Source organism: Streptomyces sp. AM 2-1-1 (genome assembly GCF_029167645.1).
GTDB lineage: Bacteria > Actinomycetota > Actinomycetes > Streptomycetales > Streptomycetaceae > Streptomyces.
Genome location: NZ_CP119147.1, coordinates 4,603,489 through 4,718,307 on the forward strand (window position 1 = coordinate 4,603,489; position 114,819 = coordinate 4,718,307).

General features: G+C 72.2%; 93 protein-coding genes, 5 tRNA genes, 2 pseudogenes and 1 riboswitch (2 of these 101 cut by a window edge). Of the genes and pseudogenes, 50 read left to right on the forward strand and 50 right to left on the reverse strand.

Translation table 11 applies throughout. The annotated features are described in order from the left end of the window. Positions 1-640, forward strand: partial view of a cysteine synthase gene (locus tag PZB77_RS20165; protein WP_275494013.1) — the 3' portion only. It extends 311 nt beyond the left edge of the window; the window shows 640 of its 951 coding nt (coding positions 312-951); its start codon lies beyond the left edge, outside the window; the stop codon is at positions 638-640. 157 nt (positions 641-797) lie between these two features. Here the strand turns inward: PZB77_RS20165 and PZB77_RS20170 are convergent, their stop codons facing one another. Further along, positions 798-1,310, reverse strand: coding sequence for a type II toxin-antitoxin system PemK/MazF family toxin (locus PZB77_RS20170; protein ID WP_275494014.1), 513 nt, complete (start codon positions 1,308-1,310; stop codon positions 798-800). Between the two features lie 231 nt (positions 1,311-1,541). Here PZB77_RS20170 and PZB77_RS20175 point away from each other — a divergent pair, with 231 nt between their 5' ends. Further along, complete coding sequence (locus tag PZB77_RS20175) at positions 1,542-2,294, forward strand: MBL fold metallo-hydrolase (RefSeq protein WP_275494015.1); 753 nt, start codon at positions 1,542-1,544, stop codon at positions 2,292-2,294. Between the two features lie 60 nt (positions 2,295-2,354). Here PZB77_RS20175 and PZB77_RS20180 read toward each other — a convergent pair whose 3' ends face one another. Together PZB77_RS20180 and PZB77_RS20185 are read right to left on the reverse strand one after the other, a co-directional pair. Continuing rightward, positions 2,355-3,269 (reverse strand): hypothetical protein, encoded by a 915-nt coding sequence (locus tag PZB77_RS20180; protein WP_275494016.1) that lies wholly within the window; start codon positions 3,267-3,269, stop codon positions 2,355-2,357. Between the two features lie 127 nt (positions 3,270-3,396). Then, a complete protein-coding gene (locus tag PZB77_RS20185; protein ID WP_275494017.1) occupies positions 3,397-4,656 on the reverse strand; it encodes a PTS transporter subunit EIIC in 1,260 nt (419 codons plus the stop codon). A 215-nt stretch (positions 4,657-4,871) separates the two neighbouring features. Here PZB77_RS20185 and PZB77_RS20190 point away from each other — a divergent pair, with 215 nt between their 5' ends. From PZB77_RS20190 to rdgB, 4 genes are all read left to right on the forward strand, one after another. Then, positions 4,872-5,105 (forward strand): PTS glucose/sucrose transporter subunit IIB, encoded by a 234-nt coding sequence (locus PZB77_RS20190; protein ID WP_266704842.1) that lies wholly within the window; start codon positions 4,872-4,874, stop codon positions 5,103-5,105. A gap of 266 nt (positions 5,106-5,371) precedes the next feature. Continuing rightward, positions 5,372-6,109, forward strand: a complete 738-nt coding sequence (gene rph, locus PZB77_RS20195; protein ID WP_275494018.1) for a ribonuclease PH — start codon at positions 5,372-5,374, stop codon at positions 6,107-6,109. Between the two features lie 138 nt (positions 6,110-6,247). Further along, complete coding sequence (locus PZB77_RS20200; protein WP_275494019.1) at positions 6,248-6,640, forward strand: hypothetical protein; 393 nt, start codon at positions 6,248-6,250, stop codon at positions 6,638-6,640. Positions 6,641-6,682: 42 nt separating this feature from the next. After that, the gene (gene rdgB, locus PZB77_RS20205) at positions 6,683-7,285 is read left to right on the forward strand and encodes an RdgB/HAM1 family non-canonical purine NTP pyrophosphatase (RefSeq protein WP_275494020.1); all 603 of its coding nucleotides are present in this window, start codon (positions 6,683-6,685) and stop codon (positions 7,283-7,285) included. 83 nt (positions 7,286-7,368) lie between these two features. Here the strand turns inward: rdgB and PZB77_RS20210 are convergent. The 3 genes from PZB77_RS20210 to bcp all read right to left on the reverse strand — a co-directional run bounded on the left by PZB77_RS20210 (position 7,369) and on the right by bcp (position 9,923). Continuing rightward, positions 7,369-7,452, reverse strand: a tRNA-Leu gene (locus PZB77_RS20210). Positions 7,453-7,807: 355 nt separating this feature from the next. Continuing rightward, complete coding sequence (gene proP / locus PZB77_RS20215) at positions 7,808-9,304, reverse strand: glycine betaine/L-proline transporter ProP (RefSeq protein ID WP_275494021.1); 1,497 nt, start codon at positions 9,302-9,304, stop codon at positions 7,808-7,810. Between the two features lie 151 nt (positions 9,305-9,455). Continuing rightward, the gene (gene bcp / locus PZB77_RS20220) at positions 9,456-9,923 is read right to left on the reverse strand and encodes a thioredoxin-dependent thiol peroxidase (RefSeq protein WP_275494022.1); all 468 of its coding nucleotides are present in this window, start codon (positions 9,921-9,923) and stop codon (positions 9,456-9,458) included. Between the two features lie 128 nt (positions 9,924-10,051). On the opposite strand from bcp, the gene PZB77_RS20225 reads away from it, so the two are divergent. From PZB77_RS20225 to PZB77_RS20235, 3 genes are all read left to right on the forward strand, one after another. Continuing rightward, on the forward strand, positions 10,052-10,387 hold the full coding sequence (locus PZB77_RS20225; RefSeq protein WP_275494023.1) for a DUF3618 domain-containing protein: 336 nt from the start codon (positions 10,052-10,054) through the stop codon (positions 10,385-10,387). 140 nt (positions 10,388-10,527) lie between these two features. Then, positions 10,528-10,869, forward strand: a complete 342-nt coding sequence (locus PZB77_RS20230) for a co-chaperone GroES (protein ID WP_275494024.1) — start codon at positions 10,528-10,530, stop codon at positions 10,867-10,869. A 53-nt stretch (positions 10,870-10,922) separates the two neighbouring features. Further along, positions 10,923-10,988, forward strand: a riboswitch (guanidine-III (ykkC-III) riboswitch). A gap of 39 nt (positions 10,989-11,027) precedes the next feature. Then, positions 11,028-11,348 (forward strand): multidrug efflux SMR transporter, encoded by a 321-nt coding sequence (locus PZB77_RS20235; protein ID WP_275494025.1) that lies wholly within the window; start codon positions 11,028-11,030, stop codon positions 11,346-11,348. Between the two features lie 108 nt (positions 11,349-11,456). On the opposite strand, the gene PZB77_RS20240 is transcribed toward PZB77_RS20235, so the two are convergent. Further along, positions 11,457-13,961, reverse strand: coding sequence for a transglycosylase domain-containing protein (locus PZB77_RS20240; RefSeq protein ID WP_275494026.1), 2,505 nt, complete (start codon positions 13,959-13,961; stop codon positions 11,457-11,459). 233 nt (positions 13,962-14,194) lie between these two features. Here PZB77_RS20240 and PZB77_RS20245 point away from each other — a divergent pair, with 233 nt between their 5' ends. The 4 genes and pseudogenes from PZB77_RS20245 to PZB77_RS20260 form a co-directional block, all read left to right on the forward strand. Continuing rightward, positions 14,195-14,995 carry an ABC-2 family transporter protein gene (locus PZB77_RS20245; RefSeq protein ID WP_275494027.1) on the forward strand — a complete coding sequence of 267 codons (801 nt, stop codon included), beginning with the start codon at positions 14,195-14,197 and terminating at the stop codon, positions 14,993-14,995. 115 nt (positions 14,996-15,110) lie between these two features. Then, entirely contained in the window at positions 15,111-15,914 is an 804-nt protein-coding gene (locus PZB77_RS20250) for an ABC transporter permease (RefSeq protein WP_275496141.1), read from the forward strand. Positions 15,915-15,934: 20 nt separating this feature from the next. Beyond that, positions 15,935-17,047: an ATP-binding cassette domain-containing protein gene (locus tag PZB77_RS20255; RefSeq protein WP_275496142.1), complete on the forward strand. Its 1,113-nt coding sequence runs from the start codon at positions 15,935-15,937 to the stop codon at positions 17,045-17,047. A gap of 121 nt (positions 17,048-17,168) precedes the next feature. Further along, a pseudogene (locus PZB77_RS20260) lies at positions 17,169-17,354 on the forward strand (DUF1707 domain-containing protein); the annotation flags it as partial. Between the two features lie 135 nt (positions 17,355-17,489). On the opposite strand, the gene PZB77_RS20265 reads toward PZB77_RS20260, so the two are convergent. Continuing rightward, entirely contained in the window at positions 17,490-18,668 is a 1,179-nt protein-coding gene (locus tag PZB77_RS20265) for an SGNH/GDSL hydrolase family protein (protein ID WP_275496143.1), read from the reverse strand. 521 nt (positions 18,669-19,189) lie between these two features. On the opposite strand from PZB77_RS20265, the gene PZB77_RS20270 reads away from it, so the two are divergent. Further along, complete coding sequence (locus PZB77_RS20270; RefSeq protein ID WP_275494028.1) at positions 19,190-20,521, forward strand: DUF445 domain-containing protein; 1,332 nt, start codon at positions 19,190-19,192, stop codon at positions 20,519-20,521. A gap of 189 nt (positions 20,522-20,710) precedes the next feature. Here the strand turns inward: PZB77_RS20270 and PZB77_RS20275 are convergent, their stop codons facing one another. Beyond that, positions 20,711-21,013, reverse strand: a complete 303-nt coding sequence (locus tag PZB77_RS20275) for a hypothetical protein (protein ID WP_275494029.1) — start codon at positions 21,011-21,013, stop codon at positions 20,711-20,713. A 110-nt stretch (positions 21,014-21,123) separates the two neighbouring features. Here PZB77_RS20275 and PZB77_RS20280 point away from each other — a divergent pair, with 110 nt between their 5' ends. Then, on the forward strand, positions 21,124-21,528 hold the full coding sequence (locus PZB77_RS20280; protein ID WP_275494030.1) for a hypothetical protein: 405 nt from the start codon (positions 21,124-21,126) through the stop codon (positions 21,526-21,528). On the opposite strand, the gene PZB77_RS20285 is transcribed toward PZB77_RS20280, so the two are convergent. The 5 genes from PZB77_RS20285 to PZB77_RS20305 form a co-directional block, all read right to left on the reverse strand. Next, entirely contained in the window at positions 21,507-21,938 is a 432-nt protein-coding gene (locus PZB77_RS20285) for a peptidoglycan-binding domain-containing protein (RefSeq protein ID WP_275494031.1), read from the reverse strand. The two genes, PZB77_RS20280 and PZB77_RS20285, sit on opposite strands and share 22 nt — an antisense overlap. Positions 21,939-22,436: 498 nt before the next feature. Then, on the reverse strand, positions 22,437-24,254 hold the full coding sequence (locus PZB77_RS20290) for a DUF1998 domain-containing protein (protein ID WP_275494032.1): 1,818 nt from the start codon (positions 24,252-24,254) through the stop codon (positions 22,437-22,439). Further along, complete coding sequence (locus PZB77_RS20295) at positions 24,251-27,478, reverse strand: helicase-related protein (RefSeq protein WP_275494033.1); 3,228 nt, start codon at positions 27,476-27,478, stop codon at positions 24,251-24,253. The genes PZB77_RS20290 and PZB77_RS20295 overlap by 4 nt, the downstream gene beginning before the upstream one ends. Then, positions 27,475-29,388 (reverse strand): UvrD-helicase domain-containing protein, encoded by a 1,914-nt coding sequence (locus tag PZB77_RS20300; protein ID WP_275494034.1) that lies wholly within the window; start codon positions 29,386-29,388, stop codon positions 27,475-27,477. Before PZB77_RS20300 ends, PZB77_RS20295 begins: the two co-directional genes overlap by 4 nt. Next, positions 29,385-34,154, reverse strand: coding sequence for a DEAD/DEAH box helicase (locus PZB77_RS20305; protein WP_275494035.1), 4,770 nt, complete (start codon positions 34,152-34,154; stop codon positions 29,385-29,387). Before PZB77_RS20305 ends, PZB77_RS20300 begins: the two co-directional genes overlap by 4 nt. A 1,064-nt stretch (positions 34,155-35,218) precedes the next feature. Here PZB77_RS20305 and PZB77_RS20310 point away from each other — a divergent pair. From PZB77_RS20310 to PZB77_RS20320, 3 genes are read left to right on the forward strand one after another with little or no spacing between them, the layout of a single operon-like run. Further along, a complete protein-coding gene (locus PZB77_RS20310) occupies positions 35,219-37,330 on the forward strand; it encodes a helix-turn-helix transcriptional regulator (RefSeq protein WP_275494036.1) in 2,112 nt (703 codons plus the stop codon). Next, complete coding sequence (locus PZB77_RS20315; RefSeq protein WP_275494037.1) at positions 37,327-38,319, forward strand: hypothetical protein; 993 nt, start codon at positions 37,327-37,329, stop codon at positions 38,317-38,319. Before PZB77_RS20310 ends, PZB77_RS20315 begins: the two co-directional genes overlap by 4 nt. Next, a complete protein-coding gene (locus PZB77_RS20320; protein ID WP_275494038.1) occupies positions 38,316-39,218 on the forward strand; it encodes a DUF6339 family protein in 903 nt (300 codons plus the stop codon). The genes PZB77_RS20315 and PZB77_RS20320 overlap by 4 nt, the downstream gene beginning before the upstream one ends. Before the next feature lie 12 nt (positions 39,219-39,230). On the opposite strand, the gene PZB77_RS20325 is transcribed toward PZB77_RS20320, so the two are convergent. From PZB77_RS20325 to PZB77_RS20340, 4 genes are all read right to left on the reverse strand, one after another. Beyond that, positions 39,231-40,463 (reverse strand): DNA cytosine methyltransferase, encoded by a 1,233-nt coding sequence (locus PZB77_RS20325; RefSeq protein WP_275494039.1) that lies wholly within the window; start codon positions 40,461-40,463, stop codon positions 39,231-39,233. Positions 40,464-40,529: 66 nt separating this feature from the next. Further along, the gene (locus PZB77_RS20330; RefSeq protein ID WP_275494040.1) at positions 40,530-41,483 is read right to left on the reverse strand and encodes a DNA cytosine methyltransferase; all 954 of its coding nucleotides are present in this window, start codon (positions 41,481-41,483) and stop codon (positions 40,530-40,532) included. Between the two features lie 25 nt (positions 41,484-41,508). After that, on the reverse strand, positions 41,509-41,931 hold the full coding sequence (locus PZB77_RS20335) for a very short patch repair endonuclease (protein WP_275496144.1): 423 nt from the start codon (positions 41,929-41,931) through the stop codon (positions 41,509-41,511). A gap of 168 nt (positions 41,932-42,099) precedes the next feature. Next, positions 42,100-43,107 (reverse strand): SEC-C domain-containing protein, encoded by a 1,008-nt coding sequence (locus PZB77_RS20340; RefSeq protein ID WP_275494041.1) that lies wholly within the window; start codon positions 43,105-43,107, stop codon positions 42,100-42,102. A 153-nt stretch (positions 43,108-43,260) separates the two neighbouring features. On the opposite strand from PZB77_RS20340, the gene PZB77_RS20345 reads away from it, so the two are divergent. The 5 genes from PZB77_RS20345 to PZB77_RS20365 all read left to right on the forward strand — a co-directional run bounded on the left by PZB77_RS20345 (position 43,261) and on the right by PZB77_RS20365 (position 47,545). Continuing rightward, positions 43,261-43,449: a DUF3311 domain-containing protein gene (locus PZB77_RS20345; protein WP_275494042.1), complete on the forward strand. Its 189-nt coding sequence runs from the start codon at positions 43,261-43,263 to the stop codon at positions 43,447-43,449. After that, positions 43,446-44,951, forward strand: a complete 1,506-nt coding sequence (locus PZB77_RS20350; protein WP_275494043.1) for a sodium:solute symporter family protein — start codon at positions 43,446-43,448, stop codon at positions 44,949-44,951. The genes PZB77_RS20345 and PZB77_RS20350 overlap by 4 nt, the downstream gene beginning before the upstream one ends. Positions 44,952-45,093: 142 nt before the next feature. Further along, positions 45,094-45,444, forward strand: a complete 351-nt coding sequence (locus tag PZB77_RS20355; RefSeq protein WP_275494044.1) for a DUF6412 domain-containing protein — start codon at positions 45,094-45,096, stop codon at positions 45,442-45,444. Positions 45,445-45,700: 256 nt separating this feature from the next. Next, on the forward strand, positions 45,701-46,471 hold the full coding sequence (locus PZB77_RS20360) for a YidC/Oxa1 family membrane protein insertase (RefSeq protein ID WP_275494045.1): 771 nt from the start codon (positions 45,701-45,703) through the stop codon (positions 46,469-46,471). A 213-nt stretch (positions 46,472-46,684) separates the two neighbouring features. Beyond that, the gene (locus PZB77_RS20365; RefSeq protein ID WP_275494046.1) at positions 46,685-47,545 is read left to right on the forward strand and encodes a fumarylacetoacetate hydrolase family protein; all 861 of its coding nucleotides are present in this window, start codon (positions 46,685-46,687) and stop codon (positions 47,543-47,545) included. 64 nt (positions 47,546-47,609) lie between these two features. Here the strand turns inward: PZB77_RS20365 and PZB77_RS20370 are convergent, their stop codons facing one another. Both PZB77_RS20370 and PZB77_RS20375 read right to left on the reverse strand, forming a co-directional pair. After that, on the reverse strand, positions 47,610-48,095 hold the full coding sequence (locus PZB77_RS20370) for a heme-degrading domain-containing protein (protein ID WP_275494047.1): 486 nt from the start codon (positions 48,093-48,095) through the stop codon (positions 47,610-47,612). Next, positions 48,092-49,237 carry a Gfo/Idh/MocA family oxidoreductase gene (locus PZB77_RS20375; protein WP_275494048.1) on the reverse strand — a complete coding sequence of 382 codons (1,146 nt, stop codon included), beginning with the start codon at positions 49,235-49,237 and terminating at the stop codon, positions 48,092-48,094. The genes PZB77_RS20370 and PZB77_RS20375 overlap by 4 nt, the downstream gene beginning before the upstream one ends. A 296-nt stretch (positions 49,238-49,533) precedes the next feature. Between PZB77_RS20375 and PZB77_RS20380 the strand changes: the two genes are divergently transcribed. The 5 genes from PZB77_RS20380 to PZB77_RS20400 all read left to right on the forward strand — a co-directional run bounded on the left by PZB77_RS20380 (position 49,534) and on the right by PZB77_RS20400 (position 54,131). Next, positions 49,534-50,616 carry an ROK family transcriptional regulator gene (locus tag PZB77_RS20380; RefSeq protein ID WP_275496145.1) on the forward strand — a complete coding sequence of 361 codons (1,083 nt, stop codon included), beginning with the start codon at positions 49,534-49,536 and terminating at the stop codon, positions 50,614-50,616. 220 nt (positions 50,617-50,836) lie between these two features. Beyond that, positions 50,837-52,132: a peptidase gene (locus PZB77_RS20385; RefSeq protein WP_275494049.1), complete on the forward strand. Its 1,296-nt coding sequence runs from the start codon at positions 50,837-50,839 to the stop codon at positions 52,130-52,132. A 238-nt stretch (positions 52,133-52,370) separates the two neighbouring features. Then, positions 52,371-53,150 (forward strand): HAD-IIA family hydrolase, encoded by a 780-nt coding sequence (locus PZB77_RS20390; protein WP_275494050.1) that lies wholly within the window; start codon positions 52,371-52,373, stop codon positions 53,148-53,150. Between the two features lie 95 nt (positions 53,151-53,245). After that, a complete protein-coding gene (locus PZB77_RS20395) occupies positions 53,246-53,404 on the forward strand; it encodes a hypothetical protein (RefSeq protein ID WP_275494051.1) in 159 nt (52 codons plus the stop codon). Between the two features lies 1 nt (position 53,405). Then, positions 53,406-54,131: a class F sortase gene (locus PZB77_RS20400; RefSeq protein WP_275494052.1), complete on the forward strand. Its 726-nt coding sequence runs from the start codon at positions 53,406-53,408 to the stop codon at positions 54,129-54,131. 486 nt (positions 54,132-54,617) lie between these two features. Here the strand turns inward: PZB77_RS20400 and PZB77_RS20405 are convergent. Beyond that, positions 54,618-54,691 (reverse strand) — tRNA-Lys (locus PZB77_RS20405). Positions 54,692-54,877: 186 nt separating this feature from the next. Here PZB77_RS20405 and PZB77_RS20410 point away from each other — a divergent pair. The 3 genes and pseudogenes from PZB77_RS20410 to PZB77_RS20420 all read left to right on the forward strand — a co-directional run bounded on the left by PZB77_RS20410 (position 54,878) and on the right by PZB77_RS20420 (position 58,434). Then, positions 54,878-56,179: a peptidoglycan-binding protein gene (locus PZB77_RS20410; RefSeq protein WP_275494053.1), complete on the forward strand. Its 1,302-nt coding sequence runs from the start codon at positions 54,878-54,880 to the stop codon at positions 56,177-56,179. 514 nt (positions 56,180-56,693) lie between these two features. Next, positions 56,694-57,671, forward strand: a pseudogene (locus PZB77_RS20415) (SPFH domain-containing protein); the annotation flags it as partial. Positions 57,672-57,843: 172 nt separating this feature from the next. Further along, positions 57,844-58,434: a lytic polysaccharide monooxygenase auxiliary activity family 9 protein gene (locus PZB77_RS20420; protein WP_275494054.1), complete on the forward strand. Its 591-nt coding sequence runs from the start codon at positions 57,844-57,846 to the stop codon at positions 58,432-58,434. Between the two features lie 251 nt (positions 58,435-58,685). On the opposite strand, the gene PZB77_RS20425 is transcribed toward PZB77_RS20420, so the two are convergent. After that, a tRNA-Lys gene (locus PZB77_RS20425) sits at positions 58,686-58,759 on the reverse strand. Between the two features lie 132 nt (positions 58,760-58,891). After that, the gene (locus tag PZB77_RS20430; protein ID WP_275494055.1) at positions 58,892-59,650 is read right to left on the reverse strand and encodes an IclR family transcriptional regulator C-terminal domain-containing protein; all 759 of its coding nucleotides are present in this window, start codon (positions 59,648-59,650) and stop codon (positions 58,892-58,894) included. A gap of 479 nt (positions 59,651-60,129) precedes the next feature. On the opposite strand from PZB77_RS20430, the gene PZB77_RS20435 reads away from it, so the two are divergent. After that, positions 60,130-60,894 (forward strand): decarboxylase, encoded by a 765-nt coding sequence (locus PZB77_RS20435; RefSeq protein WP_275494056.1) that lies wholly within the window; start codon positions 60,130-60,132, stop codon positions 60,892-60,894. A gap of 134 nt (positions 60,895-61,028) precedes the next feature. Beyond that, positions 61,029-62,171 carry an LLM class flavin-dependent oxidoreductase gene (locus tag PZB77_RS20440; RefSeq protein ID WP_275494057.1) on the forward strand — a complete coding sequence of 381 codons (1,143 nt, stop codon included), beginning with the start codon at positions 61,029-61,031 and terminating at the stop codon, positions 62,169-62,171. Between the two features lie 43 nt (positions 62,172-62,214). Here PZB77_RS20440 and PZB77_RS20445 read toward each other — a convergent pair whose 3' ends face one another. Next, positions 62,215-64,080: an EAL domain-containing protein gene (locus PZB77_RS20445; protein ID WP_275494058.1), complete on the reverse strand. Its 1,866-nt coding sequence runs from the start codon at positions 64,078-64,080 to the stop codon at positions 62,215-62,217. A gap of 527 nt (positions 64,081-64,607) precedes the next feature. Between PZB77_RS20445 and PZB77_RS20450 the strand changes: the two genes are divergently transcribed. Continuing rightward, positions 64,608-65,849, forward strand: coding sequence for a M6 family metalloprotease domain-containing protein (locus tag PZB77_RS20450; protein ID WP_275494059.1), 1,242 nt, complete (start codon positions 64,608-64,610; stop codon positions 65,847-65,849). Positions 65,850-65,921: 72 nt separating this feature from the next. Here the strand turns inward: PZB77_RS20450 and PZB77_RS20455 are convergent. The 7 genes from PZB77_RS20455 to PZB77_RS20485 form a co-directional block, all read right to left on the reverse strand. Then, positions 65,922-65,995: transfer RNA gene (locus PZB77_RS20455), tRNA-Lys, on the reverse strand. Continuing rightward, on the reverse strand, positions 65,986-66,666 hold the full coding sequence (locus tag PZB77_RS20460) for a bifunctional DNA primase/polymerase (RefSeq protein WP_275494060.1): 681 nt from the start codon (positions 66,664-66,666) through the stop codon (positions 65,986-65,988). The genes PZB77_RS20455 and PZB77_RS20460 overlap by 10 nt, the downstream gene beginning before the upstream one ends. Positions 66,667-66,854: 188 nt before the next feature. Continuing rightward, positions 66,855-67,196: a hypothetical protein gene (locus PZB77_RS20465; RefSeq protein ID WP_275494061.1), complete on the reverse strand. Its 342-nt coding sequence runs from the start codon at positions 67,194-67,196 to the stop codon at positions 66,855-66,857. Positions 67,197-67,633: 437 nt separating this feature from the next. Next, positions 67,634-68,980, reverse strand: a complete 1,347-nt coding sequence (locus PZB77_RS20470) for an AAA domain-containing protein (RefSeq protein WP_275494062.1) — start codon at positions 68,978-68,980, stop codon at positions 67,634-67,636. Next, positions 68,977-70,608 carry a hypothetical protein gene (locus PZB77_RS20475; protein ID WP_275494063.1) on the reverse strand — a complete coding sequence of 544 codons (1,632 nt, stop codon included), beginning with the start codon at positions 70,606-70,608 and terminating at the stop codon, positions 68,977-68,979. Before PZB77_RS20475 ends, PZB77_RS20470 begins: the two co-directional genes overlap by 4 nt. Next, entirely contained in the window at positions 70,599-71,873 is a 1,275-nt protein-coding gene (locus tag PZB77_RS20480) for a hypothetical protein (RefSeq protein ID WP_275494064.1), read from the reverse strand. The genes PZB77_RS20475 and PZB77_RS20480 overlap by 10 nt, the downstream gene beginning before the upstream one ends. Next, entirely contained in the window at positions 71,758-72,723 is a 966-nt protein-coding gene (locus PZB77_RS20485) for a phosphatase PAP2 family protein (protein ID WP_275494065.1), read from the reverse strand. Before PZB77_RS20485 ends, PZB77_RS20480 begins: the two co-directional genes overlap by 116 nt. 355 nt (positions 72,724-73,078) lie before the next feature. Between PZB77_RS20485 and PZB77_RS20490 the strand changes: the two genes are divergently transcribed. Then, positions 73,079-73,675 (forward strand): histidine phosphatase family protein, encoded by a 597-nt coding sequence (locus tag PZB77_RS20490; RefSeq protein ID WP_275494066.1) that lies wholly within the window; start codon positions 73,079-73,081, stop codon positions 73,673-73,675. A 64-nt stretch (positions 73,676-73,739) separates the two neighbouring features. Here PZB77_RS20490 and PZB77_RS20495 read toward each other — a convergent pair whose 3' ends face one another. Continuing rightward, positions 73,740-75,116: a tetratricopeptide repeat protein gene (locus PZB77_RS20495; RefSeq protein WP_275494067.1), complete on the reverse strand. Its 1,377-nt coding sequence runs from the start codon at positions 75,114-75,116 to the stop codon at positions 73,740-73,742. Positions 75,117-75,358: 242 nt separating this feature from the next. Between PZB77_RS20495 and PZB77_RS20500 the strand changes: the two genes are divergently transcribed. Beyond that, positions 75,359-75,874 carry a hypothetical protein gene (locus PZB77_RS20500; RefSeq protein WP_275494068.1) on the forward strand — a complete coding sequence of 172 codons (516 nt, stop codon included), beginning with the start codon at positions 75,359-75,361 and terminating at the stop codon, positions 75,872-75,874. Between the two features lie 123 nt (positions 75,875-75,997). Continuing rightward, a complete protein-coding gene (locus tag PZB77_RS20505) occupies positions 75,998-76,936 on the forward strand; it encodes a fused MFS/spermidine synthase (protein WP_275494069.1) in 939 nt (312 codons plus the stop codon). Positions 76,937-76,984: 48 nt separating this feature from the next. Here PZB77_RS20505 and PZB77_RS20510 read toward each other — a convergent pair whose 3' ends face one another. Then, positions 76,985-78,751: a 2-isopropylmalate synthase gene (locus tag PZB77_RS20510; protein ID WP_275494070.1), complete on the reverse strand. Its 1,767-nt coding sequence runs from the start codon at positions 78,749-78,751 to the stop codon at positions 76,985-76,987. A 176-nt stretch (positions 78,752-78,927) separates the two neighbouring features. Between PZB77_RS20510 and PZB77_RS20515 the strand changes: the two genes are divergently transcribed. Then, positions 78,928-79,620, forward strand: coding sequence for a FadR/GntR family transcriptional regulator (locus tag PZB77_RS20515; protein ID WP_275494071.1), 693 nt, complete (start codon positions 78,928-78,930; stop codon positions 79,618-79,620). Positions 79,621-79,629: 9 nt separating this feature from the next. Here PZB77_RS20515 and PZB77_RS20520 read toward each other — a convergent pair whose 3' ends face one another. The 3 genes from PZB77_RS20520 to aspT (PZB77_RS20530) are packed head-to-tail and all read right to left on the reverse strand — an operon-like array spanning position 79,630 to position 84,706. Further along, positions 79,630-81,285 carry a bifunctional aspartate transaminase/aspartate 4-decarboxylase gene (locus tag PZB77_RS20520; protein ID WP_275494072.1) on the reverse strand — a complete coding sequence of 552 codons (1,656 nt, stop codon included), beginning with the start codon at positions 81,283-81,285 and terminating at the stop codon, positions 79,630-79,632. 40 nt (positions 81,286-81,325) lie between these two features. Then, positions 81,326-83,029, reverse strand: coding sequence for an aspartate-alanine antiporter (gene aspT, locus PZB77_RS20525; RefSeq protein WP_275494073.1), 1,704 nt, complete (start codon positions 83,027-83,029; stop codon positions 81,326-81,328). Continuing rightward, a complete protein-coding gene (gene aspT / locus PZB77_RS20530; protein WP_275494074.1) occupies positions 83,030-84,706 on the reverse strand; it encodes an aspartate-alanine antiporter in 1,677 nt (558 codons plus the stop codon). 695 nt (positions 84,707-85,401) lie between these two features. Here aspT (PZB77_RS20530) and PZB77_RS20535 point away from each other — a divergent pair. From PZB77_RS20535 to PZB77_RS20555, 5 genes are all read left to right on the forward strand, one after another. Further along, positions 85,402-86,730: an extracellular solute-binding protein gene (locus tag PZB77_RS20535; RefSeq protein WP_275494075.1), complete on the forward strand. Its 1,329-nt coding sequence runs from the start codon at positions 85,402-85,404 to the stop codon at positions 86,728-86,730. Between the two features lie 640 nt (positions 86,731-87,370). After that, positions 87,371-88,366 carry a sugar ABC transporter permease gene (locus PZB77_RS20540; RefSeq protein ID WP_275494076.1) on the forward strand — a complete coding sequence of 332 codons (996 nt, stop codon included), beginning with the start codon at positions 87,371-87,373 and terminating at the stop codon, positions 88,364-88,366. Between the two features lie 105 nt (positions 88,367-88,471). After that, the gene (locus PZB77_RS20545; protein WP_275496146.1) at positions 88,472-89,302 is read left to right on the forward strand and encodes a carbohydrate ABC transporter permease; all 831 of its coding nucleotides are present in this window, start codon (positions 88,472-88,474) and stop codon (positions 89,300-89,302) included. 102 nt (positions 89,303-89,404) lie between these two features. Then, the gene (locus PZB77_RS20550; protein WP_275494077.1) at positions 89,405-90,856 is read left to right on the forward strand and encodes a GH1 family beta-glucosidase; all 1,452 of its coding nucleotides are present in this window, start codon (positions 89,405-89,407) and stop codon (positions 90,854-90,856) included. A gap of 334 nt (positions 90,857-91,190) precedes the next feature. Then, positions 91,191-92,222 (forward strand): LacI family DNA-binding transcriptional regulator, encoded by a 1,032-nt coding sequence (locus tag PZB77_RS20555; protein WP_275494078.1) that lies wholly within the window; start codon positions 91,191-91,193, stop codon positions 92,220-92,222. A 230-nt stretch (positions 92,223-92,452) separates the two neighbouring features. On the opposite strand, the gene PZB77_RS20560 is transcribed toward PZB77_RS20555, so the two are convergent. Beyond that, positions 92,453-93,019, reverse strand: a complete 567-nt coding sequence (locus tag PZB77_RS20560; protein ID WP_275494079.1) for an adenylate kinase — start codon at positions 93,017-93,019, stop codon at positions 92,453-92,455. A 399-nt stretch (positions 93,020-93,418) separates the two neighbouring features. On the opposite strand from PZB77_RS20560, the gene PZB77_RS20565 reads away from it, so the two are divergent. Beyond that, entirely contained in the window at positions 93,419-95,590 is a 2,172-nt protein-coding gene (locus PZB77_RS20565; protein ID WP_275494080.1) for a TerD family protein, read from the forward strand. A gap of 31 nt (positions 95,591-95,621) precedes the next feature. Here the strand turns inward: PZB77_RS20565 and PZB77_RS20570 are convergent, their stop codons facing one another. From PZB77_RS20570 to PZB77_RS20580, 3 genes are all read right to left on the reverse strand, one after another. After that, positions 95,622-96,008, reverse strand: a complete 387-nt coding sequence (locus PZB77_RS20570; protein WP_275494081.1) for a VOC family protein — start codon at positions 96,006-96,008, stop codon at positions 95,622-95,624. A gap of 118 nt (positions 96,009-96,126) precedes the next feature. Next, a complete protein-coding gene (locus PZB77_RS20575) occupies positions 96,127-96,648 on the reverse strand; it encodes an SRPBCC family protein (RefSeq protein ID WP_275494082.1) in 522 nt (173 codons plus the stop codon). 337 nt (positions 96,649-96,985) lie between these two features. Further along, a complete protein-coding gene (locus PZB77_RS20580; protein ID WP_275494083.1) occupies positions 96,986-98,017 on the reverse strand; it encodes a medium chain dehydrogenase/reductase family protein in 1,032 nt (343 codons plus the stop codon). Positions 98,018-98,266: 249 nt separating this feature from the next. Between PZB77_RS20580 and PZB77_RS20585 the strand changes: the two genes are divergently transcribed. Continuing rightward, positions 98,267-98,926 (forward strand): TetR/AcrR family transcriptional regulator, encoded by a 660-nt coding sequence (locus PZB77_RS20585; protein ID WP_275494084.1) that lies wholly within the window; start codon positions 98,267-98,269, stop codon positions 98,924-98,926. Positions 98,927-99,114: 188 nt separating this feature from the next. Here the strand turns inward: PZB77_RS20585 and PZB77_RS20590 are convergent. The 3 genes from PZB77_RS20590 to PZB77_RS20600 all read right to left on the reverse strand — a co-directional run bounded on the left by PZB77_RS20590 (position 99,115) and on the right by PZB77_RS20600 (position 101,169). Then, a tRNA-His gene (locus PZB77_RS20590) sits at positions 99,115-99,190 on the reverse strand. A gap of 133 nt (positions 99,191-99,323) precedes the next feature. Further along, entirely contained in the window at positions 99,324-99,929 is a 606-nt protein-coding gene (gene orn, locus PZB77_RS20595; RefSeq protein ID WP_275494085.1) for an oligoribonuclease, read from the reverse strand. 10 nt (positions 99,930-99,939) lie between these two features. Further along, positions 99,940-101,169, reverse strand: coding sequence for a helix-turn-helix domain-containing protein (locus tag PZB77_RS20600; RefSeq protein ID WP_275494086.1), 1,230 nt, complete (start codon positions 101,167-101,169; stop codon positions 99,940-99,942). 1,143 nt (positions 101,170-102,312) lie between these two features. Between PZB77_RS20600 and PZB77_RS20605 the strand changes: the two genes are divergently transcribed. Further along, positions 102,313-102,834 carry a universal stress protein gene (locus PZB77_RS20605; protein WP_275494087.1) on the forward strand — a complete coding sequence of 174 codons (522 nt, stop codon included), beginning with the start codon at positions 102,313-102,315 and terminating at the stop codon, positions 102,832-102,834. A 324-nt stretch (positions 102,835-103,158) separates the two neighbouring features. Here the strand turns inward: PZB77_RS20605 and glmS are convergent, their stop codons facing one another. The 7 genes from glmS to PZB77_RS20640 all read right to left on the reverse strand — a co-directional run bounded on the left by glmS (position 103,159) and on the right by PZB77_RS20640 (position 112,406). Continuing rightward, positions 103,159-104,988: a glutamine--fructose-6-phosphate transaminase (isomerizing) gene (glmS, locus tag PZB77_RS20610; RefSeq protein ID WP_275494088.1), complete on the reverse strand. Its 1,830-nt coding sequence runs from the start codon at positions 104,986-104,988 to the stop codon at positions 103,159-103,161. 89 nt (positions 104,989-105,077) lie between these two features. Next, positions 105,078-105,353, reverse strand: coding sequence for a hypothetical protein (locus PZB77_RS20615; RefSeq protein WP_275494089.1), 276 nt, complete (start codon positions 105,351-105,353; stop codon positions 105,078-105,080). Positions 105,354-105,794: 441 nt separating this feature from the next. After that, positions 105,795-106,448 (reverse strand): GNAT family protein, encoded by a 654-nt coding sequence (locus PZB77_RS20620; protein WP_275494090.1) that lies wholly within the window; start codon positions 106,446-106,448, stop codon positions 105,795-105,797. 144 nt (positions 106,449-106,592) lie between these two features. Then, the gene (locus tag PZB77_RS20625; protein WP_275494091.1) at positions 106,593-107,762 is read right to left on the reverse strand and encodes an acyl-CoA dehydrogenase family protein; all 1,170 of its coding nucleotides are present in this window, start codon (positions 107,760-107,762) and stop codon (positions 106,593-106,595) included. Positions 107,763-107,770: 8 nt separating this feature from the next. Further along, complete coding sequence (locus tag PZB77_RS20630; protein WP_275494092.1) at positions 107,771-108,748, reverse strand: hydroxymethylglutaryl-CoA lyase; 978 nt, start codon at positions 108,746-108,748, stop codon at positions 107,771-107,773. After that, positions 108,745-110,709, reverse strand: coding sequence for a biotin carboxylase N-terminal domain-containing protein (locus PZB77_RS20635; protein WP_275494093.1), 1,965 nt, complete (start codon positions 110,707-110,709; stop codon positions 108,745-108,747). Before PZB77_RS20635 ends, PZB77_RS20630 begins: the two co-directional genes overlap by 4 nt. Positions 110,710-110,753: 44 nt before the next feature. Next, positions 110,754-112,406, reverse strand: a complete 1,653-nt coding sequence (locus PZB77_RS20640) for a carboxyl transferase domain-containing protein (protein ID WP_275494094.1) — start codon at positions 112,404-112,406, stop codon at positions 110,754-110,756. Between the two features lie 122 nt (positions 112,407-112,528). On the opposite strand from PZB77_RS20640, the gene PZB77_RS20645 reads away from it, so the two are divergent. The 4 genes from PZB77_RS20645 to PZB77_RS20660 form a co-directional block, all read left to right on the forward strand. Beyond that, complete coding sequence (locus tag PZB77_RS20645) at positions 112,529-113,149, forward strand: TetR/AcrR family transcriptional regulator (RefSeq protein ID WP_275494095.1); 621 nt, start codon at positions 112,529-112,531, stop codon at positions 113,147-113,149. A gap of 160 nt (positions 113,150-113,309) precedes the next feature. After that, complete coding sequence (locus PZB77_RS20650; protein ID WP_275494096.1) at positions 113,310-114,089, forward strand: phosphatase; 780 nt, start codon at positions 113,310-113,312, stop codon at positions 114,087-114,089. 105 nt (positions 114,090-114,194) lie between these two features. Then, complete coding sequence (locus tag PZB77_RS20655) at positions 114,195-114,530, forward strand: hypothetical protein (protein ID WP_275494097.1); 336 nt, start codon at positions 114,195-114,197, stop codon at positions 114,528-114,530. A gap of 66 nt (positions 114,531-114,596) precedes the next feature. After that, positions 114,597-114,819, forward strand: the 5' portion of a protein-coding gene (locus tag PZB77_RS20660) for an NADP-dependent oxidoreductase (protein ID WP_275494098.1). Its footprint extends 815 nt past the window's final position; 223 of the gene's 1,038 nt are visible here — the first part of the coding sequence; it begins with the start codon at positions 114,597-114,599; its stop codon lies beyond the right edge, outside the window.

Below are 114,819 nucleotides of genomic sequence, written 5' to 3' on the forward strand. Positions count from 1 at the left end.
GCTCGCCATGTGGGGCGCCGAGATCGTTCCCTCGCCGGCGGCCGGCGGCTCCAACACCGCCGTCCGGGTCGCCAAGGAGCTCGCCGCGGAACACCCGGACTGGGTGATGCTCTACCAGTACGGCAACCCCGACAACGCGGGCGCCCACTACGCCACCACCGGACCCGAGATCCTCGCCGACCTCCCGTCCGTCACCCACTTCGTCGCGGGCCTCGGCACCACCGGCACCCTCATGGGCGTCGGCCGCTACCTCCGCGAGGAGAAGCCCGACGTCAAGATCGTCGCAGCCGAACCCCGCTACGACGACATCGTCTACGGGCTCCGCAACCTCGACGAGGGCTTCGTGCCCGAGCTGTACGACGCCGCGGTGCTCACCACCCGCTACTCCGTCGGCTCCGCCGACGCGGTCGCCCGCACCCGCGAACTCCTCCAGCAGGAAGGCATCTTCGCCGGCGTCTCCACCGGTGCCGCCCTCCACGCGGCCATCGGCGTCGGCCAGAAGGCCGTCAAGGCGGGCGAGAGGGCGGACATCGTCTTCGTCGTCGCCGACGGCGGCTGGAAGTACCTCTCGACCGGCGTCTACACCGCTCCCACCACGGAAGCCGCCATCGAGACCCTGCACGGCCAGCTCTGGGCCTGACCGGCCCGAAGCCCGACCCGCCGCACGCCGACGCCCGCACCCCGGGGCGCCGGCGTGCGGCATGTCCGGACCCTCCGAAAACCCGCGCCGGCCGGGGTCCGCGCCGCTCCGGGCCGTGTCCGGGTCACCCGGAGGCCCGCGCCGATCGCGGCCCGCCTCACCCCAAGTGCCGCACCCGTCCCCATATCTCCGCGTCGACCCGGCCGACCCGCCGCCGGAAGGCGTCCGCTGCGACCTCGCGCAGTTCGTCCGTCTCCAGGAAGCTCCGCCGCCCCCGGGCGTCCCCCACCGTGCCGTCCGGAAGGGCGATCACCCCCGGCCGCTCCTCGTGGTGCTTGCTGGTGATCTTCGCGACGACCGCGCTGCCGTCCCGCACCGACAGCACCAGGCACGGCCGGTCCTTCGACCCCGGCCCGTCCTCGTACGGCACCTCGGCCCACCAGATCTCCCCCGGCTCCGGGGACCGCCCCGCCCCGCCGCCCCGCGCCGGCTTCTCGGCCGGACGGCCCGAAGGACGGCCCGGCGGCCGCGTCCGGCCACCCGGCCGACGCCCCGGACCCCCCTCGCCGCCCCGGCGCCGCGCACCGCTCCGCCCCCGCCCGTCCACCACCGACGCCACCAGCGCCAGGACGACCAGCACCGCCAGGATCACCCACCAGTACGTTTCCATCCCCCGACCGTACCGGCGCGCGCCCCGCCACCGGAGTGCCCCGGCACCACCCCCGTACGAACGGACACACGGACCAGGCCCCCGCTTCCATCGAACCGGTGACAGCACAGGTGAGTTCCCCCACAACGGCCATCCACGAAGGAGCGACCCGGAGATTCGCGCCTTACGCTCGACGAACCGAACGAACCGCACGAACCCTCCCCGCTCCCACGTCTCGGAGGTTCACGTTCCATGAAGCTCACCGTCGTCGGCTGCTCCGGCTCCTTCCCGTCCGCGGGATCGGCCTGCTCGAGCTACCTCGTAGAGGCCGACGGCTTCCGGCTGCTCCTCGACATGGGCAACGGCGCCCTCGGCGAGTTGCAGCGTCACGTCGGTCTCTACGACCTCGACGCCGTCTTCCTCAGCCACCTGCACGCCGATCACTGCATCGACATGTGCGCCTACTTCGTGGTGCGCTACTACCCGAACGACGGCACCCGCCCCGCCCTCCTCCCCGTCTACGGACCCGAGGGCACCGAGTCACGGCTGACCACCGCCCACGCCGACACCCCCTCCGACCGGGCCATGAGCGAGGTCTTCGACTTCCGCACGCTCAAGCCGGGCTGGTTCGAGATCGGCCCCTTCACGGTCCGCACGGAGAAGCTCTGCCACCCCGTGGACACCTTCGGCATCCGGATCGAGCACGGCGGCCGCTCCCTCGCCTACTCCGGCGACACCGGCGCCTGCGAAGCCCTGGACGAACTCGCCGAGGACGCCGACCTCTTCCTCTGTGAAGCATCGTTCATCCACGGCAAGGAAGACATTCCGGACCTCCACCTCAACGGCCGCGAAGCCGGCGAGTGCGCCTCCCGGGCCCGAGCCGGACGGCTGGTGCTCACCCACATCCCGCCGTGGACCGACGCCGAACGCAACATCGAGGACGCCCGCGAGGTCTACGCCGGCCCCGTGGAACTCGCCGTACCGGGCGCCGTGTACGAGATCTGAACGGCCCCGGCCCGGCGGCGGCCGGGCCGCGGAGAGCCGCAGCGCGACGGGCGCGGACGGTCAGGTCCTGCTGCCCCGGCCGCCCAGCGCCATCCGGTTCCACGTGTGCCGGCGCCCGCGGATCGCCACCGAGTACGCGTACAGCAGCTCCGGATCGCCCATCCCCGGCAGGAACGCGTCCCCGATGTGATGGGCGTCCACCCCGATCTCCTTCGCGTTCAGGGCAAGTTGGGGCACCACGTCGATGTGCGCGCCCTCCTGGCTCGTACCGATCGCCCCCATCACCACCGCCCCGGCGTCCTGCACCGCCGCCACCGCCTCGGCCGCCAGCTCCTTCGTCACCCCCGGCATCGTCCCCGGCAACGGCAGCACCACCCCGTCCGCCCCCGCCTCCACCAGCGCCGTCAACCGCCCCGGGGTCACCCGCTCGGGGTGGCCGGCGTGGTGCATCTTGCCGCTCCACAGGGCGACCTCGTCGCCGAGCCCGTTCCGCAGCCGCTCGGTCACCCGCGCCAGCCCTTCGTACGAACCCCCGGTCCCCGGATTCGCCGTCAGGCAGAGCATCGCCGCCCCCATCCCGACCAGCCGCTTCGCGAACTCCGGCTCCGCCCGCCGGATCTCCGGCACGTCCCCCGGCTCCAGGTTGATGCCGACCGGCCGCCCCACGCACTCCGCCAGGGCGGCGACCGAGGCGAACGACCCGAGCCCCGGAAGCACCAGGCGCTCCCCGTCCCAGGCGCGCTCGATCATGTTCAGGATGACGATGTCGGCGCCGAAGGCCGCCATCAACTCCGCGTTGTGCACCCCGTCGTCGCCGGGGCGGGCCACCAGCGCGGCCCGGTCCGCGAACACCTCGGCGACCATCGTCCGCCCTTCCGCCGCCGCCACCGAAGCGGTCAGCTCCCGGCCCCGCAGGGCGGCGAGAGCCGCACGGTCGAGATCGAGGATGCGGGGCGTCCCGGAAGGAGAGGTCATGGGACGAGCCTAGGTGCAAAGCGGACAAAAGGCGTGTCGGGTGCGAGGGAGGAGGGGCGCGGAGGAGAGCGCCCGGGAGCCCCCGGACCCGGCACGGTCCGGGGGCTCCCGGGAGGGCGGGGCGCCACTACTTCGTCATGTCCCGCTCGATGGCCTTCTCCACCTCCTCGGGCTCCCGCCCGGGCGTCTGGAGATTGAACTTGGTGATCGCGAACCGGAAGACCACGTAGTAGATCACCGCGAAACAGAGTCCGATCGGGATGAGCAGCCATGGCTTCGTATCCAGATGCCAGTTGACGACGAGGTCGATCAGACCGGCCGAGAAACTGAAGCCCGCATGCACCCCGAGCGCCCAGGTGACGCCCATCGACACACCGGTCAGGATCGCGTGGACGCCGTACAGCAGCGGCGCGACGAACATGAACGAGAACTCCAGCGGCTCCGTCACACCCGTCACGAACGAGGTGAGGGCGACCGACAGCATCAGCCCCGACACCTCCTTGCGCCGCTCCGGCCGCGCGGTGTGCGCGATGGCCAGCGCCGCCGCCGGCAGACCGAACATCATGATCGGGAAGAAGCCCGAGGTGAACTGGCCCGCCGACGGGTCCTCCGCGAAGAAGCGCGAGATGTCGCCCTGGACCGTGTGGCCGTCGGGGTCCGTGAAGTCGCCGGCCTGGAACCAGAAGAAGGTGTTCAGGAACTGGTGCATGCCGATCGGGATCAGCAAGCGGTTGGCGAAACCGAAGATGGCCGCACCCCACGCGCCGAGATCGATCAGCTGCTTGGCGAACCAGGTCAGCGCGTCACCGACCGGCTGCCACAGCAGACCGAAGATCACACCGAGGATGACGCAGAGGAACGCCATCAGGATCGGCACCAGCCGGCGTCCGTTGAAGAACCCCAGCCAGTCCACCAGCTTCGTGCGGTGGTACCGCTGCCAGACCACCGCGGTGAGCAGGCCGATGAGGATGCCGCCGAGCACGCCCGGGTTCTGCGGAACGCCGTCCGGCGTCGCCTCCGTGATCGTGTCGTCCACCGGGAAGGCCGCCAGCACCCCCCGGTACACCAGGAAGCCGACCACCGCCGCCAACGCGGTCGAACCGTCCGCCTTCCTCGCGAAACCGATCGCCACACCGATGCAGAAGAGCAGCGGCAGGCCGACCGTACCGTCCAGGATCGCGTTGCCGCCGTTGAGCAGGACCTTGGAGACCTTGTTCCAGAAGTCCCCGTGCAGGTACGAGTCGAGCAGGTTGCCGAGGCTGACCAGAAGCCCTGCCGCAGGAAGCACGGCCACCGGAAGCTGGAGGCTCCGGCCGATCTTCTGCAGGCCCGAAACCGGACCGTTCCACCACTTTGGCTGCGGAACCGCAGCCGCGGTCGTACTCATCGGCATCCTCCCGGAACACGTCACGTGCGGCGGACGTCGCACCCGGCTCGGGCCAGTCACGACGGACGGTCGGAGCCCTCCCCGCAAGGCAGAGCGCCGGTGATCGTCATCTTTGGGGATGGTCCTACCGGGCGCCCGCGAAGTTGGGCCAACCGTGCGTTAGCGTGACAAGGCGGACCCGCGGTGGGTCCGCACGCTGCGACAGGGAGAACGACATGGCCAGCAAGGCTGAGAAGATCGTCGCCGGGCTCGGCGGGATCGAGAACATCGACGAGGTCGAAGGCTGCATCACCCGCCTCCGCACCGAGGTCCACGACCCCAGCAAGGTCGACGAGGCCGCCCTCAAAGCCGCCGGAGCCCACGGCGTCGTGAAGATGGGCACCGCGATCCAGGTCGTCATCGGCACCGACGCCGACCCCATCGCCGCCGACATCGAAGACATGATGTGACGGTGCCGGCGCCGTGACCGGCTGACAGCATCCCTGTCACCCCGCGCGCCCGCCGGGTGCCGGCCCCTTCGGGCCCGCACCCGGCGGCCCGCCCCGGCCCCCGGGAACCCCACCGGCCTCCCGGCGGCCCTTGGCCCCGCGTCCTCCGGGCCTCCTCCTCCCGCCCCGAGGCCCGCACCGCCCGTACGCCACGCCGCGACCGCACCCGAACGGCGCCGCACCGCACCCGAACGGACCCGGCCCCGCCAGCGGATAAAGTCGACGCCATGTCTCGTATCGACGGCCGCACCCCCGACCAGCTCCGCCCCGTCACCATCGAACGGGGATGGAGCAAGCACGCCGAAGGCTCCGTACTCGTCTCCTTCGGCGACACCAAAGTCCTCTGCACCGCCTCCGTCACCGAAGGCGTACCGCGCTGGCGCAAGGGCAGCGGCGAAGGCTGGGTCACCGCCGAGTACTCCATGCTCCCCCGCGCCACCAACACCCGCGGCGACCGCGAATCCGTCCGCGGCAAGATCGGCGGACGCACCCACGAGATCAGCCGGCTGATCGGCCGCTCGCTGCGCGCCGTCATCGACTACAAGGCCCTCGGCGAAACCACCATCGTCCTCGACTGCGACGTCCTCCAGGCCGACGGAGGCACCCGCACCGCCGCCATCACCGGCGCCTACGTCGCCCTCGCCGACGCCATCACCTGGGCCCAGGGCAAGAAGATCGTCAAGGCCGGCCGCAAGCCCCTCACCGGCACCGTCTCCGCGGTCAGCGTCGGCATCGTCGACGGCACCCCCCTCCTCGACCTCCGCTACGAAGAGGACGTCCGCGCCGAGACCGACATGAACGTCGTCTGCACCGGCGACGGCCGCTTCATCGAAGTCCAGGGCACCGCCGAAGCCGCGCCCTTCGACCGCGAGGAACTCAACGCCCTCCTCGATCTCGCCACCGCCGGCTGCGTCGATCTCGCCGCCTTCCAGAACGACGCGCTCGCCCGCGCCCTCGGCGCGTAACAACTGCCTTCCCCCGGGTAAAGAAGCAACCAAGTACGCACCGCGGAGCGTCGTCACACGTACGGGCGCACGGGTCGAACCGTGCGCCCGTCCATGTGACGAACCGTCCATGTGACGCCCCCCGGGAGGGACCGCACCATGGCTCTGCGCCACCGCCACCACCGCACCGCACTCGCCGTCACCGCCGTAGCACTCACCCTGAGCGCGGCAGTCGGATGTGGCGCCGTCGACAAGGCCCTCGACTGCGTCCGCACCGCCGACGCCATCGCCACCAGCGTCGGCAACCTCCAGCAGGCCGTCTCCAACGCCTCCGGCGACGTGACCCAGGCCTCCGAGTCCCTCGACCAGATCGACCAGGAACTCGGCAACCTCCAGGACACCACCGACAACGCCGACCTCGGCAAGGCCGTCGACGACCTGCGGGCCGGAGTCACCCAGGTCCGCGCCTCCATCGAAGCGGGCGACGCCACCCCCGACCTCAGCCCGGTCACCGAGGCCGCCGGAGAGATCGGCAAGGTCTGCTCACCCTGAGCCGAAGACCGTCCCCCGACGGACAGGGGCGACAATCGATCCATGACCCGCCTGATCCTCGCCACCCGCAACGCCGGGAAAATCACCGAACTCCACGCGATCCTCGCCGACGCCGGCCTCAGCCACGAACTCGTCGGCGCGGACGCGTACCCCGAGATCCCCGACGTCAGGGAAACCGGCGTCACCTTCGCCGAGAACGCCCTCCTGAAGGCCCACGCCCTCGCGCAGGCCACCGGCCACCCGGCCATCGCCGACGACTCGGGCCTCTGCGTCGACGTCCTCGGCGGCGCCCCCGGCATCTTCTCCGCCCGCTGGGCCGGAAAGCACGGTGACGACCGGGCCAACCTCGACCTGCTCCTCGCCCAGCTCGGCGACATCGACGCCCCGCACCGCGCCGCCCACTTCGCCTGCGCCGCCGCCCTCGCCCTCCCGGACGGTACGGAACGCGTCGTCGAAGGCCGCATGCCCGGCACGCTGCGCTTCGCGCCCGCGGGCACCCACGGTTTCGGCTACGACCCGATCCTCCAGCCCGACGGTGAGACCCGTACCTGCGCGGAACTCACCCCGGCGGAGAAGAACGCCATCAGCCACCGCGGCAAGGCGTTCCGGGCGCTGGCACCGGTGGTGCGGGAGTTGGTGGGCTGAGACCGGACGATGCCCGGCCGCCCTGGAACACCGAAGGCCCGACCGGCTGCGATCACCGGTCGAGCCTTGGATTCGTAAGTCAGTGCGGCCGATGGGATTCGAACCCACACGAGATTTCTCTCACTGGCATCTAAAACCAGGTCGTCTTCCAGTTCCGACACGGCCGCTCGCGAAGGACATGGTAACCACAGGCCGACTGGGGGTACAGTGCTGCCGATGTGCCGACGGTTGCTGCCGGTTCTCCCGCGGCACCATGCGGCGGTCGGCGCATGGAGGGTCGGGCGGAGAGGGCGCGGATTCTCTGCCCGGTTGTCCAGCCGGTCCCCACTGAGGTGACCGATGAGAAGGGTGATCCGCCGTTCTCGGGCGGAGACGGGGTGTCCCGTCCGGAACGCGGCGCGATGCGGAACGGTCCGTACCACTTCGGCGGGTGCCGTGCAGCGGTACGGACCGGTCAGTGGGGGGAACGGGGCGCGGGGAGCCGAGGCGGCCGCAGAGGCGGGGAGACCGGGACCCGAGGTGTCAGAACTTCGGGTCCGGGCTCTGCGCGTGGACCAGTTCCGCCGCTTCCTCCGGTGTCTCCACCGAGGGCGGGGAGCCGTCGAGCGGCTTCTGGGCGGTCTCCTTCATGCAGGCCACGGAGATCACGCCGACCAGTGCGGCGGCCATCGCGTAGTACGCCGGCATCAGGTTCGTACCGCTCCAGCTGATCAGGGCGGTGATGACCAGCGGGGTCGTGCCGCCGAAGATCGACGCGGAGAGGTTGTAGCCGACGGAGAGGGAGCCGTACCGGACGTTCGTGGGGAAGAGCGCCGGGAGGGCGGCGGACATGGTGCCGAGCATGCAGACCAGGGAGAGGCCCAGCATCAGCATGCCGGCGACGATGGCCGGGATGCTGCCCTGCCGGATCAGCAGGAACGACGGCAGCGAGAGCACCAGGAAGCCGAGCATGCCCGCCATCAGCAGCGGCTTGCGGCCGAAGCGGTCGGAGAGCTTGCCGACCTGGCTGATGATCAGCATGAGGAAGACCATCACCACCAGCAGGATCAGCAGCCCGTGGGTCTCGCTGTAGCCGAGCTCGTCGGAGAGGTACGTCGGCATGTACGAGAGCAGCATGTAGTCGGCGATGTTGTACGCGCCGACCAGGCAGATGCAGAGGATCAGCGTCGGCCAGTAGGTGCGGAAGATCTTGGCGAGGTCGCCCTTGGTGGTGGTCTCGACTCCGTCGGCCGCTTCCGGGGCGAGGGCGGTGGCCCCCTCCAGCTTCTGGAAGGCGGGGGTCTCGTCGAGGCGCAGCCGGAGGTAGAGGCCGACCAGTCCGAGGGGGCCGGCGACGAGGAAGGGGATGCGCCAGCCCCAGCTCTCCATCTGGCCGGTGTCGAGGAGCGCGTAGAGCGCGGTGACGAGGCCGGCGGCGCCGACGTATCCGGCCAGGGTGCCGAACTCCAGGAAGCTGCCGAAGAAGCCGCGGCGCTTGTCGGGCGCGTACTCGGCGATGAAGGTGGAGGCGCCGCCGTACTCGCCGCCGGTGGAGAAGCCCTGGAGCATGCGGAAGAAGATCAGCAGGCCGGGTGCCCACATGCCGATCGTGTCGTGCGAGGGGATGAGGCCGATGGCGAAGGTGCCGACCGCCATCATGATCATCGTGAGGGCGAGGATCTTCTTGCGGCCGATCCGGTCGCCCATCGGGCCGAAGAACATGCCTCCGAGCGGCCGGACGAGGAAGGCGACGGCGAAGGTGGCGAAGGAGGAGAGCAGCTGGGTGGTGTCGTTCCCGGACGGGAAGAAGACGTGTCCGAGGGTGACGGCGAGGTAGGAGTAGATCCCGAAGTCGAACCACTCCATGGCGTTGCCGAGGGAGGCCGCCTTCACCGCGCGCTTGACGGCTCGGTCGTCGGTGACGGTGATGTCGGTGCGGCGGAGTCTTGGGTTCTGACGTTTGCGGATCGCCCGGAAGAGCGTGGGGTGGCGCTTGACCGCGTCGGGGTCGGCCGCCCGGTGGGGGTCGGTGGCCGCCATGGCCGGGTCCTTTCCTCGGGGATGGTTCCAGAGAAGGGCTTCTGTGCGGTCATGGCGGTCGCAAACCGGATGGGGGGCGTTTGCGAGGTCCCTCACAACATCGTGACAGGTTCCTGCTGTTTCCTGCGGATAGCGGTGGCCCCGGCCGCCGTCAGATCCCGAGGTCCTTGATGATCTTCGCGACGTGGCCGGTCGCGCGGACGTTGTAGAGGGCGTGTTCGATGGCGCCCTCTTCGTCGACGACGAAGGTCGACCGGATGACCCCCTTCACCGTTTTGCCGTAGTTCTGCTTCTCGCCGTAGGCGCCGTAGGCGGCGAGGACCTCCTTGGACGGGTCGCCGACCAGGGTGACCTTGAGGTTCTCCTCCTCGCGGAACTTCGCGAGCCGCTCCGGCTTGTCGGGGGAGACGCCGATGACGTCGTATCCGGCGCCCGCGAGCAGGTCCAGGTTGTCGGTGAAGTCGCACGCCTGCTTGGTGCAGCCGGGGGTAAGGGCCTTGGGGTAGAAGTAGACGATCACCTTGCGGCCCTTGTGGTCCGCGAGGGACACGTCCTTGCCGTCGGCATCCGGAAGGGTGAAGGCGGGGGCGGTGTCACCGGGCTGCAGGCGCTCGCTCATGGTTCTCCTCGGGTGGCGCGTGGGGTGTACGCGACCGAGCGTAATAGGGGTGCCGCCGGGTGTGCGGGCGGTCGAGCTGACAGACTGTCGATGAAGGTTTACCGGACGACGACCACGGAGGCGGCGCAGTGTCGGATACGAGGACCCCTGCGCAGATCGAGGCGGACATCATCAGCAGGCGCAAGCAGCTGGCGGTGGTCCTCGACGAGATCGGGGTGCGGGTGCACCCGAAGACGATCATCGGTGACGCGAAGGCCATGGTCGCCGAGAAGGTGGACCGCACGGCGGGCCGCGCGTACGTGGCGGTGAACCGTTCGGTCTCGGACGTGAAGGCGCGGTTCGTGTCGCCGGACGGTTCGCCCCGGCTGGAGCGGGTGGTGCCGGTGGCGCTGCTCGCGGTCGGCGTGGTCGGTCTGCTGGCCGTGTCGACCCGGCGCGGCAAGAGCGGCCGGCGCCGGAGGTAGCCGGCGCGGCGGCCCCGGAGCGGGCCGCCCGGCCGCCTCGCCGCTCCGACGGCGCGGGGAGGATACGCGGCGCGGCGCGGAAGCGGGTCGACGTACCCCTACGACGTGCGGGCGGTGGCCCGGCGGGTAGGTTGCGGGGCGTGAGCGACAACACCCAGGACGACAAGCTGCCCATCCGCATGCTGCACGACCGTGTGCTGGTCCGGTCCGATTCGCCCGAGGGCGAGCGCCGGTCCGGCGGCGGCATCCTCATTCCGGCGACGGCGGCGGTGGGCCGCCGGCTGGCCTGGGCGAGGGTGGTGGCCGTGGGCCAGAACGTGCGGACGGTCGAGCCCGGGGACCGGGTGCTGTACGACCCCGAGGACCGCGCCGAGGTCGAGGTGCGGAGCGTGGCGTACGTACTGATGCGGGAGCGCGATCTGCACGCGGTGGCGGCCGACCGGTTCGAGGGCTCGGTCGATTCGACGGGGCTCTACCTGTAGCCGCGTGGCGTGCGTCCGGGGAGCCCGGTGACGGTCGTCACCGGGCTCCCCGGCGTTTGTTGCTACGGTGGAACGACCCGACGAGACGCGCCGTACCGGGCTGGCAAAGACGACGCATTCCGTGTTGTTCCGTGTGTCCGTCGTCGGAGGTGGCCGTCATGGCCTGGGTTCTTCTCATCATCGCAGGACTGCTCGAAGTGGGCTGGTCGATCGGTATGAAGTACGCGGAGGGGTTCACCCGGCTGTGGCCGAGCGTGTTCACCGTCCTCGGGATCGTGGCCAGCATGCTGTTGCTGGCGCAGGCGGCGAGGACGCTGCCCATCGGTACGGCGTACGGCGTGTGGGTGGGGATCGGGGCCGCCGGCGCGGCGGTGCTCGGGATGGTGGTGCTCCACGAGCCGGTGACCGCCGCGCGGATCTTCTTCGTCTGCCTGTTGCTGGTCGCCGTGGTGGGGCTGAAGGCGACGTCGGGTCACTGAGACCCCTTCCGGGCCGGGCGGGCCGTCCCCTCGGCCGGGCGTGCTGCCCCGGGGCCGGGTGAGCGGTCTCCGTCCCGTACCCGGTGTCAGTCCCTCCCGTACCCGGTGTCATCGCCAGGTGAAGGGGAAGGCCGGGCCCCGGGCGCCTTCGACGAGGCCGCGGCCCGGAGCGCCTCCCGTACCGCCGGTCTCTCCGGTGGCACCGTTCCCGCCGCCGTCGGCGGCACCGGCGTCGGCGGCGCCACCGTTCGCGTTCCCGTCGCCGCCGTTCGCCGTTCCGCCGGTCGTGGCACCCCCGTTCCCGCCTCCGTTGCTGCCGCCCCCGCCGGTGGGGCCCGTGCCGGTGGTGCCGCCCGCGCCGGTACCGGTCGGGCCGGGGGTGGCCGGGGCGGTGCCGGCAGGGGTCGTGGGGGTGTCGCCGCTCGGGGTGTCCGAGGGGGAGTCGGGGTCGTCGCCGGTCTCCGTCTCCTCGTCGGTGGGTTCCTCGGACTCCTCGCTGCCCTCCACCACGTCCAGGTCGAACTCCCGCACCTCGGAGCCTTCGAGGGCGGCGGCGGTGTAGTCGGCCCAGGTCTCGGCGGGGGCCCCGCCGCCGTTGATGCGGGACTGGCCGAGCGCCCCGTAGAGGGATTCCTGCGTGCCGGTCTCCGGGTCCTGTCCCATGACGGCGACGACGGTCGCGAGGTCGGGGGTGTAGCCGGCGAACCAGGCGGCCTTGTCCTCCTCGGCGGTGCCGGTCTTCCCGGCTGCGGGGCGGCCGGCACCCTGCGCGGCCGTTCCCGTGCCGCCCTCCACGACGCTCCGCAGGATCGAGGTGGTGGTGTCGGCGGCCTGACGGCTGACGGCCTGCCGGGTGGTGCGGCTGGGGAGGGCGAGGTTACGGCCGTCCTTGGTGACCTTCTCGACGAGGCTGTAGGTGCCGTGCCGCCCGTGGTTGGCGAGGGTCGCGTACGCCTCGGCCATGTCGAGCACGCTGGCGGTGGCCGGGCCGAGCGCGATGGACGGGGAGGCCGACAGGTCGGGGGTGTCCTCGGGGATGCCCAGGTCGATCGCGGTCTCCTCGACCTTTTCGGGGCCGACGTCCTGCGCCATCTGCGCGTACACCGCGTTGACCGACTTGTCGGTGGCCTCGCGGACGGTGATGTCGCCGTAGCTGACGTCGTCCTCGTTGGCGGGCGCGTACCCGGTGTCGCCCTGGCGTCCCTGGACGGGACGCTCGTTGGTGCCGTCGTAGCGGGTGCGGGGGGTGATGCGGCGGCCGTCCTGGGTGGTGGAGCCGTTGGCGACGGCGGAGGTGAAGACGAACGGCTTGAAGGTGGAGCCGACCTGGTAGTCGCGCCGGGTCGCGTTGTTGACGTACTGCCGGGTGTAGTCGATGCCGCCGTACAGGGCGACGACCCTGCCGGTGCCGGTGTCGATGGAGGCGCCGCCGACGCGGACGTTGCGGTCGGCTTCACGGTCGTCGTCGGTCCGGGAGGTCACGTTCTCCTCGACGGCTTCCACGAAGGCGTCCTGCTTCTCCTTCTCCAGGGTGGTGGTGATCCGGTAGCCGCCGGTGGCGAGGGTCTCCTCGTCGACGACGCCGTGGCCGGTGAGGTACTCCTTGACGGCGTTGACGAGGTAGCCGCGCTGCCCGGAGAGGCCGGTGGCGGTCTTCGCCTTCTCCGGCGGCGGGAAGGTGAGGGCCGCGCGTGCCGGGGCGCCGAGCCACTCCTCCTTGACCATCCCGTCGAGCACGTACTCCCAGCGGGCGAGGACGGCCGGCTCGTTCTCGGGGTGGGCGACGACGTCGTAGGCGCTGGGGGCGTTGAGGAGCGAGGCGAGGTACGCGCCTTCGGCGACGTCGACGTCCCCGACGTCCTTGCCGTAGTACGCCTGGGCGGCGGCCTGGATGCCGTAGGCGTTGCGGCCGAAGTAGCTGGTGTTGAGGTACCCCTCGAAGATCTGGTCCTTGGTCTGCTCGCGGTCCAGCTTGATCGCGATGAAGAACTCCTTGGCCTTGCGGACGACCGTCTGCTCCTGGCCGAGGTAGTAGTTCTTGACGTACTGCTGGGTGATGGTCGAACCGCCCTGGCGCCCCTTGCCGGTGACGGTGTTCCAGGCAGCGCGGAACATCGCGCTGACGTCGACGGCGCGCTCGGAGTAGAAGTTGCGGTCCTCGGCGGCGAGGACCGCGTGCTGGACCTCCTCCGGGACCTGCGCGAGCCGGACGTTCTCCCGGTTGACGTCGCCGTCCCGGGCGATGACGGCACCGTCGCGGTAGAGGTAGACGTTGCTCTGGGCGGTGGCGCTGGAGTTCGCGGCGGGGATGTCGACGAGCTGGTATCCGGCGATGAACCCGCCCACGAGCAGGACGGCGACGAGCAGGACGGCGCCGAGGACCATCCGCCAGGTCGGGACGAGACGGCGCCAGCCCTTCCTGCGGGGGCGTTTCGCACGGCCCGTGCGCTCCTCAGCGCCGCCGTCCTTCGCGCCTTCGTCCCTCGCGCCGCCGTCCTGCGGGGCCGCACCCTCTCCCGCGCCCTTCCCCTCTCCTCCCTCTCCTGTCCCGGCGGAGGCGTTCGCCCGGCCGGAGGGGTCCCGGGGGGCCCAGCGCTGTGGCTCGTCGCTCATGTCGGTGGAGACTCCTCGGCCGCGGACAGTGCCCTCATACTGCCCTTTTCGTGCCGATAACCATCGGAACGCACCTGCGCGTGACCCCGTACGCCCTGCCGAATGCCGCGTACGCCCCCTGAAAGAGGTCGCCCGGTGCGGAAGGACCGGACTAGGCTCGTGCGCTTTGGTGCCGACGGGGGAAACCCCGTCCCGGGCCCGGTCCTGGCGGCGGGCGGAACGCAGGGGGAGACGTGCGGGTCTATGCCGTGGTGGCGGCGGGCGGGTTCCGCCGGCATGCCACCTACCGGATGGCGACGGTCGCGGGGATCTTCACCAACACGGTCTTCGGTTTCATCGTCGCGTACACCTACACCGCGCTGTGGGCGGAGCGGCCCGATCTCGGCGGGTACGACACCGCGCAGGCGCTGACCTACGTCTGGCTGGGCCAGGGGCTGCTGATGACGTGTTCGATGATGGGCGGCGGCTTCGAGGACGAGCTGATGGAGCGGATCCGCAGCGGCGACATCGCGGTCGACCTGTACCGTCCGGCCGACCTCCAGCTCTGGTGGCTGGCCGGCGACCTCGGCCGGGCCGCCTTCCACTTCCTGGGGCGCGGCATCGTGCCGATGGCGGTCGGTGCGGTCGCCTTCGACCTGGTCGTGCCCACCTCCCCGGGGCGGTGGCTCGCGTTCCTGCTGGCCGTGGTGCTCGGGGTGGTGGTCAGCTTCGCGATCCGCTTCCTGGTGGCGCTCGCCGCGTTCTGGCTCCTGGACGGCGCGGGGGTGGTGCAGATGTGCTGGCTGGCGGGGCTGTTCTTCTCGGGCCTGCTGCTCCCGCTCAACCTGTTTCCCGGGCTGCTCGGCGAGGTGGCGCGGGCGCTGCCGTGGTCGGCGTTCCTCCAGGTGCCCGCCGACGTCTTCCTCGGCGAGCGCACCGGCCGGAGCCTGGTGGGGGCGTTCGCCTTCCAGGCCGGGTGGGCGGTGGCGCTGCTGCTGGCGGGCCGGATGCTCCAGGCGGTCGCGGTGAGGAAAGTGGTGGTGCAGGGTGGCTGACACGGTGCTCACGGGCGGCTCAGGAGCCGACGGGGACGCGCGCACGGGAACGGAGACGGGGCCGGCCGACGCGCCCTCCCGGCCCGTCCGGCCGGCTCGTTTCCCCCGGTCGCCGCTGGTCGACGGGGTGCGCGCCTACCGGCTCATCGCGGGGATGTGGATCCGCTCGACGATGACCTACCGGCTCTCGTTCGCCCTGACCACGCTCGGCAACTTCCTCGCGACCGTCCTCGACTTCGTCACGATCATGCTGATGTTCGGGCACGTCGACGCGCTCGGCGGCTACTCCCTGCCGGAGATCGCCCTGCTGTACGGGATGGCGGCGACCGCCTTCGGGCTGGCCGATCTGGTGATGGGGTCGATGGACCGCATCGGGAAACGCGTGCGGGACGGCACGCTCGACACCTTGCTGGTGCGTCCGGTGCCGGTGCTGGTGCAGGTGGCGGCGGACCGGTTCGCACTGCGCCGGGTGGGCCGGATCACCCAGGGACTGCTGGTCCTGGGGTACGCCCTGGTGGTGCTGGACATCGACTGGACGCCGCTGAAGGTGCTGCTGGTCCCGCTCGCGGTGCTCAGCGGCGGTGCGATCTTCGGCGCGGTGTACGTCGGCGGTTCGGCGCTCCAGTTCTTCGCGCTGGACGCGGCGGAGGTGCAGAGCTCGTTCACGTACGGCGGCCAGACGCTGTTGCAGTACCCGCCGTCGGTCTTCGCCCGGGAGCTGGTGTGCGGGGTGACCTTCGTCGTCCCGCTCGCCTTCGTGAGCTGGCTCCCGGCGTTGTACGTGCTGGGGCGCGCGTACCCGGTGGCGCTGCCCCCGTGGGCGGCGTTCCTGCCGCCGGTGGTGGCGGCCGGGTGCTGGCTGGTGGCGGGTCTGGCGTGGCGCACGGGGCTGCGGGCGTACCGGAGCACGGGAAGTTGACGAGGACGGGCGGTACGGGGATGGGGACGGGCGGTACGGGGATGGGGACGGGCGTGGAGCGGGACACGGGTACGGGCGGGGTCACGGGTGCGGGCGGCGGAACGGGTCCGGGCGCGAGGAGTGCGGCGCCGGGGGGCCGGGTGGCCGGCGATCCCGCCTTCATCGAGGTGGAGGGGTTGGAAAAAGTCTTCCAGGTGCGCCGCAAAGCGGGTTTCCTGCGACGGGAGCGGAGCGAGGTGCGCGCGGTGGACGGCATCGACTTCCGGGTCGCGCGCGGCGAGATGGTCGGCTACATCGGTCCCAACGGAGCGGGCAAGTCGACGACGATCAAGATGCTGACCGGGATCCTCACCCCGAGCGGCGGCCGGCTGCGGGTCGCGGGCGTCGACCCGTCACGGGAGCGCACCCGGCTGGCGCACCGCATCGGGGTGGTGTTCGGGCAGCGGACCACGCTCTGGTGGGACCTGCCGCTGAAGGACTCGTACCGGCTGATGCACCGCATGTACCGGATCCCGGACGCGCGGTACCGCGAGAACCTGGACCGCTGCGTCGAACTCCTGGACCTGGGTGACCTGCTGGACTCGCCGGTCCGGCAGCTCTCGCTCGGGCAGCGGATGCGCGGCGACATCGCGGCGGCGCTGCTGCACGACCCGGAGGTGCTGTACCTCGACGAGCCCACGATCGGGCTCGACATCATCTCCAAGGTGAAGGTGCGGCAGTTCCTCAAGGACCTCAACGAGGAGCGTTCCACCACGGTGCTGCTCACGACGCACGACCTCACCGACATCGAGGAGTTGTGCGACCGGGTGATGGTGATCGACCACGGCCGGCTGATGTATGACGGCGCGCTCGCAGGGCTGCACGGGGAGGGCGGCGGCGAACGCACCCTGGTGGTGGACCTGGAGCGCGAACTCCCGCCGATCGCCGTGGAGTCCCGGGGGCCGCTGCGGGCCCGCGTCGTGCGGGTGGAGGGGCCGCGTCAGTGGCTGGCGCTTCCCGGGGACGCCTCCGTCGCGCCCCTGGTGGCCCGGATCGCGGCGGAGTACCCGCTGAAGGACCTCTCGGTGCGGGAGCCCGACATCGAGGACGTGATCGCCCGGATGTACGCGGCGGGGCACCACCCCGGGGCGTGAGGACGGGCCCGGATACGCCGTACGGCATACGGCGTACGGCGCATCCGGGCGGTGGCGGAGGACCCCGGGAGGCGGCTGGAAGGCTGTTCCGGCGGTGCGCCCGGTGCATAGGGTGTGCGCCATGACGAGCGAACTCCCCGACATGCGCGCCTCGGACGCCGAACGCGAGCGAGTGGCCGAGGTGTTGCGGGACGCCGTGGCCGAAGGACGCCTCGCCATGCCGGAGTTCGAGCAACGGCTCGATGCGGCCTACGCGGCGCGCACCCACGGGGAGCTGGCCCCGCTCGTCCGCGACCTTCCGGCTCCGGGGGTGCCCCCGCGCGGAGACCGGGACGTCCGCTGACCGGCCCGGACCTGCCCCACCCCGCCTGCCTCGCCCGGACCTGCCAACCCCGGCCCGGCCTCGCCCGGACCTGCCTTGCCCCGCCCTGCCCAGCTGTGCCTAGCTCTGCGAGCCGCCGGTGAGGACGCCGGGCGGGATGCTGTGGGCGAGGGCCCGGTAGCCCGCGTCGTTGAAGTGCAGGTGGTCGCCGCAGTCGTAGTCCGCCCGGATGCGCTCCGGCGCGGCGGGATCGCGGACCACCGCGTCGAAGTCCACGTACGCGTCGAACACCCGGCCGGCCCGGATCTGCTCGTTGATCTCCTCGCGCACGGCGTTCCGGGACGGTGAGTAGCTCCAGCGCCCCTGGAAGGGGGTCAGCGTCACCCCGACCACCCGCAGCCCCCGGGCATGGGCACGTGCGGTGAGACGGCGCAGTCCGGCCACGACGTGTGCCGCCTCCGTCCTCTCCGCGTCGTTCAGTACGTCGTTGATACCGATCGCGACGATCACCGTACGCGCGCCGGAGACGCCGAGGACGTCGCGGTCGAAGCGGGTGGTGGCGGCGACGCCGCCCCGGCCGTCCGTCAGCAGACGATTTCCCGGGATGCCCTGGTTGGCGACGCCCCAGCGGCCTTTCAGCCGGTCGGAGAGGTAGTCCGGCCACCGCCGGTTGGCGCCGGGGGTGGAGCCGCTGCCCGCCGTCAGCGAGTCGCCGAACGTGACGACCGTGCCCGCGGCGGTGGTGCTGTAGACGTCGACGGCCGTCAGGTAGCGCCACTCGTCGACGGGCCGGACGGTGCGGGCATCCACGAGGTAGGAGGTCTCCAGCGCCGCCGGGTGCTGGGTGACCTGCCCGCCCGCCAGGGGCGTACGGAACTCCACGACCAGATCCGCGTCGGCCACGATCCCCGTCCGCACGGTGTCGCTCACCACCTGGTCGCCCGCCGGGACGGTGACCCTGCCCGCCCCACCGAAGGTCACCGGGCGCCCGTTCACCCGGGCCCGGTCCACGACGAGCGGGCCGGTGCCGAAGAGGTTCGAGAGCGTGATGCGCGCGGCCGTTCCGCCGGTGCTGCTGTGCACCGAGTTGCGTACCGTCGTGCCGGCCAGGTCGTGCGTCGCCACCGGAGCGGCGTGCACCGGTGCCCCGGCCCAGGTCGCGACCCAGAGACCGCGCGCCGCGGCTGCCTCGCGGCCGGCCGGATGCTCGCCGGCCGCCCGCGGACCGGTGTCGCGGGGGCCGGTCAGTCGCGCGGTCCCGACGGCGAGCGCCGTGGCGAGTACGGCGGTACCGGCCACGAGAGCGACGAGCAGGGCGCGCCTGCGGCGCCGGGAGGGCGCCCCGGGGCCCCGGGTGGACCCGCCGGGGCCCGGGTTCGGTTCAGGGGCCGATCCGGCCTGGTCATTACGGACGACCCTGGACATGTGCGGTGCGACTCCTCGTGCGGTCGTGCGGTCGGTGATCATGCGGTCGGTGCTCGGTACTCGTACGGTCGGCGGGGCGGGCGATCGGCGCCCGGTGGTGCTCCGGTGAGCTCCCCCCCGGTCCTCCCTACCCCGTCCGCGCGCGGGTGCGCGCCGGGGCGCCGGGAACCGGGAGGACGATCCGGGAGTAGGACAGTGGGGACAATGCGTACGACCGGGGAAGACGTGTACGCGAACGGATCGCGCGGGTCGGACCGGACCGGGCGTACGGCGGCACGGAACACGGCGGGAAAGGGAGGCGGGACGCGGTGGATGGTAATGAACCGGGCGCGGGCAGAGGGCCGGAACACGGCAGAGACCCCGATCATGCCGGGCGTACGGAAGCCCCGGCGGGCGTGAGGGAGGGCGCGGGCGCTCCGGCGGGGGGTCCGCACGGGCCCGGCCGGGCCCCCGCTCCCCTGGCCGCGTTCGCGTACACCGCCGCCGACGAGGAGAAGCGGCGCGGGGTGCGGCGGATGAAGACCACCGCCACCGGACTGCTGCTGCTGGTCGCGCTCGTGTACGTGCTCGCCACCTTCGCGGAGAACCGGGGCGTGGACGGCTGGCCCGGCTACGTCGCCGCGGCCGCCGAGGCGGGCATGGTGGGCGCGCTCGCCGACTGGTTCGCCGTGACGGCCCTCTTCCGCTGGCCGCTCGGCCTGCCCATCCCGCACACGGCGATCATCCCCACGAAGAAGGACCAACTGGGGGAGTCGCTCGGTTCCTTCGTGGGCGAGAACTTCCTCTCCGCGGACGTGGTGCGCGGCCGGATCCACGCCCTGGGCATCGGAGGACGGGTCGGCGCCTGGCTCGCGGAGCCGGAACACGCCGACCGGGTCACCGCCGAACTGTCGACGGCGCTGCGCGGGGCGCTGACCGTACTGCGGGACGCCGACGTGCAGGCCATCGTCGGTGAGGCGATCACCCGCCGGGCCAACTCGGTGGAGGTCGGCCCCGGACTCGGGAAGATGCTGGAGAAGGTGGTGGCCGACGGCGGTCACCGCAAGGTCGTGGACCTGGTCTGCGTCCGCGCGCACGACTGGCTGGTCCTGCACGGTGACGCGGTGATGGACGCGGTGCAGGGCGGGGCGCCCGGCTGGACACCGAAGTTTGTCGACAAGCGGGTGGGGGAGCGTGTCTACAAGGAGTTGCTGCGCTTCGTCACGGAGATGCGGGACATGCCGGGCCACCCGGCGCGCGGCTCCATCGACTCGTTCCTGACGGACTTCGCGTCCGACCTCCAGACGGATCCGGACACCCGGGGCCGCGTGGAGCGCCTGAAGTCCGACATCCTGGGGCGCCGCGAGGTGCAGGACGTGATCGCCTCCGCCTGGTCCTCGCTCCGCACGATGATCATGACGGCTGCCGAGGACGAGCAGAGCGAACTCCGGCTGCGCGCACGCGCCTCGCTGATGTCCCTGGGCGCCCGCCTCGCCTCGGACGAGCGACTCCAGGCCAAGCTGGAGGGCTGGCTGGAGGATGCGGCGGTCTACGTGGTCACCACCTACCGCACCGAGATCACCTCGCTGATCAGCGACACCGTCGCCGGCTGGGACGCAGACCAGACCTCGAAGAAGATCGAGGCCCACATCGGCCGCGACCTCCAGTTCATCCGGATCAACGGCACGGTGGTGGGCGCGCTGGCCGGACTCGCGATCTACACGGTGTCGCAGGCGCTGGGGGGCTGACCCGGACGGCCCCCGGCGGCCCCCGGCGGGCGGCCGCTGGGGGGCCGTCGGCGCGCCGTCGGTCCGGGCGTGCGTCCGGCCGCCCGGCGGCTCCGGCCGCCGCCTCGGCCGGCGGCTCCGGCCGCGCCCGCCTCGGCCGGCGGCTCCGGCCTCGGCCGTGCCGGTCGCTCCCGTTCCCGCGCCGGGTGGTCAGGCCGCGCGGCGGGTGACCAGCCAGGAGGCGGCGGCGACCGTGCCCGCGACGGTGAAGACGGCGGGCCAGGCGCCGAGCTTCTTGGCGAGCACGTGGGACCCGGCGAAGGCGGCGACGTACGCGGTGGTCAGCCCGGCGGCGGCGCGGGGCCCGGCCGTCCGGTTCCACTCGTACGCGGCCACCGCCCCGGCGGCGGCGAGCGCGGCACCGCCCAGCGGCCGCTTTCCGGTCCACCGGGCCGCCCCGTATCCACCGACGAGTCCGCTCGCCGCCACTGCCGCTGCCGGAATCTTCGCCATGGCAGGCACCTCCGCTTTCGTGTTGTCGTCACCCGGCCCGCAACGGGTCCGTCCGGGCTGCCCGGACGCGTGCCGCGTCCCCCGGAATTCCGAGGCTAGCGCGCGGATACGTGCCCGAACCACGCAGCCTGCGGACAGGAGGGTGCATCCTCGTACGCCGCCCCCGGGCGTACGGCTCGGACCCCTTCCTGCGGGTGGTCTTCGCCCTCGGCAACCGGGACGAACGCGTCCTGCTGCGTCACCGGTTCCACGAGCAGGTCACCGAACGGCCGGCCGCCCGGCCGCCCGGCCCCGACGGCCCGCTGCGCGCCGAACTCGTCGCGGGCCAGCCCCTCGGCCTCGGCGCCGCCCTGAGCCCGCACCCCCAGGGGGAAGGCTCCCGCGCCACCCCGGAACAGCTCGCTGACCTCTACGCCCCGGCGCTCCAGGCCCTGGTCACGGGGGACGCGGGGATCTCCCCGGACCAGGGCCCGGAAGCGGCACAGGGCCGTGATCAGGACGGGTACGGGTCGTAGCAGTCGGGTACCGGGTGGTACAGCGCCTGCCAGGTCAGCGTGCCGACCACGCCGTCCCTCACCAGCCCGTGGCACCCCTGGATCCACTTGATCTTGGTCTGGGTCTTCGTCCCGAACTTCCCGTCCACCGCGAGCTTCGGCACCCCTCCCCACACGTTGCTCAGACACTGCGCCTGCTTCACCGCCGCCCCCGAACTGCCGGACCGGAGCACCGGCCGGTTCGAGGAGGAGGTGTACGCGCACCCGCCCGGCACGGCGGCGACGGACGGAGCAGCGGCGTCGGGAGCGGCAGCGGCCCCGGGGGCGACGGCGAAGGCGCCCAGCGTCAGGGCGGCGGCTCCCGCGAGGGCGACGACGCGGCGCTTCAACGCGGACGGGACGGACGAGGACGCGGTACGGGAGACGGTCATGCCGGAACCTCCGGTTCGGGGGTGCGACGGACCCAGCCGGACCGGCCACGGACCGGCCCGGCAGAGCACGCCCCGCGGATCCGGACCCGGATGTCCGTACGGAGACCCGGGCGGTCCGCGGTGCGTCCATAAACATAAGCACAGGTGGGCGCGGTGGGCAGAGCGTGCGGTGGGGCACGGGGGGCGCGAGGGCGTCACGGATCGCGCCGCACCCGGGCCGGGCGCCGGAACCTGGGCAGGAGAGCGGGCAACACCCGAGGAGGTCACCCGGCCGGATTCCGCTTGTGGGAGCAGGGAGAGGTTCCTCCACGGGGCGACGACGCCGACACCGACCCGTAGGGTCGGCTCCAGGCCCCTTCGACGCCCGTCAGCCGGCCCTCGACGGCTGCGGTCCGCCGGGGCCGGGGCCGTTCGGCGTGCCGTCGCGCCCACCCGCCGCCGGTGCTGAGCCGCCAGGGGTCGCGGTGGCAGGGGAGACACGTCCCCGGCCACCGAGGGTCACACCTCTATCGAGGAGGCGAAGAAGCCCACGGTCGGATCCTCGGGTGTGCCGATCAGAAGAGCCCTGTCCAGAAGCCCGTTGTAGTGTTCGCAGCTGGTTTCGGGCAGGAGGACGCAGGCGTGGCACGCCGCGAGGTTGATACCGCCCACGCCGCCGCCCTCGGACTCCACGCAGAGCGGGTCCGCCGAACACCACTGGGCGCGTATCAGCGCCGAACGGAGAGTCGCGGCCAGTCTGGCCGGGTCTCCCTGGGCGACCAGGCCGCCGAGACTTCCGGCGGAGTCGCTCGTCGCGGTCGAGATCAGCAGACCGGCCATCGAGTCGTCGACGTACAGCCGCTCGCGCAAGGATGCTGCCGGATATCCGCCGTCCAGACTCCACTCAGTGATCAGCACGTGGGCCAGCGTGTGCAGCAGCACCATGCGGGGAGACGCCGGGGAATCGGGGACGGACTCGGGGTCCTTCGCGCGTTCCCGCATCAGACGGAGGTGGTTCGCACGCAGGCGGTCGGCGCGCGCGGCGACCGCGACGTTCCGCGCCCAGTCGTCGACCCGTCGCTCGTCCAGACGGAGGAAGACGCCCTCCCCCTGCACCTCCATGGCGGGCAGCCAGTCGGTCGGGGCGAGTGACAGATCGGCCTCGTGGACGTCCGCGTTCGTCTCGGGCGTGTCGACCCGGGAGAAGGCCTTGAGGACCCGGACCTCGCGGAGCCGTTTCACCAGCATCGGCCCGACCACACCGTACGGTTCCAGGACGGCGGCGGAGGACCGCGGAGGCTCGCAGACGAACTGCTCCTCGTGGTCGGTCCCGCTCTCGGGCTGCCCCACTATCAGCGTCTTGTACTCCTGTCTGCGCAGCTCGTGGAACGCGTTGTCCTGCCCCTGTTCGGGATCGTCTTCCCGGTTCTCGGCGGCGAGGAGGGCGCGCACCGTCTCGACGGAGAACTCGTACTTCACCTGCATGCCGAGCACCCGCAGATAGAGCTTCATGTCGTCGTCGTCGAGCGTCCGGAGATCGTCCCAGTGCGGCTCCAGCCTCGCCGCCTGGCCCGAGCTGTGCGGCGGGATCGACAGCGCCGTCCTGACGATCGGCTGCCAGACGACGGACGAACCACGCTGGAGAGTGCGGGGGCGTTCCGAGCAGGACTCCTCCGGTGCGTTGCCCAACCAAGGTCGCTTCCCCCGGCACAGCACCTTGAGATCGGCGAGCGCCGCGGATCGGAACGCCCCCTCCATCGACACCTCCGGAACGCCGCACGAGCAGGAGACGAGTATCGAACGGAGCGACGCGGTCTTGCCGGTGCTGCGCAGGCGCATCTCCCCGCCGCACGGACCGGCGGCGGAGCCGTTGCCGCGGTGGGCCCACTTCCAGTACGGGAAATCGTCGAGGTGGCCGTGGGCGCAGGCCATCACGAAGCGGGAGGGAACCAGCTCCTCGTCGCAGTCGCCGCACTCGTTCTTACCGGGAGGAGAGTTGAAGCGGGACACCGGCTGCAGCGCGTGGCAGGTCGGGCACGAATGCCACAGCGGGAAACGCCGGACGTGAACGCCGTCCTTGCTGGTGTCGTCGGAGGCGGGCGGCAGCCTGAAGGACTTCACGCCCAGCACTCTCTCCAGGCGCTGCTCGCGGATGACGGGGGCTTCGGAGACGTTCCAGGAGTCGATGCCGCTCACGATGAAGGACTCGTTGTCCACGGCGACCAGCGAACCGACGCCGTACGTAGTGATCATCTGTGCGCGCCGGACCGACCCGCGGCGGGGATAACTGCGCTCGGGGGCGCCGGCGGAGCGGCGGCGACGGGGCGGGGGTGTCATCGGGTGGCCTCCATGAACAGTCCTGACTCGGCATCCACGTCCCGCAGGCTCCACAGCGTGCGCCAGGCGTCGTCACGGGTGTCGTCGAAAGATTGCAGCAGGGAGGGGAGCTTGCTGCCGCGTTTGGGCTCGTACAGCAGTCCCCCCAGCTTGTTCGCGTCTTCCTCCCACAGGTCGAGGAACTCGTTGAGGGCGGCTTCCGTCGCCTCGTACTCCTCGGGAGCGACGGAACGGACGCGATTCAGCAGGGGAGACGACACCTTCTCCTCCAACTTCTTCCGGAACTCCGAGATCCGACCGGCCGCCTCGTTCGGACGGGCGGCGGGGATCAACAGGCGGGCGAGCGCGACCACGACGGCATGCAGCCCTCGTTCGCGCGCGCGCGAGGAGAACGGTGTCACGCTGGTCGACTCGACCTCGCGGTACAGGGCGGAGTGGAAGTGCTGGAACGACTCGTAGTGCGAGCGGTCCCTGGAACGGGACGAGTTGAGCATGACGGCGACGAGACCCGGATGGCGCCGACCGACCCGACTGGTCGCCTGGATGTACTCGGCCGTCGTCTGCGGTTGCCCCATGACGGCCATGAGGCCCAAGCGGTCCACGTCGACGCCGACGGAGATCATGTTCGTCGCGAGCAGGACGTCCACGGTCTCCGGGTGCGGCAACGTGAGCTCCACCTGCTTGAGACGCTTGGGCACCTCGCTGGAGTTGGCGCGGCTGGTCAGTTCCGTCTGCTCCGTCACCCGGCGCTGTTCGCACCCGTCACGGTCGGCCAAGTAGCCCAGATGGGCTTCGACGTCGTCGTGGACCTGCAGTTCGGCAGCGGCCAAGAGGCGCAGGCTGTTGAAGTAGCCGACGAGCGTCCAGTAGGCGTCCCGTACTTTTTCCGAGGTGTCCGCTCGGGCCGCATGGTGGAGCAGTGCGGCGTACGTACGGATGAGGAGGGTGGCCTGGCTCGTGCTGGGAGTGAGGAGACCGACGTACTGGCGGCTCGCCTTCTCCTCGGCCGGGGTTTCCACGGCGAACCAGGAATCGCGGGCGTCGATTCCGGCAGGGGGGAACTGTGCCACCTCGCGGTCGAAGAGTTTCCTTCCCTGCTCGGACGCGCGGCGGATGGTGGCGGTGGAGGCGATGACCTTGGGATGGTCGGACAGAACGTCCACAGCGGTCTCGTACAGACCGGTGAGCGTCCCCAATGGCCCTGAGATCAGGTGGAGTTCGTCCTGCACGATCAGCTCGGGCGGCGGGGTGCCGTCCGAGCGGTCACGGTTGAACAGTGCGGCGGTCGCTTCCCGCCAGGGCATGGCCGCGAACTTGTCGACCGTGGCGATCACCAGGGTGGGGCGGGCGTCGTAGACGGACTCGTCGACCAGGTGGACGGGCAGCCCGTCGCGGAAGTCGCACGTGGCGTCCGGGCAGCGGACGTGCATGCGTTTGGCCGGCTCGTCGACCTCGTACTGATGGGCGTCGAGGCGGGTGCCGCACCAGGGGCAGGCGTGGAGCTGGACGGGGTTCTTCTCCTGGAGGTCCTTCTCCTTGCGCAGCTCGCGCAGACTCTCCTCCGCACCCGCCAACGTGTTGGGGGTGGCGGACTGGCCCACCCACATGCCGATGGAGAAGGGTTCGGTGCCCAGGGCACCGTCCTCGATCCGGATACGCTCCATGGCACAGATGAGCGCGGCAGCACGCTCGAACTGCTGCAGGGTGAGGAGGCGAAGGGTGTACCGCATGAGTACGGTCACTCCGCCGCCCAGTTCCGCGTGACGCATGCGGCGGAGGAAGGCGGTGAACGCGATGAGACCGAGGTACGCCTCCGTCTTGCCACCGCCGGTGGGGAACCAGAGCAGGTCGGCGATCTCGCGGTCGGGGTGGTGGCGGTCCACGACCCCCTCGAGACAGAGCAGCATGAAGGAGATCTGGAAGGGGCGCCACCGCCCGGCGGTCTCGTCGGGAGATGCGGCCCGTCCGTTCTTCACCCACTCTCCTCGGGCCCGCTGCTGCGCCATCGCCCGGTTGGCGAGCCGGAAGGCACGCATGGCGTCGGCGTCCGTGCCGAGAACCCGGATGCCGCGGCGCATTCGGCCGAGAGCCGTCCGGCACGCTTCGAGCTGTTCCCGCGCGGGGGCGGCGTGCGCTGTGCCGCGGAAAGCCTCGGCCTCCCCCTCCTTGCGCTCGATCCAGGCCGCGTAGTCGGCCATCAGGTCGTTGAGGGTGGCCAGCACCTCGGTCCCGGGGCGGGTAGCCAACCCGTGCATGGTGAGCGCGGCGCCGTGGGCTCTGTCGATCTCCGGGTTCGAGTCCGTCAGCAGCACCTCGTGCACGGGGACGAACTCGGTGCGCACCGTGCTGATGGCGGCCGGTCCGGTGTGGGGCGCTCCGATCGGGGGCGGAGTCCAGTCCCAGTCCGCCGCGCAGCCGTGGCCCACGGCGAAGGTGGGCGCGTGCCGGTACAGGAGCCTGCTGGAGGCCACGTCCGGGTCGTCGGCGCGGTGCACCGCCGGTCGTTCCACGAAGGCGGGGGCGCCGGTCGGGGTCGTGACAGTCAGGCGCGGCTGGTAGAAGCAGAATGCGTCCTGCAATTCCCGCTCCCCGATCCGCCGCGTGTTGATCAGCGTGACGGTGACCGTCGAGGTGCCGGACGCGGAGAGCGGACGCACGAGGACTTCCAACCGGAGTCCCTCGGACAGCGGCGCGGGGCGGTGCCGGCGGGCGTCGGACACGTCCACCGTCACCGGCGCGAGATCGAGCTCCCGGCGGCGCCACTGCTCCCGCTGCTCCGCGACCGTGCGGGCCTCGGCGCGTATCGGCGCGATGGGGCGCCCTTCCGCGTCGACCGGGTCGTACGCCGCAGCTTCGACGCGCACGACGACGGTCGGGGACACGGTGGGGTCGACGGCGAAGGTGATCCCCATCGACGCCGGGCGTCGGTCGCCGACGAGCGGTGCGGACGCCTCCGGGACGCCGTCCTCGACGTCCTTGCCGCGTCGGACGACGGGGGTGTCGTCCAGCCCGTCGTTCTCCGCGGCATCACCCTCCAGCGCCTTCGCGGCGGCGGGGCCGGACGGTCGCGGAAAGAGAACCCCGATCGGGTACGTCGTCATGGGCGGGTCCTGCGTGAGTACCTCGTCGGGGGACCCCGGACCGAGGAGGTCCCTGCGGAGCTGTGCGACGAGTCCGTCGCGCACCCGGTAGTGGGCGGCGTGCCCGCCCGTTCGGTCGGTCATCGTCCGAGTTCCTCCTGCGTCGATGCTGGGGCCCAGCGGTAGCGTCCGAGTCCGGTCAGGCGTGGCACGGTCCACATGCCCTGGTCACCGAGACCGGCCCGCGCGCCGGAGGCCGAACTGCCGGCGACACTCTCCAGGCAGTCGACGTGAAAACCCACGATCTCCGCCGGCCATTTCACGTCCCAGGTGTTGTTGATCTTCAAGTTGCTGTACAGGTCCTCGCGGAACCGTTCGGAGACGACCGCCACCGGCCGGTCGTCGTGGAAGACGGTGTACGGCGGGCTCTGGTTCGGCGCGAGCGGCAGCCCGTGCTGGAGGCGGAGGGTCACGGCGTCGCCCGTCCGGACGGACGACAGGAGGTGGTCCTGCACAGCACCGGCATCCTCCGTGAACCCGTCCGTACCCGGAGGATGCAGGCGGCAAATGTCGCCGCCGGACGCCGCGATGCCCTTGCGTACGTGGCTCTTCCAGCCGCCGAGGTACCAACGGTCCGTCCGCCTGTCCCGCCGTACGAGTGCCGTCTCGGGAGCCGCGAGCCGGAACAGGTCGTCCCGGGGACGGGTCATGGCGACGTAGAGCGCACGCGCCTCCGCCGCCGGGTCGATCCGCTCGTGCTGCTTGCGCAGCTCTGCCAGGGACGGGGGTTCGACCACGAGGACCCGGTCGAACTCCGATCCCTTGGCGCGGTGCACGGTCGACACCACCAGACGAGCGGCTTCGACCGCGGCGAGGTCGTCGGGGAAGCGCCCCTCGGCGACCGCACCGCGGAGCGCCCGCACGTCCAGCGCCCCCCGGGGCGCACGTGCCACGCTCCTCAGGGACCGCCACACGCGCTCCCGGTCCCCTCCGGGAGCGACAGGGCTGTCCTCCAGCAGCTCCTCGAAACGCTCCTCCGTCAGCGTGGTGGAGCCGACGCGCCGAAGCAGGTCCGCGACCCACGGGGGGACCGGGTACTCCTGGAGGGACCGCCGCGTGCGATGCGGCACCCCCAGCGCGTGCAAGGTGTCGGACAGGACCAGGGACTGCCTGTTGTCCCGGCAGAGAATCGCGCAGGTCCCCGGGAAGCTGCGCAGGGACCCCAGGGTGAAGGGGTCGTCCAGCGGGCCGAAGCTCGGGCAGGAGCGGAGGAGATCGACCAACTGCCGGTGGGCTTCCTGTCCGGCGGCGTCCGACAGTTCCGACTCCGAAGGCAGGCGTCGGAGCACGGGCCCCAGCGCGAGCGCGGTGCGAGCCTCGTCCGTACGGGTCCGGAAGTTGTCGGAGAGGTGCAGCTCCACCAGGTCGTCGGGGTAGGACGCGCGCAGCCAGTCGAAGAAGTAATTGGTTTCCGCCGCGCGGGCGTCCGCGTCCTCCACCTGGAAGCCGTAGATGGCCTGGGCCCCGTCCCCGACCACGGTGAAGCCGCAGCTGTCCTGGAAGCGGTCGAGCAACGTCTCCACCATGTCCCGGCGCTCACCGACCAGGTCTTGGACCTCGTCGATGACCACATGGCTGGGCGGCCCCTGCTCGCTCTCCTCGATCGCTCCGCGCAGGACGGCTTCCGTGGCCTCCCGGATGCGTGCGTCGAAACGCAGAGCGCTCCAGTCGCGATCGGGCTGTTCGGCGCGCAGTACCGCGAACGCCCATGAGTCGAAGGTCTGGACGCGGACCCGGCGGGCGGAACGCGCCTGACGGGCGATGCGCTCGCGCAGCTCCCGCACCGCCGCCCGGGAGAAGCTGAGCACCAGGATCTCCCGGGCTTCGAGAGCGTCGCCCGCGTGCCCGGTCAATGCGTCGAGCCGGCGTACCAGCGTGTGCGTCTTGCCGGCGCCCGCGCCCGCGGTGACCAGGAGCCGGGTGTCCCAGGGCTGGTCCACGACCGCCTGCTGTTCCTCGCTCAAGGGCGGACTGTCGACGTACGCGTCGCTCACTTCGCACTCCACAGGTGCTCGAACTGCGTGAAGGCGAGAGCCTTGCCGTAGTTGCTGATGTTGTCCCGGACGTTGAGGATCAGGCAGGTGTCCTTACCCCCGTTCCGGGGTCCACGCAGGCCGCGGCCGATCATCTGCTGGTAGATGTTCGGGCTGTAGGTGGGGCGTGCCACGACAACAGCACGGGTGGCCGGGGCATCGAATCCCTGGGTGAGGACGCCGTAGTTGGTGAGGACACGGATTCGGCCCTGTCGGAAGTCGGTGATGATCTTCCTGCGCTCGGACTTCGGGGTCGCGGAGTCCACCGAGGCTGCTCGGATTCCGCGGTCCTTGAGCTTGGCGGCGAGAACCTTGGCGTGCGCCACGGAGGTGGCGAACACCAACACCGGCCAGTCGTCGGGCATCTCCTCGATCTTGTCGAGGATCCGGGTGTTGCGGTCCTGGTCGTCGGCGAGACGCTGCTCCGCGGCCTTCGAGAGCAGGCTCATCTGTTCCGCCTGCTCCTTCTCCGCGTGGGTCAACTCGATCGTTCCGCCGGTCAGCTCCTCGTGGTCGACGTTCGCCAACATGCCGAGACCCTGGAGGGCCTCGTACGGGTCGTCCGGGGAGAAGATCCCGTCGTCGAGACGGTGGGCGCCGAAGCGCTGAACCAGCCGCTTCGTCTCCTCGTCGTTGGTGTTGCGGAAAGGCGTCGCGGTCAGCCCGAGCAGGTGGCAGCGGGTCTCGCGGGACGTCAGACCGAGGTGGGTGAGAATTTCCGTGTACTGCGGGGAGATGGCCACGTGCGCTTCGTCGACGATGACGAGAGCCGACTTCCGCAGCCAGGCGTAGCCCTCGGCGCCCAGACAGTTACGGAGCTTGACGTCGGTCGCCACGACCAGGTGAGGGCGGTCCTTGACCGGACCCGCTTCGTTGGACGACCAGAGTCGGCTGATCGTCAGCGGAGTCTCGGCACCGACCTTCGACCAGACGAAGCTCCAACTCTGCACGGCTTGCTCGCACAGCTCCTCGGTCTGGGCGATCCACAGGATCGGACCGTCGAGATCTCCCACCTGCTTGACCCAACGAATGACCGCCTCCGCCGCCACCCGGGTCTTCCCCGCTCCTGTCGGCAACGACAGCATCCCGCGCTGTGGGGTGAACCGGTCCAGCATGGTGAAGACCTTCGTCGCCAGGCGCTCCTGATAGTCGTGGAGGCGTGGGAACTCGGAGGGTCCCGGGACATCGATGCGTGGCTCCAGCGACGGGGACCTGGCGCCCGCGAAGGTGTCCGGGAAGCCGAACTCCGCGACGAACTTCACGGCGGTGGAGGAACCGGTGAACCCGGACGGGGCCTGGTTCGGGTAGGCCGCCTGGAGATCCTTCACATGCGTCTGGAGCACGCCGTCACCGTGCGCGTTGTACGCCATCCGCGCGATGCGCCTCGGGGAAGGGTCGGCGTCGCCGGACTCGGCCTGCTCGCTCTCCATGAGCCCCGACGGAAGGCCCTCCCTGAGAGCGGTCGCGCCGATGAGAAGCTCCAACTTCTCCTCCACGCTCGTCGCTTCACGGACACGTCGCAGGGCGGTCTGCACCTGCTGGTCCTCCTCCTGGCGCTCCTGCGCCGCCAGCACCGCCTTGCAACCGGACTCGCCCAGACCCCAACGGAGTTCGCGATCCACGGCGACGAGTGTCGTGAGCCGGTCCGCCGGTTCGAGGACGAGGACCGTCGTCCCCCGCAGAGCGCTCGTGAGCGGGGTGGCCTTGGTCCCCAACGGGGTGCGGACCAGCTCCTCCAACTCCGAACAACGCAGGACCGTGTGATTGTTGACGACAGGACCCAGACGAAGTCGGAGCGTGGGGAACTCTTCCTGCAGGGGGAGCGCTTCCCCTGCGGCGACGTGCCGGGTCTCCTTGCTGATCACGTCGGCGTACGGGAGCATCCCCCAGGTCTTGATCAGGAGCGCGGCGCTCTCGGGGCTGCCGGCGAACAGGGCGGGTACCCTCTCGGCGCGCAGCGCGCGGTACTCGGCGTCGGTGCCCGCCACCGCGATCTCGCCGTCCTCCCGCGCGGACCACTCGGATCCGACGCGGCAGCGGGTGAGCTGGCCTTCCGGGAAGTCCACTTCGAGGCGGGTCAACAGGACGTACGTCTTGCCGACGAACGCATCGTCGTCGCTCCGGGCGAGTTCCTCCAGGAGGTGGCTCCACTGGTCCGCCGGCACCTGCTCGGTCGTGGTCGGAAGGCCCAGCTTGCGGGCCTTCTCCGGGCTGATGTCGGCGACCGGCAGGACGTCCGCGTACGCCCGGAGCTGCGGTCCCACGGCGCGGGACAGGGGGAGCACCCCCTGGGAGGTGGATACGCGCCCGTGCTTGCGAAGCATCCAACGCAGCGGCGACGGCGTCTGCTTCCGGGTGGAACTCTGGACGCCGATCTGCAGGGTCCAGGAGTCTACGACCGCGTCGTCGGGCATGGCTCGCACGAACGCAGCCCTGCCTTCGTCCGACAGCGCTTCCAACAGATGCAGGGGGCCGCCGATGGGAGATCCCTCCACCTTGAGCCGGTTGAGAGCGGGGCGGGAAGCGCTACTGCTCAGTGCCTTGCAGTACTTCTGATGCACCGCAGCGCGGTACTCCTCGAACCATCCCTCGTCCGTGGGGCGGTGCCCGGACGAGGGCCGGTCACGAAGACCGAGGTCACGAAGGAGCCCCGTGTCGTCCGAGTGGAATGTGAGGTCGACCGCGATCGACTTGTCCCGGCTGCCGTCGGCGGGAACCACCGGGCCCGGCAGCAGACAGTCGCGCATCCGGTGGAAGCGTCCGTCCGTGGTGCGGACGAACAGGGTGTCCTTCGGCTCGCGTACCTGCCGGCGGATCCGGAGCGCCTGCCCCTGCGCACCCGCGCCGTGGAGCAACTCCCAGAAGTGGGTCCAGTCCTGCGGACCGTAGGCGTCGAGGTTTCCGTGCTCCAGCACGCTGATGAACCTGCCCTCGGCGTTGGCCTCCTGGATGCCGAGGGTCACCAGATCGCTCACCAAGGACTCGTCCTCGGAGAGTCGGCGGTCGACGTACGTCGTCGTGTCCCTCAGACCGTCCTGGACGGTCCGGCGGAAGATCTTGGGGCCGGGAGCCACCATCCCGCTCTCCTCGGTCAGCACGATCCGCGCGGAGCGGGCTTCCTCGGCGAAAGGTGAGGAGGAACGGATCATTTCGGCGAGAATCCGGATGGCCGCAGCCGACGCCTCGACCGTCCCGTCGGTGACGAGGGCTTCCAACCACTCCCGCACCGTCGCGCGAGATCGCTTCGCCTCGTCGAGGATGTGGGCGACCTTGCCCGGGCGGAACTCGCCCGCCTCGACGGACGCGTGGACCCAGTTCGAGGGGCGCCCGGGGTAGGAGCTCCACATCCGGAGCCACTCCATCCTCAGAGGAACCTTCCTCTCCGGCGCGGGGTGGATGTTGATGTCGCGAGGGGCCCGCAAGACACCGTCCTGGTCCGGAAGAGAGGGAAGCTGCGCCGCCAGTGCCCAGATGCACTCGGTCAGGTACCGGTCCGCCCAGTTGAGCGTCTCCGACTCCTTCGTGCGGCCCGGGAGCAGCGGCAGGTACGCGCCCGGGTCCTTGGCCGGCGCCAGATGGGGGAGGGAGTCGACCACGAGACGGGCGGCGACCTGGATGATCTCGCGGTTGAACGGGCTGGAGTCCAGGAGGTTCTGCCGGTCCTCGTTCGTCTTCCACGCGCCGTTCAGGGCACCGCTCAGCGTCATCGGGTACTTCGTCGGGAAGAACGACCAGAACTCGCCCCGGCCCCGGGGCGTCGTCAGCACGGTCTCCCCGGAGTACTCGGGCACGGCCCAGGAGATGTCGACGGTGCCTCGGTCGTGCAGCTCACCGGCGCTGGAGCGGGCCTGTTCCGTGGGGCGGTGGGCGTGGGTGAAGACCTTCCAGGAGGTGCGGCTGTCGGGCTTTCCGGTCCGGGACTCGTTGACGGTGTGGAGGAAACCGTCGTGGTCGACGGTGATCTCCCGACGGACGGTGGGCCGGCTCCGCCTGTCCTCCAGGACCACTGTGCCCACGTGGTGCGAGAAGAGCTGGAACCGTGCCGGGAACTCCCGCTGGACGTCGCCCTTGGTGCCCGAGACGTGCATGTCGTGGGCGAGCTGTTCGGCGGCGCCCGGCAACAGCGGGAGGCGGACCACGGTGGTGGCCCACTCCATCAACTCGTCCAGGATGCCGTCCGCCAGCCGCTCGGTGTCGGCGTCCAAGGGTCGAGCCATCCGCAGGACGGGGGCTTCGAAGTCCTCTTCGGGCACACCACCGCGTGCGTCCTTGATCGCGTCGTAGGACCACGAACGGTCGAAGCCGAACGAGCCCGACGTGCTGAAGAACTGGGGGGTGTCGGTGACAGCGAGGACCGACTTCACGCCGACGCCGAACCTGCCGATCTGGCCACCGCGCTTCTTCGACACGCTCATCCGCAGGATGGTCTCGGCCCCCTCCGGGGTGACGGGCGCTCCCTCGTTCGCGCAGTACAGGTGCGTCGCCGTGAGTACGGCTTGCACCTTTCCGCCCGGCGCCGATGCGATCTCGTCGGCCGCGTTCTGCACGAGTTCGAACAACTGGCGGTCGCCGTAGCCGCCTTGCGTGATGCGGCGCTCGCCGTTGGCGTGTTCTTGGATGAGGCCGGGGTCCACCCGATACGTTTCGAGCACGCGTGCGGACTGGTCGACGATCTTCCGAATGACGGGCGAATCGCCCGAACTGTCCTTGCCACCGATGTGGTTCATGTTTTTCCCATTCATGACCGTGTATGTGTGCGGAGGAGCGGGCCGGCCGCGTGGGGCGGCCGGCCGGCACTGCGAGGTGTGTCATCGGCGGTGGGGACGGGCCGAAGGGGGCGTGCGACTCAGTCGGGCGGGAGGGGCAAGAAGACGATGAGATAAGTGTGGCGGGGGCGCTGGGAAGGGACGTCCCGAGCAACGTCCGAGCGGTTCCGGGGGTGCGAACCGGCTCCCGGGCGACGGACTGCCTTCCGGCGGGCAGCCCGGAGGCGGCTCCGGCTAGCGCTGGAGCGGCTCGTGGCGGGAGAGGCCTCCTCAGGGGAGTCGTTGGTCCGCTCGGTGGTCCCTCCGCGCCCCCGCAGGGCGGCTACGACCGCCTGACAGACAGCGTCGAGGAACTCGTCTTCGACGGAATCGCACAGGTCGGAGAGGCGGAAGTCGTCGGAGGGCTCGGAGGTGCTGTCATCGCTATTGTTCATACCGCAGTGTGTCCTCTCATCAGAGTAGAGCTGGAGTTGGAAGGAGGCGCACGTGCAGATGAGCGGAATCGCGGAAAGGAAATGGAAATTCGGCTCGGGAGAACAGGCCGTAAGTTTTCTACGGGCGAAGCCGGGATGGCTTCGGTGCAAGCCAAGCACATTTATGCGTGCGGCCGCAATGACTATGCGTAGCCCCGCGAATTCGTGTAACCGGGCGTGCTTTTGGCATCCGGGCACAGCGAATAGACCCCTGAAAGGGAGTGGTGGTGGCCGATCGGTGAGGCCATCCCCAGGCAACGCTACCGGAGGGCAAGGTCTTCTGGGAAGAGACCGTTCCAGGATTTCCCTATGGATTTTCGGTCGGGATGACAGTCCGGGCCGCCAGGCAATTCGGACTTCTGCGGTCAAGCGACTCACGAGGGGTTGTTCCGGCGGAATTTATACCCAGTGGTGATCTTCCTGTACACATTTTCAAATCACTCGAGAAGGGTTTCCAAAATTCTGAGGCGTGTGTCAAATTCCATTGTCACCCGATGGTGCGTGTCAAAGGGGGCGTAGGATTGAGCCCATGAACCGTGGGGTGGTCGAGGGATGGTGACGGTGGACAGCGGCATGGACTTCGGGCCCTGGCTCGCGCGACAGCTCAAGCAGTCGAACATGAGCCAGGCGGACCTGGCCCAGGAGATCGGCATGACGAGGGCGGCGGTCTCCGCCTGGATCACCGGACGGGCGACGCCTCGTGAGGACACCATCGTCAGGATCGCGGAGGCGCTCGAAACGGACCTCGGCACCATCCATACCCGCACCACCGATACGCTGGCCGGCCTGCCCGTCTCCTGGAGTCACCGACCCGGATACGCCGACGGGGGACGGGACTTCGGCAACGCCGCCGCCTTCGCCTTCGAGGCGGACGTGGAGGTGCTCGCCCGTGAGGCCACGCAGAACAGCCTCGACGAACGGCTCGACGAGAACCAGCCCGTCCGCGTCCGCTACACGCTGCACGAGCTGACGGGCGAAACCCTCGCCCGCTTCCGTGACGAGATCCGCTGGAACGACCTCCTTCCGCACTATGTGGCCGCAGCGGGGCAGGACCAGAAGGTCGGCAGGGTCATCGCTGCGGGGTTGCGGGACATGCGCGATCGGGACCGCCTGGTCCTTCTGCGCGTCGACGACTACAACGCGTCCGGGCTCACCGGGGACGACTACGCCGACGGGCGGTTCGCCGCCGTCGTACGCCGCCAACTCGACAGCCACAAGTCGACCGCCGGTGCGGGGGGTTCCTACGGGCTCGGAAAGGCGACGCTCTGGGCGACGAGTCGACTCGGCCTGGTGCTCATGAACTCGACGCTGTCCGAACCCCACGAGGGCCGCACCGAGCGACGACTCGTCGGCCGACTCGACCTGCCTTGGCGTGAGGTGAACGGTGAGCCCTGGGCCGGCCCGGCCTGGTTCGGTCGCCCGGACCCGGACTCGAAGTCGGCGGACGTCGCACGATCGTGGTGGGCCGACGAGGAGACCGTCGAGCGCCTCCATCTCACCCGCGAGAGTGCCGAGCCGGGCACGTCGTTCCTGATCGTGGGCGCTTACGACGTGGAGAGCCTGGTGGAGGAGAGCGACGGCGAGGGAGACGACGACAGCGTGCAGCGCATGCACAGACGTTTGGTCGACGCTCTGGGGCGGAATTTCTGGGCGGCCATGACCACCGGTGGATCTCGGCCGCCTTTGCTGGAAGCTTCCGTCCGCACCCTGCGCAATGGGGAGGAGATCCTCGAGGAACAGCGGGTGGACCCCACGGTCACCCAACCGTCGCGAACCCGTGCGCTCCGGGCGTTCCTCGACGGTAAGACGGTTGAACGGCACACCGAAGCCGGTCAGGTGGCGATGAAGACCGTGACGCTCAAGGTCCCGGCGGGAGCGGCAGGCACCGGCGGGGGGGAGCACAAGGCCGTGTTGCTGGTGACCGACGCGGAGGACGCCGACGGGAAGTTCAACACCGTGGTGAAGATGCGCGGCAACCGGATGACTGTGCAGACGAGCAGCGTCTACGGCCTGCCGGTGGGGACCAACCCCTTCCAAGCGGTGCTGCTCGTGGGAATGGCGGCGGGTGCGGATGCTCCTTTCGCCGACGAGGCCGAGACGTTCCTGCGTACCTCGGAACCTCCCGAGCACAACAAGTGGGGCCAGACGGAAGAATTGCGCACGATGTACTCGCCGTCCGCCGTCAACCGCATCGCGAAGCTCACCACGGAGACGAACAAGGCGGTCCGCGACCTCATGGCCGCGCCCAGGAAGAAGGGGGCCGGCGGGTCGGAGAAGCTGCGGAAAAAGCTTTCGCTGGGTGCCAAGAAGGTGGCCAGACCTCCGGTGAAGCGTGCCCTGCCGACGCTGGACGATCTGCAGGCGACCGTGGTGGGGGAGGCTTGGAGCGTCGTGGGTGAAGTGAGGATTCCCGACGGGGGCGACTCGTGGCGTCTGACGCCCGTGGCCAAACTGGACGTCCGCTCGGGCGGCCGGCCGGTGGTGCGCTGGGCCGAGTTGGTAGGGGTGAAGAACTGTGAAGTGGTCGGGGGCGCACTTCACTTCACGCAGGGTGCGCGGAGTGCGGTGTTTCGCGGGACGACCGACGCGTCGACCCACACCGTGCGGGCCGCGTACACCGGCTTGATCGTGGATCTCAAGTCGGGCAAGGGGGATCAGGCATGAGGGCCTATCCGTACGAGCGTGTCACCGGCGTCGTCGATCTGAGAGTGAAGGGCGTCGAGCTGTCAGGACCCGGCGAAGTCCGTGAGCGCCTCGACACCAGCGCGTTTTCGGTCACCGACAAGGTGGTGGCTCTCGGTGGGCTCGACCGCGACGACTGGGAGCGGGCCCGACTCGCCCTGACCGTTTCGGTCCCGGGCAGAGCGACCGAGGACGACGCTCCCTGGTCCGACGTGTCGGTCGTCGTCGTCCTGACCGAGGGAGCGACCAACACACGGCTCACCAGCAGCCTGACGCGCGAGTCCGAGGACGGCCGGCTGTGGGGCGGACGAATCGAGCTGTGGCGGGCCGATCACGTGGACCGGGCCTCCATGACCGCCCACGTAGTGGCCACGGTGGGTGGCGTCGCAGGGCGCGTCGTCGCGTCGACCGACAAGGACTGGGTCGTGGACGTGAAGTCCGATGCGCCCCTGCGCGACCGACGACTCGACTTCACCGAGGTCGGTTTCGCCGAGGGACCGGAATGGCTACGACCGTTCAAGGACATGCCGTGGGCAGTCGACACCTCGGGGGATCTGCCGGTCGTCCGTCTGAACGCCGACTTCGAAGGGATTTCCGAGCTCGTCCACGGTGAGGCATCAGGGCCCGAAGGACTGGTCCGGGAGCTCCTGATCGCGCAGATGTGTACGGACGTGTGGACAGCGGTGTTCCACGCGGCCGTCGGTGACCTGGAGGTGGAGGAGGACGGAACTCCTCTTTTCCCGCTCGACTGGCGGGGCGAGGTACTCCGCGAGATGTTGCAGGACGTCGTACCCGGCAGGCCGGCGGAGGACGCCTTGAGCGAGGTCCACCGGCGCAGAGTCGGCACTGCGGGGTGGACGGACCTCCAGCCGCGCATCCATTACGCGGCTTCGCGGCGGGCCGAAGTGCCCAAGGCATTGACCGCCACCGTCCAGGGATTGAACCGACTCGACCGGGGGGTCGACGCATGACCGACAAGCCGAACCACCTGCCGGAACGGTTGGCGCTGCTCTCCGACCTCAACGCTGCCGCGTACCTCACCGAAGGCGTGCTCACCGGCAAGGAGAGCATCCCGGCGATAGCGCTGAACGAAGCCACCGAGCCGTTGACCCACGCGGACGGTGCCAGGGGCGAGTTGACTCCGGTGCGGGACCTCGTGGACGACGCTCTGCACAAATTTGGAGGCGGGAAGCCGACGGCCGCGGATGCCTGGCTCGCCCCCCGGCTCCACGCGACTCTGAGGCTGACCCGCCGAGAGGCCGCCGATCGCAGGTTCTGGAACTACTTGGCCCTCGGTGTCGCTCCGGACTACGTGGTTTGGCGACACCTTCCCGAGTCCCAGGAAGGCAGGGTGTCGGCGGTTGCCGCTGCCCGATTCTGCGGACCGTTGTACACACAGGCGTTCGCCCGCTTGTGGTGGGCCGCAGAACTCTTCAGGGACGGTCCGGACTACGCGCCGGTGGAAACGGCCTGCTCCCACCAGGACGTACTCAACAGCGCTCTGCGACTCGACGTGATCGATCACAGACCAACAGCGCAGGCACTGCTGCGTTTGATCCGGCGGGGGACGGTGAAGACGGGACGAGAGATCAACGCCGTGGCGCAGGTGATCAACGCGTCCGCCGCGACGCTGATGTACGACGTCATAGCTCCGGACACGGCGCGGGACGGTCGACCCCTGGCGGAATGGATCGATGAGGCGGAAGGCGCGCCCGCGGTGCCCCGCAGGGCGTTGCCGGACGGTCCGAACGAGGAGAAGTCCCCCGACGCGGCCGTGGAAGTGCTTGCCGATCACTTCGCGGAACTGTTCGCCTTCGCACCCGTCCGAGGAAGGGAGACGAGCGAAGGCACGACCGATGCCGAGGGCTGAGACCCTCGGCGCTCAGTCGTCCGCCGCGTCCTCATCCGACGTGGACGTGGGCGGGCGCCACCTCGCCAGCGCTTCGAGCCATTGCTTCTCGGGAGCGTCGCGGAACAGGGCCTCGCTCAGGATGTGGAGCGAAAGTCGGGGCGGGATGGCATTGCCGATCTGCTGTGCGATGTCGGTCGAGCGCCATGGGTAGGCCGCGGGGAACGACTGGAGAAGGCCCGCTTCCTCGAAGGACAGGCGGTCGAGCTCCTCGCCGTCCTTCCAGTCGCCGGATTCCGTCTCCTTCAATCGGAAGAGTCGGTTACGCCGTACCTTGCCCGTCACCGTCGCAGCGGGCTCGGACGAGGTACGCCGGCCCCGGTCCTTCGGGTCGCCGCCCGAGCCGTAGTTGGAGACCATCACGAAGGACTCGGGCCGCCTCTCCCCCAGGGCGTCGCCCATGGAGACCCAGGGCAGTACCGCCGTTTCCTCCGCGACCTCGAACGCCTGTTGACCCAGCCGGTCGTCCGAGGGAACCGGTGCGGGCAACCTGTCCGCACCCTTCCGGTACCGCTGATGGGTGGCCTTCGGGAAGCGGACCTTCCTGCGCGTGTTCCTCGGGTCCCACTGGGCGATCAGTACCGCTCGCCGGCGCGCCTGCGGCACTCCGAAGTCCTCGGAGTGCAGTACGTGGGCCTCCGCGGCGTATCCGGTCCGCCTGAGCAGCTCCACGTAGTGCTTCCACACCGGCAGGACCGTCGGTACCTGCTCCAGCACGATCACTTCGTAGGGCTTGCGCCGGCGGAGCTTGGCTTCCATGATCCAGCGCAGTGGCTGAAGGACCAGACCGGTGCGGTCGTCGGACATGGAATCCGTCTCCCTCCTCACCGCCTGCCACGCGCTGTCGAACGAGGTCCAGGTGGTGTGGTCGACCAGGCACGATGCCAGCCGTTTCACGTCCTCCAATGCCTTGTGGCCTTCGCGGTTCCCGGCAACGGAGAACGACTGGCACGGCGGACCGCCGGTGAGGACGTTCGCGTCCACGACTTCGGGATCGCACGGGCCGAGCGCGGCGACGTCCTTCTCGGCGGTGGTCAGCAGCCCGGCGGCGCGTCGGGTCGCACGCGTCGGATCGTCCCATTCGACACCGATGCTCTCCACCTCGTCCATGATCGTCGCTGCGATGTCGAGACCGCCCGGACCTGCGAAGAGGTCCACGATCTTGAATCGGGCAGCAGAAAGCGACGGATGAGGGGGGTGGGTCATGGTGTGCAAGTGTAGCCGGCGCACGGGGGGCGCCGGACCGTTACCGACGCCCTCGGGCCGAGACGATCAGGGGGCCAGAGCCGTGGCGATGGCCCTTCCGAGCGCAGCCCCGACCGGGGGCGGGGACGCGTGGCCGATCTGCCGGTAATGGGCGGTCTTCCTACCGGCGAAACGCCACTCCTCCGGGAACGCCTGGAGAACCGCTGTCTGCGCGACGGTCAGCTTGACCAGGGCCGTGGGGCTGTCGTCGGGGCCGGGCACCTCGTCCGCCAGCGCGCCGCCGTTCACCCCCATGCGTTCCCACGCCTTCTTGGTGCCGGTGGGCCCCAGGTCGGCGCCTCCCCGGTTCTCCGATCCGCCGACCAACGTCGGGGCGACGGCCATCGCGTCGGCGGCCCACGCGTCCGCGCCGGGCCAACCCCGGGACCTCATGGACCGGGCGAGTGCCCGACCGACGGACACATGGGACCGCACGGTCGGTGCCGGCGGCACGAAACGGTCGAAGTACCGCTCCTTCAGAGCGACCATGACCCCCTGCTTGCGGTCCTGCGGCACGCCGAAGTCGGCGGCGTTCACCACGAACCAGGTCAGTCGGTATCCGAGGTGTTCGAGCTCCTTGTGGGCGAACTCCCGCGTCGCGCGGAGGTCGGGTGAGTCCACCAGTCCCGGCACGTTCTCGACGAGTACGGCGCGCGGCTGGATCGAGTGGGCGAGCAGGACCGCCGCCTCCAGCAGGCGGATCTCCTCGACGCTCTCCGGCCGCACGGTGGTGGCGTTCGACTTCACCCGCGGGAGTCCTGCTGCCAGCAGGTCCACGTCGTACGTCTCACGGTGCTCGACCGGGTCGAAGTCCAGCAAATCCATCTCCAGGACCTGCCACGACGGACGATTCAGGCGAAGTGTTTCGCAGGCGACGGGATTCCGGTCCAGGAGCAGGACCGGATCGAAGCCCGCTCCCTCCAGGCCCAGCGCCAACCCGCCTGCTCCCGCGCACACTTCGACGGAACGCAACGCACCCACAGGTCCCCACCCCTTGCTCTCGTGCTCATCGTCGTCGTTCCCGCTCGACCGTCGCCGCTATCCGCTCGGCCATCGCCTCGGGGCTCTCGTGGGTCCAGAATCGGAGCACCGTCCAGCCCTCTCCGGTGAGGCACGCGGTCGTTTCCAGATCCCTCGCGACGTTCCGGGCGAGTTTCTCCCGCCACCATGCGGCGTTCGCCTTGGGCCGGGTGGCGTGCACGGGGCACCCGTGCCAGAAGCAGCCGTCGATCAGCACCGCCACTTTGACCCGGGTGAACGCGATGTCCACCGTTCTGCGTCGCATGGTGGGTACGGGCCAGTTCACCCGGTACCGCAGACCGGCGGCGTGCAGGAGCCTGCGCACCGCCAGTTCGGGAGCCGTGTCACGGCTCGCCTGGCGGCTCATGCGCGCCGATACGGCGACGGACGAGGGAACCACGACGTTCATCGATGCCATTCTCCTACGTTCCGGAAACAGCGTGGCCGGTTTGGTGATACTCGTGACCGGGCTGTGGGCGTTTTGTGTCTCTACGCGTTCCGAGCCGTTCACGACGGAAAGCGCGGCCCGCCCCGCCGGGGCCGACCGCGCTGGTGTGTCCGATGAGACGACTGACCTCTACGACGCCCCGTGACACTCCCCGTACGCGTCCCCCGACCCGCACCAGCACCCAGCGGTGCGGGACGGGGGCCAGGGGAGGGCTCGGCCTCGGGCGGCGAGGGTGGTGGCGTAGAGGGGGAGGAGGTCGGGGTCGGCGGGGGAGGTGGCCTCGGAGGCGGCGAAGGCCTCGTAGGAGGGGATGGTGCCGGTGACGATGCCGAGGTTGGGGGTGCCGGCGGCCCGGAGGTCGCGCAGGGCGGTCTCCACGGCGGTCAGGTGGCCGGTGTGCGTGGGGTACTCGGTGGCCAGGTCCGGGTAGGCGGCGAGCAGTTCGGAGAGCTCGGCCGCGGGCCAGTGCAGGACGGCGACCGGGAAGGGCCGGGAGAGGGCCAGGCGGTAGACGCCGAGTTCGGCGCGGAGGCGGGTGATCTCCGCTTTCAGCTCGTTCGGGTCCGAGGAGCCGAGGGACCAGAGGCGCTTGGGGTCGTGGAGTTCGTCGAGCGGGACGTCGGCCGTGTGCAGGGAGTCGGCGAGGCGGTCCCAGTCGTCGTGGTCCGCGCCGCGCAGCCGACGGACGCGGTGGCGGCCGGTGAGCAGGGCGTGTGTGGCGTACGGGACGTCCTCGTCCGGCGTCAGCAGCAGCGTCAGCGCCTGGGAGAAGACGTCGTGGGCGGCGTCCAGTTCGTCGTGCGCTTCCAGCGTCTCGGCGGCGATCGTCCACGGGCCCGCCGTGCGGGGGGCCGAGACGCGCAGGCCGTCGAGGATCGCGCGGGCCTCGGCCTCGTGGCCGTACTCCCAGAGGTTGGCGGCCTTGAGGGCCTTCACCAGGTGGGGGTCTTCGGGGTTGCCGCCGTCCGCGGTGAGCAGGTCGTCGTAGAGGGTCGCGGCGCGGGCGCGCTCGCCGGCGAGTTCCAGATGGGCCGCGGCCTGGAGGAGCAGCGGCTCGCGGTCCTCCGGGTAGCGCGCCGCGGTGCGCAGCAGTCGCTCGGCTTCGGTGATGTGCTCGGCAGGCGTGTCGGGGCGCATGTCCCACACGGTACTGCGGGGAGCCGGGCCCGCGGGAGCGACCGGCGAAGGGGGTGGGGTGCGTCAGCACACAGGGGCCGAGGGCCGCCGGCCAACCCCGGACGCGCCGTGCAGCCCCCGGACGCGGGGCCGGACGGCGTTACAGTCCCTGACGTGCTGAGAAGACGTCCGCAGGTGCTGTGGTTGCTGGTCCCGTACGTGCTCTACCTCGGAGCCCTGCCGTGGGTGAACCGGGTGGAGCCCGTCGTGTTCGGGCTGCCGTTCCTCTTCGTCTGGATGCTCGGTGCGACCGTGCTGACGCCCGTCGCCGTCTGGCTGACCCGGCGGGGGGACCGCCGGTGAACGCCGTCGTCGCCACCTCCGTCTTCGCCGGCTTCATGGTGCTCACCGTCGCGCTCGGCCTGCTCGCGCTGCGCGGGCGGGGCGGCGGAGGAGGCGGGCTCGCGGAGTGGTCGGTGGGCGGGCGGAGCCTGGGAGCCGTCTTCATCTGGGTGCTGATGGCGGGCGAGGGCTACACCAGTTTCAGCTACCTCGGCGCCGCGGGCTGGGGGTACAACTACGGCGCACCGGTGCTGTACGTCATCGCGTACATGTCCTGCGGGTACGCCCTCGGGTACCTGGTCGGCCCCACCCTGTGGGGGTACGCGCGCCGGCACGGCCTCGTCGGGATCACCGACATGGTCGCGCACCGCTTCCGGCGGCCCTGGCTCGGCGCGGTCGTCGCCGTCCTCGCCACCGTCTTCCTGCTGCCGTACATCCAGCTCCAGATCACCGGCATGGGCGTGGTCGTCTCGACGATCTCGTACGGGGCGATCAGTCTGAACTGGGCCTACTTCGTCGCCTTCGCCGTCACCACCGGTTTCGTGGTGGTCAGCGGGCTGCGCGGCAGCGCCTGGGTGTCGGTGCTGAAGGACGTGATGGTCATCGGGACCCTCGGGTTCCTCGCGTTCTACGTACCGGTCCACTACTTCGACGGGTACGGCCCCTTCCTGGACCGGATCGTCAGCGAGAAGAGCGAGTGGCTGACGTTCCCCGGCCACGGCGACAGCGGGCTCGGCGAGGCGTGGTTCATCAGTACGTCCTTCCTCAACTCGCTCACCGTGGTGATCTTCCCGACCACCGTCGCCGGTTACCTCGGCGCGCGGAACGCCGACGTCCTGCGGCGCAACGCCATGTGGCTGCCCGCCTACAACGTCCTCCTCTTCGTCCCCATGCTCCTCGGCATGGCCGCCCTCTTCGTCGTACCGGGACTGGTCGGGGCGGACTCCAACCTCGCGCTCTTCGAGCTCGTCACCGACTCGCTGCCCGCCTGGGCGGTCGGCGTCGTCGGGGTCGCCGCCGCTCTCTCCTCGATCGTGCCCATGGCCGTCTTCATGCTGGTCATCGGCACGATGTGGGGGCGCAGCGTCCTCTCGCTCGTGCCCCGCTGGCGGCAGCGGCAGAAGGGCGCGGCGCAGATCGTGGTCGTGGTGGCCGGCGGGCTCGCGCTGCTCCTCACCTACCTCGCGCCCAACACTCTCGTGCGGCTCTCGCTCATCTCGTACGAGGGGATGGCGCAGCTCCTCCCGATGGTGCTGCTGGCGCTGGTGTGGCGGCGGCTCACCTTCGCCGGGGCGTTCAGCGGGCTGGCGGTGGGGGTGAGCGTGGTCTGTGTGCTCGTCTTCCGCGGCGACGACCCGGTGTGGGGCGTCAACGCCGGGCTCGTCGCGCTCGCGGCCAACCTGGTGGTGGCGCTGGCGGTGACGTACGCCGGACCGCGCGACCGGGACGAGCGGCCGGACGACGAGGTGCTCGCCCGCGATGAGATCGAGCCGCCGACCGGGACGGCCGCCGCCACCGTGTGAGGGACGGCGGGTGCGCTTGCGGGCAGCCGGTGTGATCCGGGTCATCGTGTATAACGGCTGGAGAGAACCGCCCCCGGAGAGCGGCCCGCGACGAGCGGGCCGGCGACCCGGCCGGTGCGAGCGGCGAGCAGGAGAGGGAGCCATGAGCGACACGCGTACGCACGTGTACACCGGCCACCTCCGCGGCTCCTTCGCGCGGCTGCTCCGGCCCGCGGGACTGCTGCTCCTCTTCGTCGCGGAGATCCTCCTCGCCGAGGGCGGCAGCCTCTCCGCCGCCGTCGCGCTCGCCGCCACCGCCGCGGCCGGCTCCGCACTCCTCGTCTGCTCGGTGATCAGCGCGCGCTGTGCCGCACCCGTTCCCCGGACGCGGGTCCGCACCGCGCTCAGGGACCGTGAACACCGCACCGCGTTCCTGCCCCAGCGCGATCCCGATGCCAGGGGACGCACACGTCCTCGCGCACCCGGGCGGCCCGTGCTGACGGCCGCCGCGTAGGGCTGCACCGCCCACCGCACCTGATCCGCCGGACACCGCCCGGGGCACCCGTCCCCGGGTGGCCCTCCCGCCGGTCCCGCCGGGACCCGTACGACAGTCCGCGCGCTGCCTCCGTCGCCGCCTCCGCGCTCACACCCGCGCACGTTCCGCGCCCTCGCACGCCCGCAGCCGGCTGCTCCGTGCCCGCCCCCGGGCCCCCGCGACGCGCGGCGCTCCGTACGTCACCGGCACGACGAGACCCTTCGGAGGGCTCCCCATGTCCGCGTTCATGTCCGCTTTCGCGAGTCTGGTCGGCGCATTCGCCGACCTGCTCCACCCGCTGTTCCAGTCCGCGTCCGCGGCTGCGGCGATCGTCCTCTTCACCGCGCTGGTGAGGTTGGCCGTGCACCCCCTGTCGCGGGCTTCCGCACGTGGCCAGAAGGCCCGTACCCGCCTCCAGCCGCAGATCGCCGCGTTGCGCGAGAAGCACGGCAAGAACCCCGAGCGCATGCGGAAGGCGCTGATGGAACTGCACAAGGAGGAGCAGGTCTCGCCGCTCTCCGGGTGCCTGCCGAGCCTCTTCCAGATGCCCGCCTTCTTCCTGCTCTACCACCTCTTCTCCAGCGCGCGGATCGGCGGCGAGCCCAACGAACTCCTCGGCCACCAGCTCTTCGGGGCGCCCCTGGGCGAGCGCTGGCACCACGCCCTCGCCGACGGCGGGTTCTTCGGCGGTCAGGGGCTGGTCTACCTCGGTCTCTTCGCGGTCGTCGCGGTCGTGGCCGCCTTCAACTACCGGCGTACGAAGCGCCAGATGGCCCTCAACCCGGTGACACCCGCCACCGGCCCGGACGGACAGCCGGTCCCCGGCATGGGGGCGATGACGAAGATCATGCCGCTGATGTCCTTCTTCACCCTCTTCACCGTGGCCGTGGTGCCGCTCGCCGCAGCGCTGTACGTGGTCACCAGCACGACGTGGACCGCGATCGAAAGGGCCTGCCTCTACCGCGACGCCCCGGCCGCCGGAGCGGCGCCGGCCCCCGCCGCCTGACGCCCGTAGGCCGCCGGTCCGACGCCGGCAGAAGCCTTCCGCCCGGATTCCCCGCGGTCCGGGGAGTCCGGAGGCTGAACGCGTCTTGCCAAGTGGTCCGACGTCTTGCAGGCTGAACAGGTTTCAGCGGGCTGTACGGGGAGGCGGTTGCCGGCGGTCGCCGGTCGCCCCCCGTCGGGCCGGCATCCGTCTCTACCCAGGGGAGTGGCACCCGTGAAGTTGCTTCGAGTCGGCACGGCGGGAGCGGAGCGCCCCGCTCTGCTCGCGGAAGACGGAACCCTGCGCGACCTGTCGGGGATCGTTCCGGACATCGACAGCGCGCTCCTCGCCGACGAGCACGGCCTCGACCGGGTGCGCGCGGCCGCCGCCGACCCCGGCTCGCTGCCCGAGCTGGACCCGGCGGGGCTGCGGACCGGGGCACCCCTCGGCCGCATCGGCAAGATCGTCTGCATCGGGCTGAACTACCACGACCACGCGAAGGAGACCGGTGCGGCGATCCCCGCCGAGCCGATCCTCTTCTTCAAGGCGCCCGACACGGTCGTCGGACCCGAGGACACCGTCCTCGTACCGCGCGGCAGCGAGAAGACCGACTGGGAGGTGGAACTCGCGGTCGTCGTCGGACGCACCGCCCGCTACCTCGGCTCGGCCGAGGAAGCGCTGGAGCACGTCGCCGGCTACACCATCGCGCACGACGTCTCCGAGCGCGCCTTCCAGATCGAGCGGGGCGGCACCTGGGACAAGGGCAAGAACTGCGAGACCTTCAACCCGCTCGGCCCGTGGCTGGTGACCGCTGACGAGGTCCCGGATCCGCAGGCGCTCCCGCTGAAGCTCTGGGTCAACGGCGAGCTGAAGCAGGACGGCAGCACCGCCCGGCAGATCTTCCCGGTCGGCGAAGTCGTGCGCTACCTCAGCCACTTCATGACCCTCTACCCGGGCGACGTGATCAACACCGGCACCCCGGCCGGGGTCGCGATGGGGCAGCCCGAACCGAAGCCGTTCCTGCGGGCTGGCGACGTCGTCGAGCTGGAGATCGAAGGTCTGGGACGCCAGCGGCAGGTGCTGAAGGACGCGTAGGGAGTCGGTACGCGGAAGCCCGGGTCACCCCGCGTGCGGGGCTACCCGGACCTCCGCGCGCGGATCACCCCTGCGGCGTCGCCAGGAACTCCTCCAGCGCCCGCACCACCAGGGCGTGGTCCTCGGCCTGGGGGAGGCCGGAGACGGTGACGGTGCCGATGACGCCCGCGCCGTCCACGGTGATCGGGAACGAACCGCCGTGCGCGGCGTACGTGTTCAGCGGCAGGCGGGAGGACTCCTCGAAGGTGGTGCCCTTCGCGCGGAAGCGGGTGCCGACGAGGTAGGAGCTCTCGCCGTACCGCTCCACGACCTTGCGCTTGCGGTCGATCCAGGCGTCGTTGTCGGCGCTGGAGCCCGGCAGGGCGACGTGGAACAGCTGCTGCGGGCCGCGCCGGATGTCGATGGCGACCGGGGCGTTGCGCGCCCGGGCCAGCCGGACGAGGAGGGTGCCGAGCGCGTACGCCTCCTCGTACCCGAAGCGCGGCAGGGTCAGACGGCGCTCCTGGGCGAGCAGCTCGGAGACGGTCGGGGCGTCGGGGTGCTTGCTCATGACCGGGTCTCCTCGGTGCTCGGCGTGCCGGAGGGCCGGGCGGCCGGGGCGCCCGGATGCGGGACCAGGGTGACGGAGGTGCCCTCCTGGGCGGAGCGGCGGGCCGCCTCCAGGACGTCCAGTGCGGCTGCCGCCTCCAGGGCGGTGACCGGGTTCTCGCCGGTGCCGCGCAGGGCGGCGGCGACGGCCGCGTAGTACGCGGGGTAGTCGCCGGGCAGCGTACGGACCGGGAGGCCGCCGCCGGTCAGCGGGGACTCGCCGGAGCCGAGCCGGCCCCACAGGCCCTCGGGCTCCTCGCCCCACGGCTCCTGGCCGCTGCCGGGGCGGTGGCCTTCGCGCAGCGCCGCCTCCTGCGGGTCCAGGCCGTACTTGACGTAGCCGGCCCGCCCGCCCAGCACCCGGAAGCGCGGGCCGAGCTGGGCCGTGGTGGCGCTGGCGTACAGGTGGGAGCGGACCCCACTGGCGTGGGTGATCGCGATGAAGGTGTCGTCGTCGGTCGCCGCTCCGGGGCGGCGGGCGTCCGACTCGGCGTAGACCTGCACGGCGGGGCCGAAGAGCACCAGCGCCTGGTCGACGATGTGGCTCCCCAGGTCGAAGAGGAGGCCGCCGATCTCCTGCGGGTCGCCCGACTCGCGCCAGCCGCCCTTCAGCTGCGGGCGCCACCGCTCGAACCGGGACTCGAAGCGCTGCACCTCGCCGAGTTCGCCGTCGGCCATCAGCCGGGCGATGGTCAGGAAGTCGTTGTCCCAGCGGCGGTTCTGGAAGACGGAGAGGAGAAGCCCTCTCTCCTCGGCCACCGCGGCCAGCTCGCGCGCCTCGGCGGCGGTACCGGCGATCGGCTTGTCGACGACGACCGGCAACCCGGCCGCCAGGGCGGCCTTCGCGACCGGGACGTGCGTCTTGTTCGGGGTGGCGATCACGACGAGGTCCAGCTCACCGGCGCGCGCCCACAGCTCCTCGGGCGCGTCGGCGAACCGGACGGCGGGGAACTCCGCGCGGGCCTGCGCCCGCCGCTCCTCGTTCGACGTGACGACCGTGTCGAGCACGAGGCCCTCGGTCGCCGCGATCAGCGGGGCGTGGAAGACGGAACCCGCCAGGCCGTAGCCGACGAGCGCGACGCGGAGGGGATCGGGGGAAGTCATGACCTCCACTTAAGCAACGCTGTTGCCAAAGTGCAAGCGGTGGCCACAATGGGGTGGTGAACACCCGTGACGCCCGCGACACCAGCAGAGATGCCGACGATGCCGACGATGCCGACGAGACCGGCGGCGCCGAGGACCTCAGGGGTGCCCCCCATCCCGAGGACCCCGGCGACTCCCGCGACCGCCGTGACCATCGCGACGACGCCCGCCGCGCCGGAGCCGCGGGCGGATCCGGGACGACCGCGACCGCCCCGGGGTCCGGTGCGCGCGCCGGCGCCGGGGTCAACCTCCCGGCCCTGCGCCACCACAATGCCGCCCTCGTGCTCGATCTGCTGCGCGGCGCGGGCGGCGACGGCATCAGCCGGCTGGAGCTGGCCGAGCGCACCGGCCTCACCCCGCAGGCGGTCAGCAAGATCACCGGCCGGTTGCGCGGAGAGGGTCTCGCCGCCGAAGCGGGCCGCCGGGCGTCCACCGGCGGCAAGCCGCGCACCGTCCTGAGGCTGGTCCCGGACGCCCGGTACGCGGTCGGCCTCCACCTCGACCGGGACGAGCTGACCGCCGTCCTCGTCGACCTCGCCGGCGCCCCGGTCGCGATCCGGACCGCACCGCTCGACCTCGGCGCTCCGGCGGCCGACGTGGTCGCGGAGGCGGCGGCCGCGGTGGCGGAGGTGAGCGCGGCGGCGGCTGTGGCGGCGGGCGGTCCCGCCGTACTCGGGGTGGGTGTGGCCCTCCCCGGCCCGCTCGACCACCGCGACGGGGTGCTCCACCGGGTCACCGGCTTCCCGCAGTGGGACGGCTTCCCGCTCCGCGAGGCCCTCGCCGCCCGCACCGGCCTGCCCGTCTCCGTGGACAAGGACACCAACGCCGCCGCGCTCGGCCTCGCGCTGAGCGACCCGGCCGCGGGCGACTTCGCCTATCTCCACCTCGGTACGGGGCTGGGCGCCGGTCTCGTCCTCGGCGGGGCGCTGCACCGGGGCGCGCGCACCGGCGCCGGCGAGTTCGGGCACCAGACCCTCCAGCTGGACGGGCCGCCGTGCGGTTGCGGTGGGCGCGGCTGCGTCGAGGCGCTCTGCCTGGCGGCGGTGGCCCGGGGCGACGTCGCCGGCGCCGCCCGGGTCCTGGGCGCCGGAGCGGCCAACCTGGTGGCGCTGCTCGACATCGACCGGGTGGTGCTCGGCGGGCGTACGGTCGCGGCGCACGAGGACATCTACGTACGCGGCGTGCGCGCCGTGATCGAGGAGCGCGCCCAGCGTGAAGGCGCGGGTACACCGGTGCCGGTCGCGGTCGCCGGCGGGGGCGACCGCCCGGTCGCCGAGGGCGCGGCCCACCTGGTCCTCGGCCCGCTCTTCGGACGGGCGGACGGCCGGACGGCCGGGTAGAGCCCACCGGCGTGTGGGGGCCGGTGTCCGGGGGATTCCGTGCGGCCGGACGGGGGACCCTCCGGCATGCCGGTGCGATCGTCGTACGTATGCGTGGCAGTGTCGCCGCCGACACGCCGGTGGCTCCCGGGCGCCGGACTCGACCCCGGTGGTTCCGCCCGGGTCGCGACCCGCCGGTGGTTCCCGCACCGGTCGTTCGCGAGCTCCGAAGGGTGCCCCCATGCCCCCCCGACCTCCCGCCCGACGGCGATCTCCCGCACGTCTGCCGTGGCCTCCCGCGCGACTGCGCGACGGACGCGCCCTCACCTCCCTCGGCCTGGCGGCCGGAATCGCCGTGCCGGGCGCCCTGCTCGGCGGCCCGTCGACCGCCGCGGCCGAACCCACCGCCGTACGCGCCGACCAGCAGCCCGGCTGCGGCGACCGGGCAGCCAAGGACTTCCCCATCGAGACCCGTATCCACGGCGGCCCGGACACGTACGCCTCCGGCGGGGGATACGGCATCTGGTACCTGGACCTCGTCAACACCACCTCGGAGTCGTGCCGGGCCCTGCACCCCGTCCTCGTCCTGACCGACCAGGACCGCCGGCTGACCCCGGACCAGATCCAGCTCGCGTACGCGGAGCGCACCGGTACGGAGGCGGGCACCGGTACCGAGCACCGGGTCAGCTGGGAAACCACCGACCGGCACGAACAGATCGGGGTCTTCGGCGGCGGGGAGGGGGGCGACGACTTCGAGGGCTTCACCGTCCCCGCCGGGCGCACGGTCACCGTCCGGGTCCGGATGGCCTTCACCTCCGACACCCGGCCGGGGAAGGTCGTGGCCAACGCGGCCATCGTGCAGCGCAGCCCCTCCGGTCCCGGCGCACGGGCGGAGGCGGACGGACCCGTGGTCCCGGCGGACGGGGAGTGGGTGGGGGAGTCGGAGGAGTACCCGTTCGCCATCGTCGAGGGAGACATGGAAGGCGGCACCGACCTGGTCCTCCCCTCCGAGGAACCCCTCGTCGGCACGGACGACGCGACGGCCACCGAGAACCGCACCGGCCCGGACAGCACGGCCGGTCCGGACAGCACGGCCGGCACGGACGAGGACACCGCGACCGACGCGGGCACGGATGCGGACGCCGGTACGGATGCGGACGCCGGTACGGACGCCGAAGTCGGTACGGACGCCGGAACCGGTGCGGACACCGCCGGCACCGCCACGCCCACCGTCCCCGGGGCCCGCACCGACCCCGCTCCGTCCCCGGACGCCGGTGCGGACCCGCGGACCAGCCCGAGCGCCGCTCCCCGCACCGGCACCGGCACCGACCCCGCGCCCCGCACCTCCGCCGTGCCCCCCGGCGGCACCGGCCTCCCCCGCGACCCGGGAGGCGACCCGCTCCCGGAGCTCGCCCGCACCGGTCGCGTCGCCGGGCGTGCGGCGGCCCTGGGCACCGGCGCGGTGGCCGTCGCGCTGCTCCTCTGCGGGACGGCGGCACTCCTCGTCGCCCGCCGCGTGCGGGGTGGGCGGGGGTGAGGGACGGGCGGGGTGGGCGCGCTCCCCGGGCGTCCCCACCGCCCTGATCCGCCCCGGTCCGCCTGACCGGCGGGCGTCGCCTTCCGGCCCGGGCGGTGCCCGCCGGATCATGGTCGCCCCGACCGACCCCGATCCGCCGGACACTGCCTAAACTCGGGGCGTCGGCGCTGCACACCGCGGTGCCGCCGGCGTCCCAGCACCCCGTGGGTGCACCGTGCGTACGGCAGGAGTCCGTGTGATGGCAGAGCGCAAGCCGATCGAGTCCTGGCTGACCGACATGGACGGGGTACTCATCCACGAGGGCACGCCGATCCCCGGCGCGGACGCGTTCATCAAGCGGCTGCGGGAGTCCGGGAAGCCGTTCCTCGTGCTCACCAACAACTCCATCTACACCGCCCGCGACCTGCACGCCCGGCTCAGCCGCATGGGCCTGGACGTCCCGGTCGAGAACATCTGGACCTCCGCCCTGGCGACCGCCCGGTTCCTCGACGACCAGCGCCCCGGCGGCACGGCGTACGTCATCGGCGAGGCGGGACTCACCACCGCGCTGCACGACATCGGGTACGTCCTCACCGACCACGCCCCCGACTACGTGGTGCTCGGCGAGACCCGTACGTACAGCTTCGAGGCGCTGACCAAGGCGATCCGGCTGATCAACGCGGGCGCCCGCTTCATCTGCACCAACCCCGACGAGACCGGGCCGTCCGCCGAGGGCCCGCTGCCCGCCACCGGCTCCGTCGCGGCCCTGATCACCAAGGCCACCGGCAAGGAGCCGTACTTCGCCGGCAAGCCCAACCCGCTGATGATGCGCACCGGGCTCAACGCCATCGGCGCCCACTCCGAGACCAGCGCCATGATCGGCGACCGGATGGACACCGACGTGCTGGCCGGCCTGGAGGCGGGGATGGAGACGTTCCTGGTGCTCACCGGGCTCACCGCCACCGCCGACATCGACCGCTACCCCTTCCGGCCGTCCAACGTGGTCGCCTCGATCGCGGATCTCGTCGACCTGATCTGACCCGGCACGGGTCGTTCCCGGGGCTGTCGCCCGACCGGGCGACAGCGGATGCGGAGAGCGCGCGTACGGGTGAACCTTCCCCGAGGAGGTTCACGATGCGTTCACTTTCCTTCACCGTCCGTGCTACGACGGCGGTCGCGGCGATATCCGTCCCCGCCCCCGCCGCCGTGGCCGACCGGCACGGCGCGACCCTCGGGACGACCCCGTCCACCCCGGCCCCGGGCGCGCGGCGCCGCAGTACGGCAGCGGAGTGACGTGTCCGCCGCCCCCCGTCCGGCGGGAACCGGACGTCTGCTCACCGGAGTCGCGTGGGCCGTCCTCCTGATCGGCCTCTGGCTCTGGGGCCGCGCGACCGCCGAAGGTCCGGGCGGCATCTCGGCACCGACCACCGGAGACGTCGCGGCGGTCGGGCGTCCCGTCGGTGCGTCGCTGCCACCCGCGCACGATCCACTGGACGCGTCGGCGCCGCGCGAGGTCGAGATCCCGTCCGTCGGAATCGATGCCCCCGTCGTCGGACGCGGACCCGACGGTGCGGGAGCCGTCGACCCGCCTCCGATCGGGAGTGCGGGCGCGGTCGGCTGGTACGACGGCGGCACCGAGCCCGGTGCCGCGGGCGCGGCCCTGCTGGTCGGGCACGCCGGCACGGAGACGGAGCCCGCCGTCTTCCACGGGCTGAGCGCGGCCCGCACCGGTGCGCGGGTCCGGGTGGTCAGGGCCGACGGCACGGTCGCCGAGTTCACCGTCGACGACGTGCGGGTCCTCACCCGGGAACGGTTCGACGCGCGGAAGGCGTACGGACCGCGTCGCGACGGCCGGGCCGAACTCCGGCTGATCACCCGCGGCGGGGCGTACGACCGGGCGGCGCACGCGTACACGGCGCACGTGGTGGTCTCCGCCTACCTCACGGGCGCCTACCCGAGGGACGCCCGCCCCACGGGCGAGGACTCCGGCGCCGCGGCGGGCGCTCCCTCCCGCGGGTGAGGCGGTCCCCGCCGGACCGGTACCGGTACCCACGCCGTACCGCCCCACCCCGGCCTTCCGCTTCTCCGCTCCCGGGCCACCGGACCGGGCCGCTCCGGGGCCCGCCGCCCCCCGCCTTTCCGGTGCGCGCCGCCCGGCCGCTGCCGCGCACCGCTCCCCGCCACCCGTAGGGACCGGGCGGGCCGACCTGCCCGCCGAGGTGTTCCGGAGCCGTCACGCGGGGAGAATCATCCAGGGCGCTCCGTGACGACTCGTTTTCGGAGAGTCACCCTCCGGGATGGCGTGCGCAGGCCGCGCGATTCCGTTCGGCGCCCTCGCGCCCGCGTCCGCGCGGGGCGTGTCGGGACCCCGCGCGCGGACGCGCGGAGCTACGGAGAGGCAGGAACGAGCCTCGCGGCGTGTGCGAGGCGGGGGCGGGGCGACCCGGCGGGAGCCGGGCAACGAACAAGGCCCCCTCACGTGAAGTGAGAGGGCCTTGACTCTGCGTGCGCCGCCAGGGACTCGAACCCCGGACCCGCTGATTAAGAGTCAGCTGCTCTAACCAACTGAGCTAGCGGCGCCTGCTGACCTGGAGAACATTACCGGATTCCGCAGCATGCTCCCGACCAATTTCCACGGCGCCACCTCCTGTCGGCCAGTCGTTTTCTCCCTTTGATCCGTCACCATGTGATTTTCCGTGGGAGTTGCGACGTCGGCACACGGTGCGGACAGGCCTCAAAAATCTTGACGAGTGCGGAGGGAACGCCATGGCCACCGGCCCGGTCTTCGAGGAGTACGAACCCGCCACGGACTGCGGCTGTGCCGGCTGCGCCCTCCAGCGGCGCGCGGCGGCGGCCCGCACCCTGCCGCCCCGCCTGGGCGGGCATCCCGCCGCGCACGGAGCGCGCCGCGCACTGGTGCTGGCCACGGCGGCCGGGGTGGTCCTCTCCGCCGGTGCCGCCGGAGCGGCCACGCCGGCCGGACACGTCGCCGGGCCCGTCCGTGCGGACGACCTCGCCGGCCCCGCGCCCGGGACCCCGCAGGGGCGGCCCGGCCCGCTCGGGGACGCCGGGTCCGCCCGGCCGCTCACCGCGGACGCACCGCCGGCCCCGCGGACCACCACCCGTCGCGAGATCATCGCCCGGGCCAAGACGTGGGTGGCCGCGAAGGTGCCGTACACCATGGAGGAGTACTGGTCGGACGGCTACCGCCAGGACTGCTCCGGCTACGTCTCGATGGCCTGGGACCTCGGCGGCAACGAGTGGACCGGCAGCCTCTCCGCGTACGGGACGCCGATCGCGCGCGCCGAGCTGGAGCCGGGCGACATCCTCCTCTTCCACAACCCGGCCGACCCCGCCAAGGGCTCGCACGTCACGATCTTCGGCGGCTGGACCAACGGTGCGCACAGCCAGTACATGGCGTACGAGCAGACGCCCCCGGCCACCCGGAAGAAGCCCACCCCGCTCGCGTACTGGAGCCACTCCGACCAGTACACGGCCTACCGCTACAACGGGCTCACCGACGAGTCCGGCGGCGGCTCGCCCGAAGCGTTCCCCGGCGCCGCCGCGTTCGGACCGGGGGCCGACAACGCCCATGTCACGCGGCTCGGCGACATGCTGGTCGCCCGGGGCGGCGGACGTTTCTACGCGCAGGGGCCCGGGCCGGTCTGGAGCGACGCCGACCGGCGGGCGACCCGGGCGTTCCAGCGGGCCCAGGGATGGAAGGGCGCCCACGCGGACGGCCTCCCCGGTCCGGACACCTGGCGACGGCTGGTCCAGGGCGCCGGCCGGAGCATCCCGCCGACCACGGCCGGAGACGGTCCGCGCGCCGTCCCCGCGTTCCCCGGACGGGGCTATTTCAAGCCGGGTCAGTCCAACGCCCATGTCGAGCGGCTCGGCGAGCAGTTGGTGAGGAAGGGCTACGGGCGCCACTACGCCTCGGGGCCGGGCCGCCGCTGGACCGAGGCTGACCGGCGCAACGTGGAGGCGTTCCAGCGGGCCCAGGGCTGGCGCGGAGGCGTGGCGGACGGCTATCCGGGTCCGGACACCTGGCGGCGGCTCTTCTCCTGAGGGACCCGGGTGCCGCCCGGCGCTCCGGCGGCACGGTGGATCGGCGGCTCCGGACCTCCGGAGCGCGGAAAGGGAACGGTGGCGCGTGTACGGAGACGAGACGGACGGCGCTCGGGCGGGCCGGGGGCCGGGTGGCGGTACGGGTGCGGGCGGGCAGGACGGGCACCGGGGCCCTCTTCCGGGACCCGGCGCCGGCACGGGTGACGGGGGCGACCCGGGCGGGGACCCGCGGGGGGAACGGCCGCCGGACACCGGGGGGCCCTTCCTGGACGTGGTGCTGGACCTCGCGCACACCGACGGGGCGGCCTCCTCGATGCGTACGGTGTCGGCCACGGTCTCGGTACCGGCGAGCAGCGCTCCCGGTGGCCGCGCCGGCGGGGGGACCGACGGCGGGACGGCCGACGGCGGAGCTACCGACGGCGGGGCTACCGACGGCGGTGATCCGCACCGGACCGCCACGGTCGCCTCGCTGCCCGTCGCGGTGGCCCGGCACACGCTGCCGGCGGCGCGTACCGGTGCCGGGGTGCGGCAGCCGCCCGTTCCGCGCCCGCCGCGGGTGCGACCGCCGACCCGGCCCGCGCCCGCCGCCGATCCCCGCCTGCGGGAGCGCCCCGGACCGGCTCTGCCCGGCTGGGTGGCCGTGCTCACGGGGATCGCCGGCTGCGCCGCCGGGCTGGTGGCCCTCTGGTGGGCGGGCGCGCTGCCGGAAGGGCCGCAGACCCGGCTCGGCGTCGGGCCCCGCCCGTACCAGGGGCTCGGCATCGGTTTCCGGGCCGCGCTCACCGTGCTCGGGGCCGTGGTCCTCTTCGCGTTCGGCGGCCTCGGGCGCGGCCGGGTCGGGTACGCGCTGGTCCTGACGCTCTTCGGCGACTACCGGGGGAGTGTCCGGCGTACCGGGCTCTTCTGGGTCTCCCCGCTGCTGCTCCGACGCCGCACCGACGTGCGGTTGCGGCACTGGCGGAGCGAACCGATGCCCGCGGTGGACGCGAACGGTACGGCGCTGCGCGTGACCGTCCTCGTCGTCTGGCGGGTCGAGGACACCCTCCGGGCGGTCCTGGGGGTCGAGGACCACGAGACGTACCTGCGGGAACAGGTCGAGGCGGCGATGGCCCGGGTCCTCTCGCAGCTGCCCGCCGACGCCTTCCACGAGGACGCCCCCACGCTGCGCGACGCCGAGGCGGTCGGGGACGCGCTGACCCGGATGCTGAAGGCGGACTGCGAGCCGGTCGGGGTGGAGGTGTACGCGGCCCAGCCGACCAGGATCGAGTACGCCCCCGAGGTGGCGGCGGCCATGCAGCGCCGCCGGGTCGCCGCGCTCGACGCCCGGCACCGCGACAGCGTCCTGACCTCCGTCGTCGACGCGGTCGACGACACCGTCAGCCGGCTCACCGCGCGGGGCCTCGTCGCCCTCGACGACTACGAACGCAAGTCGCTGGTGCGCGACTTGACGGTGGCCTTCTACACCGGCCGGAGCGGTACCGACGGGACCTGAGGGACCCCTGGCGGCCGTGCGGCAGCGCAGTGCGACGAAACGGAATGTCACCTCGCGTTGGTCTGGACTTGTTCATGGCACGTCAATACTGTGGGAGTTGGTCTAGACCGCACGACCGCGCGCTTCACGAGCAGTGCTCACCGAGCAGTTCCATGTCCCCAAGGAGCGAAGCATGCGTAAGAGGACCAGCGCGGCCGTGGTCGGCCTGGCGATTCTGGGCGCTTCGGCGCTCGCCACCAGCAGCGCCAGCAGCCACGGCTACACCGACTCTCCCATCAGCCGTCAGAAGCTCTGCGCCAACGGCACGGTCAGCAACTGCGGCAACATCCAGTGGGAGCCGCAGAGCGTCGAGGGCCTGAAGGGGTTCCCGAGCGCCGGACCCGCGGACGGAAAGATCTGCGCCGCCGGGCACGGCGAGTTCGCGCAGCTCGACGACCCGCGCGGCGGCACCTGGCCCGCCACGCAGGTCACCGGCGGCCAGTCGTACAACTTCCGCTGGCAGTTCACCGCCCGTCACGCCACGACGGACTTCCGGTACTACATCACCAAGCAGGGCTGGGACCCCACCAAGCCGCTCACCCGGGCCGCCCTGGACACCCAGCCGTTCCTGACGGTGCCGTACAACAGGCAGCAGCCGCCGGCCACGCTGACCCACGCGGGCACCATCCCGAGCGGGAAGACCGGACGGCACATCATCCTGGCGGTGTGGACGGTCGCGGACACCGCGAACGCCTTCTACTCCTGCTCGGACGTGAAGTTCTGATCCCCGCACCGGTGGCGGGCGGGCGTCCGACGGCCCCCGTACCGGTACGGGTGACAGGAGCGCCGGTCCGCTAGTGCCGGCGTGAGGACGAGGGGCGCGAAGGGCGACAGCCCGACGCGATGCCCCGACGAGGAAGCGCGGCCGTTCGGGCGGGACGGCCGGGTCCAGAACCCCGTGCGGGACGCACGACGCAGGACGCACGACGCAGTGGGGCGGTCTCCGGTGCCGGAGACCGCCCCACTGTCGTGTCGTGCGCCGCCAGGGACTCGAACCCCGGACCCGCTGATTAAGAGTCAGCTGCTCTAACCAACTGAGCTAGCGGCGCCTGCTGACTCGAAAATAATACCTGGTCCGTGCGGGTGCTCCGGACACCCCGGGCCGGAGGTGCGGTCGGGCCCGCCCGCACGGGGTGGTCCGGGAGCCCGGTGCGGCGCCGCGCGCCGCCGGCGAGCGGGTGTCAGAGCGCCAGCGAGAGCAGCACCGGTGCCGCCTGCCGGTTCAGCACCTCGGCCGCCTCGCGCAGCCGGTAGGTGTCGCCGACCGGGAGCGACAGCGCGAGGCACCCCGTCGAGGAGCCGGCCGTCAGCGGCACCGCCGCGCAGACGGTGCCCACCGCGTACTCCTGGAGGTCCAGCATCGGGACCGTCGCGGGGTGGTGGTCCAAGGTCGCCAGCAGCACCTTCTCGTCGGTGATCGTCCGCGAGGTGAGCCGCGCCGTGCGGTGGCGGGCGATGTGGTCGCGGCGGCCGTCCCGGTCCAGCTGGGCCAGCAGGCACTTGCCGACCGCGCTGGCGTGTGCCGCCGAGCGGAAGTCCACCCACTCGCTGACCGCCGGGGTGAGGGGACCGTCGAGCACCTGCGTGACGGTGACCTCGCCGTCGACGTACCGGCTGAGGTAGACCGCCGCGCCGATCGTGTCCCGCAGCTGCGCCAGGACGCGCTGGAGCCGGTCCTCCAGGGCGAGGCGCCGGGTGGGGCCCGATCCGAGCAGGAGCAGGGAGGCGCCGACGACGTACGCGCCGTCCGCGATCTGCTCGACGTACCCCTCGCGGCGCAGCGTCAGCAGCAGGGTGGTCAGGCGGGCGGCCGGCAGCCCGGTCTCCTGCGCGATCCGGGTCTCGGTCACGCCGTCGCCGTGGTGGGAGATCGTTTCGAGCACGCGGAAGGCGTGCCGCACCGCGTAGAACGGTGCTGTGGGTTCCGGCCGCAATGTCACGGTGCTCCCTGCCCAAGGTCCGACCGCAAGCTGTGCGTCCACGATAGTGGGCAAGAAGTGCCCATGGCAGGGGTGTTGACCACTTCTTGGCGGTTACGGGCCGCTCTGGTCTGGGACGCAGCCGTACGGCATATGCCAAAGGCATGATCGGTGACGGCAAAGGCCAGGTCACGGCCGTGCCGTGCGGACCACATGCCGCTGGAATCCTCCTGGAGCCGGGAGGACGTCTCCCGGCCGTCCCGATTCCGACATCTGTCCCCCGTCGAACATCAGGACCTCCGCCGAGGCGCCGGACAGGGCCCGCGGGGGTGGCGGCGGGCGCCCCCACGGCCCGGGTGGGTGGGACGGCGGATGTCGGGAACACTGGGAAGGGACGAGAGTGTGAGAAGCGCCAGGGGTGACCGCGAGCCGGTCGCACCGTCCGCGAACGGCCCACCCCTGCCCCGGACCACCGGTCCGGGCGAAGAGAGAGGGTGGACATGACGACCGTCGGACTTCTCTACCCGGGCGAATGCGCCGAGGACGACTTCCCGCGGATCGAGATCACGCTGGACAGCGACATCAGACTGCCCCTGTTCCGCACCGGGATCGGCGACGACGTCCGCCAGGTGCGGGCCCTGCGCGAGCTGGGCACCGCCGAACGGCTGGACGCGGGGGTGGAGGAGCTGCGCCTGGCCGGCGCCGACTCGCTGGTCTGGGCCTGCACCGGAGGGAGCTTCGTCCACGGCTGGGACGGCGCCCAGGCGCAGATCTCCGCTCTGGCGCGCTCCGCCGGTCTGCCCGCCTCCAGCACCTCCTTCGCCTTCGTGCACGCCGCACGGGAGCTCGGGGTGCGGCGGGTCGCCGTCGCCGCGACCTACCCGGACGACGTGGCCGCGCTCTTCAGCGACTTCCTGACGGCCGGGGGCGTCGAGGTGGTCGCCACCCGGGGCAGCGGGATCATCACCGGCGCCGAGGTGGCCGGATGGGACCTGGACCTCACCCGCGAACTCGCCGTCGCCGGCGACCATCCGGACGCGGAGGCGGTCCTCCTGCCGGACACCGCCCTGCACACGGCCGCGCACGTCACCGAGTTGGAGGAACTCCTCGGCAAGCCGGTCCTCGCCGCCAACCCGGTCACGGTCTGGGAAGGGCTGCGGCTCACCGACCGCCACGTCTGGGCCCCCGCCCTCGGGGCCCTCTTCGCCACCCGGGAACCCCCGCTCGGCACCGTCGGGCCACGCGGCCTGGAGGTACGCGAATGACGCCGGCCGGCGTCCGGCCCGCCGAGACCGGGGTGCGGGCGCCGTAGCCCTGCCACCGGAATAACCGGAGCCGCCCTCCTGTTGCACCGGGTCGATACGCATACGACTGACCAGGGGCACCGGGAGAGCGACACGTGGACGAGAACCGAGGCGACGAGATCCGCACCGACGGCGACGGGGCCGACGGCGGCCGGGCCGACGACATCCGGGGTGTGGCAGGGGGCACCGCACCCGTACCCCTGTCGGTGCTCGACCTGGTGACCGTGGGCAAGGGACGCACGGCGAGCGAGGCGCTGCGCACCAGCGTGGACATCGCGAAGCTGGCCGAACGGCGGGGATTCCACCGCTTCTGGGTCGCCGAGCACCACTCCATGCCCGGCGTCGCCTCGTCCTCGCCCGCCGTCATCCTGGCGCACCTCGCCGCCCACACCGACCGCATCCGGCTCGGTTCGGGCGGCGTGATGCTGCCCAACCACGCCCCGCTCGTCATCGCCGAGCAGTTCGGCACCCTGGAGGCGATGGCCCCGGGCCGCGTCGACCTCGGTCTCGGCCGCGCCCCCGGTACGGACGGTGCCACGGCCGCCGCGCTTCGCCGCAGCGAGCGGCTGAACGAGGGCGCGGACGACTTCCCGCAGCAGCTCGCGGAGCTGACCCGCTTCCTGGACGACGACTTCCCGGACGGGCACCCGTACGCGCGCATCCACGCCGTCCCCGGGCCGGTGCAGGCCACCTCGGAGGGCGGGGTGCAGTCCCCGGCCCGGCCGCCGATCTGGCTCCTCGGCTCCTCCGGCTTCTCCGCCCGGCTGGCGGGCGTGCTCGGTCTGCCGTTCGCGTTCGCCCACCACTTCTCGGCCCGCAACACCGTTCCGGCCCTGGAGCTGTACCGGGACTCCTTCGAGCCGTCCGCCGTGCTCGACGCCCCGTACGCCCTGATCGGCGCGGCCGCCCTCGCCGCCGACACCGAGCGCGAGGCCCGCGCCCAGGTGCTCACCGGCGCACTCAGCATGCTCCGGCTGCGCACCGGCCGTCCGGGTCTGGTGCCCACCCCGGAGGAGGCCGAGGCGTACACCTTCGGCCCGCTGGAGAGCGACTTCGTCGACGAGTGGCTGGGCAACATCGTCCACGGCACGCCCGACCAGGTCCGTTCGGGCCTGGACGACCTGGCCAAGCGGACCGGCGCGGACGAGGTGATGATCACCGCCAACGCACACGGCGGCGAGGTCCGGCTGCGCAGCTACGAGCTGATCGCGGACGCGTACGGCCTGCCCACCCTCTGAGCCGACCGCCCGCTGAGCCGCCCGCCCTCCCGGTGCCCCGTACTCACGGGGCACCGGGAGCGGCCACGCCTCCGGCCTCGATCAGTGCGTCGATCCGCTCCGGCGCCACCGCCCGCGAGTAGAGCCACCCCTGGCCGGTGTCGCAGCCGATCCGCCGCAGCCGTTCGGCCTGCTCGGCCGTCTCCACGCACTCGGCCGTCACGGTCAGCCCCAGCCGGTGCGCCAGCCCCACCAGCGCCTCCACGATCGTCTCGTCGGCCGGACTCGGGTGCCTGCCGCCGTCGTCGTACCGGAAGCCGCGCACGAACGACCCGTCCAGCTTGAGCACGGAGACGGGGAGCCGGCTCAGATAGGCGAGGTTGGAGTAGCCGGTACCGAAGTCGTCGATGGCGATCCGCACGCCCATGTCGCTCAGCGCCTGCAGGGCCCGCAGCGGCCGGCCGGCGGAACCCATGACGGCCGACTCGGTCAGCTCCAGTTGCAGCAGCGCGGGATCGAGGCCCGTCTCGGCGAGGACGTCCCCGACCTCCGCGACGAGGTCCGAGTCCCAGACCTGCCGCACCGCGACGTTGACGCTCACGAAGAGCGCCGGCCCGTCCGGATGGTCCAACTGCCAGCGGCGGGCCTGGCGGCAGGCCGTACGCAGCACCCACCGGCCCAGCCGCACGATCGAGCCGTCCTCCTCGGCGATGGCGACGAAACGGTTCGGCCCCAGCACCCCGAACTGCGGGTGGTTCCAGCGCACCAGCGCTTCGACGCCCCGCACCACCCCGTCCGCCATGCCGACCAACGGCTGGTACTCCAGGGTGAACTCGCCCCGGTCGACGGCAGGACGGAGCGTCGAGGAGAGCGCCTGCCGGGTCATCCGGTGGGCGTTGCGCTCCGGGTCGAAGAGGGTCCAGCGGGCCTTGCCGTCCGCCTTCGCCCAGTAGAGCGTGGTGTCGGCGGCCTGCATCAGCCCGGTGGGGGAAGTGCCGGCCGAGGGACGCTCCACCACGCCGATCGAGGCGGAGACCGAGAGCCGCTGGCCGGCCAGGTCGAACGGCTGCTGCACCGCCGTCAGCAGCGCCTCCGCGAGGTCGAGCACCTGCTGGGTGCCCTGCGACTCCTCGACCAGGACGGCGAACTCGTCGCCCCCCAGCCGGGCCACGAAATGGCTGCCGTCGCGGTGGTGCGGGTCGCGCGCCGCGACGTCGCTCAGCCGGCCGGCCACGGCGGCGAGCAGCCGGTCGCCGGCCCGGTGCCCCAGGGTGTCGTTGACCGCCTTGAAACCGTCCAGGTCCAGGTAGCAGAGCCCGATCCGGCCGGGCCGGGGCAGCAGCGAGCTGTCCTGGAACGGCGACAGGTCCAGCACGGCCGAGAGCCGCTCGAAGAAGAGCGTCCGGTTGGGCAGCCGGGTCACCGCGTCGTGCATCTGGAGGTGGCGCAGCCGCTGCTGGAGTTCGTGCCGGTCGCTGATGTCGGCCACGGTCAGCAGGGCCCGGCCGGGGCCGCCCCCCGCGGAGGGGACGGCCATCGGCACCACGGTGATCTCCGCCCAGAGCGGACGGCCGTCCCGGTGCTTGAGCCGGCGGGTGCAGCGGAACCGGGAGCGCCGGCCGCGCAGCACCTCGCGGTAGGACCGCCAGGCGTGGTCGTCGGGGGTGAGGGCGACGAGACCTGCGGCGGGCCGCCCGGCGAGGGCGGCGGACGCCACGCCGGTCAGCCGGGCGAGGCTCTCGTTGGCGTGCACGACCGCCCCCGCGCTGTCCACCACCGCCATGGGCTGGGTGGCACTGCGGAAGGCGGCCCGGTAGTCGGAGAGATCGGGCCCGGAGGTGTGACTGGTGTGACTCTCCGTGTCCGGCGGTGGAGCCGCGCCGGAGGACGTGCCTGCCGGGAGCCCGTGCCCTTCGGAGGTTCCGCTCACCGCTCGCTCCCGCTGTGCAGATTGTCGTGAACAGGTGGTGGCCCCAGGGGCCACCGGGTGGGACGCCCCGGCCAGTGGCGCGAACCACGCGGGAAAACGTGAGGAAGCATAGAGGGTACGGCGTCGGAGCATCCAGCCCGGCCGCTCGTGCGCGGCACCCGTGTCGGCGTTCCGGGGAGCGCGTACGGGCCCGTCGGCCGTCCTTCCCCGGGGTCCGGCACCGCTCCGCACGGTCTCCCGCTTTGCCCGGCGCTGTTCCCTTCTGTGCGACTGCGTTCCCGGGCGACGCCCCGCTGTCGCAGTCCGGGAGAGGAATGATCGTAGGTGACGTTACGTGAACCCGGCGCCCCACCGAAGTGATCGGGCGAGGCGCCGGAGGAGCCCGGCGGAACCGTGCGGGACGGGGCGTCGCGGCGGACGGGACCGGTCGGCGGGCGCTGACCCGTGTGGGGCAGCCCAGCGGGCGGGGCACGGTGATCCGGCACAGGGTGGGACGAGGCGTTCCGCATTCCCACCCGGAGGTAGATGTGCCGCGTCAGCACGGACCCGGGGGCGTGGAGAAGCCGAGTCCGCGCCAACTCGCGGCGGCGCTGACCGCGCTCATGGCGCTGGCCGCCATGTCGCTGGTGGCGGGGCCGGCCGCAGCCGCCTCCGGGGGCGTGAAACCGTGCGCGCTGCCCCGGACCCCCGCCCACCACTCGCTGGGGCTCGACAGCTGGAACGGCGCCTACCCGCGCCCCGTCCGGCACCTCGACGCGGTCATGATCTTCCTGTCCTTCCCGGACGCCGACCCCCTCGTCCCCCCGGGCGTGCTCACCGCCGACTACTTCCCCTCCACGGCCGCGTTCTTCGAACGGGCCAGCTACGGCAGGTTCACCCTGGGCGCGCACCCGCAGCAGCATTGGGTGCGGATGCCCCACCCGTCCACCTGGTACGGCATAGAGAGGGACTGGGACTCCGGGCGCCGGACCGCCTACCTGCGCGACGCGATCGAGGCCGCCGACCCTGGCGTCGACTTCTCCGCGTACGACGTCGTCTACCTGGTCGCCGACCCGGACGCGCCCGGCGTCGACTCCGACGCCACCAAGGTCGTCAACTTCGACCGGCCGATCCGCGCGGACCGCACCGACATCAGGCGCGTGGTCACCGTCTTCGAACAGCACCCGCCCGACCGCAACGTCCTCGCCCACGAGACCGGGCACGTCTTCGACCTCGCCGACCTCTACCACCGCCCCACCGACGGCAAGGGCGACTGGGACACCCACGTGGGCGACTGGGACGTCATGGGCAGCCAGTTCGGGCTGGCCCCGGACCTCTTCGGCTGGCACAAGTGGAAGCTCGGCTGGCTCGGCGACCGGCAGGTCGTCTGCGTCCAGGGCAGCGCCGACGTCACCCTGGAACCGGTCGCCGCCGCCCCGGTCCCCGGCGGCACCATGGGCACCCGGCTCGCCGTCGTCCGGACGGGCGAGGACAGCGCGCTCGCCGTCGAGGCCCGGGGCGCCACCGGGAACGACCGCTCGACCTGCACCCAGGGCGTGCTGATCTACCGGGTGCGCAGCGGCACGGCCTCCGGCGGCGGACCCGTGGAGGTGGTGGACGCCCACCCGGAGACGGAGGCCTGCTGGGACCGCTCGGTCTACCCGCCCCTGGCGGACGCCCCGCTGTCGGTCGGCGAGACGTACAGCGTGCCGGGGGAGCGGATCCGGATCGAGGTCGCCGACCGCACCCCGTCCGGCTCCTGGACCGTACGCGTCACCACCGGCACCTGAACCGGGCCGGCCGCCGGGCCGCACCGGAACACGAAGAAGCCCCCCGCTCGCGCGGGGGGCTTCTTCCGTCGGTGCGCCGCCAGGGACTCGAACCCCGGACCCGCTGATTAAGAGTCAGCTGCTCTAACCAACTGAGCTAGCGGCGCCTGCTGACGTCGTAGACATTAGCACCCGGATCCGCAGGAGGAAAAATCGAGTAATCCGACGGGGGGAGGACCGCGCTCCGGGCTGCCCGCACACAGGCCCAGCGCAGTACGTCCGGCCCCGGCAGCCAGGGGGTGCGGGTGTCGGGGGCGACCACCCACTGCGGACCCGACGCGGTGGGGTCGCAGGTCAGCGGCGGTACGGTCACCGCGTCGCCGGTGCCGTGGCAGAGCACCGGAGGCAGCGCGTGCGCCGTCCGCCCGGGGCGGGCGCCGCCCGTACCCCACTCCTCCCAGGCGAGCAGCGAGGGGAGCCGCTGGGCGGTGCCGGGGGCCGCGAAGAGCAGGGTCCGGCCGCGATGGGTGGCGACCGGACCGGAGCCCGGTCCCTGCGCCCAGAGCCGCTCCAGCATCCGCCGTCCGAACAGCGCCGGGACGCTCACCACGTCGAACGCGGTGCCGCAGGGCAGGACGCCGGGGGAGGCGGGGCTCCGCTGCCAGCGGGCGAGCGTGGCGCGCGGGTTCGCGGTGGCGCCGGCGAGCCAGAGCGCCCCGGCGGGGGTGACCTCGGCGGGCTGATGGGCGGCCTGACTCCGCAGATGGGGCAGGGTACCGACGCCGGAGCGCGGGTCGCGGGTCTGCAGGGACGTTTCGTCTTCCAGCCATGCGGTCATGGGACAGGTCTACCGCGCGTGACGGGATCGACGCCGAGAGTCGCCGAACGCCGGACAGGAGGCCGCCATGCCGGGTATCTTGCCCGCGGGCATATGCCAGGAGCTGCACGCGGAGTGACCGTGCCGGGGGCGGAGGCCCCCGGGACCACCCGCGGAGCGGGCGTCCCGCCCGCGGTGGGGCGCCGGGGTCAGGTGCGGGGCGACTTCAGCAGGGACCGGCCGAACTCGATCATCTTCTCCGCGTAGTCCTCGGTCCACTCCGCGCGCTCCGCGACGTCGGCGGGTGTGAGCCGGTCGAAGCGGCGGGGATCGGCGAGCTGGGCCGCGGCCACGGCCTGGAACTCGATGCTCCGGTCGGTGGCCGCCCGGAAGGCATGGGTCAGTTCGGTCGCACGGGCGAGCAGCTCCGCCGGATCGTCCATCGACTCCAGCTGGAAGAAGTGCTCGGGGTCGGCCGCCGCCTGCGCGGGCTCGAAGAGCAGTGGGGCGGGGCGCAGCCTCGGCTGTGCGTTCCGGTCGGCTTCTGCCATGTGCGTTTCCTCCCTCGGGACGGCCGGACGGCCACCCTCCATTGTTCCGCCCTGCGCGGGCGCGGTGTTCCGGAGCACTCGGCCACCCGCCTCCGGGGTGGTGAACGTGTCCGTGACACCGAACGAAAACCGGCACCCGGACATGCCCGTGCGCCGGGATCCGGCTCCGAAGCCCCCTGCCCGCCGGAACCGTCGTTTTGCGGTACGCGGAGGTGGCCCCGAACAAGTCTGTCCGGGCCGACCGGCCGGAAAACACCGTCCGGAAGTGTGCGGAGGATCGGTCCGGTGCACCTTCGCGGCGGGCGGCTCCGCGCGCCACCGCCCGCCGGAGGCGCTCGGCAGGACGCGCGGCGCGCGGCGCCCGGCCGTGTCCGGGTCCGCGTCGTCGGTGCCGGGTGTGCGCTTCCCTCCGTGCTTCTCGGCCCGTCCCCGGCTCGTCAACCGGCCCAGGACACCCGGTGGTCCGACCAGTGCTCCCAGGTGGACTGCATGGCCTCCCAGCCGTCCGGGAACTTCACCTCCACGCCGAGCTGCACCGGTTCCGTGGAGGGATGCGCGTCCAGCAGATCGGCGACGCCCGCCCGGCACACCACCACGCAGGCGTGCCGGTGGCGGGAGGCCAGGACGCAGAGCCGGCCCGTCTCCAGGTGGAACGCGGTGGCGTCCGGCCGCCCCGAGAGCGGGTGCAGCACCACCGTGACGTCGAACTCCCGCCCCTGGAGCCGGTTGGCGGTGTCCACCGCGACCCCCGTGACCCCCATCCCGGAGAGGGCCGCCCGCACCGCCGCCGCCTGGTCGCGGTGGGCCGTGCCGACCGCGATCCGGTCCGCCGACACCGGCACCGGTCCCCTCGCGCGCTCGCTGGTCGCCGTGGCGCCCCGGTCCAGCAGCCTGCGGACCACCAGCGCCACCGCGCGCACCGCCTCCGGATCGGTGCGCGGGGTGTGGCCGGCGGGCAGCTCCAGCAGACCCCAGCCGGACTCCGCCGCCACGTCCAGCACCCGGTCGGGCCCCGAGCCGTCCGACGCCGTGGCGAACCCCAGCGACCGGTCGCCGTGGCCCGTACCGCTGCGGAACGGGGTGTCCGGGTAGAACGCGTCCGAGACCAGCGGCGCCGCCGAGGCCGGCAGCCGCCAGGAGACCGGCAGCCGGTGCTGCGGCAGCCGCGGATTGTGCGCCAGCAGCGCGGCGACGGCGCTCGCCGACGGGTCGTGGCTCAGCCCTGCCCACTGGTCCGCGCCGACGATCGAGAACGGGTCCAACTGGCCCGGGTCCCCCACGAAGAGGGCCCGCCGGAAGAGACCGGCCACGGCGAGCAGCGCGTCCGACCGCATCTGGTACGCCTCGTCGACGATCGCGTGGTCCCACGGCTCCACGTTCTTCACGTGCGCCCACTTCGCGGCCGTCGACACGACCACGTCGAGCCCGGCCAGGTCCGCCGCCTTCGCGGACTTGCGGACGTTCTCCAGGCCGTCCAGCACCTTGTCGTACGGGTCGGAGTCACTGCTGTGCAGCCGCCCGACCGGCAGCTCCGGCTCCTTCTCGGCGAGGCGCACCACCAGGTCGTCGACCTGGGCGTTGGTCTGCGCGATCACCATCAAGGGGCGTCCGGCGGCGGCGAGTTCGAGGGCGGCGCGGACGACCAGCGTCGACTTGCCCGCGCCCGGCGGGGAGTTCACCACGACACCCCGCGCATCACCGTGCAGGGTGTCGTGGAGGATCGCGTCGGTGGCGCGCGCCGCCGCCACGCCCGGATCGAGGTGCGCGGTGCGTACGTCGGTCACAGCAGGTCCTCCGGGGTCACGGCGTCGGGCTGTTCTGCGGTCGCGCCCGGCGGGCCGCCGTGCGTCCACGGGGTCTCCTCCGCGTCCGGCAGCGCCGGCCCACCGCGCTGGTCGTGCTCGAACAGCGTCCACACCGTGCGCTCGCCCGGCTCCGGCACCGACCCGGGGGCGGGCTCCCTGCCACGCCCCATCCGGTCCAGGACGCGCAGCACCAGCAGCAGGTCCGAACCGTCGTCCGGTGTCTCGGCGCCCTCACCGGCCCCGGATCCCGGGGCGTACACCACGAACTCCGCCGACTGCGGCCTGCCGTCCAGCGAGCGGTAGACCTTCGTCCGCTCGCCCACCTGCGGGCGCTCGGCCGTACGGACGGTGACGAGCGGGCGCGGAGAGGGGCGCTTCGACTCGGTGTACGCCATCTCCACCCCGGTCACCTCGCCGACGAACGCCTCACCGTTCAGCCGCCGGCCGGCCAGCACCAGGGGATCGTCCAGCGCCTCCTGGGCGTCCAGCTGCGCCTGCGCCGTCTCACGGGAGGCCAGCTTCCGGGCCGCCGTCACCGCGTCGTCCCGGCGGGGCTGCGGCGGCTCGCCCGAGCGCACCTTGTCCCGGTGGCCGGTGAACGACCAGCGGTCGCGGGTCCACCGCTCCTCCGCCCGGGGCGCCTCCGGCAGCTCCCGCAGCCGGTCGATCCCGCGCCACACCGCGTCCCAGGTCGGCAGCAGCACCCCGGCCAGCACCTTGCGGATCTCGCGCTCGGCGGCGTGCAGGTCGCCGAGCCGCTCATCGGCCCGCAGCCCGTCCTCGGCCGCCGCCAGCGCGGTGCGGGCCCGGTCGTACCGCTCGATCGCGGGCGCCAGCAGCCGGTTGTCGAACGCCGGGTCCGTGGCCGGACCGGCGGGCGGGCAGACCAGCTGACCGTCCCGGTCCCGGTCCAGCTCCGCCCGGAGCGCGGCCTCGGCGCCCGACGCGCCGTCCGGCGGATCGATCCAGGCGAGCAGCGCCCCCAGGTGCTGGTCCTCCACACTGCTCTGCCCCGTCGCCCAGTGGCGGTTGAGCAGATCGGTGGTGGCCAGCAGCAACGAGGAACCCGGCACCCGGGCCCGCTCGGCGTAGTGCGTCAGCCAGCGCCCGAGCAGCGGCACCCGGGGCGGCGCCGGATACGGGGTGTCCGGATCGTCCTCGGCGGTGCGGCGGAACCGCATCGACCGCCCCAGCAGCCGCACCAGATCGACACCCGCCCTGCTCGGCACGATCAACTGCGCCGCGTCCACGCAGAGTTCGACCTCGACCTTGGCCTTCTTGCCGGTCTCCGGGTCGGTCTCGTTCCGCTCGACGGCCTCCACCACGTCCGCGTACGCCTCGATGTGCGGCAGCACCAGCTCGGCCAGCTCCGCCAGGAACGCGAACCGCAGGTCGCGGTCGCGCGGCTGCGCCACCGTGAGGAGCCGGGGCGCCTGGCGGTCGGTCCCCACCAGCGCGCCCAGCGGGGCGCCCGCCTCGCCGGACGTGGTGAGCGGCACCAGGACGAGCGGCCGGTCGGTCAGGTGCCGGTGGCGGACGGTCGCGAGCGGCTGGGCCCGCCCGCTGTCCACCGCCTCCAGCCGGGCCAGGGTGCTGATCAGTGACATGGAGCCGTGCCCTCCCGTACCGCCGTGCCGTCCCCGGCCACCGGGCCCCCGCGCACCGCCGAGCCGTCGCCCGCCGCCCTGACCGGAGCCGGGGCGCCCTCCAGCGCCTCGGCGCGCAGGGCCGCCGCGCGGCGCAGCGCGGCGACGGCCGGGTCCGCCGGGTCACCGTCCTTGCCGGCCGCCGCGTCCAGCACCGCGCGGACCGTCGTCAGCCCGCCGAGCTCGCCGCGCACCCCGCGTCCCAGGGCCTGCACCGCGCCCTCGGCCCGGGCCTTCGCCCGGCAGTGGAACGCCAGCTCGCAGGCGGCCAGGCACTCGGGGGCGTACGCCGCGGGCACCGCCTCCACGGCGGCGGTCAGCTCCTCGGCCGAGCACCCCGGGTCGAAGGTGGTGCCCTCGGGGAGCAGCTCCGCGATCTCCTCGATACGGGTGAGCCGGGTCAGCTGGCGGCGGGTCACCGCGCGCTGCTTGCGCACGTCCACCACGGAGCCGGTGGGGAGGTTGGAGAAGTCCCGGGGGCAGACGAGGAGGACGTCGTGGGCCACCTCGGCGCCCTCGGTGCGGGCGGCGACCCCCTCCAGGGCGAGGACGTAGACCGCCGACTGCCGGGCGGCGGCGCCGACCTTCGCCGCGTCCGCCGACCCGTCGATCATGGGGAACGACTTGATCTCGATGACCGTCCACCGGCCGTCGGGGTGCACCACCACCGCGTCGGGTTCCAGATAGGCGGGCGAACCCGCCACCTCCAGCGCCAGCATGGGGTGGTCGAGGAGGCTCCAGCCGCCGGCCGCGGTCGCCTCGCGCAGCGCCAGCGCGGTGCGGGCCGTCCGGCCCTCGGGTCCGGCCGCCGACAGGTCGGGGACCCGGGCGCCCCGCGGCGGTTCGCCGCCCTCGCCGAGACTCTCGTGCAGCAGGCGCAGCAGCTCGGTGCCGCCGTCCGCCTTGACCCGCGCCTCGAAGGCGTTGCCCCGCATGAAGGCGAACTGCGACTGGCCGTACCCCGAGGGGGAGCCGAGCGCGGTGGCCAGCACGGTCTTGTCGACACCGGCGCCGTCGAGCAGCGCCCGCCGCTTGCAGCCCGGGTTGGCGGCGAGGGCGGCCAGCGCGCGGGCGTCCAGCGGATGCGGGACGACGGTCGGTCCGCGCAGCTCAGCGAGCCGCTGCCGGAGCGCTGTCGCCCGCGGCCGTCCGGCCGGGGGAGCCGGAGGCTTCGGGCGCGACGCTGGGATGTGCGGAGGGGGTCCGCCGGCCGGGGAATCGCTCACCCGCCGAAGTCTCGCATCCCCCACCGACAATCGGGGAGCCCGTCGGTCCGACGGTGGTTCCCGGGGCGCTCCGCCGGGGGACGGACTCCCGCAGCCGGGCCGTGACGGCCGCGGCGGCGCGCCGCACCGGGCGGGTCAGCAGGGCGCCCGCTCCCATCACGGCGGCGCCCGCCACCGCGTCGAGGAAGTAGTGGTTGGCGGTGCCCATGACGACGAAGACGATCGTCAGCGGGTAGAGGACGCCGAGCACGCGGAGCAGCGGATGCCGTCCGTACCGCCAGAGCAGCACCCCGCACCAGAGCGCCCACCCCACGTGGAGGCTCGGCATCGCCGCGTACTGGTTGGTCATGCCGCCGAGCCCGCGCGGGGCGCTCGCCTCCGCGCCCCACCACCCGTAGGAGCTGTACTGGGCCATGGTGTCGACGAACCCGTGCCGGGCGTCGAGGAGCCGGGGCGGACAGGTCGGCAGCAGCGTGAAGCCGATCAGACCGATCAGGGTGGAGGTCAGCAGCCAGGTGCGGACCGTGCGGTAGGCGTCGGCGCGGCGCCGGTACATCCACAGGAGCAGCGCCGGGGTGACGAGGTAGTGCAGGGAGGCGTACGCGAAGTCGGCGGGTATGCCCAGCGAGGAGTGCGCGGTCAGCAGCCGGTTGAGCGGGTGTTCGAAGTTGAGGTGGAGCGATTTCTCCAGCCGGAGTATCGCGAGGCCGTGGTCGACGGCGGTGGATATGTCGCCGCGCACCAGCAGCCGGCCGAGCGAGTAGAGCCCGTACACCCCCGCTATGAGCGGCAGCTCCGTCCACCAACGGGGCCTGGGCCCGCGGGCGCGTGCGGGGGTGGCGTGCGGCATCCGGTGGCTCTCCCCTGTTCAAGCGTCCGACGGCGGGCGTTCAACCGTACGGCCTGGACGGTCACGATTTCCCCCGGGGGGCCTTTTCGCCCGCCCCTTCCCGGCCGGCCGGGTGGACGGAGCCGCCACCGGCCGGGGTGCCGCGCAGAGGGGGACGTGTGGACGGGCCGGGAGGTTGCCCGGTCCCCCCGCCTTCTGTGCCGGGTGCCCCGCAGAGAGGTCCGCACGCCCGTACGCGATGATGGAGGGGGACGAGACGCACCGCCCGAAGGCGCGAGCGTGTCCCTCCCGGCGCAGGACACCGTGGTCCCGGAGCGCCCACCGCAGTCCCCCAGTTCTCAGGGAGAGCCCGCACATGGCACCGCGCATCCTGCTCGCCCGGCACGGCCAGACCCAGTGGTCGGTCCAGGGCAATCACACCGGCAGGACCGACATCCCGCTGCTCGACTCCGGGCGTGAGGGCGCCGAGCTGCTGGGGCAGCGGCTGCACCGCGCCCCCTGGTCCGGGCTGCCGGACACCGACGTCCGCACCAGCCCGCTGGTCCGGGCCTCCGAGACCTGCGACCTGGCCGGCTTCGGGGACCGCGCGGAGAACTGGGACGCGCTGATGGAGTGGGACTACGGGGAGTACGAGGGGCTCACCCCGGCGCAGATCAAGGCGGACCGGCCCGACTGGCTGATCTGGCGCGACGGCGTGCCCGGCGGGGAGTCCACCGCCGACATGACCGCGCGTGCCGACGGGGTCGTCGAACGGGTGCGCTCCGGGGAACGGGACGTGCTCGTCTTCGCGCACGGCCACATCCTGCGCTCGCTCGCCGCGCGCTGGCTGGGCGAGGACCTGATGTTCGGCGCCCGCATCCGGCTGGAGCCGACCTCGCTCTCCGTGCTGGGCTGGGCCTACGGGATGCCCGCCGTCGAGCGGTGGAACGACACCGGCCACCTGGAACGCTGAGCACGGCCGGCGCGGGGGCGCCGGCGGGTGCGGGCCCGCCGGCCACCGCCGCCGGGGCCCGGGCTCAGTCCTGGCGCGCGGCGGTGTACCGCTCCAGCAGGCCCGCCACCGCGGTCGCGCCCCGGTCGGCGGCCAGCACGCGTACCGTGCCCGCCAGCATGGTCCGGATGCGCGACGACCTGACCCGGTCCAGCAGGTCCAGCACCTGGTGCGCGGAGCGGACCGCCTCGTCCGCCGCACCGGCCCGCGCCAGGTCTCCGGCCAACTGGGCGCGGTAGAGCGCGAGGTTCCTGGTGAAGTGCGGGTCCTGGAGGGCGGTGGCCCGCCGGCCGTGGCGGGTCGCCCGGGGCCAGTCGCCCAGCGCCGACCAGCACTGCGCTTCCAGCAGGTGCATCTCCGCCTCGCGGAAGAAGGTCATCCACTCGGGGTCGCGCTCGGCCGGCCCCCGTTCGAACGCGGACCGGGCCCGCGCGATCGCCCGGTCGCAGCCCGTACGGTCGCCGAGCCCCGCCCGGCCGCCCGCCTCGCGCAGCGCGAGCAGGGCCAGCAGCCGGTGCGAGCCGACCGAACGGGCCGCCCGCTGTCCGGCTTCCGCCGCCTGGACCGCCTCCCTCGGCCGCCCGGCGTCCCGGGCCAGGAACGAGGTGTTGCAGAAGGCGTGCGCCTCGAGCGCGTCGTCCCCCGCGACCCGGGCGGTGGCCAGCGCTTCCGCGTAGTAGGAACGCGCGTCCTCGAACCGGCCGGAGTCGTGCGCCAGCCAGCCCACCGAGAGGGCCAGTTCACCGGCTCCCGCGTGCAGCCGGTCGGCGGTGGCACGGCGGGTGGGCACCCCCGAGTCGAGCAGGGCGTACGCGGCCCGCAGGGGCTGGGCGGCGCGGCGGTGGAGCCCGCCGCCGCCGTGCTGGTCGTCGAGGACGCGGATCTCGCGCACCGCCTCCTCCACGGAACGCACCTCGGCTTCGCCCGCCCGTCGCTGGGCGGGCAGGACGACCGGGGTTCCGGCGGCCCGGTGGGCGCCGATCCCGATCGACGCGGCCGCCACACTGGTGGTGCCGCTCGTCATGAACACGCGACGCAGCACGTCGCTCTCCTCGATGTCGCTGGGTACGGAGAGGGCCGCGGCCGGGTTGCCGGCCAGGTCCCGCCAGGTCCCCGCCGGAAGGCGGGCGCGCGCCGAACGCCCGCGCACGCTCTCCCGGTCCGGGAAGCCCAGGTCCCCCAAGCTGGCGCCGGGGAACATGTGCAGGAAGACCCGTTCGTACGCGTAGTTCGGGCACCGGATCTCGCCGGACTCCACGCGGCCGATGTAACGGGCGTCACAGGCGACCTGCTCCCCGATCTCCCGGGCGGCCCTGCGGACGGCTGCCGCGAACTCTCCCGCCGAGCGCTGTCCGCGCAGCCGGCGGAAGACGAGGTTGGGAACGGCCCGTGACGACACCATGGCGTGGCCCTCTCTGGTGCAGCCGGGCGCATGCCTCAGGTGTCCCGGCGGAGCAAGAACGTACCTGGTGTGACGGGCCGTTCATGCAGCGTTTCGCGACAAACGAGGGCATTTCGGCCATGATCCGCCATGAACTGCCACCCTTTGCGGCGGCTCGGCACCGTAGCCCTTGACGTGGTCGGGCCGTTGGTCCATGCGGAGACGGGGCGTGGCTCCGTACGGCGAAGACAGGAGGGGTTCCCATGCTTCACCTCGGCACGGAGACCGGCCCATGGACCACTGCGGCCACCTCGAAGGACGCGGGGGCGCCGCCGGCCGTTCCGCCGCACGCGACATCCGCCCCGATCGGGGGGTGCGCCGCACACCCGTGCGATCTCGTCACCGTTCCCGCCCGGCAAGGACTGGAGGCCGTGGACATCCTCCGCCGGGGCGCCGCCCTGGTCGCGGTGGGACCCGTGCTCCACGACGGGTCCGGTGACACCGTCGGCTTCCTGGTCCCGCACGGCACCGCCGCGGGCTGGGACGTCCCGGGCAGCGCCTGTACGAGCACCGAGGGCCGCGGGCTGCGCCTCCCCGCGAGTCTCGCCGCGGACGCCGGACCGGGCGCCGGACCGATCGCCGCCGACGGGCCGCCGCTCTCCGGAACGGACTGGCTGCTGCCCCCGGCCGAGGACGCCCCGGTCACCGACCCTGCCGCTCTGCGGGCCGCGCTCGACCAGGCGGCCCGGATGATCGAAGCGGCCGACAACTGCCGTTGAGCCCATAATGTCCAGGTGGGCGGGGTCGTCCCGGGATCCTTCCCGGCGGTGCCCCCGCCCCAGCCGGCCCCCGCGCGACCAGGACGCGGAGCCGGCCGGACCGAGCAGCGAGGGCGGACGGACGTGGCACGTCGAGGAGGGGCGGCGGGGAAGGCGAAGCCCGGCAACCGCGCCGGGCGGACGACGGACCGGGCCGAGCGGCCGGGCCGTTCCGACCGGTCGGGGCGCGGGCGCGAGGCGCGCACCGCGACGGTCGACGGCGGCCGTGCCGAGCTGACCCCCGACGCGGAACGGCCGAACGCCTGGACCCTCCTGCTGGACGGGGCCCCGCAGTCCCACGTGGACCTCGACGACCCGGCGTACCTCTCCTTCGAGTACCAGCGCAGGATCGGCCACGTCATCGACCTCGCCGCACCCCCGCAGACCCCGCTGCACGTCCTGCACCTGGGCGGCGGGGCCTTCACCCTCGCCCGCTACACCGCCGCCACCCGCCCCCGCTCCACCCAGCAGATCGTCGAGATCGACGCCGCGCTCGTCGCGTTCGTCCGCCGGGAACTCCCGCTCGACCCGCAGGCGCGGGTCCGGGTCCGCGCCCTGGACGCCCGCGCGGGGCTCGGGAAGATACCCGACGGCTGGGCCGACCTCGTCGTCGCCGACGTGTTCGGCGGAGCCCGCACCCCCGCGCACCTGACGACCACGGAGTTCCTCGCCGAGGTACGGCGGGTGCTCGGGCCGGGCGGGAGTTACGTCGCCAACCTCGCCGACGGCCCGCCGCTCGCGCACCTGCGCGGCCAGATCGCCACCGCCGCCGCGCACTTCCCCGAACTCGCCCTCGCCGCCGATCCCACCGTCTGGCGCGGCCGCCGCTTCGGCAACGCGGTCCTCGTCGCCTCCGACCGGCCCCTCGCCGTCGCCGAACTGACCCGCCGGGTCGCCACCGACCCGCACCCCGGCCGTGTCGAACACGGCCGCGCCCTCGCCGACTTCACCGGCGGGGCCACCGTCGTCACCGACGCGGCCGCCAAGGCGTCCCCGGCGCCCCCGCCGCACGCGTTCGACTGAGCCGCGGCCGGGCGGCCGCGGCTCCGCGGCCGCCCGGACCGGCCCCGCTCACCCCGCCCGGTTCACCGCCGAGAGCACCGCCAGGACCGAGGCCGTCAGCACCGAGGTGTCCCGGCCCGCACCCCAGACCACCCGGCCGCCGACCCGGCACTCCGCGTACGCCATCGCCGGGCTGTCCTGGCCGCCGCTCGTCGCGTGCTGGGTGAAGCCGAGGATCTCCACCTCGTGACCGGCGCCCGCCAACGCGCGGACGAACGCCGACAGGGGCCCATTGCCGGTGCCCTCGAAGTCGCCCGTCCTCTCCCCGCCGCCGCACTCGGTGCGCAGGATGCACACGAACCGGTGCTCCCCGCCCTCGGTGGGACGGGTGGTCCACTCCTCCAGCGCGAGCCGGCCGTCCCGGCCCGGGGTCAGGTACGTCGCCGTGAACAGCTCCCACAGGTCCTTCGCGGTCGCCTCCTCGCCGCTCTCGTCGGTCGCCCTCTGCACCGTGCGGGAGAAGTCGGCCCGCATCCGGCCGGGCAGGTCCACCCCGTGGGTGGAGTGCAGCAGATGGGCGATCCCGCCCTTGCCGGACTGGCTGTTGACCCGGATGACCGCCTCGTAGCCGCGCCCCACGTCCGCCGGGTCGATCGGCAGGTACGGCACCTCCCAGGTCGGTGATCCGGTGCGCTCGTGGTGCGCGAACCCCTTGCTGATCGCGTCCTGGTGGGTGCCGGAGAACGCGGTGTACACCAGGTCGCCGGCGTACGGGTGGCGCGGCGGCACCGCCAGCCGGTTGCAGTGCTCGACGGTGCGGCGGATCTCGTCGATGTCCGAGAAGTCCACCATCGGGTCGACCCCCTGGGAGTGCAGGTTCAGGGCCAGGTTCACCAGATCGACGTTGCCGGTGCGCTCGCCGTTGCCGAAGAGGCAGCCCTCCACCCGCTGCGCCCCGGCCAGTACGGCGAGTTCGGCGCAGGCCACCCCGGTGCCCCGGTCGTGGTGCGGGTGGACGGAGAGGATCACCGACTCCCTGCGGTCCAGGGAGCGGTGCATGTACTCGATCTGATCCGCGTAGACGTTCGGTGTCGCGATCTCCACCGTGGCGGGCAGGTTGTGGATCACCGGACGGTCCGGTGAGGCGTCCCAGAGCGCCGTCAGCCCGTTGCAGACCTCCAGGACGAAGTCCGGCTCGGTCAGCACGAACACCTCGGGGGAGAACTCGAACCGGATCGTCGTCGCGGACCGCTCCCCGGCCAGCCGGTCCATCAGCTCCGCCGCCTCCCGCACGGTGGTCCAGAGCTGGGCGCGGTCCCGGCGCAGGACGACGTCGCGCCAGACGGGGGCGGTCGGGATGTAGAGGTGGACCACCGCCCGGTCCAGACCGGCCACCGACGCGAAGGTCCGCTCGATCAGCTCCGGCCTGGCCGGGGTGAAGACGACGGGGGTCACGTCTTCCGGGACTGCGTCGCTCTCCACCAGATGGCGGACGAAGTCGAAGTCCGTCCGGCTTGCGGAGGGGTAGCCGACCTCGATCTCCTTGAACCCCATGGTGACCAGCAGGTCGAACATCCGCCGCTTGCGCGGGGTGTCCATCGGTTCGGCCAGCGCCTGATTGCCGTCACGCAGGTCGACGGGGACCCACAGGGGCGCCTTCTCGATCCGCGCGTCCGGCCAACGGCGCTCCACTGCGGGGACGTTCACCCGGTCGAAGGCCGACCGGTAGCGGTGCGAGGGCATGGAGCTCGCCCGCTGCGGGTTCCACGCGGGGGATCCGGCGGGCACCGGACCGCGCGGCGTGCGGAGGGTGGGGAAGCTGTGCGTCGTGGGCATCGGGACGGGAGTTCCTTCTGGGGTCGCCGGACGCGACCGGCGCGGCACGGCACCCCGCGGCGGGGTGCCGGTCGCTTCAGGCCCCGCCGCGGCAGCCGAGAAGAAGGAGACCGCTGAGCGTCATGCCGGTACAGTAGCCACACTTCAAGTCTTCAGACAACCCGACAGGTGAACGCGTGTCCTCCCTCGGCCCCCTCCGCCCCAGCCCGCTCGTCGACCAGGCCACCGCCCATCTGCGGGAACAGATCACCGGCGGCAACTGGCCCGTCGGCACGAAGATCCCGGGCGAGACCACCCTCGCCAAGACCCTCGGCGTCGGCCGCTCCACCGTCCGTGAGGCCGTCCGCACTCTCGCCGCGACCGGCATGCTCCAGTCCCGCCAGGGCGCCGGCATCTTCGTCGTCGCCGACCGCCCCCACGAGGACTGGCCGGCCCGGCTGCGCCGGGCGTCGGTCACCGACATCTACGAGGTCCGCATGCTCATCGAGGTGCAGGCCGCCCGGCTCGCCGCCGAACGCCGCACCGACGACGACATCACCGTCCTGGAGGGGGCCATGGACGCCCGGCGGGCCGCCAGTGGGTGGGGCGACGCGGAGTTCGTCGACGCCGACATCGCCCTGCACCGGGCGGTGGTCGCCGCCGCCCACAACCCCGTCCTCACCGACCTCTTCGGCGAGTTCGCCCCGGCGCTGCGCCAGGGGCTCATCGACCTGGTCGATCTGCTCGACCTGCGGGCGGAGCACCCCGGCCACGGCGAGGACACCCACGCGGCGCTCGTCCGCGCCGTCGTGGACGGGGACGGGGAGGCGGCCGGGCGGCTGACCACGGCCGACCTGGAGGCCACCCTCGCCCTGCTGCGCGGTGCGTGAGCGGCGCCCTCAGGTGCCGGTGGCCTCCTGCCACTCCTGCGCGTACTCGTCGAAGATCACCCGCAGGTGGTGGCCGATCCGGAGGTAGTCCAGGTCGTCGAGGTTGGCGAGGGAGACGCGTACCGACCACTCGGGGCCGTCGAAACCGCCGCCGTTGAGCAGCACCACCCCGGTCTGCTCGGCGAGCCGGAAAAGCGGGTCCACCGGCTCGTAGTTCTGCTCCAGGAAGTCGGCGAACGCCCTGCCCCGCACCCGCTCGGCCTCCGCGAGCAGGTCCAGCTCGATGTAGTACGCCGCGCGCTTCGGGTCCTCCGAGATCTTCATGTGCACCCCCTCCAGCAGGAGTTCGAGCCGCTGCTGGACGATGGCGCGGATCCGGTGCTTGTACGCCTGCCCCTCGTCCAGCATGTCGAAGAGCGAGAAGAGCACCATCATCACCTGCTGGGGGAGGGAGAGCCCGGCCGTGTGGTTCAGCGCCACCTGACGGGAGTCGGCCACCAGCCGGTCGATGAACCGGATCTTCTCCGGTTCGAGCGACAGCGTCCCGTACCGCCGGTCGAGCCGTTCCTTCCACTCTGGGGAGTGCGCCGCCAGCATCTCGTCGATCACGTTGTCGTCGTGCAGACCGATCACGCCGAGCCGCCAGCCCGTCGCGCCGTAGTGCTTGGAGTACGAGTACACCAGCAGGGTGTTGCGCGGCAGATCGGCGGCGAGCGAGCGGAACCCCTCCACGAACGTCCCGTAGACGTCGTCGGTCACCACGATCAGACGCGGGTTCGCGTCCGCCACGATCCCCGCGATCTGGTCGGCGACCCGCTGGGAGAGCGCCAGCGAGGGCGGATTGCTCGGGTTGACGCAGCAGACGAGCTTCACCGAGGGATCCGCCAGCTTGGCGACCTCCTCCTCCGGGTAGCGCCACTGCCGCACACCCGTCTCCGTGAAGAGGCTCGCCTCCACCCGCACCACGTCGAAGTCGTACGTGTCCAGCTCGGGGATCTCCAGGTAGGGCGTGAACACCGGCACCATCAGGGCGATGCGGTCACCCTTCGCCAGGATGCCGTTCTTCATCAGCGAGTCGAAGATGTAGCACATCGCGGCCGTGCCGCCCTCGGTGGCGAACAGGCTCAGGTTCTGGTCCGGGGGCGGCCTGTGGTCGAACATCTCGTCGGCCACGTACGCCCGGACGATCCGCTCCGTGTGGTGCAGGATCCGGTCCGGGACCGGGTAGTTGTCGCCGATCGACGAGTCCGCCATCTCGTGGACGAACGCGTCGGGATCGAAGCCGAAGCGCTTCACCGCCAGCTCGAACGAGGCCTGGAGCAGCTCCATCCCCGGCAGGTCGGGATGAGCCCGCGCGAAGGACGCGAACCGCTCGGCGCAGCCCTTCAGCTCGGGCATCCCGCCGAGGTTGTCCGCCGTCCAGACGCGCTTGCACTCGGAGAGCGCGAAGTAACCGAGCGCGTGGTACGCCTCGCGCGGCCCGGTCGCGACCCAGTTCGGGTTGCCCCGGCCCGCGTTGAGCATCGCGCGCATCGCCTGACCCTTCTGGCCGGGCCGGTCGCTCTGCGAGGTTTGGGCGATCCGGATGAACATGTCCTTGAGTTCGAACGGGCTGAGCCGCGCGTACGACCGGATCTCTTCCCGGCTGAGGCTGGTCCTGGGCATGGCGGTGTCCCTTTCCGGTGGGTCGGAGGTCGAGGGTGCGTCAGTGGTTGAGGAGGACGATCACGGCGCCCCACACGGTCAGCAGGACGTTGCCGACGGCGTAGGGAATCGTGTAGCCGAGCGTCGGGATCTGGGACTTCGACGTCTCGTTGAGCGCTCCGATCGCCGCCGTCGTGGTCTGGCCGCCGGCCAGTACGCCCATCAGGACGGGGAAACGGATGCGCTGGACGTAGTGCCCGAACAGGAAGCCCACGAGCAGTGGGACCACGGTCGCGACGGCACCGAGCAACAGCAGGCCCCAGCCGGCCTCGGAGAGACCGCTCGTGAAGCTCGGTCCGGCGTTGATGCCGACGACGGCCACGAAGACACACAGCCCCAGGGTGTCCATGAACCACTGCGCGCCCGGCGGCACGTTGCCGTACGTCGGGTACTTGGCGCGGATCCAGCCGAAGACCAGCCCCATGATGAGGCCGCCCCCCGAGGTCGACAGCGAGATCGGTACCCCGCCCGCCGTGAGCGCGGGGATGCCCAGACAGCCGCCGAGGAAGACACCGAGCCCGACCCAGACCATGTCCGTGGCGAAACTGGTCGGCACGGGCTTGCCGATCGCCTGCGCGGCCGGGCCGACGAGGCGCTCCGGGCCGGTCAGGACGAGGGTGTCGCCCCGCTCCACCCGCGTGGTCAGCCGGTAGGGGAACTCCGAGCCCGCCCGGTAGAGACGGTCGACGTACACCCCGACCATGAAGGGCTCCCGGCGCAGCTCCTCGATCGTCCGGCCGAGTTGCGCCTTCTGGGAGGCGACGACGTGCAAGGACTCGGTCCGGTAGCCGAGCAGCTCCACGTCGTCGGCCTCGGGGCCGATGTGCGTACGGGCGTCGAAGTCGACGAGGTCGTGGCGGAGCGCGCTGACGGCGACGGTGTCGCCGGTCTCCAGGAGCCGCTCCTGCGAGGGCTCCAGCACGGTGCCGTCGCGCCGGACCGCGGTGAGGTAGATGCGGCGCCCGAAACCCCGCTGCTGCCGCTCGACGTCCTCGACGCTCCGGCCGACGAGGTCCGGGCGCTCGACCCGGTAGGCGCGCAGCACCACCTCGTAGTAGCCCGCGCCCTCGTCGGGGTTCTCGTCGGGGGCGTCCAGCTCGGCGGCGAGTTCGGCGCTCTCCTCGGCGAGGTCGCGGCGGTAGAGCCGTGGCAGCACGTTGGCGAGCAGCATCGCGCAGAGGATCGTGCCGAGGGGGTACGTCACGGCGTACCCGACGGCGACCAGGTTCTCCTCGGACTTCACCTGGGCGGAGGAGAGCCCCGGCAGCGAGCCGATCGCGTCCTGCGCGACACCGATGGCCGCCGACTGGGTGAGCGCCCCGCTCATCAGGCCGGCACCGAGCCCGGGGCCGTACCCCAGCAGGTTCGCGAAGAGCCAGGAGACCAGCAGCCCGGACACGCAGACCACGACCGCGTTCAGCACCTGGGGGAGGCCGTCCCTGCGCAGACCGCGGAAGAACTGCGGCCCGACGCGGTAACCGAGGGCGAACAGGAACATGATGAAGAAGAGGTTCTTCACCGTGTCGTCGATCTGGATCCCGAACTGCGCGCCGAGCACCAGCCCGACCACCAGACAGCCGGTGACCACGCCCAGGGCGATGGTGCGGTAACGCACCTTTCCCAGCAGGAAGCCCAGGGCGACCACCAGGAAGACCAGGAGTTCGGGGTGGGGCTGGAAGACGTTCCGGTTCAGGAAGTCGATCATTCAGGCCCCCAGGACGCCGACGAGGATCGGTCCGGTCAACGGCAGCAGGAAGTTGGAGAGGGTGTACGTGATCGTGTAACCGAGCAGGGGCACCGAGCTCTGCGCCACCTGGGTGACAGCGGTGATGGCGGGCGTGGAGCACTGCTGCCCGGCGATGGCACCGATCAGCAGCGGCTTCTCGATCCTCAGCAGTCTTCGGCCGATGATCAGGGAGAGCGTCGCGGGCACCAGCACCATGGCGATGCCGGCGAGCGGCAGCAGGGCGCCGTACTCCTTGAGCAGTGGCCAGGCCTGCGGTCCGGCGGCCAGCCCGGTGCACGCGATGAAGACGGCGAGCCCCATGTCCTTCAAGGTCGTCGCGGCCTGCGGGGGGAACGCGCCGAAGGTCTGTCTGCGCGAGCGGAACCATCCGAAGAGCAGGCCCGAGATCAGACAGCCGCCGCCGGTGCCGAGCGACAGGGGGATGTCCCCGGCGTGGACGACGATCTGGCCGAGCAGGGAGCCGGCCACGATCCCGAGCCCCAGGTAGATGAAGTCCGTGGAATCGTTCTTGACCACCGCCCCGATCTTCGCGACCACCTTCTTCAGGCCGTTCCGCGCCCCCACCAGGGTGAGGACGTCACCCCGGTAGAGCGTGGTCTCGCCGGTGGCCGGGAGGTGCTGGTCGTTGCGGACGACGTCGGTGATGTAGACCCCGTCCTCGCGGAACTCGGGGTGCGTACGCTCCAGGGCGTCGATGGACCTGCCGTGCGTCGCCTTCTCCGTCACGGCGACCTGGCTGGTGGCGAGGGGAGTGTCCAGCCCCGGAATGGCGGGTGTCTCGGGGCCGATCTCACGCCCCGCGTCGATGATGGCCGACCGCCGCCCCACGACTTGGACCAGGTCACTGAGGGTGAGTTCGAGGCCGGGGGAGGGGGTCAGGAGCTTGCTGCCCCGCTTGACGCCCTCGACCGTGACCCGGCCACCGAGCGCCTGCTCCAGCCCGCCCACGGTACGCCCGTCGGCGAGCGTCACCAGGTAGGTCCGGCCCACCGTGCTGGGCAGCGCCTCCCGTTCGTCGGACTCCAGTCCGGAGGAACCGCCGCGCATCCGCTCCCAGAGCTCGCGGGAGGCCTCCGCCAGGTTGATGCGCAGCAGCATCGGCATGATCTGGCTGGTCAGCAGCACGATGGTGATGAGACCGAAGAGGTAGCAGACCGTGTACGCGGTGGCGACGTGCCCCTGGTACTGACCGACCTGCTCGGCGGTCAGGCCGCTGAGCTTCCCGATGGCCTCGGTGGCCGTACCCACGACCGCGGACTCGGTGGCGGCCCCGGCGAGGATGCCGGACGCGGTGCCGACGTCCAGGTCGAAGGCCTTGGCCAGCCCGTACGCGATGCCGAGCACGCAGACCAGCTCGATGAGGCAGAGAGCGAAGTACCGCAGGCTGCCGCGGTTCAGGTTGGCGAAGAACTGCGGCCCCGCCATGTACCCCAGCGAGAAGATGAAGAGGGCGAAGAAGACCGTCTTGACGTCGTCGTCGACACTGACGTGCCGGGTGCCCAGGAGCAGCGAGACGATCAGCGTGCCGCAGATGCCGCCGAGGGTGATCGGCCCGACGTGTGCCTTGCCCACCAGGTAGCCGAGGGCGAGACAGAGGAAGAGGGCGAGTTCGGGGTGGTCGCGGAGAACCCCCATACCGCGTCAGCCTCGCCGGGCAAAAGTGATGATGAGTGACATAGGGGAGAAAGTACCAAGGGTGCGGAGAGGTGGCACGGCGACGGCGCGGCGGGGCGGCGCCCCCTGGTTGCGAGAAGCTCTCTCCTGCGCGTCCCGCCCCTCCTGCGCGACCCGGCGGGTCCCGCGGGGCGGTGGGGGAAGATCGTGCGGCCTTCGAGGAAAGAACACGATCGGGCCACAGTCGGCGCTCGTGATTGCTTCGGGCGGGGTCCCTGTTCACTTTTCGGCGGGACCCCTGACGCTCGGACCGGGTAAAGAACCGGCCAGCGGGTAGGGCTCGTTGAGGGTTGGCGTGTTCTGAGCGGTGGGGCCCTCCCCGCCCGGTGAACCGGCTCCCACCTGCGGGGATTCGTTGAGGGTGTGTCAACGAACCGAACACCTCGCCAATTGGCAAGCCCTGTGCGGGACACGGTCTCGTGACTTGCCGGACACGCTCGCGCAACGGAAGCGTCTTCAAGTCTTGACACCCACCCCCTTGAGGCAGCAACCTTCCGTCATCGGCGCATGGGAGCGCTCCCACATCGCACACCCGTTTCAACGTGCGATCGGCACTGCCCGTGCTTCCCCCCAGTACAACCTGGCGCGGCACTCACGGCGCCTGGGTCCCGCAGTGAGTCAACCGCCAGTCACACCCTGGAAATAGGAGTAGTGGAATGCGCATCACCCGCAACGTCGCAGGTCGACGCCGTAGAGCCGCGATCGTGGCCACCACTGGCCTGACGGCCACCGCCCTGCTGCTCACGGGCTGCAGCGACTCGTCGGACGACGAGGGCAGCAGCACCGACGCCGCCGGCGGCAACATCACGCTGACCGTCGCCGACTTCGGCCAGTTCGGGTACAAGGAAGCCGGTCTCTTCGCCGAGTACCACAAGCTCCACCCGAACATCACGGTCAAGGAAGACACCACGGCCGACGAGAAGGTCTACTACCCGAAGCTGCTCCAGCAGCTGAACTCGGGCAGCGGCCTGGCGGACGTCCAGGGTCTGGAGGTCGGCCGCATCAAGGAGCTGACCGACACCAAGGGTGACCAGTTCGCGGACCTGAGCAAGGTCATCAGCGCGACGGACTTCGTCTCGTGGAAGGCCAAGCAGGCCACCACCGCGAGCGGGGCGCTCATCGGCGCCGGCACGGACATCGGCCCGATGTCGCTCTGCTTCAACACGGAGCTCTTCAAGAAGGCCGGCCTGCCGACCGACCGCACCGAGGTCGCCAAGCTGGTCGAGGGCGGCTGGGAGGACTACCTCAAGCTCGGTGAGACCTACAAGAAGAAGGCCCCCGCGGGCACCTTCTTCATGGACTCCGCCAGCGCGATGTTCAACGCCGTGGTCAGCTCGAACGCGAAGCAGTACTACGACGAAGACGGCAAGGCGATCTACAAGGACAGCCCCAGCGTCAAGCAGGGCTGGAACCTGGCCGCCGAGGCTGCCGACAAGAAGCTGACCCAGGGCCTCGCCCAGTTCAGCGACCCGTGGGCCGCCGCGCTCCGCAAGGGCACCATCGCCACCGTCGCCTGCCCGGCGTGGATGGCCGGTCAGATCTCGGTCAACGCCGGTGACGCCAACAAGGGCAAGTGGGACATCACCAGCGCGCCGGGTGCCACCGCCGCCAACTGGGGTGGCTCCTTCCTCGGTGTTCCGAGCTCCGGCAAGCACGTCGACGAGGCCATCAAGCTCGTCGCCTGGCTGACCGCCCCCGAGCAGCAGGCCGCCGTCTTCAAGGCGATCGGTTCCTTCCCGTCCAACAAGGGTGCGTACGACCTGCCGGGCGTCAAGGACGCCAAGCTGCCGTACTTCAACGACGCCCCCATCGGTGAGATCTACGCCGGTGAGGCCAACGCCATCCCCGAGGCCGTTCTCGGCCCGAAGGACGCGACCATCAAGGACACCATCTCCACCCAGATCAACAACATGGAGCAGCGCGGCACGAGCCCGGACGACGCCTGGGACGCCGCGACCAAGGCGATCGACAAGGTGATCGGCTGATCCCCGGCGGTGCGGAAGGTCCACGGGCCTCCCGCACCGCCTCGGCGTGCGCCCGCCACCCCGTCCGGGGCGGGCGCACGCCACCCGCCCGTTCGCCCGGGCCGCCCGCACACCGGGCCCGGGCGAACGGGCGGCAGGAAGAACCGCCGGTACGCACCTCACCGGCACGCACCGCACGTACGCCGCACCACCGCACCGGGAACCACCGCACCACCGCACCACCGCACCACCGCACGAAGCGTCGCCCGCACCGCTGGGCACCGGTCCCTCCGGCACGCCGCCAGGCCGTTCCACCGGCCCCGCCGGCCCGCCGCCCGAGGTCCGACCGGGGAGACGAACCGCCGGCCTCCCCGGCCCGTGGACGCGGGCACACACTGGTTTTCACGGGCTCACCGGTTCGCCGCGCAGGCGCCGAGAGCCCGTCGCCGCACCGACGTACGACCGGCCTCCCCGGCCCGCACCACCCCGTCCGTCACCCGCCGGTTCCGCACAGCCGGCCCGGTACGGACGGCTCCCGCCCACTTCGCCCCACCCGACCGGTACCGCTCCGCACCCCACCGGGACGCGCAGTCCCGTATCCGGGCCGGCCCGGTACCGATCGACGCGCCCGCCGGCGCACCCCAGGGAAGGACTCCCGCCCGTGGCAACCTCGACCCCCACCCGGGACGCCTACGTCCCGCCGCCCCGTGGTTCCCGCCAGAAACCGGCGAGCAGCCGGCAGACCTGGCGGAGCCGGATGTGGCGGTTCGACGACAAGGTGTCCCCGTACGCGTACATCGCTCCGTTCTTCCTGGTCTTCGGGGCCTTCGGCCTCTACCCGCTCATCTACACCGGCTGGATCGCCCTCCACCGCGTCGAGATGACCGGCATGGACCAGATGGAATGGGTCGGCTTCGACAACTTCACGAAGATCCTCCAGGACTCCGAGTTCTGGACGGCCGTCTCCAACACGTTCCTGATCGGTGTCATCTCCACCGTTCCGCAGCTCCTGGTGGCGCTGGGCCTGGCCCACCTGCTCAACTACAAGCTGCGTGCCAGCACCTTCTGGCGCACCGTCATCCTCACGCCGTACGCGACCTCGGTCGCCACCGCGGCCCTCGTCTTCGCCCTGGTCTTCCGGACCGACGGCGGGCTCCTCAACTGGGTCCTGCACTTCATCGGCCTCGGCGACACCAACTGGGCCAACGGCCACTGGACCTCGAAGGTCGCCATCTCGGTCATGGTGATCTGGCGCTGGACCGGTTACAACGCGCTGATCTACCTCGCCGCGATGCAGGCCGTGCCGGCCGACCTCTACGAGGCGGCCTCACTGGACGGCGCCAACCGCTGGCAGCAGTTCCTCAAGGTGACCATCCCCTCGCTGCGGCCGACGATCCTCTTCACGATCGTCATCTCCACCATCGGCTCCATGCAGCTGTTCGGTGAGCCGCTGCTGCTGGAAGGCGGCCAGATCGGCTCCTCCGGCGGCACCGAGAACCAGTACGAGACGCTCAGCATCTACCTGTACAACTACGGCTGGAACCTCGGACACCTCGGCATGTCCGCCGCCGTGGCCTGGGCCATGCTCGCCCTCCTGCTGGCCATCGCGCTGATCAACTGGATCATCGGCCGCTTCGTACGCCGTTCCGCGGCCTGACCGGGAGCGATACCTCTCATGACCATCACCAGCACCCCCGCCAAGGTCTCCGCCCCCGGGCGTCCGAAGCCGGACCGCCGCGCGCCCCGCAAGGCTCGCCTCGCCATGGGCGCGGGCGACACCCACAAGGCCGGGCCGTTCACCTACATCGCGCTGATCGTCATCGGCATCGGCTCCATCCTGCCGCTGTACTGGACGTTCGTCGCCGCCTCGCACACCCAGGACGAGGTCCTGGCCAGCACGCCGCCGTTCCTGCCGGGCGGCCGGCTCTGGCACAACCTCCAGGCCGCCTGGGAGGGCGCCGCCCTCGGCAAGGCGATCGTCAACACCCTCATCGTCTCGGCGTCCATCACCGCCGCGACGCTGTTCTTCTGCACCCTCGCCGGCTACGCCTTCGCCAAGATGCGCTTCAAGGGCCGCGGCTGGCTGATGACCGCGGTCATCGCCACCCTGACGATCCCGCCGCAGCTCAGCGTCGTCCCGCTCTTCATGATGATGTCGGACATCGGGTGGAGCGGAAAGCTCGAGTCGGTGATCTTCCCGACCCTGGTCAGCGCGTTCGGTGTCTTCTTCATGCGGCAGTACCTGCTGGAGGCGCTTCCGTACGAGCTGATCGAGGCCGCCAAGATCGACGGCGCGAGCAACTTCCGCATCGTGCTCAGCGTGGTGCTGCCGGTGGCGCGCCCCGCGATGATGGTGCTCGGCATGCTCACCTTCGTCCAGGCGTGGAACGACTTCTTCTGGCCGTACCTCGCGCTCAACCAGCAGAACCCCACGATCCAGGTGGCCCTCGGCCAGCTGAGCGCCTCGTACACGCCGGACCAGTCGATCGTCATGGCGGGCGCCCTGATCAGTACGCTTCCCCTGCTGGTGGTGTTCGTGGTCTTCGGCAAGCAGATCGTCGGCGGCATCATGTCCGGCGCGGTCAAGGGCTGATACACCCCGGCCCGTACCCTCCGGTACCCCGCGCGCCGCCCTCACGGTGCCCGCGCGGGCCCGGAGCCCCCTCTTCCTCTTCATCCATGGGAGCGCTCCCGCATGACAGCTGTACGCCCTGACCTCGCGCCCAAGCAGGCCGTCGACGCCACCGTCTTTCCGCCCGGATTCGTCTGGGGCGCGGCCACCGCGGCCTACCAGGTCGAAGGCGCCGCCGCGGAAGACGGCCGTACGCCGTCCATCTGGGACACCTTCTCCCGCACGCCCGGCAAGGTCCGCAACGGTGACACCGGGGACATCGCCGGAGACCACTACCACCGCTACCGCGACGACGTGGCGATGATGAAGGACCTGGGCCTCGGCGCCTACCGCTTCTCCATCTCCTGGTCCCGCGTGCAGCCGACCGGCCGCGGTCCGGCCGTCGAGCGCGGCCTCGACTTCTACCGCAAGCTCGTCGACGAGCTGCTCGAAGCGGGCATCCAGCCCGTCGCGACCCTCTACCACTGGGACCTCCCGCAGGAGTTGGAGGACGCCGGCGGCTGGCCCGAGCGCGCCACCGCCGAGCGGTTCGCCGACTACGCGGCGATCATGGCCGGCGCCCTCGGCGACCGCGTCGGCACGTGGACCACGCTCAACGAGCCCTGGTGCTCCGCCTACCTCGGTTACGCCTCGGGCGTCCACGCCCCCGGCCGTACCGACCCCGGCGCGTCGCTCCAGGCGGCCCACCACCTCAACCTCGCCCACGGACGGGCGATCGAGGCTCTGCGCGCTTCCATCCCCGCCAGTGCGCAGACCTCGGTCACCCTCAACCTCCACCAGGTGCGCCCGCTCAGCGACGCCCCCGGCGACGTCGACGCGGCCCGCCGCATCGACGCGGTCGGCAACCGGGTCTTCACCGGCCCGATCCTGCACGGCGCGTACCCCGAGGACCTGATCGCCGACACCAAGCACCTCGTCGACTGGTCGAAGCTGGTGCACGACGGCGACCTGGCGACGATCTCCCGCCCGATCGACGTCCTCGGCATCAACTACTACGCGCCGACCCTGGTCACCGACCCTTCGGAGGGCGGTGCGGAGAGCAACAGCCACGCGCACGGCGCCAGTTCGCACTCGCCGTGGCCCGGCTCCGAGCACGTCGCCTTCCACAAGGCCGACGGCAAGCCCGTCACCGCGATGGACTGGTCCATCGACCCGGACGGTCTGCACGCCCTGCTGACGGAGACCGCCCGCGAGTTCCCGGACGTGGCCCTCATGGTCACCGAGAACGGCGCCGCCTTCGACGACTACGTCTCGCCCGAGGGCCGTGTCGAGGACCCCGAGCGCATCGCGTACCTGCACGGCCACATCGACGCCGTCCGTCGCGCCATCGCCGACGGTGTCGACGTCCGCGGCTACTTCCTCTGGTCGCTGATGGACAACTTCGAGTGGGCGTACGGCTATTCGAAGCGCTTCGGCATGGTGTACGTCGACTACGCCACGCAGACCCGCACCCCCAAGGCGAGTGCCCACTGGTACGCCGACGTGATCCGCCGGCACGGACTCCCGCAGTCCTGACGCACCGTCCTCCTGCGGGCACGGACCCGGGGGTTCCGGGGAGTCGGGGCCGCCTGACCGGCCCCGACTCCCCGGAACCCCCCTCGGCGCAGACGGCCTCCCCGCCCACCTGCGTCCCGCGAGGGCGCACCACACGCCCTCGCCACGAGACCCGGCTGCACGTCGCAGCTGGGTCTTCGTGCGTCCCGGAGGGCGTCCCGTACGATTGGGAGCGCTCCCAAATTTGGTGCTCTTCGGCGGCCACCCGTTCCGGAAACGTGTCAAGGGAATCTTTCGACAGGGCTTTCTTCGACATATTCGACTGTGAGAAGTTGACGGCGAACGGGAGGCGGACATGGTGTCAGCACGCGTACGGGGCGGCGGGCGGCCCACGCTCGAAGAGGTCGCCGTCAGAGCGGGCGTGGGCCGCGGCACGGTCTCCCGTGTCATCAACGGCTCCCCGCGCGTCAGCGACCAGACACGGGAGACCGTCGAGGCCGCCATCGCCGAACTCGGGTACGTCCCCAACCGCGCGGCCCGCGCCCTGGCGGGCAACCGCACCGACGCCATAGCGCTGGTGGTCCCCGAACCCGAAGCCCGTTTCTTCGCCGAGCCGTACTTCTCCGACATCGTGCGCGGTGTGGGCGCCGCCCTCGCCGACACCGACATGCAGCTGCTGCTCACCCTCGCCGGCAACGACCGCGAGCGCCGCCGGCTCGCCCAGTACCTCACCGCGCACCGGGTGGACGGCGTCCTCCTCGTCTCGGTGCACGCCGACGACCCGCTGCCCGAACTGCTGGAGCAGTTGGGCATGCCCTGTGTGATCAGCGGTCAGCGCGGCGCCGACGAACCGCTCACCTCCGTGGACTCCGACAACTTCCAGGGCGGCAGGAGCGCCGTCACGCACCTCATCGCGCAGGGCCGCCGCACCATCGGCACCATCACCGGCCGACTGGAGGTCTACGGCGCCCAGCGCCGTCTGGACGGCTACCGCCAGGCCCTCGCCGAAGCGGGCCTCGCCCCCGACGAACGCCTGATCGCCCTCGCCGACTTCACCGAGGAGGGCGGAGCCCGCGCGATGCGCGAACTGCTCGCCCGCCACCCCGGCGTGGACGCCGTCTTCGCCGCCTCCGACGTGATGGCCGCCGGCGCCCGCCACGTGCTGCGCCAGGCCGGCCGGCGCATCCCGGACGACGTCGCCCTGGTCGGCTTCGACGACTCGGTGGTCGCCCGTCACATGGAGCCCGGCCTCACCAGCGTCCGCCAGCCGATCGAGGAGATGGGGCGCGCCATGACCGAAGTCCTCCTCCAGCAGATCACCGACCCCACCGACGAGCGCCGGCACCTGGTGCTGCCGACTGAGCTGGTCGTCCGCGCCTCCTCGTGAGGGGCGTGGCGGCCTCCCGGCCGGGGTCGCGGCGGGGGTCACTCTCCCGCACGAGCCTTCCGGGCCCCGGGGCCCGCTGAGGGCCGCTCCCGGACCCCGTGGGGGCCCCTTGGGGCCGTTCCCGGCCCCGGGGAGCCCGCTGAGGGACGTTCCCGGACCCGGGGAGCCCGCCGAGGACCGTTCCCGGCACTGGGGGGCCCGCCGAGGGACCTCCCCGGCACCTTCGAGCGCTACGAGCGGGTGTCCGCCGGGCCGGACGCGTTGCCCGTGCCGCGCGGCCCGGTGTCCCGCAGCCACAGCCGGGCCTGTCGGGGCGAGTCGAACCGCACCACCCGCAGGGGCACCTCGCGCGGCGCCCCGGCCCGCCTGCCGATCTCCGCGCGCCGCCCCGCGTGCCCGCTCCAGGACGACAGGACGGGATGGTCCCGCGACAGCCACTCCACGGCCCGCTCCCGGTTCCCGCCGAAGATCCGGCGGCGCGTCAGGGTCCGGGCCAGGGAGCGCCGCAGCACGCGCGGCATGACCACGCGCCGGGGATAGTCGAGCCACACCACCGTGTCGGCCCGCTCCCAGAGCAGGTCGCGGACCTCCGGATACCCGTACGAGTCGAAGATCCAGCGGTCCTCCTCGACGATGGCCGCCACCTTCCGCCCGAACTCCTCGTCCACCGCCCACCCCGGCCCGGAGAAGTGGAGGGCGTCCATCTCGTACCAGGGAACCCCCAGCCGTACCCCGAGGGCCCGCGCGAGGGTGGATTTGCCGGCACCCGTGATGCCGACGACCAGGATGCGTCGCATCGGGGCAGCGTAAGGCCACGCGGGCGTCAGGCCGGGTGCGGCCCGGACCCCGGGGCCGCCCGGGGTGCCCGATGCGGGTGGATCGGTAAGGGAAAGGGAAAATTTCACGTGGTCGTCACATCGACTTCACCGCGCGGGCTACAGTGCGCCGGGTACGGGAGTGTGTGACGCACCACACCGGGGGTCTCCCCCCGGATCATGCTGGGGTCGCGTGTCCCGGCACCGCACCCCGCGGCGTCGTCGCCGGTCGGTGACGCCCCGCGTCACCTCCCCTTCGGCCGTGCGCGGCACCACGGCGCCGGGCCCGCTTCCCGCCCCAGCGCGGTCCGGACGGAAGGCCCCGGCCACACGACGAGCCGCCGGGTGCGTTCCGGAGCGGCAGTGCATCTGGGGGGCCATATGCGCACCATGGTCAAAGGCGCGAACGTCGGACTGTCCGCGCTGAGCGAGGACGTCGGGTCGGTCGTCGTGAGTCTCGGCTGGAGCAGCGCGACGGGGGAGGGCGACGCGGACGTCTCCGTGCTGCTGCTCGACGAGAACGGCAAGGTGCGGGACGACGCCGACTTCTGCTTCTACAACACTCCGGTCGCGGGCGACGGAAGCGTGCAGCTGCTGGGCAAGACGCCCTCCACCGACGGTGACGAGGACCGCATCAGCTTCGACCTCGACGCGGTTCCGCAGGCGGTCGACCGCCTGGTGATCGCCGCCAGCCGCTACCGGGGCGCCAGGTTCGGCGAACTCGACGATCTGCGGGTCACCCTCGCGGACAGCGCGGGCGAAGCCCTGCTCTCCTTCTCCGTCGAGGAGGCGGGAGAGGTGAGCGCCCTCGTCTTCGGCGAGCTCTACCGGCGCTCCGGCGCGTGGAAGTTCCGTGCGGTCGGACAGGGGTACGCGTCCGGGCTGGCGGGCCTGGCCGGGGACTTCGGCGTCGACATCGACGACGACGCGGCAGCGGCGGAGGCGGAGGATTCCGCAGCGGGGGACAGGACCGCCGCCGTGGAGTCCAAGGAGCCCGTGGAGACGGCGGGAAGGGACACGGAGGCGGACGGGGGCGCCCGGGGCGCCGCCGGGGTCGCTCTCCCCGCACCCCGGAGCGCGACCGCCACGCCGTCGGCCGCCGGAACAGCCGCCCCCGAGGCGGGGGCGCCCGCGGTCGGTGTGGCGACGGCGGCCTCCGCGCCCCGGTCCGCCCTGCCCGACGCCGCTCCTCCGGTCGCCGCCGCGCCCGGGCCCCGGCGTCCGCGCACCGCGCGGAAGAAGGTCACGATCCAGCGGGTGGCGAAGAAGTCGCTCGCCGAGAACGACGCCTGGCAGCCGGCCCGGCTCTTCCCCGTACCGGCACTCCGGACCGACCGGGAACGCGAGACCAGGGCCACCTCCGTCGTCCTGGCGGTGATGGCCCAGGTCCCGGAGTTCGGCAGGCGGCTCACCGCCGGTTTCGGGGCACCTGCCGGACGCATGGAGACGTTCACCGAGGTCTCCCTGCCGCATGGGGACACCCCGCGACGGCCGGACGGAGTGATCCGCGTCGAACGCGCGGGCAAGCTCTGGACCGCCCTGGTGGAGACGAAGACGAACGGCAACCCGCTCAAGGACGACCAGGTCCAGGCGTACATGGACATCGCCGCCCGCCGGGGGTACGAGGCGGTCATCACGCTCTCCAACGACGTCGCGCTGGAGGGCAGCCCGCTGGTCGCCGTACGCGTGGACGGGAGGCGCAAGCACAAGGTCGCGCTGTGGCACCTCTCCTGGGCCGACGTCGCCCACCAGGCGCAGATGCTCATCCGGCACGAGGGGGTGGGCAACGCCGCGCACGCCTGGATCCTCGCGGAGCTGCTCCAGTACCTCCAGCACGAGAACTCCGGGTGCCACGGCTTCCAGAACATGGGCGCCTCCTGGGTACCGGTCCGCAAGGGGATCGACGACGAGACCCTCTGCGTGGGGGACCCCCGGGCCGTGCAGGTCATCGAGAGCTGGGAACGCCTGGTGCGCCAGGTCTGCCTGGGGCTGGGCGGCGAACTCGGGCAGAAGGTCCTTCCCCTCCAGCGCAGTCGGCGGGGCGCGGACCCCACCGTGCGGCGCACCGAGCAGGCCGACCAGCTCTGTGCGCAGGGCCGGCTGGAGGCCGGACTGCGGATCGAGGGCATGCCGGGCGCGCTGACCCTCAGCGCCGACCTGCGGACGGGAAAGCTGCGCACCTCCGTCGACGTGCCGTCGGCGGAGCAGGGTTACCCGTTGAGCCGGATCAAACGGCTGCTGCGCCAACTCGACGCCGCGCCGGCCGACTTGCACATCGAGACGCTTCTCGAAGGTGACGCGCCGGGTCCGCGTGGCACGCTGGAGCGACTGCGCCCCGAGCCCGCCGATCTGCTCCCCAGGGACGGTGCGCAGATCGCCGGGTTCCGGCTCTCGCTCCTCAAGGGCATGGGCAGCGGGCGCGGCAGCGCCGAGACCGGATTCATCCGGAGCGTCGACGGCGCGGTGCACCGGTTCCACACCACGGTCGTCGCCCACCTCGACGCCAAGGGCCCGCGCCGGGGCCGGACGGGCGATGCTCCTCCGGCGGAGTGACCGCCGTCCATGCCCTGTCGGAGAAGGTTCGTCAGGGCCGGCTGCGCAGCGGGTGGTCCGCCGGAACCTCGATCACCCCGATGTGCAGCCCGTCCGGGTCGGCGATCCACATCTCGATCAGCCCCCACGGCTCCTGGACGGGCGGCCGCAGGATCGGCACACCGCGGGCGCGGAGTTCGTCGTGGGCGGCGGCGACGTCGGCGACCTGGAGCCAGAGCCGCAGGTCACCGGAGGGCGGGGTGTCGCCCCGGCCGGAGAGTTCGAGGAACCCGCCGCCCAGGAAGTAGACCGTGCCGCGCTCCGGCCCGGTGCCGAACTCGCGGTGGACGGCGAGGCCGAGGGCCTGACCGTAGAAGGTCCGGCTGCGCTCGGGGTCGGTGGGGCGCAGCAGTGTCCTGCTGCTCAGTACGTGCACCATGCGCCCCGAGGTTACGCCGCGGGCGCAGCCGGGCCCCTGTCCCCGCGCCGGTCCGCGTGCCCGGTGCCGGTCCGCGTGCCCGGGGACGGGGACCGGCGCGGGGGCAGGGGCCCGGGGCTCAGCTCTCGGCCCGGGCCTTGAGGTTGTGCACCCAGTCGTCGAGCGAGGCGTCGAGCGCTGCCTGGAGGGCGGAGGTCGCGGCCTCGACCGGATCCCCGGACCAGGACTCCTCGGTGTGGACGTGCACCCCGTCCGCACGGGGGGTGAAGGTCCACACGTGCACCGCCGTGATGCCCTGGGCCGGCCCGCCCCAGACGATGCGGCGACCGGGCTCGACCTGCTCGACCGTGGAGGTGATGCCGCTCAGCCCCTCCACCGACCAGCGGAAGACGGAGCCGGGCCGGAGCCGGCCGGGCGTCACCCGGGTCGCCTCGCTGACGTCGGGCTGCCACAGCGGCCAGTTCTCGACATCCGTCTGGATCTTCCAGATCCGCTCCAGGGGGGCGTGGATGACGATGTCCTCGCGGGTGATGACGGGGGCGGTGGTGTCGACGCCGACCGGGTGCTGCCCGGAGCCGGTCAGACCGAACAGGAAGGTCAGGGGAAACGCGGCGGCCTTGGCGAGGAAGGGGGTGAACACGGGTGGTTCTCCTGAATGCGTGGAGGAGGTGGGCGGTGCGGTTACGGGAGGGGGCGTACACGGGGCGCAGAGGAGCGCCGGGGGAGGACGGGTCGTGCAGCGGGTGCGTGGGCCCCTGAAGGGTCGTGGCGCCGAGGGTGCGTGGGCCCCTGAAGGGTCGTGGCGCCGAGGGTGCGTGGGCCCCTGAAGGGTCGTGGCGCCGAGGGTGCGTGGGCCACCGAAGGCTCGGGGCGCCGAGGGTGCGCGTGCCTCTGAAGGTTCACGAGCCACGGTCCGACGGTCCGCGGACGACGGTTACGGGGGCACGGCCCGTGACGCCCGGCCCGCGGGCCCGGCGTCACGGGACGAGGAGGACCTTGCCGGCCACCGTGCCGGACTCGGCCAGCCGCATCGCCTCCGCGGCACGGGCGAGCGGGATCTCCGCCGCGATCCGAGCGGTGAGGTCGCCCCGCCGTAGGGCGCCGAACACCTGGGTGAGGTCGGCTCGGACACGGGCCCGGAAGCGGTTCTTGGCGTAGGCCCGGCCGGCCCAGACGTTGAAGAAGTACGCGCTGCGGCCGTTGGGCAGCCAGTTCCAGAGCCAGACCCGGCCCAGCAGCTTGACCACCGGCAGCGCACCCGAACCCTCGTCGTCGCGGGTGGCGGCGCTGCCGTACGAGACGAGGGTGCCGCCCCGGGCGAGCAGGCTCCAGGAGTCGACGACGCTCCGGCCGCCGACGTGGTCGAACACGGCGTCGACACCGCCGGGGGCCAGTTCCCGGACACGGGCCGGGACGTCGTCGTTCCGGTAGTCGACGGGGATCACCCCGAGCGCCCGCAGCCCTTCGTGGTGGCGGGCCGACGCCGTACCCACGACCGTGGCGCCGGCCGCCGTCGCCAGCTGGACCAGGACCGACCCCACACCGCCGTTGGCACCGTGGACCAGGACGGTCGCGCCGCTGCGGACCCGCGCCTTGCGGTGCAGCATCTGCCAGGCGGTGAGGCCGTTGACGACCGCGGTCTCCGCTTCGGCGGCCCCGACCCCGTCCGGGACCTCCACCACGTCGGCCGCGTCGAGCACCACGTGGCTGGCCCACCCGCCGGTCTTCGTCAGGGCGGCCACCCGCTTGCCGATCAGCCCGGCACCGGCGCCGGTGCCGCTCCCCAGCACCGTGCCGACCAGGTCGTACCCGGGAACGAAGGGGAACGCGGGCTGGTCGTAGTACCGGCCCCGGCGCATCTGCTGCTCCGCGAACGACACCCCCGTCGCCTCCATGCGGACGAGGACCTGCCCCACCCCCGGCGCCGGCACCGGACCGGAGCGCAGCTCCAGACCCTCCGGCTCGACCTTGCCCGGCAGGACCACCTCGACGTATGCGCCGTCACCCACGACGACCTCCTCTTCGCTCGTACCGCACTACCGCAATGGACCGACACGAACGTTTGAGGCGCTCGTGTTCGTTAGAAGCTATAACGAGAATGGCTGTCTCGCTCGTTCGTGTCAAGCGCTCGGCCTCACTTACGTGAGGGCCCATGCCGTGCGTGATAGCTTCTAACTGCGCGGGCGAGTGCGGTGCGGGGCCGTACGGGGACGCCCGGCGGGACTTCGGACTTCACCGAGAAGGAGGAGGTGGCGGGCATGGCCGACGGTGCATCGACCCCACGTGAGCGGTACCGGCAACAGATCCGCGCGGAGGTGAAGGAGTGCGCCCGCGAGCAGATCGCCACGGCGGGCGCCTCGGGACTCTCGCTCAACGCCATCGCCAAGCGGATGGGCATGAGCGGCCCGGCCCTCTACCGGTACTTCGCCGGCCGCGACGAACTCATCACCGAACTGGTGCGGGACGCCTACCGCTCCCTCGCCGACGCCTTCGTCGCGGCGGGCGAGGAGGCCGGTCCGGCCGGCCTCGCGGAGGTGCTGAGGCGCTGGGCCCTGGAGGACCCGCACCGTTACTTCCTGGTCTACGGCACACCCGTACCCGGGTACGAGGCGCCGGAGGACGTCACCGCGATCGCCGGCGAGATGATGACCGTCCTGCTCGGCGCGTGCGCCGCCGCCGCGGTGTCCGCCGCCGCAGGCCCGGACTTCCACGCCTTCGAGGCGGACCTGGCCGCCCACCACGCCTGGGCGGGCGCCCACCCCGACACCCCGCCGGCCGCTCTGCGCCTCGCCCTGGCCCTCTGGACCCGCCTGCACGGCGTGCTCTCCCTCGAACTCGCGGGCCACTTCACCGGCATGGGCCTGGACCCCGCCCTGATGTACGCCGCCGAGGTGGAGGCGCTGACCGCCGGAGAGTGAGGGGGCGGGGGCTCGGACGGGGGCCGGGATCCCCGTCGGACCCACGGGTGGCCTGGAAGGGCGGCTCCGTGCCCGGAGTGGCCCCTTCGGCCCGGGGAGCGGGGGAGCGGGGACGAGGGCTGCGGTGTCACCGGAATCGCGGCACGAAAAAGGCCCGGCCTGCTTCCACAGGCCGGGCCTTGATCATTTGGGGTGAGTAACGGGACTCGAACCCGCGACATCCTGGACCACAACCAGGTGCTCTACCGTCTGAGCTATACCCACCATGTCCGCCCGGGCGTTTCCGACCGGCCGAGAAAAAGTGTACAGGGTTTTCGAGGGTGCTCGCGCCACCTTTCCGCGGGCCCCACCACGGGCCCTGCCGGGCCCGTGATCAGGGGGTTCCGCCGGGGCGGGGCTACTGCTGGGCGCGCACCACGTGGCGTGCGGCGATCTCCTTGGCGTGCTCCGAGTCCGGGCCGGGCTGCGGCACGAAGACGGCCTCGCGGTAGTAACGCAACTCCGCGATGGATTCACGGATGTCGGCCAGCGCGCGGTGGTTGCCGTTCTTGTCCGGGCTGTTGTAATACGCCTTCGGGTACCAGCGCCGGGCCAGCTCCTTGACCGAGGAGACGTCGACGATGCGGTAGTGGAGGTATCCCTCCAGCGCCTGCATGTCGCGCGCCAGGAAGCCCCGGTCGGTGCCGACGGAGTTCCCGCAGAGCGGTGCCTTGCCCGGCTCCTTGACGTGCTCGCGCACGTAGGCGAGCACCTGGGCCTCGGCGTCGGCGAGGGTGGTGCCCCCGGCCAGCTCGTCGAGGAGGCCCGAGGTGGTGTGCATCCGCCGCACCACCTCGGGCATCGTCTCCAGGGCCGCGTCCGGCGGGCGGATCACGATGTCCACCCCTTCGCCGAGCACGTTCAACTCCGAGTCGGTGACCAGCGCGGCCACCTCGACGAGTGCGTCGTCCGTCAACGAGAGGCCGGTCATCTCGCAGTCGATCCATACCATGCGGTCGTTCATGGCCCCCACCCTACGGGGCGCTCCGCTGTCCGGGCAGGGCCGGGCGTCCCCCGGTGTAGCCGTCCGGCGCCCGGTCCGGCCGGTCCCCGAGGACCGCCGGCCCCGGGGAGGCGGCGAACGCGGCCAGCCCCGCGGGGCTCCCCGGACCGCCCGGCAGCCTCCGTGCCGCCGACGAGACCTGCGCGGGCACCACCGGTTCGACCGCACCGGCCTCCGGGCCCCCGCCCGGACGACGGGCCCGGTAGGCGCCCCGGTACGCGGCGGGGGAGGAGCCGAGCTGGCGGCGGAAGTGACCGCGCAGCGCGACCGGCGACCGGAAGCCGCAGCGCCCGGCGACCTCGTCGACCGAGTAGTCCGAGGTCTCCAGCAGCCGCTGCGCCTGGAGCACCCGCTGGGTGATCAGCCACTGGAGCGGCGCGCTGCCGGTGAGGGACCGGAAGCGCCGGTCGAACGTACGGCGGCTCATGTAGGCGCGGGCCGCGAGCGTCTCCACGTCGAACTGCTCGTGCAGGTGCTCCAAGGCCCAGGCCACGACCTCGGCGAGCGGGTCGGAGCCGATCTCTTCGGGTAAAGACCTGTCGAGGTAGCGCTCCTGACCGCCGCTGCGGCGCGGCGGCACCACGAGTCGGCGGGCCAGTGCGCCGGCCGCCTCCGTGCCGTGGTCGGTACGCACGATGTGCAGGCAGAGGTCGATCCCGGCGGCCGTGCCCGCCGAGGTGAGGACGTCGCCGTCGTCGACGAAGAGCTCGCGCGGATCGACGTGCACCGACGGATAGCGCTTGGCGAGCGTCGGCGCGTACATCCAGTGCGTGGTCGCCGGGCGGCCGTCCAGCAGCCCGGCGGCGGCGAGCACGAAGGCTCCGGTGCAGAGACCGACGATGCGGGCGCCCTCCTCGTGGGCGCGGCGCAGCGCGTCGAGCGCCTCGACCGGTGGCGGAGAGGTGATCGAACGCCAGGCGGGCACCACCACGGTGCCTGCCCTGCTGATCGCCTCCAGGCCGTACGGCGCGGTGAGTTCGAGCCCGCCGGTGGTGCGCAGCGGCCCCTCCTCCCCGCCGCAGACCAGCAGGCGGTAGCGCGGAACGCCCGCGTCCTGCCGGTCGATGCCGAAGACGGAGAGTGGGATGGAACTCTCGAAGATCGGGCCACCGCTGAACAGCAGTACGGCTACGACCTCCCGGCGTCGCCGCCCGGTCAGCTTCCGTGCGGCCTCCGTTGCGGATGCGGAGTCCTGGCTCATGACGCTAAGCCCCCCTCGGTGTTCGCGTCTCCCTGGTCCTTACGGGCCTGTCGCTCCTGCACGTGTCCCCCCGGTGCCGCACGTGTCCCAGTGCTCGGTTCCAAGATCGAAACCTACTGCGTCCCGCGGCGCCGAAACGACGCGTTCCCTCACCGGCTCAATGTCGACAAGGCAACGTGGCGTGAAGCGTTCGATCACGAAGCGTTCCACTCCCGGGCGGCACTGTGAAGTGCGCGTCGCGATCATGGCCCGTCCGCGTCGGGTGAAAGCGTACCGCGCGGTCCGTTCCTGCCAGGTGACAAGTGCGAATGAGGGCCGCATCGCCAAGGTTTCGGCGCAGATGTGAAGTTGGCTGGAATTCGACGGTCGCGCGTGCCGGATTCAGTCATGCTCCGGCGCGCTCCCCGCGCGCACGGAGCTCTCGACCCGCGCTCCTTCGTACGGGCGCGGCCAGGTCGGCCGGGCCGCCTCCTCCTCCTCCGCCGTTCCCCTGCCGGGCGTCGGCACGGGCGCACCGAAGGCGGCGGCGAGCCCCGGCGGAACCACGGATCCACCGGCGCACGCAAGGAACCGGCGCGCGCCCGATGCGCCTGCCCGTGCGCCTCCCCGCGCTCGCCACCCGGCGGCTGCCCCGAGCCGGAGCCGGCGCGGCGACGGGTGGCGGTGGGGCGCGCGCTCCGGGCGCGCACCCCGGCACGGCGGTTCCGTCGCCGGCGGCGGCCCGATGGCCAACAGGGGCCGGTGCAGGGACCGCTACGCGCCATGCGCGGTGTGGAGGGGGCTGTGCGCGGTGCACACCGGCTCGCCCGAAAACGGGGCGAGGGCCCTTCTGTCACCCGCGCGCGCTCGGTGTAGAGGCCAACCGGCATTGCCAACCGCTCCGGCCTCGTGCATGCTCCCCCACAGCGTGTCACGCGCTTTGCGGCGGTCTGGGCAGTGGAGGAGTGGCGCCGTACCCTTGGGGGTAAAGGCTTGGAAAGATGATTCCCGGACAAGAGCCCTGGACGCGAGCCGGACCGAGGTCCCGGACGACCGTCTTGGTTCGGACCGTTCCTGGTCTACAGTCCGCACAGCAGCCGCGCCCGGCTGAGCACGTTCCCCTAGCCGTTTCCTCTCACGAGGACTCTCTTCGCCGAGACACCGATGGCCGGTCACGAATCCCCTGAACCCGCAGACCGCAAGCAGGTAGCCGACCCCGGGTCGGACCCTCTGACGGTCGAAGAAACGCGTCATTCCTGCGACCCGGCCTTCCGGCACGGTGTCGTGGTCGGTTTCGACGGCTCCACGTCCAGTGAGCGCGCCCTCGCCTACGCGATCGGCATGGCCTGCAGATCCGGCTCCGGACTGATCATCGTGCACGTCGCCAACCGGCTCCCGACGACCGTCTGGGCAGGCTGCGAACCGCCCGTCTTCGTCGACGTGCCCGATCACCGCACCGAGGTGCTCGGTCTCGAACTGGCCTGCGCGGAGTACCTCTCCGAGGTGCCCTGGGTGCTGGTCGAGCGCGGCGGCGACATCTGTCACGAACTGGAAGAGGTCGGCCGCGAGTACGCCGCCGACGCCATCGTCGTCGGATCGACGCACGGTCTGGTGGGCCGGATCTTCGGCTCCGTGGCCGGCCGTCTCGCCCGCCGCGCGCAGCGCCCCGTCATCGTCATCCCCTGACCCCCGCCGACGCGAGCCTCCGCCGACGCGAGCTTCTGCCGATGTGAGTTCCTGTCGACACGAGCCTCCGCCGACGCGAGCCTCCGCCCACCCGGGCCCCGGCCTCCGAGCGCGCCTCGCCCTCTCCCGCTTCCACGCCCGGCGCGTCCGGGGGCGGCCCGGTGACGAGCCGTCAACTCCGCGCACGCGCAGCGGTACTCCGTACGCGGGTCGTTCGGTGCGCGGGACGGACCCGGTCACGGAAGGCGGAAGCGGCCGCAGGCCACCGAGGGTGGTGTGCGGCCGCTTCCCGTTACCCCGTCCCCCGTCCGGCCGGGGCGGTGGTCACTCGACGGTGACGGACTTCGCCAGGTTGCGCGGCTTGTCGATGTCCCGGCCCATGGCCAGGGCCGTGTGGTACGCGAAGAGCTGGAGCGGGATGCCCAGGAGGATCGGGTCCAGCTCGTTCTCGTTCTTCGGGACGACGATGGTGTGGTCGGCCTTCTCCTGCACCTGGTGCGCGACGGCGAGGATCCGGCCGCTGCGCGCCTTGATCTCCTCCATCGCGGCCCGGTTCTTCTCCAGCAGCTCGTCGTCGGGCACGATCGCCACGGTCGGCATCGCGGGCTCGATCAGGGCCAGCGGGCCGTGCTTCAACTCGGAGGCCGGGTAGGCCTCGGCGTGGATGTACGAGACCTCCTTGAGCTTCAGCGAGGCCTCGCGGGCCACCGGGTAGCCGCGCACCCGCCCGATGAACATCATCGACTTGGCGTCCGCGTACTCGGCGGCCAGCCGCTTGATCTCGTCCTCGCCGGCGAGGATCTCGCTGATCTGCTCCGGCAGCCGGCGCAGACCCGCGATGATCCGCTTGCCGTCGGCGACCGAGAGGTCGCGGATGCGCCCCAGGTGCAGGGCGAGCAGCGCGAAGGAGACCACGGTGTTGGTGAAGCACTTGGTGGAGACGACGCAGACCTCGGGGCCCGCGTGGACGTACGTACCGCCGTCGGCCTCCCGGGCGATGGCGGAGCCCACGACGTTGACGATGCCCAGCACCCGGGCGCCCTTGCGCTTCAGCTCCTGCACGGCGGCCAGCACGTCGTAGGTCTCGCCGGACTGGGAGACGGCGACGTAGAGGGTGTCGGGGTCGACGACCGGGTTGCGGTAGCGGAACTCGGAGGCGGGCTCGGCGTCCGCGGGGATGCGGGCCAGCTCCTCGATGAGCTGGGCGCCGATCTGACCGGCGTGGTACGAGGTGCCGCAGCCGAGGATCTTGATCCGGCGCACCCCGCGCGCCTCCCGGGCGTCCAGGTTGAGGCCGCCCAGGTGCACGGTGGAGAACCGGTCGTCGATCCGGCCGCGCAGCACGCGGTCCACCGCCTCGGCCTGCTCCGAGATCTCCTTGTGCATGTACGTGTCGTGGCCGCCCATGTCGTACGACTCGGCCTCCCACTCCACGGTGGTGGGCGTGGCCGTCGTGGTCGAGCCCTCCGTGGTGTACGTCCGGAAGTCGTCGGCCTTGAGGGTGGCCATCTCGCCGTCGTCGAGGGTCACGACCTGGCGGGTGTGGGCGACGAGCGCGGCGACGTCCGAGGCGACGAACATCTCCTTCTCGCCGATACCGAGGACGACCGGGGAGCCGTTGCGGGCGACCACGATGCGGTCGTTGAAGTCCGCGTGCATCACCGCGATGCCGTAGGTGCCCTCGACCGAGCGCAGTGCCTCGCGGACCTTCTCCTCCAGGGTCTCGGCCTGGGCGCGGGCGACCAGGTGGACCAGCACCTCGGTGTCGGTCTCGGAGAGGAAGACGACGCCGTCGGCGACGAGCTTCGCGCGGAGTTCGGAGGCGTTGTCGATGATCCCGTTGTGGACGACGGCGACCTTGTTCTCCGCGTCCATGTGCGGGTGGGCGTTCTCGTCGCTCGGGGCGCCGTGGGTGGCCCAGCGGGTGTGCGCGATGCCGGTCGTGCCGGCGAAGCGCTTGGGGATGCGGGCCTCCAGCTCGCGGACCCGGCCCTTCGCCTTGACCATCTTCAGCGTGCCCGGCTTGCCCGCCGCGGCCTTGCCCGTCACGACGATGCCCGCCGAGTCGTACCCCCGGTACTCCAGCCGCTGCAGGCCTTCCAGCAGCAGTGGAGCGACGTCACGCCTGCCGATGTATCCGACGATCCCGCACATGTCTTCTACCCCTCCTACGACGTACAGATGTCCTGCGGTGCCCGGCTCCGGGCGTCCTTCGACGCCGCTCGACACCCCGCGGTGCGGCCTCAGCCGTAGACGATGCGGCGCAGCTGGCGGAGCGACAGCTCCGGCGGCGCCACCGCGCGGTGCGGCAGCTCGGCCGCGATCCGCTCGAAGATCTCCGCGTTGACCAGGCCGCCGGACTGCAGTTCGCGGTGGCGGCGCCGGACGAAGTCCTCGGTCGTCTCGTCGAAGAACGCCAGCACGTCGAGAACCACCCGGGCAGCTTCGCCGCGCTGGAGCGAGGTGGAGCGTACGAGGTGGTCGATCAGGTCGTCATGGGACGCGCGGCGTTCGAGCACCCGTTGATACTGCGTGGGCGACCGCTCTTATGCAAGAAATCTGCCCGATATCGGGCAGTGCCTCCGCGAAACATATGTCGCGGAGCGGGAAGAGCCCTCGGCGCGCCGCCTTCTCGCGGCCGGGCGGACCGTGGCCGGAAGCGACCCCGCTCAACGGAGCATTACGCGCGGTAACCCCTCAAGGGTCCCGCCGGACCGGCGGTTGTGGGCCAACGGCGCCGGCCGTGATCCGCCACCGGGATCCGCGCCGGCGGCATCCCCGCCCCGTCCGTCCGGTCGGTTCCGGGGCCGGTGTCTGCGGTGTTCCGGCCACCGTGGCCGAAGTCCAGGGGGTGGAGACGGTGCCGGGCGGGGTCGCGGTGGGCGGGTACCGAGGCCGCGCCTTCGCCGCCGGGCGCCCCGCACGGGTGCCGGTCCGTGCCCCGCCTACGGGCGGCGCCCTCACGCCCCGAACTGGCCCCGGCAGGCGTCGAGTCCCTCGACCGTCACCTCCACCCTGCGGTGCTCCTCCCACCGCGCCTGGTCGAGCCGGAGCCGCTGGACGGTCGCGGGGGCCCCACGCACGGGGGCGACCACCAGTCCGTCCGGAAGGTAGCCGAGACGGCGGGAGACTCCGAGGGAGGCGGGGTTGTCGGTCAGGGCGGCGGACACGGCGTAGGCGGCGCCCAACCCCGCGAAGGCCAGGTGCAGCACGGCGGCCCGCATCTCCGTGCCGAAGCCCTGTCCGTGGTGGGCGAGGCCGAGCCACGAGCCGGTTCCGGCCTCACGGGTCACCGCGAAGCCCTTGGCCATCAGGTCCTGCCGCCCGATCACCTCGCCGTCGTGCAGGACGGCGAGGCTCAGGCACCAGTCGTCCGTGGACCAGTGGGCGATCGTGGACAGCACGTGCTGGAACGTCGCCCGCGCCACCGCCTCCGGCTCGCCGTCGGTCCACGGCACGGTGAACGGCATCCGGTCCGGTGCGTGCACGCCGGCACCGGCCACGGACGCGAGCCGGTCCGTGAGCGCGGTGTCCGGGAGCCTGAGTTCCAGCCGGGGCGTGCGGAGACGGAGCCCGTAGAGGGGCCAGGGATGCGGTGCCACCGGTGCTGTCATGGAGAAACTGTGCCGCAGCGGCCGAAACCGTGTCGACCGGATAAGCGCGCCGGGCGGAGGCTCCGGGGGTGCGGATCCCGGGGCGGAACCGGCGGGACCCGGCAGGAGCCGGCCCGGAGCCGGCCCTCCCCGGCACGTGTCCGATCAGGCCGCCGGAAGCCCCAGCTCCCGGGCGATCAGCATCCGCTGCACCTCGCTGGTGCCCTCGCCGATCTCCAGGATCTTGGAGTCCCGCCACATGCGGGCGACCGGGTACTCGTTCATGAAGCCGTAGCCGCCGTGGATCTGGGTGGCGTCGCGGGCGTTGTCGACGGCGACCGTCGAGGAGTACAGCTTCGCGATGGCCGCCTCCTTCTTGAACGGCTCTCCGGCCACCAGCCGGGAGGCCGCGTCGCGCCAGCCGACGCGGGCCATGTGGGCGCGGGTCTCCATGTCCGCGATCTTGAACTGGATGGCCTGGTTGGCGCCGATCGGGCGGCCGAACGCGTGCCGCTCGGCGGCGTACTTCACCGACTCGTCCACACAGCCCTGGGCCAGCCCGGTCGCCAGCGCGGAGATCGCGATCCGGCCCTCGTCGAGGATGCGGAGGAACTGGGCGTACCCCCGGCCCTCCTCGCCCAGCAGGTTCCCCGCCGGGACCCGGACGTCGGCGAAGGAGAGCTCCCGGGTGTCGGAGGCGTTCCAGCCGACCTTGGAGTACGGGGCGGCGACCGTGAAACCGGGGGTACCGGACGGGACGACGATCGCGGAGATCAGCGGGGCTCCGTTCTCCTTGCGGCCGGTGACGGCGGTCACGGTCACCCACTCGGTGATGTCCGTACCGGAGTTGGTGATGAAACACTTGGAGCCGTTGATCACCCACTCGCCGGCCGCCTCGTCCAGCACCGCCGTGGTGCGCGTCCCGCCCGCGTCCGAGCCGCCGTCCGGCTCGGTCAGCCCGAACGCGCCCAGTGCCTCACCCGAACAGAGCCTCGGCAGCCACTGCCGCTTCTGCTCCTCGGTCCCGAAGCGGTACACCGGCATGGCGCCCAGCGAGACGCCCGCCTCCAGGGTGATCGCCACCGAGGAGTCGACCCGGGCCAGCTCCTCCAGGGCGATGCCGAGGGCGAGGTAGTCGCCGCCCATCCCGCCGTACTCCTCCGGGAACGGCAGCCCGAACAGGCCCATCCGCCCCATCTCCCGCACGATCTCGTACGGGAACTCATGGCGTTCGTAGTGGTCGCCGATCTTCGGGGCGACCACCTCGTGGGCGAACTCCTCGACGGTGCGGCGCAGTTCCTCGTGTTCGGCGGTGAGCCGGTGGTCCAGGGACATGGTGGGGGTCACTCCTCGGGGGACGGTGCCGGACTCGGCGAGAGCGCGCGGACGGTACGGGACGGGCTCGGGCGGCCCAGCTTCCCCGCCAGCCAGACACTGGTGGCGGTGAGGGCGTCGAGGTCGACGCCGGTGTCGATGCCGAGGCCCTGGAGCATCCACACCAGGTCCTCGGTGGCGAGGTTGCCGGTGGCGCTCTTCGCGTACGGGCAGCCGCCGAGGCCTCCCGCCGACGCGTCGACGGTGCTCACCCCGTGCTGGAGTGCGGCGAGGGTGTTGGAGAGCGCCTGGCCGTAGGTGTCGTGGAAGTGCACGCCGATGGAGCCGGTGGGCACCCTCTCGTCGTTCAGCGCGGTCAGCAGCGACCGGACGTGGCCGGGGGTGGCGACGCCGATCGTGTCGCCGAGGGAGAGCTCGTCGCAGCCGAGGTCCATCAGCGCCTTCGCCACCCGGACCACCTGGCGCACCGGGACCGGACCCTCCCACGGGTCGCCGAAGCACATCGAGAGGTAGCCGCGCACGTGTGCGCCGTCGGCCTTCGCCCGGGCCACCACCGGCTCGAACATCGCCAGCGACCCGGCGACGGTCCGGTTGAGGTTGCGGGCGGCGAAGGTCTCCGTCGCGGAGCCGAACACCGCGATCCGCCGCGCCCCGAGCGCCAGCGCCCGTTCCAGCCCGCGTTCGTTCGGCACGAGCACCGGCAGCGCGATCCCGCCCGCCCCGGAGAGGTCCCCGAGGAGCGGGAAGAGGGCTTCGGCGTCGGCCAGTTGGGGAACCCACTTCGGGTGGACGAAGCTCGTCGCCTCGACGGTGGTGAGCCCCGCGGCGGCGAGCCGGTGGATGAACTCGGCCTTCACGGCGGTCGGTACGACCGCCTTCTCGTTCTGCAGCCCGTCCCGCGCGCCCACTTCGTGGATGCGGATCCGGGCGGGCAGCCCCGGCGCGGGCACCGTCATCGGCAGGGCGACGCGTTCGGGCGTGGTCATGACCGCTCTCCCTCCGGCGCCGCCGCGGACCCGGCAACCGGCGCGACCACCGCCAGCACCTGGTCCATGGCGACGGTGGTGCCGGGCGAGACGTCCAGCTCGGTGACGGTCCCGGCGTGCGGGGCGGCGATGACGTGCTCCATCTTCATCGCCTCGACGACCAGCAGCGCCTGCCCGGCCGCCACCGTGTCCCCGGCCGCCACCTTGACCACGGTGACCGTGCCGGGCATGGGCGCGGCCAGGGTGTCCGCCCCCGAGCGGGCGGCCCCGCCGAGGGACGCCTCCACCGGGTCGTGGTCCCGTACGTGCCAGGTGTCGCCGTCGCGGCCGAGCCACTGCCCGGCCCGGCGGAAGTGGTGGACCACCCCGTCGAGTTCGACGGTGACCCGGTCCGGTCCCACCACCGCGCCCTCGGGCGCGGGCCGCACCACCGGTTCCTCGCCGGCGACCCGCAGCGGGAAGGCGAGCGGGGCGGGGGAGCCGCCGGTGCGCCAGCCGTTCGGTACGGAGAACGGGTCGGTCCAGCCGCTCGCGTCCGGTACCGGGGCGAGCGCGTCGCGCCGTACGGCCGCCGCCGCCGCGTAGACCTCGTCCGGCACCCCGTCCGGGAGCAGCCCGGCCGCCTCGCGCTCCACCAGACCCGTGTCGAGCTCGCCCGCCACCACCGACGGATGGGCCAGCAGCCGCCGCAGGAACCCCGCGTTGGTCGGTACGCCCAGGATCACCGTGTCCGCGAGGGCCGCCCGCAGCCGGCGCAGCGCCGTCGCCCGGTCGGGGCCGTACGCGATGACCTTCGACAGCATCGGGTCGTACAGCGAACCGACCTCCGTGCCCTCGCTCAGCCCCGAGTCCGTCCGGACCCCGCCGCCCTGCGGTTCGTCCAGGGAGAGCACGGTGCCGCCGGAGGGCAGGAAGCCCCGCGCCGGGTCCTCGGCGCAGACCCGGGCCTCCACGGCGTGACCGGTGAGAGTGATGTCGTCCTGGGAGTGGGGGAGTCGCTCGCCGGAGGCGACGCGCAACTGCCACTCCACCAGGTCGAGCCCGGTGATCAGCTCGGTGACCGGGTGCTCGACCTGGAGCCGGGTGTTCATCTCCATGAAGCAGTACGCGGACGGGTCGCCGCCCGGCACGATGAACTCCACCGTCCCCGCACCGACGTAGCCGCAGGAGCGGGCGGCCCGCACGGCCGCCTCGCCCATCGCCGCCCGGGTCCGCGCGTCGAGGAGGACGGACGGCGCCTCCTCGACGACCTTCTGATGGCGGCGCTGGAGCGAGCACTCGCGTTCGCCGAGGTGGACGACGTTGCCGTGGGTGTCGGCGAGCACCTGGATCTCGATGTGCCGGGGGCGCTCGATCCACCGCTCGACCAGCAGGGTGTCGTCGCCGAAGGAGGCCGTCGCCTCGCGGCGGGCGCCCGCGATCTCCTCGGCCAGCAGGGCCTCGTCGTGCACCAGCCGCATCCCCTTGCCACCGCCGCCCGCCGAGGGCTTCAGCAGCACCGGCATGCCGATCCGGCGTGCGGCGTCGGCGAGTTGTCCGTCGGTGAGGCCACTGCCGAAGGAGCCAGGGACCACCGGCACCCCGGCCGCCGCGACCGTCTCCTTGGCGCGGATCTTGTCGCCCATCAGGGCGATCGCCTCGGCGCCCGGTCCGACGAAGACGAGCCCCGCCTCGGCGCAGGCACGGGCGAAGGCGGCGTTCTCCGCCAGGAAGCCGTAACCCGGGTGGACCGCCTCGGCCCCCGTGCGGCGGGCCGCCTCCAGCAGCGCGGGCACGCTGAGGTAGCTCTGCGCGGCGGGCGCCGGGCCGATCCGTACCGCCGTGTCCGCCTCCCGGACGTGCCGCGCGTCCGCGTCCGCGTCGCTGAAGACGGCGACCGACCGGACACCGAGCGCGCGCAGCGTCCGGATGACCCGGACCGCGATCTCGCCCCTGTTGGCGACCAATACCGTGCTGAACATGGACGTCCTCACCTCACTCCTCACCGCATGACGCATTCGCCCGCTCACATCCGGAAGACGCCGAAGCCGGGGTCCGCCGGATCGCGCCGCGGCAGCGGGGCGTTGGCGCACGCGGTCAGGGCCAGGCCGAGGACCTGCCGCGTGTCCACCGGGTCGATCACCCCGTCGTCCCAGAGCCGGGCCGTCGCGTAGTAGGCGTTTCCCTGCTCTTCGTACTGCGCCCGGACCGGCGCCTTGAACGCCTCCTCGTCCTCGGCGCTCCACGCGTCCCCGAGCTGGTCCCGCTTGACCGTGGCCAGGACGGAGGCGGCCTGTTCACCGCCCATCACCGAGATCTTGGCGTTGGGCCACATCCACAGGAAGCGGGGGGAGTAGGCCCGGCCGCACATGGAGTAGTTGCCCGCCCCGTACGAACCACCGACGACGACGGTCAGCTTCGGCACCCGGGTGGTGGCGACGGCGGTGACCATCTTCGCGCCGTGCTTGGCGATGCCTCCGGCCTCGTACGCCTTGCCCACCATGAAGCCGGAGATGTTCTGGAGGAAGACCAACGGGATGCCGCGCTGGTCGCACACCTCGATGAAGTGCGCGCCCTTCTGGGCCGACTCGGAGAAGAGGATGCCGTTGTTGGCGACGATCCCCACCGGATGCCCGTGGACGCGCGCGAAGCCGGTGACCAGCGTCTGGCCGTACTCCGCCTTGAACTCCGCGAACCGCGACCCGTCCACCACCCGGGCGATCACCTCGCGCACGTCGTACGGGGTGCGCGGGTCGACCGGCACCGCGCCGTACAGCCCTCCCGGGTCCACCGCCGGCTCCTCGGCCGGCCGCACCGTCCAGGGCAGCTCCGCGCGCGCCGGGAGCGTCGCCACGATGTTCCGGACGATCCGCAGCGCGTGCGCGTCGTCCTCGGCGAGGTGGTCGGTGACCCCGGAGGTACGGGAGTGGACCTCGCCGCCGCCCAGCTCCTCCGCCGTGACGACCTCGCCGGTCGCCGCCTTCACCAGCGGCGGCCCACCGAGGAAGATCGTGCCCTGGTTCCGCACGATGACGGCCTCGTCGCTCATCGCGGGGACGTACGCGCCGCCCGCCGTGCAGGAACCCATCACCGCGGCGATCTGCGGGATGCCGGCGGCCGACATCCGCGCCTGGTTGAAGAAGATCCGGCCGAAGTGGTCGCGGTCCGGGAAGACCTCGTCCTGCATCGGCAGGAAGGCCCCGCCGGAGTCCACGAGGTACAGGCAGGGGAGACGGTTCTCCAGCGCCACCTCCTGGGCCCGCAGATGCTTCTTCACGGTCATCGGGTAGTAGGTGCCGCCCTTGACGGTCGCGTCGTTGGCGACGATCACGCACTCCCGGCCGCTCACCCGCCCGATCCCCGCCACCACCCCGGCGGCCGGCGCGGCGCCGCCGTAGAGCCCTTCGGCGGCCAGCGGTGCCAGCTCCAGGAAGGGCGAACCGGGGTCGAGCAGCGTGTCCACCCGGTCCCGGGGCAGCAGCTTGCCGCGCGCCACATGGCGGGCGCGCGCCTTCTCGCCCCCGCCGAGCCGGGCCGAGGCGAGCCGCGTGCGCAGCTCCCCGACGAGCGCGCGGTGCGCCGCGTCGTTGGCCCGCCGGCCCTCGGAGGCCGGATCGGCCGTGGTGAGAAGGACCGGAGCCTGGGGTGCCAGGGCCTGTGGTGCCGGTGCCGGCTGCATCGAGTCGAGCCTCCATCCCCGTGACCGGTGGGGCTCGTGACCCCCGCCGAGCGGTTAATGAGCGTTAACGCGAACGGCCTCAGGTTAACGAGCGCTAACGGCTCTGTCTAGAATCGGTCCCCATGAGCACCCATGCCACCGCCCGCGTCGCGGGAGCCACCCGCCGGGAGCAGATCCTCCGGGAAGCCGCGCTCCTCTTCGCCGAGCGCGGCTTCCACGGAGTCGGTGTCGACGAGATAGGCGCCGCCGTGGGCATCAGCGGCCCCGGCCTCTACCGCCACTTCCCCGGCAAGGACGCGATGCTCTCCGAACTGCTGGTCGGCATCAGCGAGCGTCTGCTGACCGGGGGCCGGCTGCGGGTCCAGGAGGACGCCGCCGCCCCCGAACCCTCGCCGGACGCCCTGCTGGACGCGCTCATCGAGGGCCACATCGACTTCGCCCTCGACGACCGCCCCCTGATCACCCTGCACGACCGCGAACTCGACCGCCTGCGCGACGCCGACCGCAAGCGGGTCCGCCGCCTCCAGCGCGAGTACGTCGAGATCTGGGTCTCCGTCGCCCGCACCCGCTACCCGGCCCTCACCGAGGCCGAGGCCCGCGTCACCGTGCACGCCGTCTTCGGCCTGCTGAACTCCACCCCGCGCCTCGCCCGCCCCGAGGCCCTGCCCGACCGCACGGCGACAGCGAAGCTGCTGCACCGCCTCGCCCGGGGCGCCTTCGCCGCCGCGGCCGACGGGCACTGAGCACCGGGCCGCGCCCCCGGTCCGCCCCCCACCGGGGCCCGGAAGAGGTCCCACAGAGGTCCCGCAAGGGGTCCGCAGAGGTCCCGCCGGGCCGGACACGCCGGTTCAGGCGTGCGCTATGCCGGGCGCGGCGCGCACCTGTGGCGGCAGAATGGGCGCCATGCCGATACCCAGCCGCGCCGAACTCATCGACCAACTCGTCCGTACGCGCATCGCGGGCAACGTGGCCACGCCCCGGGACAACAACCTCGCGCACTACCGGGCGCTCGCCAACGGCGACCGGCACTACTGGCTCGGGCTGGAACTCGGCGACCGCTGGACCGACGAACAGGACGTGCTCGCCGTCATGGCGGAACGCTGCGGGGTGATCGACGACCCGGCCCACCGCTTCGGCCAGGACACCATCGACCCCGAGCTGACCGTCGACGCGCTCGACCGGATGGCGGAACGGCTGCGCAAGGCCGTGGCGGACACCGAGAGCGTCCTCGTCGCGACCGGCCACCCCGGCGGCCTCCTCGACGTGCACCGCAGGACGGCGGACGCGCTGCGCCTGGCGGGGTGCGAGATCGTGACCATCCCGGCAGGGCTGCGGGCCGACGAGGGGAACGTCGTCCAGTTCGCCGGCGTCGCGGTGCTGGAACACGGCGCCTCCCTCTGGCACACCCACTCCCCGGCCCCGATGGCCGCCATCCTGGACGCTCTGGAACGCGACGGCCGCCCGCAGCCGGACCTCGTCGTCGCCGACCACGGCTGGGCCGGCTGCGCGGGCGGGCGCGGACTCGACTCCCTCGGCTACGCCGACTGCAACGACCCCGCCCTCTTCCTCGGCGAGGCGGAAGGCGCCCTCCGGGTCACGGTCCCGCTGGACGACAACGTCCCGGACCCGCGCTTCTACGACCCGATGACGGCGTACCTGCTGGACGCTGCGGGGGTGGGCTGAGTCGTGGCCCACTCGTGGAAGTGCGTGCGGGGCGCAGTGGGCGGGTGGAGGAGGTCCCGCGAGGAGGACGGCGGGAGTGCGCGGGGCGCGGCGCGCGAGCGGCCCGTGGCGGGAACACCCGAAGCTCTCCTGTACGACACCGCCCGGGACATCGGCCGGCGTCGGGCCGAGGAGGGGGGACCCGTCGGATCGATGGCGTCGGTTCTGCGCTCCCTCGAGAACGATGAGGCGGAGCTGGCTCTCGACGACCTGGCGCACATGATCGAGTACTTCCGCATCCCGGTCCACCCGGCGGAGTACGACCGCCTCGTCGCGGTCGCGACCGCCCTGGACTCCTTGGACGTGCTGCTGGAAATCGGCGTCGACCGGTTCGTCGACCACCGTCGGCCCGCGAGCGGCCCCGCCGCCACGCTTGACCCTGACGCGCGGGTCAAGGACTAGCGTCTGCGCACCCGCGGGGCGGTGGACATCCCGCCGCCCACGCCCCCGCGCACCCAGGAGCCGGCCATGCCCGCAGAACTGCCCCTGCCCCGCACCTCCCGCGAGATCCGCCTCGCCGTGACGCCCGACGGGCTGCCCGAGGCCACGCACTTCGCTCTCGTGGAGACCCCGCTCCCGCAGCCCGGACCCGGCGAGGTGCTCGTCCGCAACCACCACTTCGTCCTCTTCGCCGGGCTGCGCACCCTGATGGGCACCGAGAACGACGGTGTCCCGCTGCCCCCGCTGCGCG

Coding starts and splice junctions, on each gene's coding strand:
- PZB77_RS20550 (WP_275494077.1), top strand. CDS start 89,405: ATGACAGCTGTACGCCCTGACCTCGCGCCCAAGCAGGCCGTCGACGCC.
- PZB77_RS20650 (WP_275494096.1), top strand. CDS start 113,310: ATGCCGATACCCAGCCGCGCCGAACTCATCGACCAACTCGTCCGTACG.
- PZB77_RS20240 (WP_275494026.1), bottom strand. CDS start 13,961: ATGAGCGACGAGCCACAGCGCTGGGCCCCCCGGGACCCCTCCGGCCGG.
- orn (WP_275494085.1), bottom strand. CDS start 99,929: ATGAACGACCGCATGGTATGGATCGACTGCGAGATGACCGGCCTCTCG.
- PZB77_RS20500 (WP_275494068.1), top strand. CDS start 75,359: ATGCTTCACCTCGGCACGGAGACCGGCCCATGGACCACTGCGGCCACC.
- proP (WP_275494021.1), bottom strand. CDS start 9,304: ATGGCGGCCACCGACCCCCACCGGGCGGCCGACCCCGACGCGGTCAAG.
- PZB77_RS20190 (WP_266704842.1), top strand. CDS start 4,872: ATGGCCAGCAAGGCTGAGAAGATCGTCGCCGGGCTCGGCGGGATCGAG.
- PZB77_RS20395 (WP_275494051.1), top strand. CDS start 53,246: ATGCGTTCACTTTCCTTCACCGTCCGTGCTACGACGGCGGTCGCGGCG.
- bcp (WP_275494022.1), bottom strand. CDS start 9,923: ATGAGCGAGCGCCTGCAGCCCGGTGACACCGCCCCCGCCTTCACCCTT.
- PZB77_RS20630 (WP_275494092.1), bottom strand. CDS start 108,748: ATGACCACGCCCGAACGCGTCGCCCTGCCGATGACGGTGCCCGCGCCG.
- PZB77_RS20490 (WP_275494066.1), top strand. CDS start 73,079: ATGGCACCGCGCATCCTGCTCGCCCGGCACGGCCAGACCCAGTGGTCG.
- PZB77_RS20255 (WP_275496142.1), top strand. CDS start 15,935: ATGGGGACGGGCGGTACGGGGATGGGGACGGGCGTGGAGCGGGACACG.
- PZB77_RS20290 (WP_275494032.1), bottom strand. CDS start 24,254: ATGACACCCCCGCCCCGTCGCCGCCGCTCCGCCGGCGCCCCCGAGCGC.
- PZB77_RS20475 (WP_275494063.1), bottom strand. CDS start 70,608: ATGTCACTGATCAGCACCCTGGCCCGGCTGGAGGCGGTGGACAGCGGG.
- PZB77_RS20585 (WP_275494084.1), top strand. CDS start 98,267: ATGGCCGACGGTGCATCGACCCCACGTGAGCGGTACCGGCAACAGATC.
- glmS (WP_275494088.1), bottom strand. CDS start 104,988: ATGTGCGGGATCGTCGGATACATCGGCAGGCGTGACGTCGCTCCACTG.
- PZB77_RS20600 (WP_275494086.1), bottom strand. CDS start 101,169: ATGAGCCAGGACTCCGCATCCGCAACGGAGGCCGCACGGAAGCTGACC.
- PZB77_RS20295 (WP_275494033.1), bottom strand. CDS start 27,478: ATGACCGACCGAACGGGCGGGCACGCCGCCCACTACCGGGTGCGCGAC.
- PZB77_RS20435 (WP_275494056.1), top strand. CDS start 60,130: ATGACGACCGTCGGACTTCTCTACCCGGGCGAATGCGCCGAGGACGAC.
- PZB77_RS20570 (WP_275494081.1), bottom strand. CDS start 96,008: ATGGTGCACGTACTGAGCAGCAGGACACTGCTGCGCCCCACCGACCCC.
- PZB77_RS20560 (WP_275494079.1), bottom strand. CDS start 93,019: ATGCGACGCATCCTGGTCGTCGGCATCACGGGTGCCGGCAAATCCACC.
- PZB77_RS20460 (WP_275494060.1), bottom strand. CDS start 66,666: ATGACCGCATGGCTGGAAGACGAAACGTCCCTGCAGACCCGCGACCCG.
- PZB77_RS20170 (WP_275494014.1), bottom strand. CDS start 1,310: ATGGAAACGTACTGGTGGGTGATCCTGGCGGTGCTGGTCGTCCTGGCG.
- PZB77_RS20360 (WP_275494045.1), top strand. CDS start 45,701: ATGTCCGCGTTCATGTCCGCTTTCGCGAGTCTGGTCGGCGCATTCGCC.
- PZB77_RS20625 (WP_275494091.1), bottom strand. CDS start 107,762: ATGTCCCTGGACCACCGGCTCACCGCCGAACACGAGGAACTGCGCCGC.
- PZB77_RS20385 (WP_275494049.1), top strand. CDS start 50,837: ATGCCCCCCCGACCTCCCGCCCGACGGCGATCTCCCGCACGTCTGCCG.
- PZB77_RS20390 (WP_275494050.1), top strand. CDS start 52,371: ATGGCAGAGCGCAAGCCGATCGAGTCCTGGCTGACCGACATGGACGGG.
- PZB77_RS20305 (WP_275494035.1), bottom strand. CDS start 34,154: ATGAACCACATCGGTGGCAAGGACAGTTCGGGCGATTCGCCCGTCATT.
- PZB77_RS20620 (WP_275494090.1), bottom strand. CDS start 106,448: ATGACAGCACCGGTGGCACCGCATCCCTGGCCCCTCTACGGGCTCCGT.
- PZB77_RS20275 (WP_275494029.1), bottom strand. CDS start 21,013: ATGGCGAAGATTCCGGCAGCGGCAGTGGCGGCGAGCGGACTCGTCGGT.
- PZB77_RS20545 (WP_275496146.1), top strand. CDS start 88,472: ATGGGCGCGGGCGACACCCACAAGGCCGGGCCGTTCACCTACATCGCG.
- aspT (WP_275494074.1), bottom strand. CDS start 84,706: ATGGGGGTTCTCCGCGACCACCCCGAACTCGCCCTCTTCCTCTGTCTC.
- PZB77_RS20310 (WP_275494036.1), top strand. CDS start 35,219: ATGGTGACGGTGGACAGCGGCATGGACTTCGGGCCCTGGCTCGCGCGA.
- PZB77_RS20285 (WP_275494031.1), bottom strand. CDS start 21,938: ATGACCGTCTCCCGTACCGCGTCCTCGTCCGTCCCGTCCGCGTTGAAG.
- PZB77_RS20465 (WP_275494061.1), bottom strand. CDS start 67,196: ATGGCAGAAGCCGACCGGAACGCACAGCCGAGGCTGCGCCCCGCCCCA.
- PZB77_RS20325 (WP_275494039.1), bottom strand. CDS start 40,463: ATGACCCACCCCCCTCATCCGTCGCTTTCTGCTGCCCGATTCAAGATC.
- PZB77_RS20315 (WP_275494037.1), top strand. CDS start 37,327: ATGAGGGCCTATCCGTACGAGCGTGTCACCGGCGTCGTCGATCTGAGA.
- PZB77_RS20520 (WP_275494072.1), bottom strand. CDS start 81,285: ATGCCCAGGACCAGCCTCAGCCGGGAAGAGATCCGGTCGTACGCGCGG.
- PZB77_RS20420 (WP_275494054.1), top strand. CDS start 57,844: ATGCGTAAGAGGACCAGCGCGGCCGTGGTCGGCCTGGCGATTCTGGGC.
- PZB77_RS20175 (WP_275494015.1), top strand. CDS start 1,542: ATGAAGCTCACCGTCGTCGGCTGCTCCGGCTCCTTCCCGTCCGCGGGA.
- PZB77_RS20185 (WP_275494017.1), bottom strand. CDS start 4,656: ATGAGTACGACCGCGGCTGCGGTTCCGCAGCCAAAGTGGTGGAACGGT.
- PZB77_RS20605 (WP_275494087.1), top strand. CDS start 102,313: ATGGCCGGTCACGAATCCCCTGAACCCGCAGACCGCAAGCAGGTAGCC.
- rph (WP_275494018.1), top strand. CDS start 5,372: ATGTCTCGTATCGACGGCCGCACCCCCGACCAGCTCCGCCCCGTCACC.
- PZB77_RS20320 (WP_275494038.1), top strand. CDS start 38,316: ATGACCGACAAGCCGAACCACCTGCCGGAACGGTTGGCGCTGCTCTCC.
- PZB77_RS20535 (WP_275494075.1), top strand. CDS start 85,402: ATGCGCATCACCCGCAACGTCGCAGGTCGACGCCGTAGAGCCGCGATC.
- PZB77_RS20510 (WP_275494070.1), bottom strand. CDS start 78,751: ATGCCCACGACGCACAGCTTCCCCACCCTCCGCACGCCGCGCGGTCCG.
- PZB77_RS20340 (WP_275494041.1), bottom strand. CDS start 43,107: ATGCGCCCCGACACGCCTGCCGAGCACATCACCGAAGCCGAGCGACTG.
- PZB77_RS20370 (WP_275494047.1), bottom strand. CDS start 48,095: ATGAGCAAGCACCCCGACGCCCCGACCGTCTCCGAGCTGCTCGCCCAG.
- PZB77_RS20495 (WP_275494067.1), bottom strand. CDS start 75,116: ATGGTGTCGTCACGGGCCGTTCCCAACCTCGTCTTCCGCCGGCTGCGC.
- aspT (WP_275494073.1), bottom strand. CDS start 83,029: ATGATCGACTTCCTGAACCGGAACGTCTTCCAGCCCCACCCCGAACTC.
- PZB77_RS20565 (WP_275494080.1), top strand. CDS start 93,419: ATGCGCACCATGGTCAAAGGCGCGAACGTCGGACTGTCCGCGCTGAGC.
- PZB77_RS20635 (WP_275494093.1), bottom strand. CDS start 110,709: ATGTTCAGCACGGTATTGGTCGCCAACAGGGGCGAGATCGCGGTCCGG.
- PZB77_RS20335 (WP_275496144.1), bottom strand. CDS start 41,931: ATGAACGTCGTGGTTCCCTCGTCCGTCGCCGTATCGGCGCGCATGAGC.
- PZB77_RS20180 (WP_275494016.1), bottom strand. CDS start 3,269: ATGACCTCTCCTTCCGGGACGCCCCGCATCCTCGATCTCGACCGTGCG.
- PZB77_RS20355 (WP_275494044.1), top strand. CDS start 45,094: ATGAGCGACACGCGTACGCACGTGTACACCGGCCACCTCCGCGGCTCC.
- PZB77_RS20485 (WP_275494065.1), bottom strand. CDS start 72,723: ATGCCGCACGCCACCCCCGCACGCGCCCGCGGGCCCAGGCCCCGTTGG.
- PZB77_RS20200 (WP_275494019.1), top strand. CDS start 6,248: ATGGCTCTGCGCCACCGCCACCACCGCACCGCACTCGCCGTCACCGCC.
- PZB77_RS20375 (WP_275494048.1), bottom strand. CDS start 49,237: ATGACTTCCCCCGATCCCCTCCGCGTCGCGCTCGTCGGCTACGGCCTG.
- PZB77_RS20555 (WP_275494078.1), top strand. CDS start 91,191: ATGGTGTCAGCACGCGTACGGGGCGGCGGGCGGCCCACGCTCGAAGAG.
- PZB77_RS20645 (WP_275494095.1), top strand. CDS start 112,529: ATGAGCACCCATGCCACCGCCCGCGTCGCGGGAGCCACCCGCCGGGAG.
- PZB77_RS20640 (WP_275494094.1), bottom strand. CDS start 112,406: ATGCAGCCGGCACCGGCACCACAGGCCCTGGCACCCCAGGCTCCGGTC.
- PZB77_RS20235 (WP_275494025.1), top strand. CDS start 11,028: ATGGCCTGGGTTCTTCTCATCATCGCAGGACTGCTCGAAGTGGGCTGG.
- PZB77_RS20410 (WP_275494053.1), top strand. CDS start 54,878: ATGGCCACCGGCCCGGTCTTCGAGGAGTACGAACCCGCCACGGACTGC.
- rdgB (WP_275494020.1), top strand. CDS start 6,683: ATGACCCGCCTGATCCTCGCCACCCGCAACGCCGGGAAAATCACCGAA.